Source organism: Faecalibacterium sp. BIOML-A1, from assembly GCF_009679715.1.
Classification (GTDB): Bacteria; Bacillota; Clostridia; order Oscillospirales; family Ruminococcaceae; genus Faecalibacterium; species Faecalibacterium taiwanense.
On the sequence record NZ_WKZJ01000007.1, the window covers coordinates 1 to 115,343 of the forward strand.

The 115,343-nt window shown below is 50.0% G+C and carries 112 protein-coding genes, 4 tRNA genes, 2 pseudogenes and 2 riboswitches (1 of these 120 running past the window's edge); of the genes and pseudogenes, 81 read left to right on the plus strand and 37 right to left on the minus strand.

The genetic code is table 11. The features are described from left to right. Positions 1-85: 85 nt before the first annotated feature. Positions 86-1,705 (minus strand): DUF5046 domain-containing protein, encoded by a 1,620-nt coding sequence (locus GKG36_RS08845; protein ID WP_154260278.1) that lies wholly within the window; start codon positions 1,703-1,705, stop codon positions 86-88. 141 nt (positions 1,706-1,846) lie between these two features. Then, positions 1,847-3,229, minus strand: coding sequence for an MATE family efflux transporter (locus GKG36_RS08850; protein WP_154260279.1), 1,383 nt, complete (start codon positions 3,227-3,229; stop codon positions 1,847-1,849). Between the two features lie 373 nt (positions 3,230-3,602). On the opposite strand from GKG36_RS08850, the gene GKG36_RS08855 reads away from it, so the two are divergent. Beyond that, positions 3,603-4,412, plus strand: coding sequence for an RICIN domain-containing protein (locus GKG36_RS08855; protein WP_154260281.1), 810 nt, complete (start codon positions 3,603-3,605; stop codon positions 4,410-4,412). A gap of 71 nt (positions 4,413-4,483) precedes the next feature. On the opposite strand, the gene GKG36_RS08860 is transcribed toward GKG36_RS08855, so the two are convergent. Further along, positions 4,484-5,134: a Crp/Fnr family transcriptional regulator gene (locus GKG36_RS08860; RefSeq protein WP_005945585.1), complete on the minus strand. Its 651-nt coding sequence runs from the start codon at positions 5,132-5,134 to the stop codon at positions 4,484-4,486. A gap of 86 nt (positions 5,135-5,220) precedes the next feature. On the opposite strand from GKG36_RS08860, the gene GKG36_RS08865 reads away from it, so the two are divergent. Continuing rightward, positions 5,221-5,949: a 4Fe-4S dicluster domain-containing protein gene (locus GKG36_RS08865; protein WP_154260283.1), complete on the plus strand. Its 729-nt coding sequence runs from the start codon at positions 5,221-5,223 to the stop codon at positions 5,947-5,949. Between the two features lie 63 nt (positions 5,950-6,012). On the opposite strand, the gene GKG36_RS08870 is transcribed toward GKG36_RS08865, so the two are convergent. The 3 genes from GKG36_RS08870 to GKG36_RS08880 form a co-directional block, all read right to left on the minus strand. Then, positions 6,013-6,888, minus strand: a complete 876-nt coding sequence (locus tag GKG36_RS08870; protein WP_242702904.1) for a hypothetical protein — start codon at positions 6,886-6,888, stop codon at positions 6,013-6,015. A gap of 116 nt (positions 6,889-7,004) precedes the next feature. After that, positions 7,005-7,096 (minus strand) — tRNA-Ser (locus GKG36_RS08875). Positions 7,097-7,227: 131 nt separating this feature from the next. Beyond that, positions 7,228-7,319: transfer RNA gene (locus GKG36_RS08880), tRNA-Ser, on the minus strand. A gap of 247 nt (positions 7,320-7,566) precedes the next feature. Here GKG36_RS08880 and GKG36_RS08885 point away from each other — a divergent pair. Then, on the plus strand, positions 7,567-8,586 hold the full coding sequence (locus GKG36_RS08885; protein ID WP_005945594.1) for an alpha-hydroxy-acid oxidizing protein: 1,020 nt from the start codon (positions 7,567-7,569) through the stop codon (positions 8,584-8,586). Positions 8,587-8,639: 53 nt separating this feature from the next. Here the strand turns inward: GKG36_RS08885 and spoIID are convergent, their stop codons facing one another. Beyond that, entirely contained in the window at positions 8,640-9,644 is a 1,005-nt protein-coding gene (gene spoIID, locus GKG36_RS08890; protein ID WP_154260286.1) for a stage II sporulation protein D, read from the minus strand. A gap of 246 nt (positions 9,645-9,890) precedes the next feature. Between spoIID and GKG36_RS08895 the strand changes: the two genes are divergently transcribed. From GKG36_RS08895 to GKG36_RS09060, 35 genes are all read left to right on the plus strand, one after another. Continuing rightward, positions 9,891-11,261 carry a citrate synthase gene (locus GKG36_RS08895; protein WP_120080071.1) on the plus strand — a complete coding sequence of 457 codons (1,371 nt, stop codon included), beginning with the start codon at positions 9,891-9,893 and terminating at the stop codon, positions 11,259-11,261. Then, positions 11,261-12,046, plus strand: a complete 786-nt coding sequence (locus GKG36_RS08900; protein ID WP_154260288.1) for a hypothetical protein — start codon at positions 11,261-11,263, stop codon at positions 12,044-12,046. The genes GKG36_RS08895 and GKG36_RS08900 overlap by 1 nt, the downstream gene beginning before the upstream one ends. Positions 12,047-12,244: 198 nt before the next feature. Further along, the gene (gene gap / locus GKG36_RS08905; RefSeq protein WP_005945602.1) at positions 12,245-13,276 is read left to right on the plus strand and encodes a type I glyceraldehyde-3-phosphate dehydrogenase; all 1,032 of its coding nucleotides are present in this window, start codon (positions 12,245-12,247) and stop codon (positions 13,274-13,276) included. A 504-nt stretch (positions 13,277-13,780) separates the two neighbouring features. Beyond that, the gene (locus tag GKG36_RS08910; protein ID WP_347563033.1) at positions 13,781-14,221 is read left to right on the plus strand and encodes a glycosyltransferase family 4 protein; all 441 of its coding nucleotides are present in this window, start codon (positions 13,781-13,783) and stop codon (positions 14,219-14,221) included. Between the two features lie 323 nt (positions 14,222-14,544). Continuing rightward, entirely contained in the window at positions 14,545-15,669 is a 1,125-nt protein-coding gene (locus GKG36_RS08915; protein ID WP_154260290.1) for a glycosyltransferase family 4 protein, read from the plus strand. A gap of 374 nt (positions 15,670-16,043) precedes the next feature. After that, a complete protein-coding gene (locus tag GKG36_RS08920) occupies positions 16,044-17,081 on the plus strand; it encodes an acyltransferase family protein (protein ID WP_154260291.1) in 1,038 nt (345 codons plus the stop codon). Positions 17,082-17,129: 48 nt separating this feature from the next. After that, positions 17,130-18,005 carry an acyltransferase family protein gene (locus GKG36_RS08925; RefSeq protein ID WP_154260293.1) on the plus strand — a complete coding sequence of 292 codons (876 nt, stop codon included), beginning with the start codon at positions 17,130-17,132 and terminating at the stop codon, positions 18,003-18,005. Positions 18,006-18,179: 174 nt separating this feature from the next. Beyond that, positions 18,180-19,358: a radical SAM protein gene (locus GKG36_RS08930; RefSeq protein WP_154260294.1), complete on the plus strand. Its 1,179-nt coding sequence runs from the start codon at positions 18,180-18,182 to the stop codon at positions 19,356-19,358. Positions 19,359-19,371: 13 nt separating this feature from the next. Further along, on the plus strand, positions 19,372-20,394 hold the full coding sequence (locus GKG36_RS08935) for a glycosyltransferase family 2 protein (RefSeq protein WP_154260296.1): 1,023 nt from the start codon (positions 19,372-19,374) through the stop codon (positions 20,392-20,394). Continuing rightward, positions 20,394-21,380: a glycosyltransferase family A protein gene (locus tag GKG36_RS08940; RefSeq protein ID WP_154260298.1), complete on the plus strand. Its 987-nt coding sequence runs from the start codon at positions 20,394-20,396 to the stop codon at positions 21,378-21,380. The genes GKG36_RS08935 and GKG36_RS08940 overlap by 1 nt, the downstream gene beginning before the upstream one ends. Before the next feature lie 11 nt (positions 21,381-21,391). Next, positions 21,392-22,498 carry a polysaccharide pyruvyl transferase family protein gene (locus GKG36_RS08945; RefSeq protein WP_154260299.1) on the plus strand — a complete coding sequence of 369 codons (1,107 nt, stop codon included), beginning with the start codon at positions 21,392-21,394 and terminating at the stop codon, positions 22,496-22,498. Positions 22,499-22,522: 24 nt separating this feature from the next. Continuing rightward, positions 22,523-23,788: an O-antigen ligase family protein gene (locus tag GKG36_RS08950; RefSeq protein WP_154260301.1), complete on the plus strand. Its 1,266-nt coding sequence runs from the start codon at positions 22,523-22,525 to the stop codon at positions 23,786-23,788. A gap of 20 nt (positions 23,789-23,808) precedes the next feature. Beyond that, entirely contained in the window at positions 23,809-24,681 is an 873-nt protein-coding gene (locus GKG36_RS08955) for a beta-1,6-N-acetylglucosaminyltransferase (protein ID WP_154260303.1), read from the plus strand. Between the two features lie 13 nt (positions 24,682-24,694). Continuing rightward, entirely contained in the window at positions 24,695-25,834 is a 1,140-nt protein-coding gene (locus tag GKG36_RS08960) for a polysaccharide pyruvyl transferase family protein (protein WP_154260304.1), read from the plus strand. 16 nt (positions 25,835-25,850) lie between these two features. Beyond that, positions 25,851-26,597 carry an oligosaccharide flippase family protein gene (locus tag GKG36_RS14835; RefSeq protein ID WP_243139060.1) on the plus strand — a complete coding sequence of 249 codons (747 nt, stop codon included), beginning with the start codon at positions 25,851-25,853 and terminating at the stop codon, positions 26,595-26,597. Between the two features lie 50 nt (positions 26,598-26,647). After that, positions 26,648-27,298: a polysaccharide biosynthesis C-terminal domain-containing protein gene (locus GKG36_RS14840; protein WP_243139064.1), complete on the plus strand. Its 651-nt coding sequence runs from the start codon at positions 26,648-26,650 to the stop codon at positions 27,296-27,298. A 137-nt stretch (positions 27,299-27,435) separates the two neighbouring features. Beyond that, on the plus strand, positions 27,436-28,452 hold the full coding sequence (locus tag GKG36_RS08970; RefSeq protein ID WP_154260306.1) for a Coenzyme F420 hydrogenase/dehydrogenase, beta subunit C-terminal domain: 1,017 nt from the start codon (positions 27,436-27,438) through the stop codon (positions 28,450-28,452). Further along, positions 28,452-29,444, plus strand: a complete 993-nt coding sequence (locus GKG36_RS08975) for a Coenzyme F420 hydrogenase/dehydrogenase, beta subunit C-terminal domain (RefSeq protein WP_154260308.1) — start codon at positions 28,452-28,454, stop codon at positions 29,442-29,444. Before GKG36_RS08970 ends, GKG36_RS08975 begins: the two co-directional genes overlap by 1 nt. Then, positions 29,416-29,619: a 4Fe-4S dicluster domain-containing protein gene (locus GKG36_RS14975; RefSeq protein WP_173012935.1), complete on the plus strand. Its 204-nt coding sequence runs from the start codon at positions 29,416-29,418 to the stop codon at positions 29,617-29,619. Before GKG36_RS08975 ends, GKG36_RS14975 begins: the two co-directional genes overlap by 29 nt. A gap of 9 nt (positions 29,620-29,628) precedes the next feature. Further along, positions 29,629-30,531, plus strand: a complete 903-nt coding sequence (locus GKG36_RS08985) for a sugar phosphate nucleotidyltransferase (RefSeq protein WP_154260310.1) — start codon at positions 29,629-29,631, stop codon at positions 30,529-30,531. Positions 30,532-30,537: 6 nt separating this feature from the next. After that, entirely contained in the window at positions 30,538-31,149 is a 612-nt protein-coding gene (locus tag GKG36_RS08990; RefSeq protein ID WP_154260311.1) for a VanZ family protein, read from the plus strand. A 142-nt stretch (positions 31,150-31,291) separates the two neighbouring features. Continuing rightward, a complete protein-coding gene (locus GKG36_RS08995; RefSeq protein ID WP_154260313.1) occupies positions 31,292-32,020 on the plus strand; it encodes a class I SAM-dependent methyltransferase in 729 nt (242 codons plus the stop codon). Between the two features lie 64 nt (positions 32,021-32,084). Next, positions 32,085-32,417: a hypothetical protein gene (locus GKG36_RS09000; RefSeq protein WP_154260315.1), complete on the plus strand. Its 333-nt coding sequence runs from the start codon at positions 32,085-32,087 to the stop codon at positions 32,415-32,417. 125 nt (positions 32,418-32,542) lie between these two features. Continuing rightward, complete coding sequence (locus tag GKG36_RS09005) at positions 32,543-32,926, plus strand: VOC family protein (RefSeq protein WP_154260316.1); 384 nt, start codon at positions 32,543-32,545, stop codon at positions 32,924-32,926. Positions 32,927-32,937: 11 nt separating this feature from the next. Next, positions 32,938-33,453: a GNAT family N-acetyltransferase gene (locus GKG36_RS09010; protein ID WP_154260318.1), complete on the plus strand. Its 516-nt coding sequence runs from the start codon at positions 32,938-32,940 to the stop codon at positions 33,451-33,453. Positions 33,454-33,456: 3 nt separating this feature from the next. Continuing rightward, positions 33,457-34,251, plus strand: coding sequence for a hypothetical protein (locus GKG36_RS14855; RefSeq protein ID WP_243139065.1), 795 nt, complete (start codon positions 33,457-33,459; stop codon positions 34,249-34,251). 882 nt (positions 34,252-35,133) lie between these two features. Further along, positions 35,134-35,529 carry a plasmid mobilization relaxosome protein MobC gene (mobC, locus tag GKG36_RS09020; protein WP_154260319.1) on the plus strand — a complete coding sequence of 132 codons (396 nt, stop codon included), beginning with the start codon at positions 35,134-35,136 and terminating at the stop codon, positions 35,527-35,529. Continuing rightward, positions 35,501-37,162 carry a relaxase/mobilization nuclease domain-containing protein gene (locus GKG36_RS09025; RefSeq protein ID WP_173012936.1) on the plus strand — a complete coding sequence of 554 codons (1,662 nt, stop codon included), beginning with the start codon at positions 35,501-35,503 and terminating at the stop codon, positions 37,160-37,162. The genes mobC (GKG36_RS09020) and GKG36_RS09025 overlap by 29 nt, the downstream gene beginning before the upstream one ends. A gap of 105 nt (positions 37,163-37,267) precedes the next feature. Beyond that, entirely contained in the window at positions 37,268-37,969 is a 702-nt protein-coding gene (locus GKG36_RS09030; RefSeq protein WP_154260323.1) for a replication initiator protein A, read from the plus strand. Next, positions 37,966-38,802: an ATP-binding protein gene (locus GKG36_RS09035; protein ID WP_154260324.1), complete on the plus strand. Its 837-nt coding sequence runs from the start codon at positions 37,966-37,968 to the stop codon at positions 38,800-38,802. Before GKG36_RS09030 ends, GKG36_RS09035 begins: the two co-directional genes overlap by 4 nt. Before the next feature lie 33 nt (positions 38,803-38,835). Continuing rightward, entirely contained in the window at positions 38,836-39,093 is a 258-nt protein-coding gene (locus tag GKG36_RS09040) for a DUF6870 family protein (RefSeq protein ID WP_154260326.1), read from the plus strand. A gap of 310 nt (positions 39,094-39,403) precedes the next feature. Beyond that, positions 39,404-41,005 (plus strand): recombinase family protein, encoded by a 1,602-nt coding sequence (locus GKG36_RS09045; RefSeq protein ID WP_173012937.1) that lies wholly within the window; start codon positions 39,404-39,406, stop codon positions 41,003-41,005. Between the two features lie 16 nt (positions 41,006-41,021). Then, positions 41,022-42,602, plus strand: coding sequence for a recombinase family protein (locus GKG36_RS09050; RefSeq protein ID WP_154260329.1), 1,581 nt, complete (start codon positions 41,022-41,024; stop codon positions 42,600-42,602). A gap of 19 nt (positions 42,603-42,621) precedes the next feature. After that, positions 42,622-43,005 (plus strand): TnpV protein, encoded by a 384-nt coding sequence (locus tag GKG36_RS09055; RefSeq protein ID WP_154260331.1) that lies wholly within the window; start codon positions 42,622-42,624, stop codon positions 43,003-43,005. 7 nt (positions 43,006-43,012) lie between these two features. Next, on the plus strand, positions 43,013-44,626 hold the full coding sequence (locus GKG36_RS09060; protein ID WP_154260333.1) for a recombinase family protein: 1,614 nt from the start codon (positions 43,013-43,015) through the stop codon (positions 44,624-44,626). Between the two features lie 154 nt (positions 44,627-44,780). On the opposite strand, the gene GKG36_RS09065 is transcribed toward GKG36_RS09060, so the two are convergent. Further along, positions 44,781-45,122 (minus strand): helix-turn-helix transcriptional regulator, encoded by a 342-nt coding sequence (locus GKG36_RS09065; RefSeq protein WP_158565118.1) that lies wholly within the window; start codon positions 45,120-45,122, stop codon positions 44,781-44,783. A gap of 595 nt (positions 45,123-45,717) precedes the next feature. Between GKG36_RS09065 and GKG36_RS09070 the strand changes: the two genes are divergently transcribed. The 6 genes from GKG36_RS09070 to GKG36_RS09095 all read left to right on the plus strand — a co-directional run bounded on the left by GKG36_RS09070 (position 45,718) and on the right by GKG36_RS09095 (position 50,565). Then, positions 45,718-46,701, plus strand: coding sequence for an AAA family ATPase (locus GKG36_RS09070; protein WP_154260337.1), 984 nt, complete (start codon positions 45,718-45,720; stop codon positions 46,699-46,701). Then, positions 46,691-47,182 carry a hypothetical protein gene (locus tag GKG36_RS09075; protein ID WP_154260339.1) on the plus strand — a complete coding sequence of 164 codons (492 nt, stop codon included), beginning with the start codon at positions 46,691-46,693 and terminating at the stop codon, positions 47,180-47,182. Before GKG36_RS09070 ends, GKG36_RS09075 begins: the two co-directional genes overlap by 11 nt. Continuing rightward, positions 47,179-49,005, plus strand: coding sequence for a recombinase family protein (locus GKG36_RS09080; RefSeq protein WP_154260341.1), 1,827 nt, complete (start codon positions 47,179-47,181; stop codon positions 49,003-49,005). The genes GKG36_RS09075 and GKG36_RS09080 overlap by 4 nt, the downstream gene beginning before the upstream one ends. A 13-nt stretch (positions 49,006-49,018) precedes the next feature. Beyond that, the gene (locus GKG36_RS09085) at positions 49,019-49,837 is read left to right on the plus strand and encodes a hypothetical protein (RefSeq protein WP_154260343.1); all 819 of its coding nucleotides are present in this window, start codon (positions 49,019-49,021) and stop codon (positions 49,835-49,837) included. Continuing rightward, a complete protein-coding gene (locus GKG36_RS09090) occupies positions 49,834-50,190 on the plus strand; it encodes a hypothetical protein (RefSeq protein WP_154260345.1) in 357 nt (118 codons plus the stop codon). The genes GKG36_RS09085 and GKG36_RS09090 overlap by 4 nt, the downstream gene beginning before the upstream one ends. Before the next feature lie 93 nt (positions 50,191-50,283). Beyond that, a complete protein-coding gene (locus GKG36_RS09095; protein ID WP_173012938.1) occupies positions 50,284-50,565 on the plus strand; it encodes a helix-turn-helix transcriptional regulator in 282 nt (93 codons plus the stop codon). A gap of 147 nt (positions 50,566-50,712) precedes the next feature. Here the strand turns inward: GKG36_RS09095 and GKG36_RS09100 are convergent, their stop codons facing one another. Beyond that, the gene (locus GKG36_RS09100; protein ID WP_118552672.1) at positions 50,713-51,000 is read right to left on the minus strand and encodes a helix-turn-helix transcriptional regulator; all 288 of its coding nucleotides are present in this window, start codon (positions 50,998-51,000) and stop codon (positions 50,713-50,715) included. Further along, a complete protein-coding gene (locus GKG36_RS09105; RefSeq protein ID WP_154260348.1) occupies positions 50,997-51,368 on the minus strand; it encodes a type II toxin-antitoxin system RelE/ParE family toxin in 372 nt (123 codons plus the stop codon). Before GKG36_RS09105 ends, GKG36_RS09100 begins: the two co-directional genes overlap by 4 nt. Before the next feature lie 361 nt (positions 51,369-51,729). Here GKG36_RS09105 and GKG36_RS09110 point away from each other — a divergent pair. The 7 genes and pseudogenes from GKG36_RS09110 to GKG36_RS09140 form a co-directional block, all read left to right on the plus strand. Continuing rightward, positions 51,730-51,801 (plus strand): annotated as a pseudogene (locus GKG36_RS09110) (dTDP-4-dehydrorhamnose 3,5-epimerase); the annotation flags it as partial. 23 nt (positions 51,802-51,824) lie between these two features. Beyond that, positions 51,825-52,145, plus strand: a complete 321-nt coding sequence (locus GKG36_RS09115) for a Coenzyme F420 hydrogenase/dehydrogenase, beta subunit C-terminal domain (protein WP_154260350.1) — start codon at positions 51,825-51,827, stop codon at positions 52,143-52,145. Positions 52,146-52,395: 250 nt separating this feature from the next. Next, on the plus strand, positions 52,396-53,604 hold the full coding sequence (locus GKG36_RS09120; protein ID WP_005945608.1) for a phosphoglycerate kinase: 1,209 nt from the start codon (positions 52,396-52,398) through the stop codon (positions 53,602-53,604). Positions 53,605-53,711: 107 nt separating this feature from the next. Then, the gene (tpiA, locus tag GKG36_RS09125; protein ID WP_005945612.1) at positions 53,712-54,482 is read left to right on the plus strand and encodes a triose-phosphate isomerase; all 771 of its coding nucleotides are present in this window, start codon (positions 53,712-53,714) and stop codon (positions 54,480-54,482) included. A gap of 97 nt (positions 54,483-54,579) precedes the next feature. Next, entirely contained in the window at positions 54,580-56,106 is a 1,527-nt protein-coding gene (gpmI, locus tag GKG36_RS09130) for a 2,3-bisphosphoglycerate-independent phosphoglycerate mutase (RefSeq protein WP_154260352.1), read from the plus strand. Between the two features lie 231 nt (positions 56,107-56,337). Further along, on the plus strand, positions 56,338-58,938 hold the full coding sequence (locus GKG36_RS09135) for a TetM/TetW/TetO/TetS family tetracycline resistance ribosomal protection protein (RefSeq protein ID WP_154260354.1): 2,601 nt from the start codon (positions 56,338-56,340) through the stop codon (positions 58,936-58,938). Position 58,939: 1 nt separating this feature from the next. After that, on the plus strand, positions 58,940-59,839 hold the full coding sequence (locus GKG36_RS09140) for an NAD(P)H-hydrate dehydratase (RefSeq protein WP_154260356.1): 900 nt from the start codon (positions 58,940-58,942) through the stop codon (positions 59,837-59,839). Between the two features lie 49 nt (positions 59,840-59,888). Here the strand turns inward: GKG36_RS09140 and yiaK are convergent, their stop codons facing one another. Next, positions 59,889-60,890 (minus strand): 3-dehydro-L-gulonate 2-dehydrogenase, encoded by a 1,002-nt coding sequence (yiaK, locus tag GKG36_RS09145; RefSeq protein WP_154260358.1) that lies wholly within the window; start codon positions 60,888-60,890, stop codon positions 59,889-59,891. Positions 60,891-61,334: 444 nt separating this feature from the next. Here yiaK and GKG36_RS09150 point away from each other — a divergent pair, with 444 nt between their 5' ends. The 6 genes from GKG36_RS09150 (at position 61,335) to GKG36_RS09175 (ending at position 67,533) form a co-directional block, all read left to right on the plus strand. Beyond that, positions 61,335-63,209, plus strand: coding sequence for a beta-glucoside-specific PTS transporter subunit IIABC (locus tag GKG36_RS09150; RefSeq protein WP_154260360.1), 1,875 nt, complete (start codon positions 61,335-61,337; stop codon positions 63,207-63,209). Further along, entirely contained in the window at positions 63,206-64,660 is a 1,455-nt protein-coding gene (locus GKG36_RS09155; protein WP_120080156.1) for a glycoside hydrolase family 1 protein, read from the plus strand. Before GKG36_RS09150 ends, GKG36_RS09155 begins: the two co-directional genes overlap by 4 nt. Positions 64,661-64,699: 39 nt before the next feature. After that, positions 64,700-65,536, plus strand: a complete 837-nt coding sequence (locus GKG36_RS09160; RefSeq protein ID WP_005945634.1) for a PRD domain-containing protein — start codon at positions 64,700-64,702, stop codon at positions 65,534-65,536. 82 nt (positions 65,537-65,618) lie between these two features. Further along, positions 65,619-66,551, plus strand: coding sequence for an AEC family transporter (locus GKG36_RS09165; protein WP_154260362.1), 933 nt, complete (start codon positions 65,619-65,621; stop codon positions 66,549-66,551). A 52-nt stretch (positions 66,552-66,603) separates the two neighbouring features. Beyond that, the gene (locus GKG36_RS09170) at positions 66,604-67,017 is read left to right on the plus strand and encodes an SseB family protein (RefSeq protein WP_097775308.1); all 414 of its coding nucleotides are present in this window, start codon (positions 66,604-66,606) and stop codon (positions 67,015-67,017) included. 39 nt (positions 67,018-67,056) lie between these two features. Next, a complete protein-coding gene (locus GKG36_RS09175) occupies positions 67,057-67,533 on the plus strand; it encodes a pyridoxamine 5'-phosphate oxidase family protein (protein WP_044954198.1) in 477 nt (158 codons plus the stop codon). Positions 67,534-67,727: 194 nt separating this feature from the next. On the opposite strand, the gene GKG36_RS09180 is transcribed toward GKG36_RS09175, so the two are convergent. Then, positions 67,728-68,639: a LysR family transcriptional regulator gene (locus tag GKG36_RS09180; protein WP_154260364.1), complete on the minus strand. Its 912-nt coding sequence runs from the start codon at positions 68,637-68,639 to the stop codon at positions 67,728-67,730. Positions 68,640-68,824: 185 nt separating this feature from the next. Between GKG36_RS09180 and GKG36_RS09185 the strand changes: the two genes are divergently transcribed. Together GKG36_RS09185 and pyrB are read left to right on the plus strand one after the other, a co-directional pair. Beyond that, positions 68,825-70,126 (plus strand): adenylosuccinate synthase, encoded by a 1,302-nt coding sequence (locus GKG36_RS09185; RefSeq protein ID WP_154260366.1) that lies wholly within the window; start codon positions 68,825-68,827, stop codon positions 70,124-70,126. After that, positions 70,117-71,070 carry an aspartate carbamoyltransferase gene (gene pyrB, locus GKG36_RS09190; RefSeq protein WP_154260368.1) on the plus strand — a complete coding sequence of 318 codons (954 nt, stop codon included), beginning with the start codon at positions 70,117-70,119 and terminating at the stop codon, positions 71,068-71,070. The genes GKG36_RS09185 and pyrB overlap by 10 nt, the downstream gene beginning before the upstream one ends. Positions 71,071-71,142: 72 nt before the next feature. Here pyrB and GKG36_RS09195 read toward each other — a convergent pair whose 3' ends face one another. The 4 genes from GKG36_RS09195 to GKG36_RS09210 form a co-directional block, all read right to left on the minus strand. Next, on the minus strand, positions 71,143-72,075 hold the full coding sequence (locus GKG36_RS09195) for a carbohydrate kinase family protein (protein ID WP_097775313.1): 933 nt from the start codon (positions 72,073-72,075) through the stop codon (positions 71,143-71,145). A 94-nt stretch (positions 72,076-72,169) separates the two neighbouring features. After that, positions 72,170-73,126: a pyruvate kinase gene (gene pyk, locus GKG36_RS09200; protein WP_154260370.1), complete on the minus strand. Its 957-nt coding sequence runs from the start codon at positions 73,124-73,126 to the stop codon at positions 72,170-72,172. A gap of 448 nt (positions 73,127-73,574) precedes the next feature. Further along, positions 73,575-74,966, minus strand: a complete 1,392-nt coding sequence (locus GKG36_RS09205) for a sodium:alanine symporter family protein (protein WP_154260372.1) — start codon at positions 74,964-74,966, stop codon at positions 73,575-73,577. A gap of 198 nt (positions 74,967-75,164) precedes the next feature. Then, entirely contained in the window at positions 75,165-76,496 is a 1,332-nt protein-coding gene (locus GKG36_RS09210; RefSeq protein WP_097775315.1) for an MATE family efflux transporter, read from the minus strand. A 309-nt stretch (positions 76,497-76,805) separates the two neighbouring features. On the opposite strand from GKG36_RS09210, the gene yfcE reads away from it, so the two are divergent. Next, positions 76,806-77,351, plus strand: coding sequence for a phosphodiesterase (yfcE, locus tag GKG36_RS09215; protein WP_005945659.1), 546 nt, complete (start codon positions 76,806-76,808; stop codon positions 77,349-77,351). After that, on the plus strand, positions 77,351-78,187 hold the full coding sequence (locus GKG36_RS09220) for a DNA glycosylase (protein WP_154260374.1): 837 nt from the start codon (positions 77,351-77,353) through the stop codon (positions 78,185-78,187). Before yfcE ends, GKG36_RS09220 begins: the two co-directional genes overlap by 1 nt. Before the next feature lie 92 nt (positions 78,188-78,279). On the opposite strand, the gene bilS is transcribed toward GKG36_RS09220, so the two are convergent. The 3 genes from bilS to GKG36_RS09235 form a co-directional block, all read right to left on the minus strand. Then, positions 78,280-78,771, minus strand: a complete 492-nt coding sequence (bilS, locus tag GKG36_RS09225; protein ID WP_154260376.1) for a flavodoxin family protein BilS — start codon at positions 78,769-78,771, stop codon at positions 78,280-78,282. A 63-nt stretch (positions 78,772-78,834) separates the two neighbouring features. Beyond that, positions 78,835-78,910: transfer RNA gene (locus GKG36_RS09230), tRNA-Ala, on the minus strand. A gap of 142 nt (positions 78,911-79,052) precedes the next feature. Further along, positions 79,053-79,682 (minus strand): energy-coupled thiamine transporter ThiT, encoded by a 630-nt coding sequence (locus tag GKG36_RS09235; RefSeq protein WP_097775318.1) that lies wholly within the window; start codon positions 79,680-79,682, stop codon positions 79,053-79,055. Between the two features lie 82 nt (positions 79,683-79,764). After that, positions 79,765-79,864, minus strand: a riboswitch (TPP riboswitch). Positions 79,865-79,974: 110 nt separating this feature from the next. On the opposite strand from GKG36_RS09235, the gene GKG36_RS09240 reads away from it, so the two are divergent. Continuing rightward, a complete protein-coding gene (locus GKG36_RS09240) occupies positions 79,975-80,223 on the plus strand; it encodes a sporulation transcriptional regulator SpoIIID (RefSeq protein WP_005945675.1) in 249 nt (82 codons plus the stop codon). A 50-nt stretch (positions 80,224-80,273) separates the two neighbouring features. Here GKG36_RS09240 and sigG read toward each other — a convergent pair whose 3' ends face one another. The 3 genes from sigG to GKG36_RS09255 all read right to left on the minus strand — a co-directional run bounded on the left by sigG (position 80,274) and on the right by GKG36_RS09255 (position 82,908). After that, positions 80,274-81,041, minus strand: coding sequence for an RNA polymerase sporulation sigma factor SigG (gene sigG, locus GKG36_RS09245; RefSeq protein WP_154260378.1), 768 nt, complete (start codon positions 81,039-81,041; stop codon positions 80,274-80,276). Positions 81,042-81,315: 274 nt separating this feature from the next. Further along, positions 81,316-82,020 (minus strand): sigma-70 family RNA polymerase sigma factor, encoded by a 705-nt coding sequence (locus tag GKG36_RS09250; RefSeq protein WP_154260380.1) that lies wholly within the window; start codon positions 82,018-82,020, stop codon positions 81,316-81,318. A 48-nt stretch (positions 82,021-82,068) separates the two neighbouring features. Beyond that, positions 82,069-82,908, minus strand: coding sequence for a sigma-E processing peptidase SpoIIGA (locus GKG36_RS09255; protein ID WP_154260382.1), 840 nt, complete (start codon positions 82,906-82,908; stop codon positions 82,069-82,071). 248 nt (positions 82,909-83,156) lie between these two features. Here GKG36_RS09255 and GKG36_RS09260 point away from each other — a divergent pair, with 248 nt between their 5' ends. Further along, positions 83,157-83,567, plus strand: coding sequence for a hypothetical protein (locus GKG36_RS09260; RefSeq protein ID WP_154260384.1), 411 nt, complete (start codon positions 83,157-83,159; stop codon positions 83,565-83,567). Between the two features lie 416 nt (positions 83,568-83,983). After that, a tRNA-Ala gene (locus GKG36_RS09265) sits at positions 83,984-84,059 on the plus strand. Positions 84,060-84,238: 179 nt separating this feature from the next. Here GKG36_RS09265 and GKG36_RS09270 read toward each other — a convergent pair. From GKG36_RS09270 to GKG36_RS09290, 5 genes are all read right to left on the minus strand, one after another. Next, positions 84,239-85,837 (minus strand): recombinase family protein, encoded by a 1,599-nt coding sequence (locus tag GKG36_RS09270; protein WP_097792688.1) that lies wholly within the window; start codon positions 85,835-85,837, stop codon positions 84,239-84,241. Between the two features lie 106 nt (positions 85,838-85,943). Beyond that, the gene (locus GKG36_RS09275) at positions 85,944-86,432 is read right to left on the minus strand and encodes a sigma-70 family RNA polymerase sigma factor (protein ID WP_117529633.1); all 489 of its coding nucleotides are present in this window, start codon (positions 86,430-86,432) and stop codon (positions 85,944-85,946) included. Between the two features lie 519 nt (positions 86,433-86,951). Then, positions 86,952-88,277, minus strand: coding sequence for a BTAD domain-containing putative transcriptional regulator (locus GKG36_RS09280; RefSeq protein WP_154260386.1), 1,326 nt, complete (start codon positions 88,275-88,277; stop codon positions 86,952-86,954). A gap of 206 nt (positions 88,278-88,483) precedes the next feature. Further along, positions 88,484-88,575: riboswitch (cyclic di-GMP riboswitch) on the minus strand. Between the two features lie 12 nt (positions 88,576-88,587). After that, on the minus strand, positions 88,588-88,899 hold the full coding sequence (locus GKG36_RS09285) for a helix-turn-helix transcriptional regulator (protein ID WP_154260388.1): 312 nt from the start codon (positions 88,897-88,899) through the stop codon (positions 88,588-88,590). A 237-nt stretch (positions 88,900-89,136) separates the two neighbouring features. Then, a complete protein-coding gene (locus tag GKG36_RS09290; protein ID WP_154260390.1) occupies positions 89,137-90,273 on the minus strand; it encodes a site-specific integrase in 1,137 nt (378 codons plus the stop codon). A gap of 218 nt (positions 90,274-90,491) precedes the next feature. Here GKG36_RS09290 and GKG36_RS09295 point away from each other — a divergent pair, with 218 nt between their 5' ends. The 17 genes from GKG36_RS09295 (at position 90,492) to GKG36_RS09375 (ending at position 109,172) form a co-directional block, all read left to right on the plus strand. Further along, complete coding sequence (locus tag GKG36_RS09295; RefSeq protein ID WP_154260392.1) at positions 90,492-91,601, plus strand: hypothetical protein; 1,110 nt, start codon at positions 90,492-90,494, stop codon at positions 91,599-91,601. A 19-nt stretch (positions 91,602-91,620) separates the two neighbouring features. Continuing rightward, positions 91,621-92,889, plus strand: a complete 1,269-nt coding sequence (locus tag GKG36_RS09300; RefSeq protein ID WP_154260394.1) for a CpaF family protein — start codon at positions 91,621-91,623, stop codon at positions 92,887-92,889. Positions 92,890-92,919: 30 nt separating this feature from the next. Further along, positions 92,920-93,804, plus strand: a complete 885-nt coding sequence (locus tag GKG36_RS09305) for a hypothetical protein (RefSeq protein ID WP_154260396.1) — start codon at positions 92,920-92,922, stop codon at positions 93,802-93,804. Positions 93,805-93,810: 6 nt separating this feature from the next. Continuing rightward, positions 93,811-94,701: a type II secretion system F family protein gene (locus GKG36_RS09310; protein WP_154260398.1), complete on the plus strand. Its 891-nt coding sequence runs from the start codon at positions 93,811-93,813 to the stop codon at positions 94,699-94,701. A gap of 57 nt (positions 94,702-94,758) precedes the next feature. Next, on the plus strand, positions 94,759-95,007 hold the full coding sequence (locus tag GKG36_RS09315) for a hypothetical protein (RefSeq protein WP_154260400.1): 249 nt from the start codon (positions 94,759-94,761) through the stop codon (positions 95,005-95,007). 135 nt (positions 95,008-95,142) lie between these two features. Next, entirely contained in the window at positions 95,143-95,778 is a 636-nt protein-coding gene (locus GKG36_RS09320) for an A24 family peptidase (protein WP_154260402.1), read from the plus strand. Between the two features lie 20 nt (positions 95,779-95,798). After that, positions 95,799-97,139: a WG repeat-containing protein gene (locus GKG36_RS09325; protein ID WP_154260404.1), complete on the plus strand. Its 1,341-nt coding sequence runs from the start codon at positions 95,799-95,801 to the stop codon at positions 97,137-97,139. 17 nt (positions 97,140-97,156) lie between these two features. Beyond that, positions 97,157-97,828 carry a pilus assembly protein gene (locus tag GKG36_RS09330; RefSeq protein WP_154260406.1) on the plus strand — a complete coding sequence of 224 codons (672 nt, stop codon included), beginning with the start codon at positions 97,157-97,159 and terminating at the stop codon, positions 97,826-97,828. A gap of 45 nt (positions 97,829-97,873) precedes the next feature. Continuing rightward, on the plus strand, positions 97,874-100,747 hold the full coding sequence (locus GKG36_RS09335) for a DUF5702 domain-containing protein (RefSeq protein WP_154260408.1): 2,874 nt from the start codon (positions 97,874-97,876) through the stop codon (positions 100,745-100,747). A gap of 1 nt (position 100,748) precedes the next feature. Further along, positions 100,749-101,345 carry a hypothetical protein gene (locus tag GKG36_RS09340; RefSeq protein WP_154260410.1) on the plus strand — a complete coding sequence of 199 codons (597 nt, stop codon included), beginning with the start codon at positions 100,749-100,751 and terminating at the stop codon, positions 101,343-101,345. Positions 101,346-101,368: 23 nt separating this feature from the next. Beyond that, the gene (locus tag GKG36_RS09345; protein ID WP_154260412.1) at positions 101,369-102,751 is read left to right on the plus strand and encodes a DUF6382 domain-containing protein; all 1,383 of its coding nucleotides are present in this window, start codon (positions 101,369-101,371) and stop codon (positions 102,749-102,751) included. Between the two features lies 1 nt (position 102,752). Further along, on the plus strand, positions 102,753-103,622 hold the full coding sequence (locus GKG36_RS09350; RefSeq protein WP_154260414.1) for a PP2C family serine/threonine-protein phosphatase: 870 nt from the start codon (positions 102,753-102,755) through the stop codon (positions 103,620-103,622). Continuing rightward, positions 103,619-105,847: a serine/threonine-protein kinase gene (locus GKG36_RS09355; protein WP_154260416.1), complete on the plus strand. Its 2,229-nt coding sequence runs from the start codon at positions 103,619-103,621 to the stop codon at positions 105,845-105,847. The genes GKG36_RS09350 and GKG36_RS09355 overlap by 4 nt, the downstream gene beginning before the upstream one ends. A 14-nt stretch (positions 105,848-105,861) precedes the next feature. Continuing rightward, positions 105,862-105,999 (plus strand): hypothetical protein, encoded by a 138-nt coding sequence (locus GKG36_RS09360; protein WP_154260418.1) that lies wholly within the window; start codon positions 105,862-105,864, stop codon positions 105,997-105,999. A 19-nt stretch (positions 106,000-106,018) separates the two neighbouring features. Next, complete coding sequence (locus GKG36_RS09365; protein WP_154260420.1) at positions 106,019-107,275, plus strand: tetratricopeptide repeat protein; 1,257 nt, start codon at positions 106,019-106,021, stop codon at positions 107,273-107,275. A 15-nt stretch (positions 107,276-107,290) separates the two neighbouring features. Then, a complete protein-coding gene (locus GKG36_RS09370) occupies positions 107,291-108,616 on the plus strand; it encodes a tetratricopeptide repeat protein (RefSeq protein WP_154260422.1) in 1,326 nt (441 codons plus the stop codon). Between the two features lie 361 nt (positions 108,617-108,977). After that, on the plus strand, positions 108,978-109,172 hold the full coding sequence (locus GKG36_RS09375) for a DUF3873 family protein (protein ID WP_117529620.1): 195 nt from the start codon (positions 108,978-108,980) through the stop codon (positions 109,170-109,172). A 52-nt stretch (positions 109,173-109,224) separates the two neighbouring features. Here GKG36_RS09375 and GKG36_RS09380 read toward each other — a convergent pair whose 3' ends face one another. The 10 genes and pseudogenes from GKG36_RS09380 to GKG36_RS09425 form a co-directional block, all read right to left on the minus strand. Beyond that, on the minus strand, positions 109,225-110,607 hold the full coding sequence (locus GKG36_RS09380; RefSeq protein WP_154260424.1) for a relaxase/mobilization nuclease domain-containing protein: 1,383 nt from the start codon (positions 110,605-110,607) through the stop codon (positions 109,225-109,227). A 55-nt stretch (positions 110,608-110,662) separates the two neighbouring features. Then, on the minus strand, positions 110,663-110,941 hold the full coding sequence (locus GKG36_RS09385) for a hypothetical protein (RefSeq protein ID WP_154260426.1): 279 nt from the start codon (positions 110,939-110,941) through the stop codon (positions 110,663-110,665). Between the two features lie 110 nt (positions 110,942-111,051). Then, a complete protein-coding gene (mobC, locus tag GKG36_RS09390) occupies positions 111,052-111,381 on the minus strand; it encodes a plasmid mobilization relaxosome protein MobC (protein ID WP_243145081.1) in 330 nt (109 codons plus the stop codon). Position 111,382: 1 nt separating this feature from the next. Continuing rightward, a complete protein-coding gene (locus tag GKG36_RS09395) occupies positions 111,383-112,189 on the minus strand; it encodes a hypothetical protein (protein ID WP_154260428.1) in 807 nt (268 codons plus the stop codon). Between the two features lie 97 nt (positions 112,190-112,286). Further along, positions 112,287-112,688 (minus strand): annotated as a pseudogene (locus GKG36_RS09400) (type IV secretory system conjugative DNA transfer family protein); the annotation flags it as partial. Positions 112,689-112,782: 94 nt separating this feature from the next. Further along, positions 112,783-113,148: a hypothetical protein gene (locus GKG36_RS09405; RefSeq protein WP_015524251.1), complete on the minus strand. Its 366-nt coding sequence runs from the start codon at positions 113,146-113,148 to the stop codon at positions 112,783-112,785. A gap of 77 nt (positions 113,149-113,225) precedes the next feature. Next, entirely contained in the window at positions 113,226-113,420 is a 195-nt protein-coding gene (locus GKG36_RS09410; RefSeq protein WP_015524250.1) for a transposon-encoded TnpW family protein, read from the minus strand. A 42-nt stretch (positions 113,421-113,462) separates the two neighbouring features. Then, positions 113,463-114,326: an ATP-binding protein gene (locus GKG36_RS09415; protein ID WP_015524249.1), complete on the minus strand. Its 864-nt coding sequence runs from the start codon at positions 114,324-114,326 to the stop codon at positions 113,463-113,465. Then, positions 114,323-115,057, minus strand: coding sequence for a phage replisome organizer N-terminal domain-containing protein (locus tag GKG36_RS09420; RefSeq protein ID WP_015524248.1), 735 nt, complete (start codon positions 115,055-115,057; stop codon positions 114,323-114,325). The genes GKG36_RS09415 and GKG36_RS09420 overlap by 4 nt, the downstream gene beginning before the upstream one ends. A 113-nt stretch (positions 115,058-115,170) precedes the next feature. After that, positions 115,171-115,343: the 3' portion of a cysteine-rich VLP domain-containing protein gene (locus tag GKG36_RS09425; RefSeq protein ID WP_154260430.1), read on the minus strand. It continues 226 nt past the right edge of the window; only the last 173 of its 399 coding nucleotides appear in the window; its start codon lies off the right edge, out of view; the stop codon is at positions 115,171-115,173.

Here is a 115,343-nt window from a genome sequence, read left to right on the forward strand (position 1 = left end):
ATGCTGTTTGTCAGGGGCAGCGGTCGGCAGACGGATTTTTTCATTTTGGGGCTTGACTTTTAATAGTTAGTCTCCAAAGTCTGGCTCAATAGCCCATTTCATCGTCGGCGTTGATGGAAGAGAAGATGCTTTGGCAGTAAAGCCATTTGCCGTTCGTGTCCATCCAGCCGTAGTAAAAGCCGCGTTTTGCAACGAACACGTGTTCTGGCAGCTGGTTCAGGCTGTTGTCGTAGTAGCTGTAGCAGCTGCCAAGGCCATAGAACACAATGTTGCCGTTTTCATCCAGCACGTCACACATTGAGCCGTTGCTGCTGGGCGCATTGGCGTTGCCACAGTACAGCGGCCTGCCCTCCGGTGTGGTGATGAGATAGTTCAGGGCATAATACTTGTCCTGCAGATGGGTCAGGTCGGAGACAAGGCCCTCGGGGCCGTACACGCGGGTGGCGGTGGTCTCAAAGTTATCGTTATCCCGCAGCTCCAGCCAGACGTAGCCGTCACCCTTGTTATCCATCATCACGCTTTGCTGGCCCTCCACTGGCTCCACGGTGGTATCGGTGATCAAATCGCCGGTTTCGGTGTTGAACACCTTCAACCGTCCGTCCTCATAGTAAAGGGCGATGGTGTCGCTCATGACGCTGGAAGCGTACAGCGGTGTCACCTCACCGGTAACAAGGTCGTGCAGATCATAGCCGAAGTCGCCGCTCGTGCGCCATGTGACCACATAGCCCGGGAAATAGCTGCTGGGCTGGTCGTCGAAGGTGCCAATGAGGGTGCGGTCCACGGTGGCGAGATCCCGCAGCTCGTAGCGGCCATCGCTGGTCTCGAAGCAGGCGGTGCCGCTGCCGCATACCTGTCGGAAGCCGGTGAAGACTTCGCCGGTGGCGGGGTTATAGAGCGTTTCGTCCGTTGGCTCGCCGCTGGCGTGGCAGGTGTCCAGCTCCACCCAGTCGGTCAGAACGTCCGGTGCATAGGAAAGGCTCAGGGCAGTAGTGGCATCTGCGCCGTAAGTCTGTGTACCGTCTTTCGTCTGTATAATGATCCAGCTGTGCAGGGCGGGTTCATCGTCCCATGCGTCCTCGGCAAGGTCTGCTGGGCGGGCATAGCAGGTGAACACCAGCCTGTCCCCGCACACGATGCAGCGGTATGCGCCATCCGGCACGGGCAGACGTTCGCCGGTGGAAAGGTCGATCACCTGACAGGTGCCGTAATCGTCGTAGCCGTTTTCGTAGCTGCCGTTCACGGCGTGGGCTTCCTGCAGCACCAGCAGACCGTTCTGCATGGAGGCGTTCTGCTCCCCCTCAAAGGTCATGACTTCATTGCCGTCTTTGTCAAACAGGCCGCTGCGCCGTCCGCAATAAGCGTCCGGGTCGGCCCAGGTGCGGAACCAGTAGTTGGTCTCACCGGTCACGGTGTCCTGCAGAAGGTTCACGTTCTCGCTGCGGAAGGACTGGTACAGCACCTTGCTGCCGCACAGAACGGTGCAGGCACCGCCGGAATTGTCGTAACCGTAAAGCATCCGCAGCTTTCCGTCGTCCAGCCGGGAGCTGTCGTAAAGCGGATCCCCGTGTGCATCGGTGGGCACTGAGGAAGCAGGAGCAGCAGGCTTGCCGGAAGCGGGCGGCAGCACGCTGCAGCTGCAGCCAAGGGTAAGGCACAGGGCAGCGCATACAGCAGCGCTGCCTATGCGGCAAACGTTACGCTTCATAAAGATCACTCCTTACAGTATGGAAAGGAACAAAGTTTAAAAGAAAGCCGGAAAGGTTTTCCAGTTCAATTATAATACGAAACAGCCGCGCATTCCATTGCAGGAAAACGCGGCTGTTGATTACAGTTTTATGACAGACTTTCAGGACTGTGCTTTGGCTTTTTCAGCATCGTCCATCCGGTCCAGCTGCTTGAGAAAGGCCAGCAGGAACGGCAGGGAAACAATAAAGGTGAGCGCATCCGCAATGGGCTGGCAGATCTCTACGCCCACAAGGCCGAAAGTGCGGGGCAGAATGAGGATGAGCGGAATGAAGAACACGCCCTGACGGCAACAGGCCAGAAAGGTGGCGCGCCCGGCTTTGCCCACGCTCTGGAAGGTCATGTTTGCCACCACAATGACCGGCTGCAGCAGAATGGCAAGGCACTGATAGTGGAAGGCGGGCAGCGCCACGGCGGTAACATCCGGGTCATCACGGAACAGGCGGATGAGGGCATCGCTGTTGACCCAGCACAGGCTCACCAGCACCACCAGCATACAAAAGGCTGCACCCATGGTAAAAACTGCGGCTTTTTGCACCCGGCGGAATTTGCGTGCACCGTAGTTGAACGCGGCCACCGGCTGCAGGCCCTGCCCAACGCCAATGGCTACCGAGATGATGAACATGAAAATGCGGGAAACGATGCTCATACCGGCCACAGCGGCATCGCCGTAGCTGCGGGCGGCAATGTTCAGCAGCATGCCGCCGATGCTCTGCAGGCCCTGGCGGCCAAAGCTGGGCGCGCCGCCCACCAGGATCATGCCGAACTCCCGCGCTTCACGGGTGACGGCAGCAATACGGAACTGACTGACGGTTTTGCCCCGCAGGAACATGGACAGCAGGATGCAGAAGCTGATGCTTTGGCTGAGAGCCGTAGCAATGCCTGCACCGGCGGTGCCAAGGCCCAAGCCGAACATAAAGATGGGGTCCAGCACAATGTTCAGCACGCCGCCGGTCACAAGGCCGATCATGGCAAAGTTCGCCTTGCCCTCATAGCGCAGGATGTTGTTCATCACAAGGCTGGAGATCATAAGCGGGGCTGCAATGAGGATGGGTCGTGCATAAGCGCAGGCGTGGGGCAGAATGGTCTCGGTGCTGCCCAGCAGCATCATGAAGCTGGGCAGAGTGGCAAGGCCCACAACGGCCAGCACCACGCCAGCGGCCAGAGCAGAAAAAAAGCTGGTGGAAGCAAAGCGGGTGGCGGCATCAGTGTTCCGGCTGCCAAGGCTGCGGCTGATGATGGTGCCGGAGCCGTGGCCCAGTGTAAAGCCAAGCGCCTGAATAATGGCCATCAGGCTGGAAACAATGCCCACCGCACCGGAAGCGCTGGTGGAGATCTGGCCCACAAAAAAGGTATCGGCCAAGTTGTAGATGCTGGTGATGAGCATACTTAAAATGGTAGGGACGGCAAGACCGAGGATCAGCTTTGGAATGGGTGTCTCGGTCATTTTTTTGTATTGCTGAATGTTGAGCTCGTCTGCTGACATGAAAGAACCTCCTTTTATCATAAGGAATAGGTCAAGAAAAGCCGCCCAGCAGCAGAGCGGCGGATAATTTGAATGTGTGCACGGGATGCACGTTCCATAGTATAACGCAGCTGCGGCAAAAAGTCGAGAGCCGAACCGGTACAGAATGGTGCCTGAAATGCCCATGGAGCGGGAGAAAAACGGACGGAAAGCTTGACTGTTTTTGTCTGTTTTGCTAAAGGCTGGTCGAATTGCTTGTAGAAAATCACGATATGTGGTATCATTTACCATAAGGGAAACAAAAGAGCCTGTGCATCTGTACAGGCTGCATACAAAATATAAGCGGCAGCCGCAGGCAGAGCCGGGCGGCTGCGATCCATAGGAGGAACAAACCATGAAAACTGTTGCACAGACCGTGATCGAAGCCGATCACTTTTACACCATTGCCGCGCACACCGGTAACGTCATTCAGGCCGTGGAGGGCACCAAGGAAGCCGGTACCGTCCGTCTGGGCAAGTACGAGCATAAGCCTGAGCAGGAGTGGAGCTTTATCCGCGTGGGTGACGGCGTTTACCGCATCCGCAACCGCGCATCCGGCAAGCTGCTGGACCTGACCATGACCGGCACCGCCAACGGCACCTGGCTGCACCTGTGGGAGGATGTGGGCGGTACCTCTCAGATGTGGACCGTTCAGCCCACCCCGGAAGGAACTGTGCGCCTGCGCTCTTCCTGGGCCGGCGGCAAGTGCGTGGACACCGTTGGCATGGGCGCTGCGGTTGGCACCGTGCTGCAGATCTGGCAGGAGGTGTCCGGCGCAGATGACCAGCTGTGGACCATTGCCGAGGTGAAGGAGCGCGCAAAGCGTGCCGCAAAGAAGGCCGAGACGCCTGCTGTGGAGGCTGCCGCTGAAGCTGCACCCGCTGCAGAAAAGGCACCGGCCAAGAAGACTGCGGCCCGCAAGCCCCGCACCACCAAAAAGGCGGCTGCCGCCAAGGCAGAAGCTGCAGAAGAGGGGAAGGCAGAGACCGCAGCACCGGCAGAAAAGCCCGCAAAGCCTGCCCATAAGACCGCCGCAAAAAAGACCGCCGCCAAGGCTGCCGAAAAAGCAGAGCCTGCAAAGGCAGAAGCACCTGCAGAGGAAAAGCCTGCTGCGGAGAAGCCCAAGCGCAAGTGCGCACCCCGCAAGAAGAAGGAGACGGTCTGATCTCGTTCTGTTGATTTGTTAAAATGAAAGCGCCCGCCGGAGGTCCAGCCCTGCCCGGCGGGCGCTTTTGGTTATTCTGGAAGCTGCTTTAAAACAAAGCGGTTTTTATCAAATTCCAGCAAACCTTCGTCCCGCATTTTGCACAGCTCTTTGGAGAGGGCGCTGCGGTCCAGATTGAGGTAGTCGGCCATCTGCTGGCGGTTGAAGGGCACCTCGAACTCCATCCTGCCGCAGCGTGCTGCCTGTGCAGAAAAATAGGTCAGCAGCCGTCCGCGCACAGTCTTGGGCGTTGTGCAGAAGATGCGCTGCGAAAGGCTGAGGTTCTTGCGCATGGACACCGCCAGCAGGCGGCGCAGCAGCTTGTCTTTCAGCGCTGGCTCGATCCGCGCATCGGTAAGGGCGGCAGTGTGCAGGAACAGTATTTCGCAATGTTCGGCCGCAACAGCATCCACCATCAAGGCCTCGCCGCAAAAGGCGTAGGTCTCGGCAAAGGCCTGCCCGGCACCTACGCTGCTCAGGATGCTTTTGGTGCCCCAGAGATCCAGATTTTCAATGTGCACGGAACCACGCAGCACAATGCCGATCTCCCGCACGCAGCTTCCGGCGTGGAAGATGACCTCGTGCTTTGCAAACTGCCGGGTGCGCAGGTGCCCGGCAGCGGCAAGGGTATCCAGCTCGGCTTCTGAAAGATCCTGAAACAGGGGCGACGCGATCTTTTTCATAAAAATCCTCTTTCTGTGGTTATAACAACCGAAAGCACGGTCTGATTATAGTATACTCAGAACATCAAAGCAAGGAGGATTTTTCCATGATCCGCAAAATCATTCATATAGACGAAGAAAAATGCAACGGCTGTGGTGCCTGCGTCACCGCCTGCCACGAGGGTGCCATCGGCCTTGTGAACGGCAAGGCCAAGCTGATGCGGGACGACTACTGCGACGGCTTTGGCGACTGCCTGCCCGGATGCCCTACCGGTGCCATCACCTTTACCGAGCGCGAAGCCGCCGCTTATGACGAGCAGGCTGTGCTGGAAAACAAGCAGAAAAAGGCCGCTGCCGCCCAGCAGCAGGCACAGCCCGCCGCACCGGCGTTCCATGGCTGCCCGGGCAGCATGATGAAACAGTTCCACCGTGAGCAGACCGCACCTGCCGCAGCCGCAGTGCCCATGCAGTCCCAGCTGGCACAGTGGCCTTGCCAGATCAAGTTGGTGCCGGTGAACGCGCCCTACTTTGACGGTGCCAAGCTGCTGATCGCCGCCGACTGCACCGCCTATGCCTACGCCAATATCCACGAGGAGTTCATGAGTGGCCATGTGACCATCATCGGCTGCCCGAAGCTGGATGCTGTGGATTACAGCGAAAAGCTGACCGAGATCATCCGCAGCAATGATATCAAGAGCGTGACGGTGCTGCGCATGGAGGTGCCCTGCTGCGGCGGGCTGGAGCACGCTGCCATCACTGCTCTGAAGAACAGCGGCAAGTTCATCCCGTGGAATGTAGTCACCTTCTCCACCGATGGCCGCATCCTCGACCGGTAAAATGACAGAACAAAAGCCAGAAACGACTGCTGCCGTTTCTGGCTTTTGATGTTTGCGGAAAGATCAGCCCGCGTTCTGTACGCTGTTGGCAGCGGTCTGCACGAACTGCAGCACGCTCTGGATGGTATCGCGGATCTGCACCAGCGTCTGGATGTCTTCGTCCTTCATGCGGGATGTGGGAGCAGTGAGCACCACGGTCTGGGCACTCACGGTGCCAGTGAGCTGGATGCTGACCCCGTGTTCCGGGATGGTGAGCAGGATGTGCACCGGGATGGCATCCGCAAAGAACCTGCTCTTTTCCAGCCCGATAACAAGTACCGGTGCATTGGCGCTGGCATCACCGGTATCCAGCTGAAAATAAAGGTAGCCGTCCTTTGCGCCTTCCGGCTGTACGCGCTGCAGCTTTTTCTGCGGCAGCTCAAACTCGGTCATGTCCTGCAGGCTGGTGGCTGTGGTGTCCACACCCAGCAGGCTTGCCAGCTGGGCCTGCGAGATATAACTGCCAAGGCTCCAGTCCGGCAGCAGAAGGCTCGCCAGCGGGTAGCTGCCGGTGATGGAAGAGCGGATATTTTTGTACAGCTGCCCGACATCGTATAAGGTCTCGCTGCTGCTGATATACACCCGGGTGAGCGGGCCTGCCGGGATAACGGCATCCGGGGCCGAGATGCTCAGCTGCAGTGCGTCCGGCGCATACAGGCCGTTGACGGTGCCCTTGGTGGAGCCTGTCTTTTGCAGGATGGTGTAAAGGGCAGGGGAATCGGCTGTGGATGTGATCTCATAATCAAAGGTAAAGGCCGCGCCTGCCTGCAGCGCTTTCACCCGGCGGGCTATCAGACTGTACCCGGTTGCAGCGGCCACGACTGCAAGCAGTACAAGGATGAGCACTGCAATCAGGACCACATAGCCCACGCCGTGCTTTTTTCGTTTGGAAGATGCCATAAAAAATCCTCCCTCAGATGTTTTATTCAGCATAGCGGAACAGCGGACAAAAGTCAAGGCAGAACAGGGAAGCGCTGGAAAAACAAAAAATCCGAAACCGTAAGGTTTCGGATTTCTGGCGGAAAGATGGGGATTCGAACCCCAGAACGCTTTTGACACGTTACACGATTTCCAGTCGTGCGCCTTAGACCAACTCAGCCATCTTTCCATATTCGGTTGTACGCCGCAGCGCCACACTATAATACCTGAAAGGTGCGCATTTGTCAAGCACTTTTTTTTAAAAAAATGAAAAATGAGAAGATAAAACAAAAAATCCGGGACCCAAAGGTTCCGGATTTCTGGCGGAAAGATGGGGATTCGAACCCCAGAACGCTTTTGACACGTTACACGATTTCCAGTCGTGCGCCTTAGACCAACTCAGCCATCTTTCCATATTCGGTTGTACGCCGTAGCGCCACACTATAATACCTGAAAGAACCGCTTTTGTCAAGGATTTTTTGAAAAAAATGGGTTTTTTCAAAACGACATCTCTGTGCAGGCAAAAAACGGCAAAAAATTCAGGGATGCAGCAAAAACCCTTGACGAAGCGGTTGAACCGGACTATGATGAAGCAGGAGAGTACTGCGGCGGGAAATCTTTGCGGCCGCAGAGTGGAATAAAAAAGGAGGATGCTTTCTTATGACTTATCCTGAAGTGCTGGCCAATGCCCGTGAGTGCATTGGCAAATACTGCAAGGCCTGCCCGGTGTGCAACGGCGTGGCCTGCAAAAACCAGATCCCCGGCCCCGGTGCCAAGGGCGTGGGCGATACGGCCATCCGCAATTATAATAAGTGGGCCGAGATCCGCGTGAACATGGATACCCTGTGCGAGGGCGGCACCCCGGACACCCATATTGAGCTGTTTGGCAAGAGCTTCAAGTACCCGTTCTTTGCAGGCCCGGTGGGTGCTGTGAACCTGCACTACTCCGAAGCTTATACCGATATGACCTATAATGATGTGCTGGTGCGCGCCTGTGCAGAGAACGGCATCGCTGCCTTTACCGGCGACGGCACCAACCCCACCGTTATGGAGATGGCCACCAAGGCTATTGGCGCAGCAAACGGCTGCGGCGTGCCCACCATCAAGCCCTGGAACATTGATACCATTAAGGAAAAGATGGCCGAGGCCAAGGCCAGCGGCTGCTTTGCCGTGGCCATGGATGTGGACGCAGCCGGTCTGCCCTTCCTGAAGAACATGACTCCGCCCGCAGGCAGCAAGAGCGTGGCAGAGCTTGCCGAGATCGTCAAGCTGGCCGAGCGCCCCTTCATCGTCAAGGGCGTTATGACCGTTAAGGGCGCACTGAAGGCAAAGGAAGCCGGCGCGGCTGCTATCGTGGTGTCCAACCACGGCGGCCGCGTGCTGGATCAGTGCCCGGCCACTGCCGAGGTGCTGCCGGAGATCGCAGCAGCCCTCAAGGGCACCGGCGTGAAGATCCTGGTGGACGGCGGCATCCGCACCGGTGTGGATGTGTTCAAAGCACTGGCACTGGGTGCAGACGGCGTGCTGATCTGCCGCCCGTTCGTCACGGCTGTGTATGGCGGCGGCGAGGAAGGCGTGAAGTGCTACATTGATAAGCTGGCCGGTGAGCTGGCTGACACCATGCAGATGTGCGGTGCGCATTCTCTGGCCGAGATCACCCCGGATATGGTGCGGGTATAAGAAAAAGAGTGAATAGAAAAGCGGTCTGTGCCTTTGCGGTGCGGGCCGCTTTTTCATCCTTGCAGCTGCGTGCCGGGGTAGTAGTGTGCCAGAATATCGGCATAGCTTTTGCCCTGCTCCGCCATGGCCTTTGTGCCCCACTGGCTCAGGCCCACGCCGTGGCCGTAACCCCGGGTGGTAAAGCTGAAATTCCCGCTCTGGTACTGTACCGTAAAGCTTGTGCTGCGCAGGCCCAGCGCCCGGCGCAGGGTCGTGCCGGAAACGGTCTGCCCGCAGACCGTGACGGTTTTTGTGTATCCGGCGCTGGTCAGCGCTGCCGGGCCGAACCAGCCTTCCGGCGCGGCGAGGTCGGCAGAAATGCCAAGGCCTGCAAGGGCCTGCTGCACCTGTTCTGCGGAAAAGGTGACGGTGTATTCGTAGTTGTCAGCGGAATGGTCGGTGCTGCTGTCCACTGAAATAAGGTAGGGCAGGGCGGAACCCCATACATTTTCGCTGGCCTCGGTCTGCCCATTGGAAATGGCAAAGTAGCTGGCGCAGGCAGGAGCGTTCTCATAATAAAGTATCTCATCCAAGACCTCGTCCACAAGGGCGGAGAGGCGGGCGTAATTCTGCTCGTAGGCGGTGCCCCAGTAGCTGCGCAGCACCGGCTCGGTCAGGCAGCCCTGCCGCCGGGCTGGGTCGGCAGTGAGCCAAGCGCCGCTTTGCAGGGTGGTGTGGTCTCGGCAGTAGAGCGCATAGCTGTGGGCGGCAACGGCCTGTGCCTTGAGCGCTTCGTCCGGCCAGCTCACCGGCATCTCGGCGGCGACAGCACCCAGAACGTATTCCTGACGGGAAAGCTCCAGCACCTGTCCGGTGGCCTGATCCTCCACCAGAAAGGTCTCGGCATCCGCAGAAGGCACGGCATTTGGCGGCTGCGCAGATGCTGCAGGAGAAGATACGGCAGAAGATGCGGGCTCTGCCCCGCTGAGCACGGCGCGTGTGACCCGGTAGGCAGCCAGCGGCAGAGTGCTGCCCAGCACCAGCAGGACCGCAAAGATTGGCAGAAAAAACTTTTTCATAGTCCCAAACCCTCCGACAGCGGTGTTTTTTTAATCAGAATACCGGATATACCCTGAAAAAAGATGCGAAACAGGGAAAAAGCCTTTTGTGGTGCAAGCGCAAAAAAGCACCAAACCGACTTTTTGAGCGCTGAACGGTGCAGTTAATGCTTGAATTTACTCGTCAAAAGCGATAATATAGAATTATACCCATCATTGAGGGTGGGCGAGAAAGTATATAAATAGGATGAAAGGAGAATTCCCCTTATGAATTTTGCACATTCGGAGGTGGCAACGCTGGACCCGAACACGATGCGGACTTTGTGTGAGGAATATGTTGCCAACAACTACATCGATCCGGAGACGAGCGAACGTCTTGGGGTCAAGCGCGGCCTGCGCAACCCGGATGGCACCGGTGTGCTGGCCGGCCTGACCAACGTCTGCGACGTTGTGGGCTATAAAAAGGATCAGGAAGGCCATGTGATCCCCACTCCCGGCAAGCTGATCTACCGCGGTGTGAACATCAACGAGATCGTGGACGAGGCCTACCGCAATGACCGCTTTGTGTTTGAAGAGGTGATCTGGCTGCTGCTGTTCGGCAGTCTGCCCAACCGGGAGCAGCTGGACGATTTCTGTGAGATCCTGGCAGAGCACCGCGCCCTGCCGGAAGGCTTCATGGACACCATGAACGCCCCCTCGCCCAATATCATGAATAAGCTGCAGCGCTGCGTGCTGGGCCTTTACTCTTATGATGAGCACGCCGAGGATCTGAGTCTGGAGAACATCCTGAGCCAGAGCATCAATCTAATCGCCAGCATGCCCACCATGATGGTGAACGCTTACCAGATGAAGCGCCGCTACTACGATAAGCAGAGCATGTTCTTCCACCTGCCCAAGCCCGGCCAGAGCACGGCAGAGCACATCCTCAGCACCTACCGTCCGGACCAGAAGTTCACCCACGAGGAAGCAAAGCTGCTGGATATGTGCCTGCTGGTGCACGCCGACCACGGCGGCGGCAACTGCTCCACCTTTACCACCCGTGTGCTGTCCTCCTCCGGCACCGATACCTACTCCGCAATCGCGGCGGCCATCGGTGCACTGAAGGGCCCCAAGCACGGCGGTGCCAACCTGATGGTGAACCGTCAGCTGAAGGATATCCTCAAGCATGTGGAAAACCCCGAGGACGACGATGAGGTGCGCGAGTATCTGCGCCGCATCCTGCGCAAGCAGGCGGGCGATGGCTCCGGCCTGATCTACGGCATGGGCCACGCAGTGTACACCATCAGCGACCCTCGTGAGGTGGTCCTGAAGCAGCGCGCCCGCCATCTGGCCTACGACAAAGGTTTTGAGGAAGAGTATAATATGCTGTGCAGCATCGAACGGCTGGCCCCCGGCATCTTTGCCGAGGAAAAGGGCAGCACCAAGCCGGTGTGCGCCAACGTGGACCTGTTCAGCGGCCTGATCTACAACATGCTGGGCATCTCTGAGGATATCTACACCCCGCTGTTCGCCATTGCCCGTGTGCCCGGCTGGTGTGCACACCGCGTGGAAGAGGTGGTATTCGCCAACCGTATCATTCGTCCCGCTTACAAGTATCTGGGCGTGCGCCAGAAATATAAGCCGATCGAGGAACGCTGATGAATCCTTCTGTTTTGTTCGTTTTTTTCCTGAGCATTCTGCTGGGCGTGCTGCGCGCGGCAGACCTTGCCTTTGGCACCGATGCCGTCACCGGTCTGTGCGTGGTCGGCTCGGTGTGGTGGCGCTATCTGGCACTGGGTATCGTGGTGCTGGCTGCAGTGCTTGTGGGCCGTACACAGCCTTCCCGCTCGGAAGCGGTGCGTAGCCGCAGGCCGCTGGCCGGTATTCTGGCTTTTGTCGGTGCAGTATGTTTTCTGGCCGCAGCGGGTGCACAGATCGCGCTGGGCGCAGCTTCCGGTCTGGGCGGCTTTGTGCGGTGCATTCTGGAATGCCTGTGCTCCGCGTGGCTCAGCACCATGGGCCGCTGCTGGCTCAGCCCCAACGAGTGGAAAAAGCCCTTTGGCGGGCTGTATCTGGCCGTGGCGGGCAGTCTGCTGTTCTACTGGAACGTGCTGCTGCGCTTTATGGAGAACAGCTCCAGCTGGCACCGCGTGACCCCTACAGCGGCGGTGTGGCAGGCGCTTGCGGCACTGGTGTTTTTGGCAGCGCTGGCCCGGGCGCTGCATGTCCCGCAGCCGGGCAATGGCAAAACACTGTGCGCAGCCGGGCTTGCCGCATTTGCACTTTGCCTGTGCTGGCAGCTGCCCTATGTACTGGTTTTGATGAGCGGCCTGAGCTGGGCCGCACCGGCTGTCTGGCCGGAGATCTTTGCCGGACTGGGCCTTTGCTGCGTGGGCGGCATTGGCGGAGCGTGCGTTACAGCCTGCTTGAACGGGGAAAGCTGACAAAAATGTTGGCACTCTGTTGGCGCAATTGCCGAAAAGCAGGGAATGAAAGGAATTAAAATCGTACAAAAGCAAAAAATGCAGTGAATGTCTTGTTAATTTTTTGGCAGATACTTGAAACTTTCTGCGTTTTGGTCTAAAATAAAGATACCGTGATTTATCCGATTATGGGTAAAATAATTAGGAGGTACTATTAACATGGCTGTTAGAGTTGCTATCAATGGTTTCGGTCGTATTGGTCGTCTGGCTTTCCGTCAGATGTTTGATGCTGAGGGTTACGAGGTCGTCGCAATCAACGACCTGACCAGCCCCAAGATGCTGGCTCACCTGCTGAAGTACGATACTGCTCAGGGTTCTTTCTGCGGCAAGATCGGCGAGGGCAAGCACACCGTCGAGGCTACCGAGGACTCCATCATTGTTGACGGCAAGGAGATCAAGATCTACGCTGTTAAGGACGCAAAGGACGCTCCCTGGGGCGAACTGAACGTTGATGTCGTTCTGGAGTGCACCGGCTTCTACACCAGCAAGGAGAAGAGCATGGCTCACATTCAGGCTGGCGCAAAGAAGGTCGTTATCTCTGCTCCCGCAGGCAACGATCTGAAGACCATTGTCTTCTCCGTCAACGAGAAGACCCTGACCGCTGAGGATCAGGTCATTTCTGCTGCTTCCTGCACCACCAACTGCCTGGCTCCCATGGCTAACACCCTGAACAAGACCTACCCCATCGTCTCCGGCATCATGACCACTGTTCATGCTTACACCGGCGACCAGATGATCCTGGATGGTCCTCAGCGCAAGGGCGATCTGCGCCGTGCTCGTGCTGGCGCACAGAACATCGTTCCCAACACCACCGGCGCTGCTAAGGCTATCGGCCTGGTCATCCCCGAGCTGAACGGCAAGCTGATCGGTTCTGCTCAGCGTGTGCCTGTTCCCACCGGCTCTACCACCATTCTGGTTGCTGTCGTCAAGGGCAAGGACGTCACCAAGGAGTCCATCAATGCTGCTATGAAGGCTGCTACTTCTGAGTCCTTCGGCTACAACGAGGATCAGATCGTTTCTTCCGATGTCATCGGCATGCGTTACGGCTCTCTGTTCGATGCTACCCAGACCATGGTCGCTAAGATCGACGACGACACCTATCAGGTTCAGGTCGTGTCTTGGTACGACAACGAGAACTCCTACACCTCTCAGATGGTCCGTACCATTAAGTACTTCGCTGAGAACTGCTAATCACAGCTCTACGCTCAAAAGTGCTTGAGGTGCCGTGCTGAATGACAACTAGTATTGGCTTTGCTGATACGAACATGCTGTGATTGGTACGACAACAGGATAACGAGTTCAACACCCTTCCTTTTGCGGGTTTCCGTGAGAGGAAGGGTGTTTTTTTGCTGCAAAAAAGCAATGGAACGAGTTCCTTTCTAAAATGAATATGTTGCAACAAAAAAGACGGAATAAAGTACGGAAATCTTAGCCATGATGCAGGCAATGATACAGCTGCAAAGTATTGTACCCCAGAGGAAAAAATGGTAAAATATTTTTAGTGTCAATAAATACATTTACGAAATTGATATTGATGATTCTGGAAATAAAATGTCAATGAATTGCGGCGTAAATCTGTCAAAAACCTGGGCGTAGATGCGTCCGGGCTTTTTCTGATGTAAAGGAAACCGGGCCGGAGTTTGGCACGGTATGGGGATGAGATCCCTAAATGGGGAAAGCGACAGGAAAGGGAAAATGAAAGAGAAATTGAGGCTTGCTGTTTTTGGCCACAAAAGGTGGTCGAGAGAGGGCGGCGTGGAGATCGTGGTAAAAGAGCTGTGCACACGGATGGCGCAGCAGGGCTGTCAGGTGACATGCTACAACAGAGCAGGCCATCATGTGAGCGGTGCGGAATATGACGATGCTGGTAAAACGGAGTACGAGGGAATCCGTCAGAAGTCTGTTCCGACCATTGAACGGCGCGGACTTGCAGCGGTAAGCTCTTCCTTTTTCGCAGCACTTTGTAGTGCATTTGGAAGATATGATGTGGTGCATATCCATGCAGAAGGACCGGCGTTCTTTGCATGGCTGCCGAAGATGTTTGGGAAAAGAGTTGTTGTTACCGTCCATGGAACCTGTGAAATAATGTTAGTAACCAGAAAAAATCCTGATTTCATGCGGGTTTGCGCGGCTTGACCTTTTTTACCTTAACTTGTTTCTGTTTACCATGGTGCGTTGCGTTCCGGCGTGATTTCGGGGGTTAATGGCTTCTGGTTGCGCTCTATACTTAACCCACCACAGCGAAAGCTGATAGAGCAGAAAACAGAATAAGGAGGTACGAGGACAAGCCTGCGTATAGATTGTTGCTGCAATCTGTATACAGGCTTGTTGTTGTGCTATGAAGTAGGAAAGGTGAATAGTGAAAGACGAGCATGACAATTTAAGGAAAAGAACTGCTGGGATTGTGTATAAGCCTAGGACAAGAATAGAAACTATGGAATGACGGTTGGAGAGAAGTAATGGAAGAAAAAATCAGACTTGCGGTTTTCGGGCAGAAACGTCTTTCGCGTGAAGGCGGGATAGAGATTGTTGTAAAAGAGTTATGCACCCGAATGGCACAGAATGGTTGTGATATAACTTGCTACAATAGAGCAGGCCATCATGTAAGCGGTGCAGAGTATGGCAAAACCATTGAATATGATGGCATCCGTCAAAAGGTTGTTCCGACCATTGAGAAGAAGGGACTTGCAGCGGTAAGCTCTTCCTTTTTCGCAGCACTTTGTAGTGCATTTGGAAGATACGATGTGGTGCATATCCATGCAGAAGGTCCTGCCTTTTTCTGTTGGATACCAAAACTTTTTGGCAAGCGTGTAATCTGCACTATCCACGGTTTGGACTGGGATTGCGAGAAGTGGCGCGGAAGCGTTGCATCCAAGTTCATTCGTGGCGGCGAAAAGAATGCTGTGAAATATGCGGACGAGATCATTGTTCTAAGCAAAGACGTGCAGAAGTATTTCTTGGAGACCTACGGAAGGGAGACACATTTTATCCCTAATGGTGTCAATCGGCCAGAGGTTCGGGAAGCAAAGCTGATCACGGATCATTTTGGATTGGAGAAAGATTCCTACATATTGTTCCTCGGTCGTCTGGTGCCAGAAAAGGGGATTCGATATCTGGTTGAGGCCTTCAAGAATGTCAAGACGGATAAAAAGCTGGTTATCGCAGGCGGCTCTAGTGATACGGATTCCTTTATGGAGGAATTGAAAGAACTGGCGAAGGGTGACGATCGGATTCTCTTTACTGGGTTTGTGCAGGGAGCAATGCTGGATGAACTATACAGCAACGCTTACATCTACACGCTGCCGTCTGATTTGGAAGGAATGCCGCTAAGTCTACTGGAAGCAATGAGCTACGGCAACTGCTGTTTGGTTTCGGATATTCCGGAGTGCGCAGAGGTTGTGGAAGATAAGGCATTGATTTTCAAAAAATCGGATGTAGAGGACTTGCAAGAAAAACTGCAAGATGCTTGTGACCATCCTGAAATGGTTATGGAAATGAAAAAGCAGGCAGCGGACTTTATCTGCGAGAAATATAACTGGGATGATGTCGTAAAAGAAACGATGAAACTGTACAGGAGAAAATAATAGATGAGAGTATTGATAATAAATAATCTCCTCTAACTGAACGCAGGTGGTGAGATGTACATAGTGAAAATGTCGGAAAAACAGCGTATTTACGTAACTTTTCGATAGGTGGGTGGAGTTGCAAGAGCAGTTTTAATCTCGCTACCTATGTTCAGCAACAACAGATGAAATTATCATAAGAACTTTCAGTATCACTACCTGCGTTTGTATGAAGCACTCTGGTTTATGAACAATACATTGGAAGTGCTTCATCTGAACAGAGATAGTGAAATAGAACAATGTTACGTTAAAATGATTCTGTCGTAGATGAATATCGCTTTGGCTGTAGCGTCGGTTGACTAAACTGTCAATTTCAGATTGAGTGAGAATAAAAAATGATGAACTATATTTATACATTAATACCAATAGCTTTGCTGGGATTTGCCGCAGTACAAGGTAGTAAATGGAATTTTAATGCGGCAACATACATGGACAAAAAGTATACGAATGCGGTTAAAGGCATGATGTGTGTTGTCATTATGTATGTTCATATATCGAATGATTATACTAACACGGTACAGAACATTATCGGTAGTTTTGCGTATGTTGGTGTTTTTACATTTTTTGCGATTTCAGCTTTTGGATGTAGGACTAGCGTAGAAAGAAGTCAAAGCTATTTAAATCAATTCTGGAAAAAAAGAATTTTGGCGCTGTTTGTACCTGCAATATTGATTAATATAATTTCATTCGGTTTTAAAGTGATAAGCTTAAATGTATATGAGGTTCGAGGTCTCTATGCGTTTAATCAATACATTTATGCGATTATTGTTGCTTATTTGGTGTTTTGGATAATCTGGAAAATAAAAGCTATACCAGTGGATATAAAAGATTGGCTAGTGGGGCTGATTTGTTTACTATTTAGTTTAATAACATATTTGACGCCGATAAAGATTTTCTTCATTTGGCCGACAGAAAGTATAGGGTTTATTTTTGGTTTAATTCTCTATCATAAAAAGGAGATAATAACAAGTGAATTAAAACAAAATCATACAAGGAAAATGATTATATTATTCCTATTATCAGCTTTGCTAGGAATTCTATATATGAAATATAAGCATGTTTTTTTCCTTGGAGGATGGTTGCTGAGAGTAGTTTTGGCCGTGGTATTATTGCTATTGTTTTCAGCATGCACAATGAACATTTCTTTTGAAGGAAGACTGGTTCAATTATTAGGAAATATTTCATATGAGTTTTATTTAGGGCATTTGGTTGTTATTTCGATAGTTAGTAGACTGTTTCCGAAAATGAGTTCAGGCGTTTTTATTGTAATTGTATTTGTTGCAACATTGATTTTATCGATTGTGGTGAAAATAATGTCGGATAAAATAATGAGCCCTTTATTAAGAAATCGAAAAACAGCTGGTAGAGCGTAATAAAAAGGAGAAGCTATCAGTAAGACTTGGTAAGTGAGGAGAAAACTTGTGGACACAAAAGTAGATCGATACGAGGGAATAGACGGCGTAAAGGCATATGCCATTATTGGCATTGCACTGATGCATATCCTCACAAATGGAGAATATAGGATGGGAGGATTTGTGTTTGAACGGATGATACCGTCTTTCACAAACCTCGTTTTCCTTTTTATGATGGTCAGTGGTTTTGGAATGTGTTGCGGCTACTACCAGAAATTCAAGGATCAGAAAATTGGTGTAGTGGATTTTTACAAAAAACGGTACAGCAAGATCTGGCCATATTTCGCATTGCTCTGTGTGCTGGACTTCGTAATGTCACCCAGTAAAAGTGCGCTGTATGAGGTTTTTGCAAACCTGACACTCTGTCAGGGACTTTTGCCGAATATGAACATATCGGTTATTGGTGTGAGCTGGACGTTGGCAGTCATTTTTGTATTTTACCTGCTGTTTCCATTCTTTTGTTTCCTACTTGAGAATAAGAAGCGTGCCTGGCTGGCATTTGTCTGCGCTGCAATCTATAACTTTGTGTGCAGTGCATATTTCTTTGATGAAAGCCACATTGCAGATGGAGTAGCCGTAAATTTCAGTGCAAGGACAAACATTCTGTACTGTGCAGTCTATTTTATCGCTGGTGGCTTGATCTTCCTCTATCGGAAAGAGCTGGCTGAGTTCGCATCGAAGCACAAGGTTATCGCCGGAGTGGTTTTACTGATTGCCACGGCTGCTTATTTTGCATTAGGCAGTGCTACGCTCACGATGCTGTTCTTCTGTGTGGCAGCACTGATCTATACCCTCGGTTGTAGAACGGGGGGGGGGTACTGGTCAATCCAGTTGCCAAGTTCCTCGGTGGTATCAGCTTCGAGATTTACTTGTGCCACATGGTAATTTATCGTGTGCTTGAGAAGTTACACTTAGTTCATCCATTTGGAAATGTTCTGCTGGCATATATCTTCACAGCGGTTGCAGTCATCTGCGGTTCGGTTGTGTTCTCGGTATGTGCCAAGTGGTTCTTAAATAAAATCGAAACATTCTTAAAAGAGAGAGTTAGGAGAGTTAATCATGTCTGAAGAAAAGAAGTTGAATGGTACTGTCATCGTTACTTACCGCTGCAATGCTCGTTGCTCCATGTGCAACCGATATAAAGCACCTTCCAAGCCGGAAGAAGAAATCAGCATTGAAACCATCAAGAAGCTGCCGAAGATGTATTTTACTAACATTACCGGTGGTGAGCCGTTCATCCGCACTGATCTGAAAGATATCGTGCGCGAACTGTACAAGAAGTCTGACCGTATCGTTATTTCTACGAACGGCTTCTTCACCGACCGTATCGTTGACCTGTGCAAGGAGTTCCCGCAGATTGGTATTCGTATCTCTATCGAAGGTTTGGAGCAGACCAACAACGAGATCCGTGGTCTGCAGAACGGCTACCAGCGCGGTTACGGCACGCTGAAGAAACTGCGTGAGATGGGTATGAAGGACGTTGGATTCGGTATGACCGTTCAGGACAAGAATGCTCCTGATCTGGTTCCTCTGTACAAGATCTCTGATGAGATGGGCATGGAGTTTGCAACTGCTTCCCTGCACAACAGCTTCTACTTCGTTGAGGCAAAGAACATCATCCACGACCGTCCGATGGTTGCTAAGAATTTCGAGAACCTGGTCAATGAACTGCTCCGCAGCAACAGCCCGAAGAAATGGTTCCGTGCATACTTTAACCACGGTCTGATTAACTACATCTACGGCCAGAAGCGTCTGCTGCCTTGCGATATGAGCTTCGATACCTTCTTCATCGACCCGTATGGCGATGTTATGCCTTGCAACGGCACCAAGGATAAAGAGGTCATGGGTAACCTGAACAATCAGACTTGGGACGAGCTGTGGAACAGCCCGGAAGCAGAGAAGGTTCGTGCAAAAGTTCGTTGCTGCGACCGTGACTGCTGGATGATTGGTAGTGTTTCTCCGGCAATGCACAAGTACATCTGGAAGCCTGCTACTTGGGTTCTGGTTCACAAGTTCAAGGCCCTGTTTACCAAGCATCCGTACAGCATGTACGAGTTAAAGATCTGCCGTGACTACCGTGATGGCAAAGTTACCAAAGAGGATCTGGATAAGTGCAGCACCTGCGATATGAACTGTGTGATCAACAACGGTCTGAGTGAGGCGAGCAAGGAGCAGTTGAAGCATAAGACTGGTGAGGAAATTGTGGATGCTGATATCGCACAGCAATTAAAAAATTAATGGAGATATAAGGATGAGTACAACATTTTCTGTAATAGTGCCAATTTATAAAGTGGAAAAGTATTTAAATAAATGCATTGACAGTATTCTAAAGCAAACATTTCAAGACTTTGAACTAATTTTGGTTGATGATGGATCACCAGATAAGTGTCCTAAAATCTGTGATGAATATGCGAAAAAAGATAAGAGAGTTCGTGTGATTCATAAGGAAAATGCTGGTCTTGTTGCGGCAAGAAATACAGGTATAAAAGAGGCAAAGGGTGATTATATTTGTTATGTTGATGGAGATGATTGGATATCAGAGAATCTTCTTCAGATTGTATGGAGCAAGGCAGTAAGTAAATATGATGTGGAAATGGTTGTGTATAGTGCGGTACGACAATTTACTGATACACAAGAACAAATTCCGAAGTCGGTTCCTGAAGGGCTGTATAACAAAGATAAATTGCGCTCAGATGTTTACCCGTATATGATGTATGATTCGCGCAAACCATTTTGTACGGGGCTTATTTTTCCAGTAGCTTGGAATAAAATATTTAAACGAGATTTTTTACTCAAACACTATTGCCAAGAGGAACGTATTCGCATGGGTGAAGATAACGCATTTGTGTTTGAATGCTTATATGCAGCCGAAAATGTCTTTTTCTGTGACGATATATTATATATTTATAACCAATTGAATGTTGAATCAATGGTTCATAGTTATGATCCCAATCGATTTGATAATAATAAGCTGTTAACAGACTACATTGAGCGGCGAATTGGAAAACGTGATCCGATAATTGATGAGCAGATTAATGCTTTTAAAGCATATTGGCTTATCATGGCAGTATTCCATGAGATAAAAAGCAAAAGAAAAATTACTGTTGCGAGTAAGCATATTCGACTGAAAATAAAGGAAACAGAGGTCTTAAAAGGAATAAAGTGTGATGGATTACCAAAATCGGCAAAAATGTATTTGATTCTGTTAAACATGCATCTGTATATTCCGGCATTGCTTGCAGCAAAACTCATAACAGTCATAAGGGGTAAATAATGGTGGATTCACAGATATTGTTAAGTATCATTATTCCTGCATTCAACGCTGAAAACTATATAGAAAAATGTATAAATAGAATAGTGCCACTTTTAGATTGTGATGTTGAATGCATTGTTGTGGATGATGGATCTACAGATAATACACTGAAACTACTAAGAAATATTTCGAATAATATAGTAAATATTAATATTATCTCGCAAAATAATACAGGGGTAAGTGGTGCACGTAATAACGCTTTAAAAAAGGCAAATGGGAAATATATTTGCTATATAGACATCGACGATGTTATCGATACTGGAACACTAAAAAAGGTGATTGAGTATCTAAGAAATAATGTATCTGAAGAACTAGTTGTTTTTCCACATTATGAAGGGAATGAAAGCAAAGGTTTCATTTTAAAGGAGCAGATACTTCATGAAGGAAAGAACACGGATTTGATGGAGTTATATAAAGCTACATTTAGACAGAAGCTTAACGAGCCGTGGAAAAAAATATTTCGAGCAGATATTTTACTCAACAATGACGTGAAGTTTCCTACAGATATGTATATGGGTGAGGACTTATGTATGTTTGTGGATTATCTGCAATACATTCATTGTTTCACATATATCAATCTTCCCTACTATTATTACTATAAAAATGATGACAGCGCATCTGCAATGATTAAGACTTCATTCATTGAACAGGAAATGAAGTTATATGCTTGTTTGGAAAATTTTATACAAAAACAGTCGCTGGATAGGATTTTAAGTCAAGAAAATGATCGTCTTCTATTACATAAAATCACACGGTATATAAAAGGTTTAGTAGATCATAACGTTTCAAAAAGAGATATTGAATTTGTAATAATTCAATCTGGAGCTGAAGATAGGCTAAAACAAATTGAATTCAATAATAAGGCAGATAAGATTAGAAAATGGCTTTTAGTTCATCGAAAGTATTACACACTGACAGTTATTTTAAAAATATTCAAAGGAAAGTAATGTGATAACAAATGAAAAGAATTGGAATATTAACTTTTCATAGGGCAATTAATTATGGAGCTTGTCTTCAAGCGTATGCTCTTAAAAAATATATAACAGATCAAGGAAATAAATGTGATATTATAGATTATCATTGCCCTGCTATTGAAGACTTCTACAATAGAGTATTTTTGTGGGAAGATAGTTTCAAGACTAAGATAAAAAAAGTTCTTACATGGTCGATTCAAAAAAAGAGAAATATAAGATTCAAACAATTTATTGAAAAGAATCTGTTAGATGCAAAATTTGGCGACGGATATAATAAAAATAATATCAGCGAGACTAACGAGCTATACGACTCTTTTATTACGGGAAGTGATCAAGTATGGAGCCCATTTTGTACAGGCGGGGATTTGACTTATTTCCTAGACTTTGTGAAGGACTCTATAAAATGCAATTCCTATGCAGCGTGTGTAGGTATTGCAAGTGATACATTTTTAAAGTCTCAAGAAGTTGTGAGTAATTTAAAGCGATTCAATCATATTTCAGTTCGTGAAGAGATTGCACAAAGAAAGCTCTCTTCTATATTGTCCGATGAAAATAGGGAAGGTATCAGTCTGGATCTGGATCCAACATTACTGTTGAGCGGCGAAGAGTGGAATAAGGTTGCAACTAATGTTACAGAGGAACATTATATTTTTGTTTATTCTTTGTCGATGCCAAATAAAGTTGTAGAATTTGCTAATAAATTGGCAAAAAGTAAACACGAAAAAATAATTTTTTGTACATTAGACAACTTGTTTGCTATGAAAAACAAGAACAATACAGTAAACCCTAGTCCAGAAGAGTTCTTAGGCTACATAAAAAATGCAGATTATGTAGTTACTAATTCATTTCATGGCACGGTTTTTTCCATTATTTTTAAAAAAGTTTTTTTTGTAATAAAAAACGTAAATCCGAATCATGATAATTCGAGATTGACTAATGTGCTTTCATTGCTTGGCTTAGAAAGCCAATTGGTAGATAGTTTTTTTTCGCCAGACAATCTTGAAGACATAGATTATTTGAATGTTGAACACAAGTTGGAAGCTATGAAGGAATTATCGAAAGCTTATATTAGCAGAATTATATCTGAGTAATATTTATTGGAAAGGAGGTCACATATGGTAAGCTTAAAAATTCAAAAAAGATCAGTATTAGTTTTGATTTTGACGCTTATTCTCTTTAGTGGGAATACAATTATCATTGGCTATCTAACACCGCTTTTATATTTAGTTGGGTTCTTTTCATTCATATGGGGAGATAGAAAACAAATAAGATCTAATAAATATACGAGTAGAATTATAGGGATATATTTGGCATGGCTTATATTTTTGATAATTAATACTGTACAATCATATGATTTTAGCGCCTCCAAAAGCATGATTCCGGTATTTATCATTGGCGGAGCTTTTTGCTTATTTTCGTGGAAAGAAACTACCGTTTATACTTACATCAATATGATAAGATTTTTTTGCCTTTTTTTCGCTGTTTCAATTTTGGTGGAGGTTATTGCACCGAATTTTATATTAGCTGTATCGAATGTCATTGCCCCAGGAAGAAGCTCTGTAATACAAAATGAGATATCTAGAGGCATCTATAGTGGTTTGACAGGTGAAAAAGCTAAAGCAGCATACACGATGGTAATAGGAATATGTGCAGAGTTATCTTTTTTTGTTTTTAATGACAAAAAATTGAATAAGAGTAATTACTTGCTTATCCTGCTTTATTTTTTAGCTACTATGCTAACGAGTAAGCGAATGTTGTGTGTTATTATTTTACTGGAAATTGGTGTCGCCCTTAAGCTGTTCGACTTTAAGGGTAAATCGGTAAAGATAATCTTAGGGGGAGCGATTGCACTAGTTGCTGTTTTTGTGATTACAATTACAATTCCACAAACCAGTAATATCGTAGACCGTTTTATGGAGGCTTCCGAAGATACATCCGCGGGTGGAAGATTGATGTTTTGGAATTACTGCATAGAAATGTTTAAAGATAAACCGATTATTGGATATGGAATTAATACATTTAATAAAGCCTTTTCTGATAATGTAGGATATGTGTATCAGGGCTCTCGCTGGAATATGTATGCTCATAGTATGTACTATGAATTGCTTGGAGAAACTGGCATTGTGGGGATTGTACTTTTTGGCTTTTTTATGCTTTATTCTTTAGTGTATTCATTAAGACTTTTTAGAAATTCCTGCTTGAGCAATGTGTGGAAAGGTTTGCTATGGTTTTCGATAAGCTTGCAAATTTTGTTTATTGTTTATGGGTATTCTGGAAATGTTCTCTATGATAAAGCACAGTTATTTACTTATTTGTCATCGATTTCGATGCTTATAGCAGTTAGCTATCATGCATTTAATGAAAAAGAGATTTTAATTTAGAGAAACGGAGGTATATCATAATGGGTCATGCCTATTTAGTAGCTGCGCATCACCAAATGCAGTTATTACAGATTCTTCTTCATCTGATTGATGACGAAAGAAATGAGATATATCTGCATGTGGATAAAAAGTGTAAAGAGTTTAAGGAAGAAGAATTTCGTCAGACAGTAAAAAAAGCAAAGATTCATTTTATTGAACGCAGGTCTGTTACTTGGGGTGGATATTCTCAGATTCAATTAGAATTGGATTTGCTTAAAGAAGCCACCAATACATACCACGATTATTATCATTTGATTTCAGGAGTGGATCTCCCATTGAAATCACAAAATGAGATTTATAATTTTTTTGAAATCCATAAAGGAATGCAGTTTGTTAGCTACGATTATAAGATGGATGTAGATGATGTGACGAATAGAATGGCTCAATACCGGTTGTTCCAAGATTTTTATGGAAATAAAAAAAATATTTTGTTTAAGCTGGATGCCCTTTTAATTAGAGTACAAAAGCTTCTAGGTATAAATAGAATAAAGCATATTTCTGAGTCAATAAAAAAAGGAGCTAATTGGTTTAGTATTACTCATGAGTTCGCCAGATATGTAATAAGTAAAGAAGAAGATATTCAAAAACAATACAGATTTACGCGCTGTTGTGATGAAGTGTTTTTGCAAACTTTGCTATATAACTCTTCATATTCCTCGAACATGTATTTTGATGATGACGCAAAAAGATACTACAATATGAGATATGTGGATTTTCAGAGAGGAAATCCGTATGTTTTCAGAATAGATGACAAAGGACTTTTAAATAGTAGAAAAGAAATTTTTGCAAGAAAGTTTGATTACGTGATTGATAAGGATATTATTTTTAACCTGCGTGATCGAATAACAAATTGAAAAGGAGATATATATGAACAAGAAAAAAATTGGCATTATCACATTTCATTCTTCTCATAATTGTGGTTCTATGTTACAAGCATATGCACTTCAGACAGTGCTTGAAAAACGATATGGTGCTGAAGTTGAAATTATTGACTTCTCTAATAAAGGATCGCGGAATTTATATGGGTTATTTGATTTTAGATTAAAAAGAAGTGCACTTAAGCACAATTTGCTTACAATCAGGCATTGGAAACTGGTTAATCAGTATCGAGGAGATTATATTAATTTTAAGGAAAAGTATTTACATACAACTGAGCGTCAATTTAGAAATCATAAGGAGCTAGAGTCTCTTGATGGAAAATATGATGTAATAATAGCTGGTGGAGATCAGGTTTGGAACGTATTATGCCCCGATGCAGATGATGCGTATTTCTTAGATTTTATTCATGACAGCAAAAAAGCTGCATATTCTCCTAGCCTTGGGGGAAACAACTTGAATGAAGTTGTAAAAGATACTCAAAAGTACAGAAGGCTATTGAATGAATTTGATTTTATTTCAGTTCGTGAACCTAATGGAAAAAAATGGCTTGATCAACTGATAGGAAGAGAAGTGCCAATTATAGCGGATCCAACGTTACTGTTGAGTCATGAAGAATGGCTGCAGAGCTTTAGTATTCCTCAAATGGATGAAAAATTTATTTTCAATTATGCTTTCTTCCATAATCGACCAGAGGCAAATGCTGCAATTCAGAAGATTTCAGAGAAAATGGGGATGCCAGTTTATGTGCTAGATAGTAAATCATGGGCTGCATATAGGTTGGACAAGTATGGTATTAAAAGATATAAAATGACTGGACCAATTGCATTCTTAACTTTGATGGAGAATGCGGAATGGGTCTTAACACAATCATTCCATGGAACTCTTTTTTCGGCAATGTTTCATAAGAATTTTTGGTCTTACAGGGCACCATCTGTTAACAAGCCGGGGGATGATCGGGCTATAGCGATTTTAAAACAGTTAGGACTGGCAGACAGATATCAGGTTATCGATGATTTGCCTAATCAGAATTTTACGAAAACTATTGATTATGCAAATACAGATGCTTTGATTTCTAAATTGAGAAGTGATGCTTTTTCTTATTTAGATAAAATTATGAATAGTATTTAATAGGTGAATTGCTTAGATGAAATCATTACAGAAAAATTTTTTATATAATGTTTTATATCAAATATTGCTAGTAATACTTCCGTTGATTACAGCGCCATATATTTCAAGAACATTAGGTGCGACTGCAGTAGGTGTATACTCCTATACATATTCAGTGGCATACTATTTTTTACTTATCGCAATGCTTGGAATTGGAAATCATGGAAATCGAAGTATAGCTGCGGTAAGAGACGATAGAAAAAAATTGAATAAGACGTTTAGTAGCATTTATTCTTTGCAGGTCATAACATTTTCAATCGCAATATTGGCATATGCAATTTATCTTGTTCTGTTTGTTAAAGATAATAGATTGATTGTTCTTCTGCAGTTAATTTATGTTACATCAGGACTGTTTGATATTGGATGGCTATTTTTCGGACTTGAACAATTTAAACTGACAGTTGCTAGAAATACGCTAATCAAGATTTCAACGGTTGTTTTAATGTTTGTTTTTGTTCATAAGCCTAGTGACTTATGGAAATATACATTAATAATGTCCGCTGGAACATTATTCAGTCAAGCATATCTGTGGCTATATGTTAAGAAATATGTTTCGTTTGAAAAATGCAGTGTTAAAGAAATCACTTCTAATATTAAGCCAGTGTTAATTTTATTTATACCGGTTCTAGCATATAGTATCTATAAGGTTATGGATAAAATTATGCTTGGGAATATGTCAAGTTACGATCAAGTGGGCTTTTATAATAACGCAGAAAAATTATAAATATTCCAATGGGAATAATTACAGCATTAGGCACGGTTATGTTACCGAGGATGTCTAATATTGTTGCAAATGGAGATAAGAAAAGGGTAGATGACTACATCAGAATATCCGCTAAACTCGTAACACTATTATCTTCGGCAATTGCTTTTGGATTGATGGGAGTTAGCAGCGTATTGGCACCTGTGTTTTTTGGTGATGAATTTATAGCTTGTGGGGAAATAATTAGATTATTATCTGTTACAGTGTTTTTTATTGCCTGGGCAAATGTAATACGGACACAGTATTTAATCCCAAACAAAAGAGATAGTATTTATTTGACTTCGACAATGGTAGGGGCAATTTTGAATCTCATTATAAATTGGATGTTAATCCCTAAATATCAGGCAAATGGGGCAGCATTTGGCACTATTGTTGCTGAATTTTCTGTAATGCTAGTTCAAATGGTTGCGGTTAAAAATGAACTTCCAATGCGCAAGTATATTATGTCGTACTCTCCTATACTAATTAATGGATTAATTATGGCAGTATTAGTGGATAGGATTGGGATTAAACTTGGCGTAAGTGTCTCAACTCTAGCGATTCAAATTCTTGCTGGAGGATTCTTTTTTTGCATAGCGACAATTGCTTATTTGCGAATTAGCAACGATGAAATGTGGAGACTGGGACTTGATTCGATTAAAAAAAGAAAAAAGAGTAGTTGAAAATAATTGTTTGGTTGATGGAATTGCGGTAGAGAATAATTGTAATATATGTCATTCTAAACTGAATTGAATTTTAAAAAGTTGAACATTATTGAAATCTGCATGTGTTTTGTGCGTTGCTAGTAAGGGGGGATATCATGAAAACGAATGTTGAGCTAATAAGTACAAGGGTTTATGCCGGACGATTAAAAGATAGGGAAAACCTAAATAATAGTTCCTCTGGTGGTGCGTTTACCGCACTTTCTGATTTCTTTTTGAAAAATGGCAATGCTGTGGTTGCGGCTATCTATAACTATGAGAACCACACGACAGAATTCCAGATGATTCTAGATAAAGATCAGCGTGAAAGAGCAAAAGGGTCGAAATATATGCAGAGTAAACCAGGCGGCATTTTCCGGGAAGCCTATCGCTGGTTGATGGATAATTCGGGGAAGAAAATGCTCTTTGTCGGCATGGGCTGTCAATCAGATGGCTTTCGGAAATTCAGCGAAATAAAAGAAATCCGAGACAGAGTGTATATAGTAGACATTATTTGTCATGGCTCCCCAAGCCCGAAGTTGTGGAGAGAATATGCTGAATCCGTTCAGAAGAAAGATGGAAAGATAACATTCCTCACATTCAAAGATAAACGCAATGGCTGGAAATCTCCAACAGCTTATGTGAAGGTCAATGGGGAGGAAAAGTCAATCAAGGATTATGTTAAAGTGTTTTATAACCGGTGTGCGTTACGGCCCTCTTGCTATGAATGCCCTTATGCGACTACAGAAAGAAAAACAGATATGACTATAGGTGACTTCTGGCATATCGAGGAGACCATTCCGGATTTCTATGATTCTAATGGTAATTCGTTATTCTTGATTCATACGAACCGAGGAGAAGAATTATTTGAAAAGATTCAAAGTGAGTTGGATTATAGATCAAGTAATACAACACAATGCTGGCAGGCAAATCTTGAAGCTCCGACCCAAAAGTCTGAACAAAGAGAAGAATTCTGGAATGATTATAAGAAGAAAGGAATTGATTTCGTGATGAAGAAATATGGGTCAGTTCCAGTGAAAACAAAAATTAAGAATAAACTCCTCAAAATAATGGGGGGGGGGTACACAGAAGGTAGTACCTATTATGCTGATTACTCCGAAAGGAGGGCAGCATAATGAACTGGAAGCAGCCTAAAGTATATGCAGTAAAACATAAGGATGAAATGACAAGAGCAGCTTCCAGATCAGGTGGTATTTTTACAGCTCTTTCGGATCAGGTTTTATCCAACGGTGGTGTGGTCTATGGTTGTGTTTTGACGGAAGAATTTGATGCCGTACATATTCGCACTGATAATGCGGAAGATCGTAATCGAATGCGAGGCTCAAAATATATCCAGAGTAAACTAGGTGATACATTTAAAAGTGTCAAAACAGATCTCGATGCTAAGAAAAGTGTACTTTTTTCTGGAACTTCCTGTCAGGTAGCAGGATTGAAAAAATACATTGGAAAAGAGTATGATAATTTGTTCTGCGTGGATATTGTCTGTCACGGAGTACCAAGCAAAAAAATATGGGAGGCATACCTGCGTTGGCAAGAGCAGAAAATGCACTCTAAAGTTGCAAGTGTGGACTTCCGAAATAAGAAAGACTTTGGATGGCATGATCATGTAGAAACACTTTGTTTTGAAAATGGAAAGTCTACGAGTAGTCGGGTATTCAAGGAACTTTTCTACGGGCATACCATTCTGCGGCCGAGTTGCTATGAATGTCCCTATAAGTCTGTAATGCATCCAGGAGATATTACAATTGCAGATTACTGGGGGATCGAGAAAGCCGCACCAGAGTTTGATGATAACAAGGGCGTTTCATTAGTGCTAGTAAATAATGAGGCTGGAGAAAAAATCTTCGAAAAAGTAAAAAAGAGACTGATTTGGAAGCAGACAAAGCTAGAGGACAGTATGCAGCCGCCTCTTAAAGCTCCATTTCCAAAACCAGATAATAGAGAGCAGTTCTGGAGTGACTTTAAAAATAAATCGTTTGAGTATGTTGCCAAGAAATACGGTGGCATCGGACTAAAAAATGATGCTAAGTTGCTTTTGAGAAAGATTAAGAGAAAAATCAAAAAGTTGGTGGTAAAAGGTGGAAAGAGAGATTCCAATATTATATAAAAGAAAAGAAGAATGCTGTGGATGTACGGCTTGTTATGCCATCTGTCCGAAAGAGGCTATTTCTATGGTCGAGGACGAAGAAGGCTTTGAATATCCAAAGATTGATGAGAATAAATGTGTTCATTGTTATCAGTGTATCAAGGTATGTCCAATCAAAGCGGCAAGAGCACAGTGAGGAGGAATCATGAAAACAACATTACTTATCATGGCAGCCGGAATCGGCAGTCGCTTCGGAACGGGTATTAAGCAGTTGGAGCCCGTGGATGCTTCTAATCACATTATCATGGATTACTCGATCCATGATGCAATCGAAGCCGGATTCAATCATGTAGTATTTATCATCCGCAAGGATATCGAGAAAGAGTTTAAAGAGGTCATTGGTGACCGCATTGCCTCCATTTGCTCTTCTCATAATGTAACTGTTGACTATGCTTTCCAGGATATCAACGATATTCCGGGAACTTTACCGGAAGGTCGGACAAAACCGTGGGGAACTGGACAGGCTGTGCTTGCTGCTAAAAATGTGATTGATACACCGTTCATCGTCATTAATGCAGATGATTATTATGGCAAGGAAGGCTTTAAGTCAGTCCATGAGTATCTGGTAAATGGCGGTAAGTCCTGCATGGCGGGCTTTGTGCTGAAGAACACCCTGTCTGATAATGGTGGTGTGACTCGTGGCATCTGCAAGATGGATGAGCAGAATAATCTGACTGAGGTTGTGGAGACAAAGAACATTGTAAAGACTGTGACTGGAGCAGATGCAGACGGAGTGGCTGTGGATGTGAATTCTCTGGTCTCCATGAATATGTGGGGCTTGACTCCTGATTTCTTGGACGTGCTGGAGGAAGGTTTCAAAGAGTTCTTTGAGAAAGAAGTTCCGGGCAATCCGCTGAAAGCAGAGTATCTGATCCCTATCTTCATCGGCGAACTGCTGGAGCAGGGAAAGATGTCTGTGAAGGTTCTGAAGACCAACGACACCTGGTACGGAATGACCTACCATGAGGACGTTGCAGCAGTAAAGGACAGTTTCAAGAAGATGTTGGGGAACGGCGTGTATAAGGCCGATCTGTTTAGTGATCTGTAAACAGCGATGAAAGAAACGATTGATTTACTCGGGAAGATTATCACAAACATCCTGACTGCTCTGTATGAGCCGTTTGGGTTTTCGCTTCTACTTTCCTTCCTAGCCATGTTTTTCTACTTGTATGCGTATGAGCCAATGCATGCTGGCAAAGGCTGGAAGAATGCCATAGTGACATGGTATCAGAAGTTCAAGGAGAGTGTATTCTTTCGGAAACTGTTCTTCCTGGCCTTTGTGACATCGATGATTCTGTTTAGAACACTGCTAAACCGGAACTTGTGGATGAATCCATTGTCCGATGTTATGGGTGGCTGGGGCATCTGGGAGACAGTGAATGGCGAACAAAAGTTGACAACTGAGTGCATCGAGAACGTGATCATGATGGTGCCGTTCTCAGCAGTGGTGATGTGGACATTCGAAGATAAGATAGGAAACGGCTGGAAGAAGATACTGTGCTATAGCGGAAAGATAGCATTTATCTTTTCGGTGAGCATTGAGATGCTGCAGTTATTACTTCGCTTGGGTACGTTCCAACTATCGGACATTTTCTATAACACAGTCGGCGGATTGCTCGGCGGATTGATGTATTGCGCGGTGATGAAGGCAAGAAAGCGTCTGTAAAACTGGATAAAATTGTGATATACTGGGAGCGGTAGCTCCCTACGCTGCTCGGATAATCACACACCTCTTCGTGGTGAGCAGCAGGCAACGATCTTATGGTCGGCGAAGATGTGATGAACTATTCTTAGGAGACAAGCTGGAAATGAACAGTACGCAGAATGATAAAATAGTATATGCGGATGAATGGAATGTGAGTTCGCAGTATTTTTATAAAAATGAATATTACAATTGGATGGCAGATAATATTACGGGACACAAAAAAGTTTTGGAAATAGGCTGTGGAACAGGATATAGTACATTAGCATTGCTTGAAAAAGGCTTTGACGTTATAGCCATTGAAAAAAATGAAGAATGCATTCGAAAGGCTGAACAGCTTGTATCTAAAAGCGGATATTTTGATTCCAAGGTTGTCTTTTTACAAGGGGATATTGCGGAGGAAACATTTAGAAATAATATTCTTGAGCAATATGACTTCGATATAGTAATATGCTGGAATATCGGTTCGTATTGGAATCGAGAGATGATGACATATTATTTGCCACATATGATAGAGTATGGATTAGATATTCAACAGATTCGATCAAATCCAGAATCATCTTATGCAGAGTTGATAGTATGGTATGCGTGTAAAGTAGCAAAAGAAAAAAATGTATCTGTTAATATCGTGGATCGATGCGGTGAACAATTAAATGAGCACAATGATCCATACTATAAATGTCTGAAAGATGAATTTTCTTTTGTGAAAATTGAATATAAGAACAAAGAAGGTAAGTCACTTTCAAAAGGTGGAAGAGTGCTTACGACTAATGGGCAGGCTAGTTTTGAATCGGTAATGGATATTGTATTCGTTTCTATTTTATTGAATAACTAATATTCCCCTCACCCCAACACAGTGCTATACTTAAACAACTATAAAAGGAAAGAGGTTATCATCTATGCCCAGAACGAAAGGCAGCAAAAACCGTCCCAAAACCAATATCACCAAAGACTACGCATCCCAGATCGCGGAGAAGCAGGAATCTATCACTTCCCTGACTGCTGAGATCGCATCCATCACCGCAAACATTGACACTTTGAAGGCTGACCTGAAAGAGAAGAAGACTGCTCTGAAGAAGACCGAAAAAGAAGTGGCATCCCTAGAGGCAAAAAAGGCGAAGGCAGACGCGAAGGCCGCTGAGGAGGCTAAGAAGACCGAGGCAGAGGCTGTGCTGAAGAAGTTGCTGGCAAGTGGCATGAGCGCGGACGAGATTCTGGAAAAGCTGAAATAAACAAGAAAACCATTAACAAAAATAAATGCCGTGTGGACAAACTGAACTCCAGGAGTTCACTCGGTATTTTTTGAAGGTTGATATATAGTTTGTAACGAAAATAGAAGAAATGGAGCGTAAGCAAAATGAATTTATCAAAAATACACCACATTGCAATCATCGTATCTGACTACGAAGCCGCAAAGGATTTCTATGTGAACAAGCTGGGCTTCTCGGTCATCAGAGAAAACTATCGCTCAGAGCGTAAAGACTGGAAGCTGGATCTGCGTGTTAATGAACACACGGAGTTGGAAATTTTCGCCGAGGAAAACCCGCCGAAGCGTGTGAACCGCCCGGAAGCCTGCGGGTTGCGTCACCTTTCGTTCTGCGTTGATAGCGTGGAACAGACAGTGAATGAACTTGCGGGGGTAGGGATTGAATGTGAGCCGATTCGGGTAGACGATTATACTGACAAGAAGATGACTTTCTTCCATGACCCGGACGGACTGCCGCTGGAACTGCACGAGTAAAGGGGGACAAAATGATATTCCGTAAGGCAGAAAAAGAAGATTTTTACAAAATAAGATCCCTGTACTGGAACTTGATTGATCAGGAGCAAAATGATCCGTCATTTCCACATTGGAAGAAAGGAATCCACCCATCTGATGAGATGATACAGAACAGTATTGATAGGGAAGAACTGTATGTGTTGGCAGATGGTGGTGATATTGCAGCGTGTGTCATAGCAAACGCTGAAAAGGTCGATGGCTATTCAGATGCGCCGTGGCAGATTGATTCGGATGAGGTAATTGTTCTTCATGTTTTGGCAGTTCATCCGAATCATCGCGGAAAAGGACTGGCGCGGAGATTAGTAGAGAATGTAATTGAACAGGAAAGAAAAGTTGGTAAGAAGGCATTGCGACTTGATGTGATCGAGAACAACACAACAGCCGAAAAGCTGTATCAGAAACTGGGCTTTCAATATATCCAGACCAAGACACTTTATTATGATGTGGTAGGTGAGATGACGTTCAAATTGTATGAACTGGTGCTATGAGCTATGGGAGAGAAAAGAAAGTATAAGCCCCGGAAACCAGGCGGCGGACGGAAAAAGTTAAAGCCTGAATACGATGCCGGCAAGAATCTGAAAGAGCAGATGGATGCGGCTGTGGCGCTTTATGAGGAGGACTGCTCCCTCCGATCCATCGCAGATGAGCTGACTCTGAATCCAATCAAAGTAAGAAAGCTGCTCATCACGGCTGGTGTGTATGAATCGGAAGTGGCGGAGAAGGTACAGGATACCTTTGAGGAGTATCGAGAAACAGAGAACTATAAAGAAGCCATCCTCTCAACCGCAAATACTCTTCAACTCTCCAAAGCCTCCGTCACATCGTACCTGCCCTATGAAAAAGGTGTGTACTTCCCAAGCACAACAGATAAAGAGAAAATCAGCGTAGGAGCAGAGCGGCAGCGGAGATACAGAGCGGTAAGAAAACTGAGAACCGAGCCGACAGAAGAGCATCTGTGGGAAGTGGTTCTTCTTTATGCTGGTGTGCGTTTCAAAACGTACTCGGGTTTACCCTTTACCTACGAAATACGAAAAGGTCGGAATGGACAATACACAAAGGAACTGTGGATCGATCGTAGAGAAAACAGTAAAAGCCTGGCGTGGAGTTCTGTGTTGCTGGCTCTGGGCAATATTAAAAAGGTAGGAGAAGTAGTTGAACGACCGAAAGCTCTGGGCGACATCCGGGGTGTGACTTACATCTACGGGATGTTCTATCGGTTCGGACTGATCGATGTGTCGGATGAAGCGAAAGAAAAGATGAAGAAAGCGTTTAATAAATCGTCCTGACACGGATGTGTCAAGGTTGCCCGTGTAGGAACATCGTTAACAGTTACACAACGTTAAAATAGCAATATGTCCACGATGAACAGGCACACCACCTGCTTATCGTGGGCATTTCGTTTTATACAGTGTCTTTATGAATGACGGTAAGGTTCGATTTTGAACTTTGCCGTTTTTCTTTTTGTCCAAATTTGTGAAATTTTCAAAACTGTATTCAAAAACGGCTCTGAGGATTCCTATTAGTGTAGGGGCTTTTAAAATCTTTCGTAAAACGGCTTTCCTATAGTTCTATAAGTGGGAAATAAACAAAATCTATATTCTAAAATTAGGCAGTTCAACAAAATTTGAAAAACTGGTTGCAAAACACCCCTTTTAGAATGTTATAGGTAGAGGGGAACGTTGGAAAAATGAATTTTCTTTGAACTTTCAAAAGACCCGGTTTAAAAACACCCCTTAAAGTTTGTATAGGGTATAGGAAGTGTTTTCAAAAGTAAGCCAATTCGCTACGGTATCACTGATGAAATTCCCCGATTCCTTACAAAGTCACATCGCACCTTGAAAATCGCATGAGCCACCCCAGCAGGATACCTCTGGTACTGAATGTGCATTCTGCACGTCTTACCGGAAAATACGCCGGAGAAAATCGGGCAGGAACGGGCCGGGACAGAGTGGACGGTAGTTAAGAGCAAGATTCGCCTTTGTATACGAAAACGCCACTACGGGCGGTTTCTTCACGGCGGCATCTTGATGGGGATTGCGCTCCCCATACCCTCACATCGTGCAAAATTACATGATTTTGCCTTTTGGTGGCCTGCCGCAGCAGGTCACAGCCGGAGTGCAGACGCACTGCCGGGAAAATCAAACTCTTGATTTTGGAAAGGAGACCTCATGCCACAAACGAAGAAAAAAGTGAAATCTATCGTAAAGACAAAAGTAATCTCCGCACGAGTTACAGAAGTAGTACATGAACTTTTACACCGGCAGGCAGAAGATGCCGGAATGACCCTCTCTGAATTTGCAGCGCAGATGCTGATGAAAGGCCGCGTGAATACCTCGTATGTGTTCTATGTCCACCCGGACGAGATCGAAGCCATCACACGGGAGTTTGCCGCCATCGGGAACAACCTGAACCAGATCGCGGCGTTCTTCAACAGTGGCGGTATCCAGTCGCGTGCAATGCTCGAAAATATCAACCATGCGATTTCCTGTATTTTTGAAATGCGGGAGCAGGTCGCAGAAATGGCAGGAAAGAACTATGGCAATCTTAAAGCATATCGCAAGTAAGAGTTCCAACTATGGTGCTGCACTGGAATACCTGATTTTCAAGCATGATGAGCTTCGGAAAGCTCCGATCCTTGATCAAAACGGAAATCGTATCATGCGGGATGAGTTTTATTTGGACGGTCTGAATTGTGAACCCTATTCCTTTGATGCGGCCTGCCAGCAGTTGAACCGTGAATACCAGAAAAACAAAAATAAGGATGAAATCAAAAGCCACCATTACATTATCAGCTTTGATCCACGGGATAGTACAGAAAATTGTTTGACGGGAAAACGGGCACAGGAGCTTGGAATGGAATATGCAAAAGCAAACTTTCCGGGACATCAGGCTTTGGTCTGTACGCACATGGACGGGCACAATGGCAGCGGAAACATTCATGTGCATATCGTAATCAACAGTTTGCGAAAACTGGATGTGCCCCAGCAGCCCTTTATGGAGCGCCCTATCGACTGCAAGGCAGGGTACAAGCACCATGTGACGAACGAGTATCTAAAGCACCTGCAGAAATCCCTTATGGATTTGTGCAACCGCGAATTTCTGTATCAGGTCGATTTGCTGTCACCATCCAGAACGGGTGTGACCGAAGCAGAGTATTGGGCACAGCGGCGGCTGGATGAGAGAAAGCAGGAAATCGAAAGGGAAGGATTTACACCCAACCCGACAAAGTTTCAAACGCAGAAACAACTTATCCGGGATGCCGTTGCCGCCGCCCGTGAGAAAGCAATCTCGTATGAAGATTTTCAAGACATCCTGCAGGATGAATATGACGTTTTCGTCAAAACACAACGTGGGCGTTATAGCTATCTGCCGCCGGAACGGAACAAGTTCATATCGGAGCGTTCTCTGGGAGAAAGCTGCAAAAGAGAATGTCTGGAAGGATTCTTTGTTCAGAACGCCGAGAAGAATCTGCGGTACAAGGAAGACCCCATACTGATCTTTACGACCAGAACCAGGCTGCGGCTCGTTGTGAACCTGCAGGAGAATGTTAAGGCACAGGAAAATCTGGCCTATGCACTAAAGGTCAAAATCAGCAATTTGCAGAAAATGGCTGAAACGCTGGTATGGGTGCAGGAAAACAACATCAACGACCTGACGGAACTGAACGATCTGTGTAAGACAGCACAGGCTAATGCGCAGGCAGCGTATGAGCGGCTGTCACAGGCAGAGGATGAACTGTACAAAACCAATGAACAGATTCATTATGCGGGGCAGTACCTTTCTACAAAAGAGGTCCAGCAGCAATTTGGGAAAGCAATTTTTAAGAAAAAATTCCGTGCAGAGCATTCCAGGGAACTGGATGCCTATGCAGAATCCGTGAAATATTTCCGGGAAGAAAACGATGGAAAGCTGCCATCGCTGAAATCCTTGAAAAAACGGAAGGAAGAACTGACCAAAGAAATTGCGGAGAGGAAAAAGGCATATGCTCCCTTGAAAGAAGAATCTCGGCGTCTGGAAATTGCATCGGATAATGTGTACAGCATCTTCCGAAAAACCAATGAGATGAAATCCGACCTTGCATGGAAACGCGAGTGGGAGGCCAAAGTCCGCGAAAAGGCAAGGCAGGAGCAGGCTCGACAGGAACAGCGAGAGCGTCAACCGAAACGCAAGAAGCGCAGCTACGATATGAGCTTGTAAATCAGCAGGGTCTTCCACCCCGCACCCCGGAACCCTGCCGGATGCGTAAGCCTGTGCAGGGCTTTCCCATTCGGCAGGGACTTTTGAAAACGACTAGGAGGAAGTTTGAGTAAAGAGTACATCAAAGCACAAACCCCATTGCCCGCGTATTTTCCTTATCCGAAATTTCTGCTGCAGATGAGCCTTTCCCATACGGCACGATTGACATATGTTCTGCTGCTGGACCGCATGACCCTTTCGCAGAAGAATGGCTGGGTGGATGTGCAGGGCCGGGCATACGTGCTCTATCCGTTAGCAGGGCTGGCGAAAGATCTGCAGAGCAGTATTTCCAGTGTCACCCGCGCTCTGCGGGAACTGGAAGCTGCACGACTGATCGAACGGCGGTCCAATGGCTTTTCCAAACCCAATCAGATATTTCTCGGCGTTCCCCGGACTGCGCAGAAATGCTCAATCGAGATGGTCAAAAATGAGCAGCCTGATTGTGCAAAAGTGAGCAATACGATTGCGCAAAACTGCACAGCTAACCAAATAAATAAGAACAACCTGAGATGGAACAAAATAAATAGAACCAAAGAAGCCTATGGGCGGTATCAGAATGTTTTTCTGGAAAATTATTCGGAACTGAAAATCGAAATTGCAGAGTTGGACGTTCTGATTGAAGACCTTTCAGCCTATATGCAGTCTACAGGCAGGAAGTACGCAGATCATGCGGCGACCCTGCACAGCTGGTCGGCACGAAAGAAAAGACAACAGAAACCGGGAGCAGGCATCCCAGACTATACCTACAACGAGGAGGAAAGTTTATGACGGAAACAATCCAAACAGCGATGGATAGGCTTATGACGATCTCGGCAGAACCGCAGGACTATGTTGCAGAAGATGGGCTGCTGTACTGCGGCAGCTGCAATACCCCTAAGGAAGCGTTCTTCCCGAACGGAAGAAAGCTGTTTGGTCGTGACCGCCATCCGGCCGAATGCCTGTGCAGGCAGGCGGTGAGAGAAAAGCAAGAAGCCGAAGAAAAAGCAAGGCTGCATCACGAGAACGTGCGGCGGCTGAAGCTGCAGGGCTTTACCGACTGGGCGATGCAGAATTGGACGTTTGAAAACGATCATGGGCAGAACCCACAGATGCAGCTGGCACAGCGGTATGTGAACCATTGGCCGGAAATGCGGGAGAAGAATGTGGGGCTGCTGCTCTGGGGCGGCGTAGGAACAGGGAAAAGCTATATGGCAGGCTGTATTGCCAATGCCCTGATGGAGCAGGAAATAGCAGTCTGCATGACGAATTTTGCCCGGATCATGAATGAACTGAACAATGCTTTTGCAGGGCGAAATGAAGTTGTGGACAGGCTGTGTAGCTATCCGCTGCTTGTCATTGATGATTTTGGCATGGAGCGCGGCACAGAATATGCGCTGGAGCAGATTTACAACATTATCGACAGCCGCTACCGCAGCAGGAAACCACTGATCGTTACTACGAATCTGACCCTGACGGAGTTAAAGAATCCGCAGGATACCGCTCACGCCCGTATCTATGACCGTCTGCTGGAACTGTGTACGCCGATTGCCTGCACAGGCCCCAGCATGAGAAAGAACATAGGACAGGGGAAATTGGATTTTCTGAAAACACTTTTAGTCTGAAATGGAGGAACGCGATTGAAAGAAAACAGCACAATGAGTTGGTTGGAGCAGATCCACCAGATGAAGAACCGGGACATCCGCACGATTGAACAATCTGAACTGCAGGAACTGCCGCAGGATGCAGTAGAACACGGACTGCAACAGGAGGAAAGGCTGAAAAATCTGCTGGATAAGGTCCGAAATCCGTATTGCTATCTGGACAACGGAATCGTTGTGAAGCTGAATTTTGCACCGAGAGGGAGCAGCACACTGTCTGAGCGCATTGGCAGATGTTTTCAGTCTGCCGGCTGAAACGGTAGAGAAAGTTTCGGCAAGCTGCTGAAAAATCGCACAGAAAAATTTCATACTTTAATGCGATAAAGCACTGGACGAAGGACGATGATTCTGGTAAGCTGTTTGTGGGTAAGAAAATAGGAATGTGCCAGCTGAGTAAAGTTTGCTCGGCAGGCTTGTTCTACATAGAAAAATGTGGAGCCTTTCGCTTCTCTGACGAACAGTATTGCCGATTCGTTAAGGAGGTGGAAGGCTTTTGTTATACCCTGATATGAATTTGCAGAAGAGAACACAGCAAAATACAACCCGATACCGTACAGCCTTGTACTTGCGCTTGTCTCGTGAGGATGGCGATAAGACAGAGAGCGACAGTATTGCAAACCAGCGCACACTACTGGAAGCCTATGCCATAGACCACCCGGAACTGTGCATTGTGGATGAGTTTGTGGATGATGGCTACTCTGGCTCGAACTTTGAACGGCCTGCGTTCCAAAATCTGTTCCAGGAACTGGAACAAAGAACGATCAACTGCATTCTAGTGAAAGACTTATCCCGTTTTGGTCGAAATTACATTGAAGTGGGACGCTATCTGGAACGCATTTTCCCGGTCATGCGGGTTCGGCTGATTGCAGTGACGGACAACTATGATAGTCAATCCGCGTGGAAAACCAGCGATTCCATCATGGTCCCGATGCGGAACCTGCTCAACGATGCGTACTGCCGGGACATTTCCGTCAAAATCAAGAGCCAGCTTGCGGTCAAGCGGAAACGCGGCGATTTTGTGGGAAGTTTTGCAACCTATGGATACCAGAAGGACCCCAGCAATCATACCAAGCTGATTGTGGATGAACTGGCAGCGGAAACAGTGCAAGATATTTTCCGCTGGAAGATCAGTGGCATGAATAATCAGAGCATCGCAGACCGATTGAATGCGAAAAAAGTGCCGTCCCCGGCTGCGCGAAAGCTGCAGAGCGGTGCAAAACTGAGCCTGCATTTCCGCAAGAGCGATGAGCCGCCGTGGTCTGCCAAGGCGATTGACCGCATTCTGCACAACGAGGTCTATATCGGAAAACTGGTGCAGGGAAAGACAAGGAGACTGGACTATCGCTCCAAAAAGAAAATGAACGTGCCGATGCGGGACTGGACGATCGTGGACAACACCCATGAGGCAATCATTCCGGCAGAGCAGTTTGAACTGGTGCAGCGGATCTTGGAAACCGAAACCCGCAGGCAGAACGATGCCGAAACGGTGGCCCTGTTTGCAGGATTTCTTTACTGTGGGGACTGCGGCAGCCGGCTGGTGCGCAGGTCGGCCAGCTATAAGGGAAAGCGGTACATCTATTATCAGTGCTCCGGCAGCAAGCAGAACAAGGGCAGCTGCACGAGCCATAACCTGCGGGATGAAAAGCTCTATAACATCGTGCGGAATGCGCTTCAGATGCAGATCCAGATCGTGATGGAGGAAGCTGAGTTTGTAGAAAGCATCCGGCAGGCTCAGCAGGAGCCATACCGTGTGCGGCGCATCGAACGGCAGATTCGGCAGCTGACTGCAGAAAAGGCCCATACACAGGGCATTAAGGAAAAGCTGTACGGAGATTATGCAGACGAAATCCTCACACGGGAAGATTTCCTGAACTACAACGAACTGTACAGCAAGCGAATCGAAGAGTATGACCGCAAAATTATGGAACTGGAAGCAGAACAGCAAAATCTACAGACTGCTCCAAACGCTTATCCGTTTTTGGACGTGTACCGCAAATATCGGAAACTGGAAGAAATCACCCGTCCGATGGTCGTTGAACTGATTGAGAAAATTGAAGTGTATGAGAGCAACCGGGTGGAAATTACATTCCGATTCCACGATGAAATCGCGGATCTGCTGGAAGAACTGCATCAAAAGCAGATGGGGCAGCATGAAGCATCTGCATGAAAGGAGAGGCTGACCTATGGCAAGAGTAAGCAAGAAAGTAAGTGCGGCGCAGCGGGAGGCCGAGAATTCGCAGCATCGTATCTGGAACACGGCAATTTACGCACGGCTATCCGATTTTGATGATGTACTTCGGGATACGGAATCACTGGAAGTGCAGATATCCTACATCAAGGAGTATATCAATCACCGGGATGACCTAATGCTGCTGGATGTGTTTGCAGACAAACGCTGTACGGGAACAAATTTTGACCGCCCAGAATTTGAACGGCTGCTGAAAGCACTGCAGGAGCGGAAAATCGACTGCATTGTGGTAAAGGATTTCTCCCGACTGGGCCGTAATTTCGTGGAAACAGGTCAGTATCTGGAACAGGTGTTTCCGCTGTTCGGCGTGAGATTTATTGCCATCAATGATAATTATGACAGCCTGAACAGCCAGAGCCGGGATGGGATGCTGGTGCCGATCAAGAGTATGATCAATGAAATGTACTCGAAAGATCTGTCCCAGAAAATCCAGTCGTGCTTTCGCTCCAAGGAAGCGAGGGGAGAAATCTATACCCCGGTTCCGTTCGGTTACAAGAGAAATCAACAGAATCATTTGATTCTGGATGAGGAAGTCAGCGATGTGGTGATGCAGATTTTCCTCTGGAAGAAATCCGGCATGAAAGAGCGTGAGATTGCAAAGAAGCTGTCCACGCAGGGAATCCCGACACCTTTTGCGCGCCGATGTCAGTTGGGTTATATGAGAAATACCTCACGGGTAAAGGACCCTGCATGGCAGCCAGCTTTCGTGACAAAGGTGCTGGAAAATCCAGTTTATACGGGAACCATGGTGTATAACCGCATTGCCTACGATGAAACGTATCGGAAAATCGGGCAGAATTCACGGGAAGACTGGCGCATGGTGCCGGACAGTCATCCGGCGATTATCAGTTGGGAATTGTTTGATGAAGTTTCCGCATTGCGGGAAGCCGAGCAAGCGGTCAAGGAAGAGCGGAAAAAGTGGTGCAGACAGCGCAGAAAGAACAATCCGAACATCTTCAAAGGCAGAATCTTTTGCAAAAAGTGCGGAGAAAAGCTGGTTTGTCATTGGCAAAGTGATGGCTCGCTGTATTTTTACTGCAAAGTCTGCCATGTTTCCATTTCAGAGAAAGACCTCTGGAACGGCATCCATAAGGAACTGCACCAGCGGTTAGAAGAACATAAGTACTTGAAAAAGATGATACAAAAGAATTCGGGGAAAAGCAACCTTGAAACAAAGATAGCAGCATTGAACCGTGAAATTGAACAGCTGTCGGGCAACATCGTTCGACTGGAATCGCAGAAGCGCAGCGGCTATGAGCAGTATGTTCTCGGAAAACTTTCAAAAGAAAAATTTCTGGAACTGAAGCAGGGTTTGGAAAATGAAATCACAACACCGAAACAGACAAAATCTGAAAAAGAGAAAGAACTTGCGTTGATCCAAAAAGAATTGCAGCAGAAAAAGCAAATTGCAGGCAACACAGAGGTTCTTTTGACGGTAGACAACCTGCTGCTGCAGTATGTAAAGAAAATTGAAGTGGACCGCAGGAAAATCACTTACACAGAATTTTTACTTTAATGAAAAAGGAGAACAGACAATGAAAGAGAAAATCTACGATGCCCGGACAGAAATGGAATATGTTTTGGTGGGTGATTATTATCTGCCGGCCTTGAAACTGCCACGGACCCGTCCGATTGGCCGCTGGGGGATGCTGCACAAGGCGTACCTGAAACTGCGAAAACCAGCCTATTATCAGAGCTTGCTGCTGAGCGGAAAACTGGATACTGTTTTAGCAAATGTGGAAGAGCAAGCAGCGGAACGACATGAGGTTTTGATTGAGCAGATGAGCCAGCAAGAGGGCATTTCGGAAAAATTGAAAGAAGAAAATCAGCTGGAATGGGTACGCCGCATGAAGAATCTTGAAAATCGTGCGGCAGAAATCGTAAAGGCAGAATTGATTTATACGCTCGAAGGACGGTGAAGTGCGCATGATTGGAACCTATTATCGACTTTCTCTTGCGGACGAGGATGTGGGGGCTGATAAGGCTGAAAGCAACAGCATTCAGGGCCAGCGCGGACTGGTAGAGGGGTACATCATGGCCCGCCCGGAACTGGCTGCAGAGCTGCGTCAGGAGTACGTGGATGATGGCTATTCCGGCACCTCTACGAGCCGTCCTGCGTTTCAGCGGCTGATTCAAGATGCGCAGGACGGAAAGCTGAAAACGATTATCGTAAAGGACTTCTCCCGGTTTGCCCGTGACTATATCGAAGCGGGCGATTATATGGAGCGCATCTTCCCGCTGCTGGGTGTTCGATTCATCTCTGTCAACGATGGGTATGACAGTGGGATGCAGGCCGGGAACGATGTGCGAGGGCTGGAAGTGGCCATCAAGAACATCATCAACGCATCCTACAGCCGGGACCTTTCTGCCAAAATCGCAGCAGCAGACCATGTGATGCAGAAAAAAGGAATGTATCTCGGAGGATACCGCCCGTTTGGATTCCTGCCGGACCCAAATGACTGCCATAAGCTGATCCTTGACCCGGTAGCCAGCAAGTATGTGCGGTTGATCTTTGAACTGGCATTGCAGGGCAACAAAACAGGAGCCATCGCAAAAATCCTGAATGAAAAGCAGATTCCGACCCCGGCAGCGTATCATGTGGCGAAAAATCATGTGTACAGCAAGCAGAAAGCATGGGATTTGCAGCGCAGTCATTGGACAAGCGGAACGGTTTACCATGTCTTGAAGAACGAAAAGTACAAGGGAACCTATGTGGGTGCAAAATTTATTATGCTTGTCCCCTGTAAGCATCGGGTCCTGCGCGCTCCGCTGGAACAGCAGGTACGAATTGAGGACAGCCATGCTGCCATTGTGACCCCGGAAGAATTTGAACAGGCACAAAAGGTTATTATGCTGCAGCACGGGAACCACCAAGCCGGGAACTACACAAAACACCAGTATCCGCTGAAAGGCAAGGTCTACTGTGGTTACTGCCAGAAATTGATGAAATACCGTGTTCTCAAGAAACTTGGCCCCTCGTTTAATTGCAGATTTTCGGCTACAGCGATGGGCAGTCCCTGCAAGCGAATCCCAATCTCTGAGAAATTGCTGGAAGAAATTGTCCGAAATGCGCTGACAGCACAGATAAAACAGGCAGAGCATATACTGGAAATCCTGCACGAACGGGAACGCAAAGCGTTGATCTGCTTCTCCGCACTGGAACGGCAGGAAGAAAAACTGAGTGCAGAAAAGGCAGAAATCGTAAAACAGCGTGTTGCGCTATATGAGCAGTATGCCGATGGAAACATGAGCAAGGAAGAATTCATCAGGCAGAGAGATGCCTATAGAGCACAGGAAGATGAACGGATGGAGCAGATTCAAAGGCTGCGTACCGAGAAAGACCAAATTTTCCTGCCAGTAAGGAAAGATGCTGATAATTTGCAGACTGTCATAAGTACTGTGGAAGAAGCAGGCGATGTGATGCATCTGTCACAGAATGTGGTAGAAACCTTTATTGACCGCATCGAGGTTTTCAACAATGAGCGTGTGAAAATTCGTTTTACATTTGCGGATACATTGAACAGCTATACGGAAAAGTGAGCGCAGCGATTTCCTGATTTAAGGTAAATACAGAGTTCCGGTAATCAAAAAAGCGGAGGCTCGCATAAACCACAGACAGCACCCAGGAGGATTCGAGGGTGCGTCTGCAGCTTATGCGGGCCGTTTTATTTTGTGCTTTTACTGCGAAAAAATGTTAAATTCCAAGACTGACAAGAGTGGCCTTTAATTCTTTTGCCATGCGGATAATGACAGTCTGTTCGACTTCGCTACAGTCCAACAAGAGGCGATGCAAATCGGAATCAGAAGAGGAAATCGAATAATCAAGACTGTCAACCAGTAACTCATCGACAGAAATGTGTAGAACGTTGGCAAGATTAATCAGGATTGGCAAACTGGGAGTCTTAGCACCGCTTTCAAGATAAGCAATATATTCACGACTACAGTCGGTTAAATCAGCGAGCTTTTCCTGAGTCATATTGAACTTCAAACGATAGAAACTAATTCGTTTCCCCAAAGCAATACAATTAATGGACATACAAAACATTCCTTTCAAATGCCCCACATAAGCCAGTACTATTATTTTAGATTTGCAGCACTATAACAATAGAGAAAAAAACCGAATGTATAGCTCAGAATTCGGTGGGCACACCCCCAGCAGGTGTGTATTCTGAGGGCAAAATGTAAACTGTTGGTTTACATTTTTGGGCACGTGTAAACTGGCGGTTTACAGAAAAAATCATCTGATAAGTGTATAATAAGAGCATAGAATCGAACTGCATGATAAAACGGATGCAGACGCAGAAAAAAGCCTACTGGCGCTGCATAGTGGGGCACAGACTACCCATTTTCGGTCTGAAGAACTGTATAAAGAAAAGGCTGGATGTATGGCTCGCATAAGAATACTTCGACTTATGGAAAAATGAATCAAGAAGAAGCAAAAAGGCAATCCATATAGAGGTCAGAATTCTTAATCTTCCTCTCTAGCATAGGTGGCTTCTGAGACAAAAATGTGAACCAGCAGTTCACATTTTGAGGAACAAGTGAACTGCTGGTTCACAGAAAAAGTAATCTGATAGGCGTATAATGGAAGCAGAAAATGAAATTGCAAAAATGGGGCAGGTGAGAACAAAGTGGAGCAGTTACTGACGCTGTACAGCGAAGTTCAGTCAACGGATGTACGGTGGCTGTGGTACCCCTTTATTGCAATCGGAAAAATCACACTGCTGCAGGGTGATCCCGGAGATGGAAAATCCACCATGATGATGAATCTGATTGCAGAACTTTCAACGGGTGGTAAGACCCCTGACGGGTGCAAAATTGGTGCGCCGCAAAAAGTGATTTATCAATGCTCCGAGGATGGTGTTTCAGATACGATAAAGCCTCGTCTGGAGCGTTGCGGAGCAGACTGCAGGAAGATCGCTTTCATCAATGAAGAAGTCTATAACGGCCTTACATTGGATGATGAGCGCATCCGTCAGGCAATCATTGAATTCCGGCCGCGATTGGTCGTAATCGACCCGATTCAGGCTTATCTTGGCAGTGATTCCGATTTGCAGATCGCAGGCAGGGCGCGAAAGCTGATGCGCCGCCTTGGAATGTGGGCTGCTGGCTATGATTGCGCCATCGTTCTGATTGGACACCTTAATAAAAAAGAAGGTTCCAAAGGGCTGTACCGCAGCCTCGGCAGTATTGACGTTGTGGCAGCGGCGCGAAGTGTTCTGCAGGTGGAACGGGACACAGAAAACCCTGACATAAGAATCGTACATCAAATCAAAAACAGCCTTGCACCTACGGCAAAAGATATTCGTTTCTCTATTTCTGCCGAAAGCGGCTTTCAGTGGCTGGAATGTAAACCACAATACAATGAAAAACAACTGCAAGACACAGAACCCAAATTTGAGTCTGAACAGCAGAAAGCTGTCTACTGGATCAAGCGTTTCCTTGAAAAAGGTGATATGAGCGCGAATGAAATGTATTGCCGACTGGACAATGAGGGTGTCAGCAAACGAGTAGCACGGATGGTAAAAACGGAAATGGGAATCCACTGCTACCAGAAAAAGCGGAGATGGTATTGGAGTGTTCAGTCGGAAGAAGGTACTATGAATGAATCGTAAGTATAAGGTCGGCGGCTATGTGAAACTTGCAAAACTGTGGGAACGCTCTAAGGATGCAGCGGTGGCCTATCATAGTTCCTATTATGCTGAAAAATTCAGGGATGATGCAGATAAAAGGCTGGTTGGTGTCTATATTGACATCACAGGAAATAAGGAAATTTACAAGCGCCCAGAAATGGTACATCTGCTTCAGGACTGCAAAAAAGGAAAAGTCAATCTGATTTTCTCGCAGACAAGAGCCTACCTTGCAGCAAACACCTGTGATTTCTGTTTTTTGCTGCAATATCTGTTTGACATGCAGATTCGAGTGGACGTTGTTACGGATGACGACGACCAGAGAATCGACACCATTCTTGATGTTGATAACCAACGACAGAGCCTGAAAGAATTGGCTGAAAAATATACATCGATCCGAAGGAAAGATTATCTTGAGTGGAGAATCCGACTGGAAGATGAAATGACAAAGGCTGAAGAAAAATGAACGCAGAATACATCCTAGCAGAAAACGTTGAAGTGCTGCCGAGTGGGGCGGATTGGCAAAGCCGACATCTGGAATCTGAAAGGCGAAAAGCAGAGATTCGCGACAGAATCCATAAGCAGGCAGAACAGGGCCAGAAAACGGCAAAAGACTACTTTCGTCCAGCGAAACCGACACCGTCGATTTACGACAGCGACCTGAAGCGTGTAGCCGTTTATGCCCGTGTCAGCACTTCCAGCGAAGAACAGATTTCTTCCATTGAAAACCAGACTCTATATTACACCAAAAAGATTGCAGAAACGGAAAACTGGAATTTGCAGGATATTTACAGCGATGAAGGAAAATCGGGTACTTCACTGCGGAAACGTGATGCGTTTAAGCGAATGATGCGAGATGCCAAAGACCAGAAGATGGATTTGATTATCTGTGCCAGCATTTCGCGGTTTGCCCGGAATTTTTCGGATTGTATGACGCAGATCGCAGCATTGAAAACCATGCACCCGGCACATCCCATCGGTGTGTACTTTGAAACCGAAAATATCTACACGCTTAACCCGAATAGCCAGTACAACCTCGATATACAGGCACTTCTGGCGGATTGGGAATCGGGCAACAAGAGCCGCCGGATGATCCTTTCGTATGACCAGCGTATTATGACAGGCCAGTACCCAGTGGCTGACCTGATGGGGTATCGGCATACGAAGGATGGACAGCTTGTGATTGAGCCGGAAGAAGCAAAGACGGTACGTTTTATCTTTCTGGCGTTTATTCAGGGCTATGATTACGAACAGATTGCAATGATCCTGACGCAGAAGAAGCGCAGCACCCTGCGTGGCAGGCAGGAGTGGAATGGCATGATGGTGGCAAACATCATGAAAAATGAACGCCGCTGGGGTGATCTGGAAGCTAGGAAGAGTATCGTGGTGGACTACAAGCTGGGCAAGGTCACAAAGAATAACGGAAATCGCTGCTCTGCCTACGTTCCAGAACATCACGAAGCGATTGTTTCACCGGAAATTGCACGGGCTGCACATCTTGTGGCATCCAGCAAAAAGAAGTGCGGGGTGCAGGATATTGTGGTAATCCGGCAGGGAGCATTGAAAGGCTTTGTGGGTATCCATCCGAACTGGAACGGCATCAATGCCGAAAGCATCCGCAGCCTTTGCCTGAATGCTTATCTGCCGGAAGAGGTGATGAAACTGAACGATATAGCAGAGATGAGGGCTGGGGCAACGCTGGGAAAGGCACTTCAATCTGAATACCTGACGGTTTCAGGCACTTGCTTTATCAACCAGAGCAGCCCGGTCATAACAATCTCAAAAAATGGAATCTGTTTCAGCAAAGCGTGCCATACCCGCTTGGACGACTGCGAGCATGTGGAACTGCTCTATCATCCGATTCTGCAAGTCGTGATCCTGCGAAAAAGTAATCCTGACGCTTCAACAGCGATACATTGGGGAAATAAGGATAAGATTTGCAGCAGCTTTTCATCCAGGGCATTTTCAGGGGTGATATTTGAAGCAATGAACTGGAAGTGGAGTTGTCGTTACCAGTGCCGTGGTATCTGCCAGGAACGGGAAAACGCAAAATTCCTGCTCTTTGAGTTGGATGAGTCCCGGATTTTGATTGGGAAAAATCATTATGAACAGGCTGAGGGATACTCGATGAACCTGGAATGCAGGCTATATCGGCGTAAGTGGGTTCAGAGCATTACGGCCCGTGATGTGATGGAATCCGGCCAAGTCGTAGAAAACCCCATGATTGGTGCAATTCCAAGCAGAAATGAAGTTCAACGTGAACTGGATGACCTTTTAATGTCGATGTAGGAGGATTTGTGAAATGGAAGAAAAAGGTAGGGATCAGGAACTGAGCGTTCGGGAAATCTCCTTGATTCGTGAGTTAACGCAGATACGAAAAGAACATAAAAGAGAACTGGAGTACGAAAAATTTGATGGGTATGAGCTGCCGCCGCGTACACAATTTTCCATGCTGAATAAGCCAGCAGTGAGCATAAAGTATGGCGTTATGAAATTTAATATGGCCTGCATCCGGCTTTTTGAAGGAATCAAGTATGTTCTTCCGATTTTGCATCCAAACAAGAAACGGCTTGCATTGATTATGTGTCCGGAAGAAGACAGCGCGTCTGTTGAATGGGCAAGACAGAAGGACGAAAACTGGGTGAATAAGGATATTACCTCTTTGGAATTTGTGGAAAATATCTTCAAAATCATGAGTTGGAACCGTGAATGCCGCTATAAAGTGCTTGGACGGGTGGCTAATTCTGATCAGGGCCTTTGTATGTTGTTCGATTTGGAAGAAGCAATCATGTTCACACCGAAGCCACAGGAATATACGGACCCGCTTACTGGCGAAATGAAGAAAAAACAGATAAAATTCTTCCCGGATGTCTATAAGGATCGGATCGGGAAATCTTATACTGATTACATTGCAGGCCATCAGATGAATCTGTTTGAAGATTTTATTGGGTATCAGGGCTCTGCAGTATTGGATGAGACTGAACGGGAAGCAGGCACTACTTCAGTACCGATACCGCAAGGTGAAGACTCAGAAAATACACCATTACCAGATTTGCCGGAACAGCCTGAAAATGTACAACGACCGGGCAGTGAGGTTGTTGAGAAAGGAATGCTGACATGAGTTCTGGACGAATTATGAATCTGCTGGTGACAATTCCGGCAGAAAGCCGAAGAATGAATGTGGGAAAGGATGTTATTCGTGTTCTTGGGAGTCCGACCTATATTTGTGTTTTGCAGAGAAAAGATCGGAAATCTATTGTGATTACTCCGTGCACCGCTGAACATCCCATGTCCTTTAAGGTTCCAGACAGGCTGTTGACCGATGGGCAGTGCCGAATGATGATTAACGGAATACAGTTCATTCAGGCGTTGCTGGAGGCAAATGGTCTGGCAGCAGGAAAAGACCATCAATTTAAGGGGCGGTATGATGCTGAGAAAAATGCAGTTATCATTTCGCTCAAAAATGGTGAATAAAGTACTTTCTCGCCTAAAAGATGTACAACTTGACATCACGTCCATTTGGTCGTATAATACGTCCAAATGGACGTGACGAAGGGAGCCAATATTATGAGTGCCGGAATTTTAGATGGCTTTCAAACGATAATTCCAACAGCAGCAGCTGTCTTATCGGAAAAACGACAAGTGTTAAGGCTGACGCAACAAGAGGTTGCTGATCGCGCAAAAATAACCTTACGTCAATATCAAAGGCTGGAATCTGGGGAAAGAAGTATTTTGACCTGTTCTTTTGGCTTGGCGTGTCGAGTAATTGAAGCTCTTGATATGGATGTTTCTAAATTCTATCATGGCGACTATTACCTTGAAGAACTGAAAACTATTGAAAGCAAATGATTGGTGGCAAGGAAAAATGCCAATTTAAGGGATGATATGACGTGGAGAAAAATGCTGTTATAATTTCACTCGAAAAGATGAAAGTGAATGTTAGTACAGACAAAGAAAAAGGAGCCTACTGAATGAAGCAGACTCCGTGATAAGAAATTACACAGTGGGATTGACGGGAGAAACAGTAAGCGTTAATCCGAGGTGCTGGAAAATATTCAAGAGGGTTCCGAGATTAGGCGTTGTTTTGCAGGACTCGATTCTTGCAACAGAGGATTGCGGCAGACCGCACATGGCAGCAAGTTCGCGTTGGCTTAGACCAAGAGCATTCCGCTGCTCAACCATGGCAGTGACAATTGCAGCCACTTCCTCTGTTTCTTTGATGTCCTTTGCTGTTTCAGGGTCTACAGTACGAACGTATTCTTTGTAATCATTCCATGTTTTCATAATTTAGCAGTCTCCTTTCTGCGAAGATAGTCGTTGCGCTCTGCTTTTGCTTTCTCAATTTCGCGCTTAGGCGTTTTTTGAGATTTCTTTCGAAACTGATGAAGTAGTACATAAGTATTATTTTGATAGAAAAAGTAGAATACACGATTGTTTCCAGGGCGAAGCTCCCAAATGTCATCGTCAAGATGCTTCGTAATCTCTGCATTCATGTGGGTTCCATTTTGCTGAAGTAGTTCAATGTAGAGGCTTGCCTGTTTGTGCTGTATCCGTGCATCTTTATTGGTAGGAGCCTTGAGGCGTAAAGCTTCAAGAAAATCCCAGATAGGACACTTTCCATCTTCTGTTTCGTAAAATTCAATCTCATACATTAGAATATTGTCTCCAAAGTGGCAATGTGATTTTCTATTTATATGATAGCACAAATGCTATCGCACGTCAAGAAGGAGAGAAAAGCTCAAATCAAAAAATAACAAGAGAAGTCTTTCTGAGTTTGAAACCGTATCGGTTTCGGCTCGGAAAGGCTTATTTTTTTGCAAAAATTTTTGTTCCTTACTTGACAACCGCATATGGGGAACCAGAAAAAATCCTGATTTCATGCGGGTTTGCGCGGCTTGACCTTTTCACCTCAACTTGCTTCTGCTTGTCATGGTGCGTTACGGCCAGCGTGTTTTCAGGGGTTAATGGCTTCTGGTTGCGCTCTATACTTAACCCACCACAGCGAAAGCTGATTTCCAGAAACAGTATCCGCAGTGCAAGCTGGTACGCGCTGTGCGCGGAACTGTGTTTGATGTCGCTGTTGATGCCCTTACGCACAAAGACAGCGTGTGGGCGACATTACCGTTGGAGATTATTGGGGCGTTCAGAAATATGATCCGCAGCTTCTGGTGGAACAGGGAGGAACGATCAATAGCAAAGAAGGCGTTTCCTGCCTGCTGATAAACACGGAATGCGGACAACACCTTGTCGAGAAATACGGTGCGAAGATAGAAAGCTATCCGGTCGAATTTTCTAACATTGCTCAGGTGAATACGCAGCTGAACCGGCCAACGAAGCATACCAGACTGAGAAATAAAATTTTCAGGAAGTATAAGGCGAGCGGCTATGCTGGTGTGGAAGCAATTTTTGAGCGGGATCAGCGGAACTAGAAGTTCATATGGGGAATGTATGACCGCATTTGCGGAATGTTCTGCCGGAAAACACGGTAAGGCTGCGGCTTTCGGTCAAAATACACACATTTCCGTGCATCAGCGGCAAATGTTTGTTAAACTATTATCTATCTTGCAGCCTTGCAATGTGCACGGTTTTTGTTTATAATAGTAGAGTAACGGGGCAAGATCCCCCGAATGCGAGCGAAACTCTAGTTCAGAAATTAAAACTTGAGAGGAGTTTATTACCATGGGTTTAGGTAAGAAGACGATCGACGATCAGAACTACTGCGGCAAGAAGGTTCTTGTCCGTTGCGATTTCAACGTCCCGATGAAGGACGGTGTGATCACCAACGAGAACCGCATCAACGCAGCTCTGCCCACCATCCAGAAGCTGGTCAACGATGGCGCAAAGGTCATCCTGTGCAGCCATCTGGGCAAGCCCAAGAACGGCCCCGAGGCAAAGTTCAGCCTGGCACCCGTTGCTGTGGCTCTGAGCGCAAAGCTGGGCAAGACCGTTGTGTTTGCTGACGACGACAACGTTGTGGGCGAGAACGCAAAGGCTGCTGTTGCTGCCATGAACAACGGAGATGTCGTTCTGCTGCAGAACACCCGTTTCCGCAAGGAAGAGACCAAGAACATGCCTGAGTTCAGCGAAGAGCTGGCTTCTCTGGCTGATGCATATGTTGACGATGCATTCGGCAGCTGCCACCGTGCACACTGCTCCACTGCAGGTGTCACCGACTTCATCAAGGACACCGCTGTCGGCTACCTGATGGAGAAGGAGATTAAGTATCTGGGCAACGCTGTGAACGATCCCGTTCGTCCCTTCACTGCTATTCTGGGCGGCGCAAAGGTCGCAGACAAGCTGAATGTTATCTCCAACCTGCTGGAGAAGGTCGATACCCTGATCATCGGCGGCGGCATGGCTTACACCTTCGTCAAGGCTCAGGGCTACGAGGTCGGCAAGAGCCTGTGCGACGATTCCAAGCTGGATTACTGCAAGGAGATGATGGCCAAGGCTCAGGAGAAGGGCGTGAAGCTGCTGCTGCCCGTTGATGCTGTCTGCATCAAGGACTTCCCCGATCCCATCGACGCTCCTGTTGAGACCACTGTTGTTCCCGTCACCGCGATCCCGGCTGACATGGAAGGCTGCGACATCGGCCCCGAGACCATGAAGCTGTTTGCCGATGCTGTCAAGGCATCCAAGACCGTTGTGTGGAACGGCCCCATGGGCGTGTTCGAGAACCCCACTCTGGCAGCTGGCACTCTGGCAGTTGCCAAGGCTATGGCTGAGAGCGATGCTACCACCGTGATCGGCGGCGGCGACAGCGCAGCAGCTGTGCAGCAGATGGGTCTGGGCGACAAGATGACCCACATCTCCACCGGCGGCGGCGCTTCTCTGGAGTATCTGGAGGGCAAGGAGCTGCCCGGCATCGCAGTTATTCAGAACGCATAATCTGATCCCGGCATCATAATGGGTGCGGCGGCTTTAGCGCCGCCGCATCTTTTTGTTTGTGCAGAGCTTTCTGCACGATAGAAGGTAAATAAAGGAGATAGAGTATCATGGATAAGGCAAAGCGTAAGGCTATCATTGCAGGCAACTGGAAGATGAACAAGACTGCCTCCGAGGCTGCTGTTCTGGTGGATGAGCTGGTCCCCGCCGTGCAGGACGCAGGCTGCGAGGTGGTCATCTGCACCCCGTATACCGATCTGGTCACCGCTGTGGAAAAGACCAAGGGCACCAACATCCATGTGGGTGCTGAGAATGTTCACTTCGAGAAGTCCGGCGCTTTTACCGGCGAGATCAGCGCTGACATGCTGGTAGATCTGGGCGTGGAGTACGTCATTGTGGGCCACTCTGAGCGCCGCCAGTACTTCGCCGAGACCGACCAGACCGTGAACAAGCGCGCTCTGGCTGCTCTGAACGCCGGTCTGAAGGTCATCATCTGCGTGGGCGAGAGCCTGCAGCAGCGCGAAGAGGGCGTGACCGAAGAGCTGGTGCGTATGCAGACCAAGATCGCTCTGCGTGATGTGACCGCTGAGCAGATGGCAAATGTCGTGATCGCTTACGAGCCCATCTGGGCCATCGGCACCGGCAAGACCGCTACCGCCGATCAGGCTGAGGAAGTCTGCGGCCAGATCCGCAAGGTGATCGGCGAGGTGTACGGCGAGGCAGTTGCCGAGGCTACTACTGTCCAGTACGGCGGCAGTATGAACGCCAAGAACTGCGAGGAGCTGCTGAGCAAAAAGGATGTGGACGGCGGCCTGATCGGCGGCGCATCCCTGAAGGCTCCCGACTTTGCAGTGATCGTCAACGCAGCCACCAAGGGCTGATTGACGGTTTAAATCAGCTGTTTCAGCGCCCGGCTGCGCCGCATTTCCAGCGCTGTGCCGGGCGCTGATTTGTTAAATTCAAAGGAGATTCAATTTTATGGCAAAGAAACCTGTTCTTCTGTGCATCATGGATGGCTTCGGCTGGGTGCCGGAGGAGACCTTCGGCAACGCCGTAGTCGCCGCAAAGAAACCCCACCTCGATGCTCTGATGGCAAAATATCCCATGACCACCATCAACGCTTCCGGCATGGCCGTCGGTCTGCCCGAGGGCCAGATGGGCAACTCTGAGGTTGGCCACACCAACATGGGCGCTGGCCGCATCGTGTACCAGCAGCTCACCCTCATTACCAAGTCCATCAAGGACGGCGAGATGCTCCAGAACCCGGTTCTGGTCAAGAACATGAAGGCTGCCATCGATGCCGGCAAGGCCATCCATCTGATGGGTCTGGTGGGCACCGGCGGTGTGCACAGCCACGCAGACCACTGGTTCGGCGTGCTGGAAATGGCAAAACATCTGGGTGCAAAGAACATTTACCTGCACTGCATCACCGATGGCCGTGATACCGACCCGCACTCCGGCAAGGGCTTCCTGGCCGATCTGCAGGCCAAGCTGGACGAGCTGGGCATCGGCAAGATCGCCAGCGTCTCCGGCCGTTACTACGCCATGGACCGCGATAACAACTGGGATCGTGAAGAGAAGGCATATGCTGCCTTTGTCTACGGCGAGGGTAATCATGCCGCCAACGCTGCCGAGGCCATCGAGGCATCCTATGCAGCAGACAAGACCGATGAGTTCGTTCTGCCCTGCGTCACCTGTGAGGGCGGCCGCGTGCAGGATGGCGACACCGTCATCTTCATGAACTTCCGCCCCGACCGTGCCCGCCAGATGACCCGCATCTTCTGCGACGATGCGTTCACCGGCTTTGAGCGCCGCGGCGGCCGCAAGCAGGTGAACTATGTCTGCATGGCCGAATACGATGCCACCATGCCCAACTGCGAGGTCGCCTATCCGCCTGTGGAGCTGAAGAACGTTCTGGGCCAGTACCTGTCCGAGAATGGCAAGACTCAGCTGCGCATTGCCGAGACCGAGAAGTACGCTCACGTCACCTTCTTCTTCAACGGCGGCGTGGAGGCTCCCTACGAGGGCGAGGACCGCTGCGTGATCCCCAGCCCGAAGGTCGCCACCTATGACCTGAAGCCCGAGATGAGCGCCCCCGAGGTTGCTGCCGAGTGCGTCAAGCGCATCGAGAGCGGCAAGTACGATGTGGTGATCCTGAACTTCGCAAACTGCGATATGGTGGGCCACACCGGCGTGTTCGATGCTGCGGTCAAGGCCGTTGAGGCTGTGGATACCGCTGTGGATCAGGTGGTCACTGCTGTGCTGAACGCAGGCGGCTGCGCCTTCATCACCGCCGACCACGGCAACGCCGAGAAGATGATGAACCCGGACGGCACCCCCTTCACCGCACACACCACCAACGTGGTGCCCTTTGTGGCTGTTGGCTGCGGCGATGTGAAGCTGCGCGAGGGCGGCTGCCTGGCAGATATCGCTCCCACCATGCTGCCGTATATCGGTCTGCCCGTGCCTGCTGAAATGACCGGCAAGAGCATCATTGTGGAGTAATTGACCGTTAAAATGGCCGACGCGTTCGCTTTGGCTATGAATAGCGGAATTGTTATTCTTATATTTACAGCTCTGGAAAATCCGCAGATTTTCCAGAGCTGTTTTTTCACGCGAAAAGCCGATAAGATAAACTGCGCTTTTGGGTTTCGACCCCCATTCTAAATCAAAAACTTTTCTTTTTTTCCCATCCGTGCTACAATAAAAATGAATTTTTGATTGTAGGAGAAGCGGATGGAAACAACGCATAAACAAATCGTTCTGGGCATCCTTGCCCATGTGGACTCCGGCAAGACCACCCTTTCGGAAGCCATGCTCTACCGCTCCGGCGCGATCCGCAAGCTGGGCCGCGTGGATCACAAGGATGCCTTTCTGGATACCGACACGATTGAAAAAGCGCGCGGCATCACCATCTTTTCCAAGCAGGCCCTGTTAACAGCGGGCAATACGGATATCACATTGCTGGACACCCCCGGACATGTGGATTTTTCCACCGAGACAGAGCGCACCCTACAGGTGCTGGACTATGCTGTGCTGGTGGTAAGCGGCACCGACGGCGTGCAGAGCCACACCGAGACGCTCTGGCGGCTGCTGCGGCGCTACCATGTGCCCACCTTTGTGTTCGTGAACAAGATGGACCTGCCCGGCAAGAGCAGGGAAGAGCTGCTCGCCCAGCTGAACCACCGTCTGGGCGAGGGCTTTGTGGCCTTTGATGTGCCGCAGGCCGACCGGGACGAAGCACTGGCTCTGTGTGACGAAAACCTGATGGATCGGATGCTGGATGCCGGGCAGTTGACCGATGCGGACCTCATCCCGGCCGTTGCACGCCGGCATGTGTTCCCGTGCTGGTTCGGTTCGGCGCTGCGGCGTACCGAAAACGATGCACTGGAAAGCGTGGACGCTCTGATGGACGGCATCGACCGCTATACCCGTCCGGCTCCCGCGCTGGATGCCTTTGGCGCCAAGGTGTTTAAGGTGTCGCAGGATGAGCAGGGCACGCGCCTGACATGGCTGCGCGTGACTGGCGGCGAACTGAAGGTAAAGACCCAGCTCTCCGGCGAAGCAGATGGTGAGCCGTGGGAGGAAAAGGCAAACCAGCTGCGGCTGTACTCCGGCGTAAAGTATACGCTGGCGGAAGCCATCGGCCCGGGGCAGGTGTGCGCCGTCACCGGCCTGACCAAGGCGCGCCCGGGCGAGGGCCTTGGCGCGGAACGCGACAGCGATGTGCCGGTTCTGGAACCGGTGCTCAGCTATCAGGTGCTGCTGCCGGAGGGGGCTGATGTGCACGCGGCACTGGGCAAGCTGCACCGGCTGGAAGAAGAGGAGCCGCAGCTCCATGTGGTATGGAACGAGACTTTGGGCGAAATCCATGTGCAGCTCATGGGCGAGGTGCAGCTGGAAGTGCTGCGCAGTTTGTTGGCAGAGCGCTTTGGCCTGAACGTGGAGTTCGGCCCCGGCGGCATTCTGTACAAGGAGACCATCACGGAGCCTATGGAGGGCGTGGGCCACTATGAGCCGCTGCGCCACTATGCGGAGGTGCATGTCAAGCTGGAGCCCCTGCCCCGCGGCAGCGGGATGCAGTTTGCCGCCGACTGCCGGGAAGAAGTGCTGGACAAGAACTGGCAGCGCCTTGTGCTGACCCATCTGGAAGAAAAGCAGCACCTTGGTGTGCTGACCGGTGCGCCGCTGACGGACGTGAAGATCACCCTCATTGCGGGCCGCGCCCATCTTAAACACACGGAGGGCGGAGATTTTCGGCAGGCCACCTATCGCGCGGTGCGGCAGGGTCTGATGCTGGCCAAAAGCCAGCTGCTGGAGCCATGGTATGCCTTTCGGCTGGAAGTGCCGGTGGAGAACCTTGGCCGTGCCATGACCGATATCCAGCGCATGGAGGGCAGCTTTGACCCGCCAGAAAGCGGGGAAGAGGCTGCTGTGCTCACCGGTTTTGCACCGGTGGCCACCATGCGCAGCTACCCCATGGAGGTGGTGGGCTATACCCGGGGCCGGGGACACCTGACCCTGACGCTGGACGGCTACCGGCCCTGCCACAATGCGGCGGAGATCATTGAAGCTGTGGGCTACGAGCCGGAGCACGACCTTGACAACCCGGCAGATTCGGTGTTCTGTGCCCATGGCGCGGGCTTTGTGGTGCCTTGGGATCAGGTGCGCAGCCACATGCATGTGGACAGCGGCTGGGGAAAAAGCAAAAGCCCGGAGCAGGAGACGCAGACCGTGCCCCAGCGCCGGACAGCGGCTTACCGCGCAACACTGGAAGAGGATGCCGAGCTGCTCAAAATCTTCGAGCGCACCTATGGCCCCATCAAACGGGACCCGCTGGCGGCATTCCGCCCGGTGCAAAAGCGGGAACGCCCGGATTTTGATGCCCAGCAGTGGGAGATCCTGCCCGAATATCTGCTGGTGGACGGCTACAATATCATCTTTGCGTGGGATGAGCTGAACGCCCTTGCAAAGGACAGTCTGGAAGCGGCCCGTCACAAACTGATGGATATTCTGTGCAACTATCAGGGCTACCAGAAGTGCAATCTTATTCTTGTATTCGATGCCTATCGTGTGCCGGGCAGTCCCGGCAGCATTGAGCAGTACCATAATATCCATGTGGTCTACACCAAGGAAGCCGAAACCGCCGATATGTTCATCGAGCACGTTACTCATGAGATCGGCAAGGGGCGGCGGGTGCGTGTGGCTACTTCCGACGGCATGGAGCAGATCATCATTCTGGGCCACGGCGCACTGCGTGTCTCCGCCCGCATGTTCCATGAGGAAGTGCAGAATGTGGAAAAGCAGATCCGCAAACTGGTGCAGGGGGAAGCATAAAATGTCAACCGAGATCACATCCGAATTTGTCTGGCACAACATCCCGCCGCGCCCGCGCGACAGCCACAAGGGCAGCTTTGGCACCGTGTTGGCTGTGGCAGGCAGCGCATATTACCGAGGTGCGGCCCTGCTTGCTGCCGAGGGTGCGCTGCGCACCGGTGCGGGCATGGTAACGCTGGCCAGCGTGGAGCCGGTATTGGCAGCTGCGGTGGCCCGCCTGCCGGAATGCTGCCTGTGTCCCTGCGTGGCGGGGGCCGAAGGCGGCATCTCACCGGAGAGCATTCCACAGTTCCAGCGCCAGAAGGCGACGGTGCTGCTGCTGGGCCCGGGCCTTGGCGGTACAGCCCAGAGCACAGCCCGCGCGGCAGAGACACGCGTACTGGTACAAAGGCTGCTGCCCGGCTTTGCAGGCAGCGCGGTGCTGGATGCGGACGGCCTGAACGCCGCCGCGCAGCTGCTGCCATATCTTGGAACACTCCCCCACCCGGCGGGAGAGCTGATCGTGACCCCGCACCCCGGCGAGATGGCCCGGCTCACCGGGCTTTCGGCGGCGCAGATCAATGCGGATCGTGAAAATACTGCCTGCCAGTATGCAGAAAAATGGAACGCTGTGGTGGTACTCAAGGGCTGCCGTACCGTGGTGGCTGCACCGGATGGCCGCGTGTGCACAAACCCTACCGGAAACCCAGGCCTTGCCCGGGGCGGCAGCGGAGATGTACTGGCCGGTATGACGGCGGCCCTGCTGGCCTGCGGCCTGCCTGCATACGAAGCTGCGGCCTGCGCGGTGTATCTGCACGGTGCCGCTGCCGACCGTGCCGCTGCTGCGCTTGGCGAGTACGGAATGCTGCCGCATGATATCCTGTCACAGCTGGGCCGGATATTTGCGGAAAACCACAGATAAAAAGGGGTGTCTCTCTGTCTGCCGGAGAGACACCCCTTTTAACATTGCATCACATCGCCAGAACTTCGGCCCACTTTTCCTCGGCTGCCGGGATGCCAAGCTCCATGTTCTCCTTGCGGCTACGGTGCTCGCCTATGCCGGGGCAGCGCACCTCACGGCCCGGCTCTGCAGGTTCACTGGATGCCACATCGGCGGCAATGGCATCAATGACGGCATCGGTGAGGTCGGCGGACTGGAACTTTGCAGGATCAATGGCGATCATGATCTGGGTCAGGCCCACTTCATCGCCAAAGGTGCCGATCGTTGCCACCGAGTTTGCGCCCGTCAGGATAGTACCGATCATATCCAGCAGGATGGAAAGACCGCTGCCCTTCCAGTAGCCAATGGGGATCATGCGGCGGGTCTCTTCAATGGCAGCGGGGTCGGTGGTCAGGCTGCCGTCTGCATCGTAGCCGCCTACCACAGGCAGCTGTTTGCCGGCCAGACGCATCGTTTCCAGCTTGCCGTAGCTGAACTGGCTCAGGGCACAATCCACCATGATGTGCTCCCCGTTCGAGCGCGGCACGGCCAGAATGAGCGGGTTGTTGCCGATGTGGTTGTCCTTTGCGCCCCATGCAGGCATGTTGGGGCAGGTGTTGGACCAGCAGATGCCGATGCAGCCCGCGTCTGCGGCCTGCCAGCCGTAGGTGCCGCCGCGCATCCAGTGGTTGTTGTTGCCCAGCGCCACCATGCCAATACCGAACTGATGTGCCAGCTCTACGGCACGGTCCATGGCGTGCTTGGCGTTCAGAGGGCCAAAGCCGCGCTTGCCGTCCCAGCGCTCCATGGCACCAAAGCTGGCAATGCACTCGGCCTCAGCGGCGGGATCAATCTCGCCCTTGCGCAGGTATTCCACCACGCGGGGGAAGCGGTTCAGCCCGTGGCTGAACACGCCAGCCAGACTGTTCTGGGCAAAGATCTCGGCCGCTTCATGGGCACGCTTTGGGCTGAAACCGTATTTGGTCAGGACCCGCTCAAATTCGGCCAGCATCGTCTCGTAAGCAATGCGCATGGATTGTACCTCCTGTATGTAAAAAGTAATAAACAGATCGTTACACTTATTATAACAAGCGGCGGCGCGGTGCGCAAGATGTGCGGCCGACATCAGTGCAGGCGGTGAAAGGAGTACACGAGCACACACCGACAGCTATGTGAAAAAACAAATGAATGTGCGAACTTCATAATTTTTTAAGAGTTATTTTGTGAAAAAGTCATATTGAAAAACGAAAAGAGGATTGATATACTAATACCACAATATCCAGTTGGACATGTTACTGGTAATGCAGGCAGGATCTGACGGAATGACGAATACCTTTTCTTTTGGGTGGATTGTAGCCAGATACTATGATTCCGGGAGAAATTGTACATGGGGTCATTCTGTTGGGTCTTTTTTCTTTTGTCCGCTTCGGCCGGGCGGCAGGGAAATGCCACCACACACAAGATAAAGGAGAACAAAATGAAGAACTACAAGCAGACTGCCTCCGACGTGCTGCGTCTGGTTGGCGGCGAGAAGAACGTTGTGCAGGTCGAGCACTGCTCCACCCGCCTGCGCTTCACTCTGGCAGACACCTCCAAGGTGGATGCTGCAGCCCTGAAAAAGACTGCCGGTGTTATGGGCGTTATTTCCAGCGGCCCGCAGTGTCAGGTGGTCATCGGCAACGATGTCATCGAAGTGTACGATGAGCTGCTCAAGCTGGGCACCTTCAACGCAGGTCAGGCTGCAGCTCCCGCTGCCCCCAAGGGCAAAAAAGAGATCGGCGGCATTATTCTGGACTACATGGTCGGCATCTTCCAGCCGCTGGTCCCCGCCATTGCAGGTGCAGGCGTTCTGAAGGCTCTGATGGTGCTGCTGAGCACTCTGGGCCTGATGAGCAGCGGAGATATCGCCTATAAGGTGCTTGTCGGCGTGGCAGATGCAGCTCTGTACTACCTGCCCGTCATGGTCGCCTTCACCACTGCAACCAAGTTCAACTGCAACAAGCTGGTGTCGGTGGCTCTGGCTGCTGCCATGATCCACCCCAGCGTTTCCGCTCTGCTGGCTACCGAGGGCGGTGCTTACTTCCTCGGCATCAAGCTGCAGAATATCGCTTATGGCGGACAGGTATTCCCGGCCATCCTGACCGTCATTTTCATGTCCTTTATTGAAAAGTGGGCCAACAAGTGGTGCCCCAAGGCCATCCGCGTGTTCTTTGTGCCCATGCTGTGCTTCGGCATCGGCTTCCCTGTGGCACTGGTCGTCCTCGGACCTCTGGGCTACAACATCGGTGCTCTGCTGACCACCGTGATCCTGGCTCTGTACAACACGCTGGGCTGGCTGGCCGTTGCTCTGCTGGCTGCCGTGCTGCCCTTCATGATCTCCATGGGCATGCATAAGGCTCTGGTCCCCTACGCAGTTGCTTCTATTTCTGACCCCGGCTTTGAAATGCTGTACATGCCTGCTTCTCTGGCACACAACATCTCTGAGGGCGGTGCCTGCCTCGGCGTTGCACTGAAGACCAAGGACGAGAACCTGCGCGCTACCGCAATTTCCGCTGGCATCTCCGGCCTGTTCGGCATCACCGAGCCTGCTCTGTACGGTGTTACCCTGCAGCACAAGAAGGTCATGATGTCCGTTGTGGCCTCCAGCTTCATCGGCGGTCTGTTCGTTGGCCTGATGAAGGTCAAGGCATTCGTTGCCATGGGCCCCGGTCTGGCTGGCATGGCCATGTTCGTTGACCCGGATAACGGCAAGAACATCCTGTGGGCTGCAGTTGGTCTGGTAATCTCTGTTGTGGCCTCCTTCGCACTGTCCTTCTTCCTGTATAAGGACGAGACCCCCGCAGAGGATGAGACCGCTGCACCCGCTCCCGAGACTGCTGCAGACGCAGCAGCTGCGGATTCCACCATCAGCAGCCCCCTGCAGGGCAAGGCCATTGCTCTGGAAGAGGTCAAGGATGAAGTTTTCTCCCAGAAGATCCTGGGCGACGGCATTGCCGTGGTGCCCGAGAAGGGTGAGCTGTACGCTCCCGCTGACGGCGTGATCGAGTCCGTGTTCGGCACCAAGCACGCCATCTCCATGAAGACCAATGCCGGTGCTGAACTGCTCATGCACATCGGCATGGATACCGTCAAGCGCGACGGCAAGGGCTTTGATCCGCAGGTCAAGGACGGCGAGACTGTCAAGAAGGGCCAGCTGCTGATGAAGTTTGACCTTGACGGAATCAAAGCAGACGGTTATGATGTAACTACCCCCATCGTCGTGACCAACGCCGATGAGTTCACCATCAAGACTGTGGCCGAGGGCGCTGTGGTGCCCGGTGCCGCACTGCTGAAACTGGAGGCAAATAAATGAGTTTCCCCAAAGGCTTTTTCTGGGGCGGCGCTGTTGCCGCGAACCAGGTAGAGGGCGCATGGAACGTGGATGGCAAAGGCCCCAGTGTGGCCGATGTTGCCACCTACAAGCCCAACACCGACGTGAAGGATTACAAGTCCCATGTTGCCATGGACGACGCACACATTGCTGCCGCCATGGCCGACCCGGATGATACCTATTATCCCAAGCGCCGCGGCATCGACTTCTACCATCATTACAAAGAAGACCTGAAGCTGTTTGCCGAGATGGGCTTTACCATGCTGCGCGTTTCCATTGCATGGACCCGCATCTTCCCCACCGGCGAGGAAGCAGAGCCGAACGAAAAGGGCCTGCAGTTCTACAGCGACCTGTTCGCTGAGATGCACAAGAACGGCATCGAGCCGCTGGTCACGCTGAGCCACTACGAAATGCCGCTGGCACTGGCCACCAAGTACAATGGCTGGGTGGATCGCCGCGTAATCGACTGCTTTGCAAAGTTCTGCCATGCGTGCTTTGAGCGCTACAAGGATCAGGTCAAGTACTGGCTCACCTTCAACGAGGTGGACAGCGTGATCCGTCACCCGTTCACCACCGCCGGCATCATCCCCAGCCGCGTGCCCGAGGATAAGATGCTGGAGACCTGCTATCAGGCCCTGCACCACCAGCTGGTGGCCAGCGCTATGGTAGTAAAGGACTGCCACGAGATCATCCCCGGCAGCAAGGTGGGCTGCATGCTGACCAAGCTCACCACCTATGCCCGCACCTGCGCACCCGATGATGAACTGGCTACTCAGGCAAAGAATCTGGAAAATCTGTTCTATGCCGATGTGCATGTCTGGGGCGAGTACCCCCGCCTGATCCTCAAGATGTTCGAGCGCAAGGGCATCCATGTGGAAATGCTGCCCGAGGATGCCGCCACCCTGAAGGCAGGCTGTGTGGACTTTGTTTCCTGCAGCTACTATATGACCATGACCGAGTCTGTGGACCCGAACGCAGAGCGTACCCCCGGCAACACCGTGCTGGGTGTCAAGAACCCGTATCTGCCCTCCACCGACTGGGGCTGGCAGATCGACCCCAAGGGCCTGCGCTACAGCCTGATCGAGCTGTACGACCGTTACCGCAAGCCGCTGATGGTGGTGGAGAACGGCATGGGTGCCAAGGATGTGGTGGAGGCCGACGGCTCCATCCACGACCCCTACCGTGTAGAGTACTTCCGCCAGCACATCAGCGAAATGGGCAAGGCCATCGATGAGGGTGTTGAGATGTGGGGCTACACCACATGGGCACCCATCGACCTGATCTCTGCATCCACCAACCAGATGTCCAAGCGCTATGGCTTTATCTATGTGGATCAGGATGATCTGGGCAACGGTACTCTGGCCCGCAGCCGTAAGGACAGCTTCTACTGGTACAAGAAGGTCATTGCTTCCAACGGCGAAGATCTGGACTAAGCGGCAGTCTTAAGGGTTCAACGGAAGGAGGAGGGACCGATGCACATTCAGAAGGTGCTGAACAGCAGCGTTGTGCTGGTGCAGGATGACAGCGGCGAGGAATCCATCCTGCTGGGCAAGGGCATCGGCTATGGCCGCAAGGCGGGCGAGCCCATTGAACGGCAGCCCTCAGACCGCGTGTTCCTTCCATTGTCCAACCCGGACGCACAGCCTATGCTGGAGCTGTTTTCCAGCATTCCGGCATCCTATCTGGAACTGACGCAGGACATTGTGGACGACGCAGAGCAGTCGCTGGGAGTCAAGCTTTCGGCGCACATCTATCTGCTGCTGACCGACCACCTGCATTTTGCAGTGGAGCGCCAGCAAAAGGGTCTTGTGGTGACCAACCGCATCTTCTGGGAAATCAAGCATTTTTATCCCAAGGAGTACGCGGTGGGCCAGCGCGGCCTGCAGAAGGTAAAGGCAAAGCTTGGCATCGAGCTGCCGGACGAAGAGGCAGGCAACATCGCCTTCCATATCGTCAACGCCCGGCAGGACCCGCAGGCCGGCTACGATGCCATGCGGGCAGCGCAGCTGATCGGTGAGCTGTCCAACATTGTCACCTACAGTATGCACTGCCCGGTGAGCACCGAGAGCATCCACTATGCGCGGTTCGTGAGCCACCTGCAGTATTTTGCCGAGCGGTTCTTCTCCGGCAAGCTGATGGACAGCGAAGACGACTTTTTGTTCCAGCAGATGCAGCAGAATTATCCGGCAGCGGTGACCTGCGCGGAAAAAATACGCACCTTTGTGCTGCGCAAGTACGGCGTGTTTTTGCCCAACGAGGAAACCGCCTATCTGGCGCTGCATGTGGCGCGGCTGACGAGCGGCAAATAAAATCAGAAAAAGGGGAGAGCTGCCTTGCGGAAGGCGGCTCTCCCTTTGGGTTTTGAAAAAGGGAAGGGGAAAGGAAAAAACAATGGAGATAAGTCTGTTATTGATGCAGCAGATCGCACAGCTGTTCCTCATTCTGATCATGGGCTATGCTGTGGTCAAGGTAGGGCTGCTGAAGGCCAGCGACAGCCGGGTGCTCTCGGTGGTCATGGTGTATCTGGTCACGCCCTGCGTGATCATCAACGCATTCCAGATCGACGATACGCCGGAGATCCGCAAGGGCCTTTTGTACTCCATGGCGATTGCTGCGGCTATCCATGTAGTGCTGCTGGTGCTCAGCGCCCTGTTGAGCCGCCCGCTCAAGCTGGATGCCGTGGAACAGGTGAATGTGATCTACAGCAACGCCGCTGCACTGGTGATCCCGTTGGTCAAGGCTCTGATGGGCGATGCGTATGTCATTTACTCCTGCGCATTCATCATTGTGCAGCTGGTGCTGCTGTGGACCCACGCCAGTTCCCTTTTGCAGGGCAGCAGTGCGCTGGACTGGAAAAAGGTGCTCACCAATATCAACATGATCGCCATTGCAGCCGGTGCACTGCTGTACTGGTTCCGTGTGGTGCTGCCTGCACCGCTGCAGAATACCATGAGCACAGTGGGCAACATGATGGGACCGATGGGCATGCTGCTGGCCGGTATGGCCATTGCAGAAAAGCCGCTGTGGGAGGTGTTCTGCACCCGCCGCAACTATCTGCCCACAGTGCTGCGTCTGGTGGTATGCCCGCTGGTGGTTCTGGTGCTGCTGTGGGTCTGCCATGCATCCAGCTGGGTGGCCGACGGCAAGAACATCCTGATGACGGTCTACCTTGCCGCCATCACCCCTGCCTGTGCTACTGTTACCTCCATGGCTCAGCTCTATGACCGCGATGCGGCGCATTCCAGCGCGCTGTATGTGCTGACCACTCTGCTTTCCATTGTGTCTATGCCGGTAATGATCGGCCTGTTCGATCTGCTGCTGTGATGAGCTGCGCTTATTCCCTCTGCCAAAATACAATAGAAAGGAACCAACCTCAATGAATCAACCCAGAGACAAGGGCCTGAACGGCAACGAAAAGATCGAGCAGGCGGTAGCCGCCCTGCAGCAGGAGCCCACACAGGAACAGCTGGCCCACACCCTTACCGTGATCCGGCGGCGCATAAAGGAGCATGGCCAGCTTGTCGTGGCGGTGGAGCCCAATTTGGGCAGTGAACAGATGCAGCTGCGGGCCATCCGGACGGCCGACGGCGCAAGCTGGTGGTATGCATTCACCAGCTTTGACGAGGAAATGAAGGGAGCCGAGCCGGTGCAGTCCACCTTTCTTGTGGATATGGAAAAGCTGTTTGATGCAGCGCTTGCCGTGCCGGAGATCAGCGGCATCATCCTGAACCCGTGGAACCGCACCATCCAGCTGGATAAGACCCTCATCCGCATTATCAAGGGTGCATGAGTGCGCACCGCAAACCTGCGATACATGGAGGAAACAAAAATGTTCAGACCCATGAGAAGAGCCAGCCGCGCCATCCCGGAAGAAGCTGCAAAGCACCTGCTGCAGCAGTCCCGGCGGGGCGTGCTGGCAGTGAACGGCGACAACGGCTATCCCTTTGCGATCCCGGTAAATTATTACTACGATCAGGAGCACGACAAAATCTACTTCCACGGTGCAAAGTCCGGCCAGAAGGTGGACGCGCTGAAACAGAATGATAAGGTATGCTTTACCGTTTACGGCAACGAACACTTTGAGCCGGGCGACTGGGCACCTTATGTGCAGAGCACCGTGGTGTTTGGCCGCTGCCATCTGATCGACGATGCCGCTGCTACCGAGGCCCGCGTGCGGGAGCTTGGCATGAAGTATTACCCCGGCAAGGAAGAGGTGGAAAAGGAAATTGCGCTGGACATCAAGGCCGTGCAGCTTTACGAGATCACCATTGAGCACCTCACCGGCAAACAGATCCAGGAAAAGTAAAAATAAAACAGGGGACTGTTGCAAAATAAAAATGCGATAGCAACTTGCACAAAGAAATAGCACAAAATCAAAAACCCGGAGCCTTATTAAGCCGTTTTGGCTGTGAAAAGGTTCCGGGTTTTGTGCATTGTTTTTTCAGAGAGCTATTTTGCAACAGTCCCGTATAGATCAGTTTGCAGGGAAAGGCCCGGCGGTTATCTGTGTTCCGGACATTTGGGGGCCGCCTTGGTCAGCATCTGCTGGAACTTGCGGGCTGCCGTGTTCAGCGGGCGGTGATGGTCGTACACAAGGCAGATGGAGCGCTGAGGGATGATCTCCTGCAGATGCAGCTGCACGATCTCACCGCGGGCCAGTGCATCCTGTGCCATGGGCTGGGGCAGGAACGCAATGCCCAGTTCACTTTTGACAAGGGTCAGCATCTGGTCGGTGGTGGCAGCCTCGGTATCCGGCTTCAGCACCGCACCGTGATCCAGAAAGAACTGCCGGTAAAAGGCGCGGGTCATGCTTTCGTCGCTCAGGGAGATCAGCGGATAATTGTTCAGCTCCTTCAGCGAAAGGTTCTGGCTGGCAAGGGCAGTAAAGGTCCTGCCGCCCACAAGCACCTCATAAAAGGGCTTCAGCTCCACCATTTTCAGGCCGCTTTCCACCTCGGCAGGGGTGGTGATGACGGCAAAATCCACCTCGCCGTTTTTCACGGCCTGCAAAGCCTGCGGCGTGGAGTGGTTGGAGATGCGCAGGCGGATGCCGGGATAGTCCGTGTGGAAGGCGCGCAGCTTTTCTGCAAGGTAGATGTTCAGCGCAGTTTCGGTAGCGCTGATGCTGATCGCACCGTGTTCCAGCGTGGCGCTGGCGCTCAGCTCTTCTTCTGCATCCTGAATCTGAACCGCCGCAGATGCAATGCGGGAGTAAAGCAGTTCACCCTCCGGGGTAAGGGTAACGCCGCGGTTGGAGCGGATGAACAGTACGCAATTCAGCTGGCTTTCCAGCCGGTTCATCGAGTGGGTGATGTTGGGCTGGTTGTTGCCCAGCACCCGCGCGGCTTTGGTGAAATTCTGATATTTCGCGACATAATAAAAGATTTTGTAATATTCCCAGTCCACATACATGGCGGCGTGCCCTCTTTCATGTCAATTTCGTATCGTGATCATGTGCAGGATACTTTTTACACATTCTCTGCTTGCTAGTATAATAACACCGCAATCAAAAATTGCAAGAGGGAATTCAAAAGTATGGTCTGCCTACCAAGGTACAGGCTATTGTAAACAACGAAAAAGAAGGTAAATAAGAAGTTATGCTTACCGCAGTTACTGGTATCAATTGGGGCGATGAGGGCAAGGGCCGCGTCATCGATCTGTTAGCCGAACATGCCGATGTTGTTGCCCGCTATCAGGGCGGCAACAATGCCGGCCACACCGTTGTAACGGAGCAGGGCAAGTTCATTCTGAACCTGCTGCCCTCCGGCATCCTGCACCCGGACGTTGTCTGTGTACTGGGTGCGGGCATGGTGATCGACCTCGACCATCTGGCCGGAGAAATGGATGCCATTGAGGAGCGCGGCGTAAAGGTAGGCTCAGAAAACCTGAAACTTTCAGATAAGGCCACCATCTCCATGCCGTGGCACAAGGTGCAGGACGGCTTGGAAGAGGACCGCCTTGCCCAGAAGGGTGCGGCCTTTGGTTCTACCCGCCGCGGCATTGCCTACGCCTACAGCGACAAATACCGCAAAAAGACCCTGCGTCTGGGCGATCTGCTGCATCTGGACGAAAAGCGCGTGCAGGACCGCCTGCACATGATCCTGGAATCCAAGAATCTGGAGCTGGGTGGCTGCTATCATCAGGAACCCATGAGCTACGATGCTCTGCTGGAATGGTGCCGGATGCAGGCCGGACAGTTTGCACCATATATCTGTGATGTGGGTGCATTTTTGCAGCAGGCTCACGACAGCGGCAAGCGCATCGTGCTGGAAGCCCAGCTGGGTGCCATGCGCGATATCGATTACGGTATCTTCCCGTTCACTTCCAGCTCCAACACGCTGGCAGCCTATGCGCCGCTGGGCGCAGGCATTCCGAACTGCCGTCTTGACCATGTGGTGGGCGTGCTGAAAGCCTACTCCACCTGCGTGGGTGCAGGCCCCTTTGCCGCCGAGAACGCCATGAGCGAGGACTGGAATGAACAGCTGCGCAAGGCAGGCGGCGAGTATGGTGCGGCCACCGGCCGTCCGCGCCGTGTCGGCCCCTTCGACTGTGTGGCCAGCCGCTACGGCCTTACCTGTCAGGGCGCAGACAAGATCGCCCTGACGAAGCTGGATGTGCTCAGCAGCATGAAAGAGATCCCGGTGATCACCGGTTACACATTGGATGGCGTGCAAGTCCCCAGCTTCGACCCGCTGTCCGACCTTGACCGTGTAAAGCCGGTGGTCACTACGCTGCCAGGCTGGAACAAGGATATCTCCGGCTGCAAGAGCTGGGATGAGCTGCCCAAAGAGGCCAAGGCTTACGTGGAATTTCTGGAAAAGCAGCTGGGCCATGAGATCCAGTTCGTCTCCACCGGAGCCGAGCGCGAGAAGTTCGTGCTGAAAGGAGAATGGCTGTGAGACACTTTATTGAGCCCAACAGCTTTTCTCTGGAAGAGCAGCTGGCCCTTCTGGATCTTGCCGACCGGATGGAGGCCAACCCGGCACCCTATGCCCACCTGTGCGATGGGCGCATTCTGGCCACCCTGTTCTACGAGCCTTCCACCCGCACCCGCCTTTCGTTTGAATCGGCCATGCTGCGGCTGGGCGGCAAGACACTGGGCTTTGCAGGGGCACAGCTTTCTTCCGCCAGCAAGGGCGAGACGGTGGAGGACACCGCCCGCGTGGTGAGCAACTACGCCGATGTGATCGCCATGCGCCACCCCAAAGAGGGCGCACCGCTGCGGGCATCCCTTTCTGCACGTGTGCCGGTGATCAATGCAGGCGACGGTGGGCACGCGCATCCCAGCCAGACGATGATCGACCTCATGACGATCCGCCAGCGCAAGGGGCGGCTGGATCATTTGACTATCGGCTTCTGCGGCGACCTCAAGTTTGGCCGCACGGTCCACTCCCTGACCGCTGCGCTGAGTCAGTTTGAGGGCAACCGGTTCGTGTTCATCTCGCCGGAAGATCTGCGCCTGCCGCAGTATGTGAAGAATGAATCGCTGGAGCCGACCCATCAGATCTATAAGGAAACGGCTGACCTTGAAGCCGAGCTGCCGCATCTGGATGTGCTGTACATGACTCGTATCCAGCAGGAGCGCTTTTTCAACGAGGAAGAATACCTGCGCCTGAAAGGCTGCTACCAGCTGGACGAAGCGCTGCTGCAGAAGGCACCGCAGGATATGCCGGTGCTGCATCCGCTGCCCCGCATCGACGAGATCAAAAAGGATGTGGATGACGACCCGCGTGCCGCCTACTTTGATCAAGTGCACAATGGCGTGTATATCCGCATGGCCATCATTCTGGCATTGCTTGATATCCCTGATCCAGTTACCGGCAAAAAGGTGCTGGAAGCATGATATAAACCTCTTCCCCGAATCCTAAAAAGAAAGCCGGGCAGACCGCAGTCTGCCCGGCTTTCTGATATTACTTTAATCCACCACCGGAATGTTCAGCCCGAATTCCAGCGGGCGGAAGCGGGGGCAGACGTTCTCGGTGATGCAGATGACCGATGCGGCCAGTCGGCTGCCGATCTCGCAGGACTCGGCCAGCGTTTTGCCGTAGGTCAGGCCGATGGTGGTGCCGGCAAAGAAGGCATCGCCTGCGCCGGTGGTGTCGATCACATCCACCTTCTTGGCAGGCACCACGCCGCACTCGCCGTTGGCGCGGGCATATACGGCACCCTGACCGCCCATGGTGATCACCATACTGGGAATGTTGGCGCTGTGCACATTGGCGGCCAGAACCCTGCACATCTCGTCCGGGGCCAGATGGCCGTAATCATCGGAGAACAGAAGCCCGGCTTCCTGCTGGTTGCACACAAAGCAATCGATCTGCTGCAGGAAATCCCGGCGCTCCATGGCAATACTCATGTTGGAAATGGCCGCAAAAACCTTTTTGTTGTACTTTTTGGCGTAGTGCAGCACCTGTTTTACAGTATCTTTTTCCAGATCCAGCTCCAGCGCAATGGCATCGCAGTCGGCAAAGATCTCGTCGCCCTTTTCCTTTAAAAGGCCGGTGAGGGGAGTGGTGTCCGGCCGCTTGGAAATGGCTGCATGCACATCGCCGTCGTTGTCAAAGATGGCCAGCCAGGTGCCCATGCCGTCTGGCACGCGCTGGATGTACTTGGTGTTCACCTTGTGGTTCTCCAGCTTGTTGATCACATCCTGTCCCATGCCGGTGTCGTCCACCAGACTGACAAAGGTAGGGCGCAGCTCTACATTGGCGATATCCTCCACCACGTTGCGGCTCACTCCGCCGTGTACCTGCTCAATGCGGCCGGCATTGCGCCCGCCCGGAATATAGGCGGAAAGGGGATAGCCTTTGATATCCACAAAAACAGCACCGAGCACAACGATTCCCATAGCAAAAAACCTTTCTGAACAAGAAATATTTACGTCTATTATACCGTATTCTGACACAATGCGCCATCCCTTTTGCGCAAAAACTCCGCAAAGGTCAGGCAAGGGCTGTCTGCGCTGTGCGCACCAGATATTCCATGGCCTGCATCGGGTACTGTCCGGCAGCAGTCTCACCGGTCAGCATCACGCTGGCCGCGCCGTCCAGCACGGCGTTGTAAATGTCACTCACCTCGGCACGGGTGGGCACGGCGCGGGTGCACATGCTGTCCAGCATCTGGGTCACTACCATAAAGGGCACGCCTGCAGCCCGGCAGGCGGCGGAAAGCTGCTTCTGGCAGCGGGGCAGCTCCCTCAGCGGCATGGCATTGCCAAGGTCTCCGCGGGCGATCACCACCTCATCCACAAGGTGGATGAATTCCGGCAGGGCACGCACACCGGTCATGTTTTCAATTTTGGCAAAGATACGGATATCCGCAGCCCCGGCTTCTTCCAGCGCATGGCGCAGGGCCAGAATATCTGCTTTGCCGCGCACAAAAGGCAGCATCACACCGGTAACACCGCACTGCTTTGCAATTTTCAGGTTCTGCAGGTCTTCCTCCGTCAGGGTAGGCGAGGGCACCGCAAGGCCCGGTGCAGCAATGCTTTTGCGGCTCTGCAGGGTGCCGCCGCGCACCACGGTGCACACAAGGGCTTCCGGCAATGCCTGTGTGACCTGCACCAGAAGCTTGCCGTCGTCCAGCAGAAGCTGCTGTCCGGGCGCAGCCGCCTGTATCAGAGCTGCCGGGCAAGGTACGCCGTCTGCGCCAAGGCGTACAGAGCTGCCCTCAACCAGAGCAACAGGCTCTGCCAGCGTGCCGATGCGCAGTTCCGGCCCCTGCAGGTCGATCAGCAGCTGACGGATGCCGGCTGCGCGGATCATGGCCAGCCAGTCGGTGTGCGCCGCCAGCGGCCCGTGGGAAAGATTCATGCGGATGCCGGTCATGCCGGCTTCCACCATGTGCTGCAAGATCGCCGGCTGTGCGCAGGCCGGGCCGATGGTACCATAAAAATCCAAGGTTCATTCCCTCGATTCATTTTTTTTTCTAATGTATATTGTAACATGAACTGTCCGGGTTGAAAAGAGCCGGACGCGGGCAGAATAAGGGGATTGAAAAAATGCGGTAGCAGCCTGCGCAGGGAAATTGCGAAAAATCAAAGACCCGGAACCTTTTTAGAGCTGTTTAGCCCTGAAAAAGTTCCGGGTTTCGTACAATGTTTTTGGAGAGCTGTCTTGCAACAGCTTTTTCGCATGTTCGGATGCTTTTATCGGCAAAGGCCGAGACGCTTTTTGAAGCCCTCCCACAGGCGCACCACCCGCTCCCGCGGCAGGAAATACCCGCAAGGACGGCGATTGCTGGGTGCACTGTGTGGCGCGGGTACCGGTACACCTGCCCGAATAACAAAAGAGGCTGTTGCACATCGTTTTAGCCGAAAGTGCAGCAGCCTCTTTTTGTTGTGGGCAATCAGCCCTCCGATGCAAAAAATTCTTTGGTCAGCCTGACCACCGTGCCGGAAAGCAGCAGCAACGCGAGCAGGTTCGGAATGCTCATCAGGCCGTTGAAGGTATCGGCGATGCTCCACAGCAGGCCCAGATCCATCGTTGCGCCCAGAATGGACACAAAGGAGTAGACCAGAAAGAAGGGCTTTGCCACCTTATCGCTGCGGCACAGGAACACCAGGAACCGGGAACCATACAGGCCCCAGCCGATGATGGTGGAAAAAGCAAAGCAGCACAGGGCCACAGCGGTAAAGATGGAAGCCCAGCCGCCGTAGGTGGTGGTAAAGCCGCTGATGGTCAGCTCTGCACCGGCGGCGGTGCCGTAGTTCACGGTGGTGCCGCTGCACAGAATGACCATGGCAGTCAGGGTGCAGATGACGATGGTATCGGCAAACACTTCAAAGATGCCGAACATGCCCTGCTTGACCGGCTTTTTGGTGTCGGCGCAGGCGTGGGCAATGGAACCGGTGCCAAGGCCGGCCTCGTTGGAGAAAATGCCGCGGGACACACCCTTCTGCATACTGACGAACAGGCTGCCGATGGTGCCGCCGGTGAACGCTGCCGGGTTGAACGCACCCGCAATGATGGACTCGAACACATAGGGCAGGCGCTCAAAGTTCAGCACCATAACGCCCACGGACAGCACGATGTAGAACAGAGCCATAAAGGGCACCAGCTTTTCGCTCACGCTGCCAATGCGCTTGATGCCGCCCAGCAGCACCATGGCCACCAGCATGGCCACTGCGATGCCAACCACGAGGTTCAGGGTAGAAAGCGCACCGCCGCCCACCACGCCGTACTCCAGCAGAGCGGTATCGATAGCGGCAACGATGGTATTTACCTGTGTGGCATTGCCGGTGCCAAACACGGTCAGCACGCCAAACAGGGAATACAGCACAGCAAGAAACTGCCAATGCTTGCTCAAGCCGTTTTTAATGTAGTACATGGGGCCGCCTACCCATTCGCCCGTCTCGCTGCGCTCACGGTAGTGCACCGCCAGCGTGACCTCGGCAAACTTGGTGCACATGCCCAGCAGGGCAGAACACCACATCCAGAACACGGCACCCGGTCCGCCAATGGCGATCGCGCCTGCCACACCGGCAATGTTGCCGGTGCCCACGGTACCGGCCAGCGCGGTGCACACCGCCTGAAAGGGAGTCATGGCACCATCGGAAGCGTCTTTTTTGCGGAACATGCGTCCGATGGTGGTCTTGATGGCGTAGGGAAATTTGCGGATCTGCAAAAAGCCCGTGCGAACACTCAGGAGCAGGCCCACGCCGATGATGCACACCATGGCGGGCACGCCCCAGATGAATTGGTTGACCGCCTGATTGACGGCCGTGATCGTCTCGATCATATTTTTCCCACATCCTCTGTTAAATTGCGCTTTTCCAGCCGAAATGCCGGAAAACAAACATCTTATTTTACCGCAGTTTTTGCGTACTGTCAAATAAAATGCACAAAAAAGAGGGAGGGTTTTTGGCAAACTCTCCCTCAACTGCTTGAAACTATTTTATTTTACTCGGTCTTCGCCGTCCAGCGCTTTCAAGAAGGCTCAGCACTTTCCAACTGCCTTGCGGTACACCGGGTAAGCCACGATGGCGGACAGCACTTCGGTGATCCAGAATGCATGCCACACGCCGTTGGCACCAAGGAAATGGCACAGCACAGCGGCCAGCGGCATGATGAATACGATGTAGCGACACAGCGAGATGACCAGCGATTCTGCGCCCTTGCCAAGGCCTTCCAGTGCACCGGAAGAGGTGGTGGATACGGCAGAAACCACAAAGCCCAGACAGATGATGCGCAGGGCAGTCTGGCCGATGGCGACGGTTTCGGGGTTGGAGGTGAACAGCTGCATCAGCGGGCGGGAAGCGAACAGACAGATGACCGTGCCCGCAGCCATGATGGCAGCACTCATGATGAGGGTGAGTTCGTAGAGCTTTTTCACGCGGGCGTGCTGTTTGGCACCGTAATTGTAGCCAATGAGCGGGCGCATACCCTGTACGATGCCGTTGGCGGGCAGATACAGGAAGGTCTGCAGCTTGTAGTAAATGCCCAGCACCACCACGTAGCTCTGGGAAAAGCCCGCCAGCAGGCCGTTCAGGAAGGTGACCAGCAGAGAGGGCAGGGCCAGATTGAGGATGGCCGGCACGCCGATGGCATACAGTTTGCCGTCCAGTGCGGCATCCGGGCGCAGGCAGCTGCGGCGCAGTCGGATAGGCAGCTCAGTACGGACGTAAACGAAGAGGTAAACGCACAGGCTCAGCAGCTGGCCGATGCCGGTGGCAAGGGCCGCACCCGCAATGCCCATGGCAGGCACCGGGCCAAGGCCGAAGATCAGGATGGGGTCCAGAAGGATGTTGCACACACAGCCAAAGATCAGCGCCGCCATAGTCACCTTCATGCGGCCCACGGCCTGAAACATCTTTTCAAAGGCCAGTGCCGCCATGTTGATGGTGGCAAACAGGAATACGATGGTGGAGTAGGTGATGCCGGATGCGATCAGGCCTGCGTCGCTGGTGAACCGGCGCAAAAAGCCCGGCATGATGACAATGCTGACAATGGTGATGAGAATGCCGTGCATCAGGCTCAGCGCCATACCGTGGGTGGCGGCAGTCTCGGCCTTTTTGTGGTCGCCCGCGCCAAGGTACAGTGCGATCATGGCATTGATGCCGATACCGAAGCCGATGGCGATGGCGTTGGCAAAATTCTGGATCGGGAACACCAGCGACAACGCAGTCATGGCGTCTTCGCTGATGCGGGCCACAAACAGGCTGTCTACAATGTTGTACAGACTGTTCACCAGCATGGAAATAACATTGGGCAGCGCCATGGATACCAACAGCGGCAGCACCGGTTTTTCTTTCATAAAGGTCTCGTTCATAGTGTTTGCATTGCTCCTGTAGAGAAAAGGAATGAATTACTGCAGCCGCGGAATCGTCAGGGCGAGACTGCTCGAAGATAAAAGCAGACGCAAAAAAGCCACACAATGGCTCTTTTGAAGTCATTGTGTGGCGAAAAGTAGCATACTGCTGTAAAAATCCACACGAATTTTATTAACTGTAGGATAACACGGCTTCCGGCAGATGTCAAGAGGTCAAACGGATAAAGTATGACTTTTATAGACTTGACCATTTTTCACCGGGAGGCTAAAATAAAAATAGATACTTTATAAAATAAGGAGAATCCTGCCATGAAATGGATGATCGCATCCGACCTGCACGGGTCGGCGTTTTATTGCAAAAAAATGATCAAAGCGTTTGAGCGGGAGAGAGCAGACCGGCTGCTTTTGCTGGGGGATCTTTTGTATCACGGCCCCCGCAACGACCTGCCGGAGGGCTATGCCCCGAAGGAGGTCATCCCGCTCCTGAACGGGCTGAAGCCGGCGCTTTTGTGCGTGCGGGGCAACTGTGACGCTGAGGTGGATCAGATGGTGCTGGATTTTCCCATTCTGGCCGACTATGCGGTGCTGCCGGTGGGCAGGCGGCTCGTTTACGCTACCCACGGTCATGTGCACAACCTGAAAAACCTGCCGCCGCTGGCTCCGGGGGATGTCCTGCTGCATGGCCACACCCACATTCCGGCGTGGACAGAGTTCGGCGAAGGCAATCTCTACCTGAACCCCGGTTCTGTGAGCATCCCGAAGGAAGGGAGTGCACATAGCTATATGACACTGGAAGGGGAGACTTTCCTTTGGAAAACGCTGGAAGGCGAAGTGTACCGGGAGCTGGAGCTGTGATGGGGGCAATGGAGCTGGAAGAGAAAACGGTTCAGATCCGGGATGATTTCGACCCGGACAAAATTCTGGCAAGCGGCCAGTGCTTTCGCCCCCGGAAGCAGGCGGAGGGCTGGTATCGGTTTGTTTCCGGGAGACAGCTGCTTTACCTCAGACCACTGCGCAGCGGAACCTACACGGTGCGGTGTGAGCCGGGCGCATGGGAAACCTTCTGGCACGGTTACTTCGACCTTGGCCGCAGCTATGCCGCCCTGCGCGGAAAGCTGGACAGCCGGGACGACTTTCTGCAGCGTGCCATGGAATATGGCCGGGGCATCCGGGTGCTGCGTCAGGATGAGTGGGAGATGCTGGTCAGCTTCATCATCTCGCAGCGAAAGAGCATCCCGGCTATCCGCAGGGCGGTAGAGCTGCTTTCGGAGCGGTTTGGCGAGCGGCTGGGCAGCGATAGCGAAGGGCCGGTGTATGCGTTCCCGACAGCAGAAGCGCTCTGCTGTGCCGGGGAGCAGGCGCTGCAGGAGTGCGGTCTTGGCTACCGCACCCGCTACGTGCTGCATGCGGCGCAGCAGGCGGCAGAGGGCACACTGGACCTGAAGAAGCTGGCTTCCCTGCCCGATGAAGCACTTTTTGCCCGTTTGATGGAACTGGACGGTGTGGGCAAAAAGGTGGCAAACTGCGTGTGTCTGTTCGGCTATGGCCGTGTGGGCCGTGTGCCGGTGGATGTCTGGATCGAACGGCTCATCCGGGACGAGTTTGCCGGGCAGGACCCGTTCCCGCAGTTCGGGCTGGAAGCAGGCATCGTGCAGCAGTACCTGTTCTTTTATAAAAGAAGCGTGGGATAAGAACCGCGGAGCCGCAGGCAGGAGCGTAGGATCATCCGCTAAGCAAAAAAGGCAACGGCTTCCTCTGTTTGAGGAAAACCGCTGCCTTTTTATCATTTTACCGCCTGCTTTAACCGTTCCAGATCTTCTGCATCCGGGTGAGAAAGGGCGTTGTCAAAATTCTCGATCAGTGCATCCAGATTGGGCAGATGGATCGGCTGCTTTTTCATGCCCTCATACCGCTGGCGTACCGAAAGCGGCATCTTGCCCTGACACATATAACGGCCGAAGACTGTGTTGCTCCTGTCCAGTGAACGCTCCACCTTTTTCAGGATCTTGTTGAAATACTCCTCACTGCCGCCAAAGCCGGCGGTGCCAAAAAGGAAGATATTTTTGCCGTGCAGCTGCTTCAAAAAGTCCAAAGTGCTTTCGTCAGCGTTTCCCTTGTCTGTCCAGAAGCCCACATAGAGGTCGTCTGCTTTCATGGCAGCAGGGTCCGGGGTGCCAAAATAGCAGCAGTTTTCCTGTGGCAGACAGGCGTGCAGCGTGTCTGCCAATAATTTTGTGTTGCCTGTTTTACTGCTGAATACGATCGCGTAGCTCATAGTTTCTCCTTTGGTCGGTAACAACAAAAAACACCACACGTTTCCGTGCGGTGCTTTTCCTTCTGGTGGAGAATACCGGGATCGAACCGGTGACCTCTTGCATGCCATGCAAGCGCTCTCCCAGCTGAGCTAATCCCCCAGATGTTTGTGCCGTGCCTGACGACAGGAGTAATTATACCAGCGCTTTGCCGGATTGTCAACAGCTTTTTTGGGATTTTCTGCAAAAAAAATTCCCGCCGGGGAAATGCCCTTCCCGGCGGGAAAAATGACTGCGAAAAAACTTACGCTCTTGCGTTCTGCGGGTCGAAGATCTGCGGTGCGACACGGATCAGGATCACCACAAGGACCGTGGTCAGAATGGCTTCGGGCAGCATGTAGGTGGCGTTGTACACGGCACTGTACAGCCAGCACAGACCGTCCACGCTCATGTTGGAGATGCCGGGAAAGCCGATCTCGGTCATCCAGCTGAAAGCGTAGTCGTAGTCCTTCCAGACGATGTAACCGGACAGAAAGCTGCACAAAAAGCGCAGCAGGCACACCACAAAGGCGCTGACACCGACACCCACGGTGCGGCTGCGGAAAGGCTTTGCGATCAGGCAGGCAAAGCCCAGCACCGTGAAGGCCAGAAGGTAGTCCAGCAGCACGCAGCCCACCTGTGCCGTGAGGGTCTGGCAGTATGCCAGGTTGCCAAGGCCCTGCACAAGCTGGATCAGGCTGTTGACGAAAGCGGTCATGATGCCCCACTTTGCGCCGTGGCGGTAGCTCATTACCAGAATGGGCACCATGCTGAACAGGGTGATGGAACCGCCGTGGGGCATGAGCGGGATCTGGATCATGCTCAAAACGGTGGACAGGGCGATCATCAGCGCACCCTCCACCAGAATGCGGGTCTTGGAATAGGTTTTGGTCATAGGGATTCCTCTTCTCAGAACAATAGTACACAAAAACAAAATGCGCCCGCTTTCCAGCAGGCGCACGGGGTTTGTGAAAGAACGGACAGTTCTGCAAACTCCCACGCCGGCATTGTCCGGTCTGGTAAAAGGGTACTCCGCAAAACGCGGATCTCAGCCTTTCGGCACCCCTGTTTTTATGTCCATGCAAAAGTATAGCGCGTCCGGCGCAAAAGTCAAGCCCCGGCGGAACATATCTGCCCCGGCCTGTGCATAGGCTGTACCATAAGTTCACAATGGGAGGAGTCTGGATATGAAGGGAGACCCCGAACAGAGGGCGGTACAGCTGGGCGAATATATCGCGGCCAACCGGGCCACAGTGCGTGCGGCGGCAGCGGTGTTCGGGTGCAGCAAGTCCACCGTGCACAAGGATGTTGCGGTGCGGCTGCGGACGCTGCAGCCGGAGCTGTTCCGGCAGGTGCGTGCGGTTCTGGCCTGCAATAAGGCAGAGCGGCATCTGCGCGGCGGTGCGGCCACCCGGCGCAAATACAGCCGCAGATAAAAGACGGCACACTTCCGAACAAAACGGAAGCTGTGCCGCCTTTTTTAGGTTCAGTCCCGGGTGCGGAACTGGCTCAGTGCGCCTTTTTCCAACCGGCTGACCTGTGCCTGACTGATGCCGATCTCCTGCGCCACCTCCATCTGGGTCTTGCCCTGCAGGTAGCGCAGCTCCATGATCCGCTTTTCCCGCGGGGTCAGCCCGGCCACGGTCTGCCGGAACTGCAGCCCGCTGATCCAGCTGTCCTCGCCGTCCGGGTCCCGCACCTGATCGATCACATACATCGCATCGCCGCCATCGGTGTACACCGGCTCTTCCAGACTGATCGGCTCCACCACCGATTCCAGCGCCGCCGTCACTTCGCGCCGGGCAAGGCCCGCCGCCTGCGCGATCTCGTCCATGGTCGGCTCGCGGCCCAGCTGCTTTTCCAGCGCTTCGCGGCTCTGCATGGCCCGGTAGGCGGTATCCCGCAGGCTGCGGCTCACCCGCAGGGCATTGTTGTCCCGCAGAAAACGCCGGATCTCCCCAATGATCATGGGAACGCCGTAGGTGGAAAAGCGCACCGGCTGGGCGGGGTCAAAATGATCGATGGCCTTGATAAGCCCAATGCACCCCACCTGAAACAGGTCGTCCAGATTTTCGCCGCGCTGGGCGAACCGCTGCACCACGCTGAGCACCAGCCGCAGGTTGCCTTCCACCATTTGTTCCCGGGCTGCCGCATCACCGGCGTGGGCGCGGGCCAGCAGTTCCCGCTTTTCGGCTTCGGTCAGCACAGGTAGCTTTGCAGTGTTCATGCCGCACAGCTCCACTTTGTTGTACATCCAAACGCCCCCGGTCTGTTTTGATCTTCACCGGGAGTATGGGATGCGAAGCGGCATTGTATGCGTGGAAAAAACTGTGCGCTTTCCCGTTTGGCAGGAAAGCGCGGCAAAATAAAAAATGACCGCCTCGAGTCCCAATCCGAGCGGTCATCTTTTCTTGACTAATCCGGTAAGGAACTAGCCGTTTGCAGGGCCAGCGCCTTTTGTAGCTTTATTATGCGCGAATCAGCGCGGATTGTCAAGCCCAGCGGGCGGCAGTCCGCGTTTTTTCACCTCACTCGTTTTCCAATTGTACTTTTAAGGTATGGATGATCCGTTTTTCCAGCCGGGAAATGTAGCTTTGGCTGATGCCCAGTGCGTCGGCGGCCTCCTTCTGGGTGCGCTCAATGCCGTCCGCCAGACCAAAGCGCAGCTCCATGATCTGCCGTTCCCGCGGGGACAGGCTGTCCACGGCCCGGCGCAGCACGGCGCGCTCCGCATCCTGTTCCAGCCGCTGGCTGATCTGGTTCTCATCACTGCCCAGAATATCAGAAAGCAGCAGCTCGTTGCCGTCGCCATCCACGTTCAGCGGTTCGTCGATGCTGGCTTCCTGACGGCGGTTGGAGCTTTTGCGTAAGTACATCAGAATTTCATTGCCGATGCAGCGGCTGGCGTAGGTGGCCAGCTTGATGCTGCGCTCCGGCGTGAAGGTGTTCACCGCCTTGATCAGCCCGATGGTGCCAATGCTGATCATGTCCTCGGCAGGCACACCGCTGCTTTCATACTTTTTGGCAAGGTACACCACCAGCCGCAGGTTGTGGGTGATCAGGTCGTCCCGGGCAGCGGCATCGCCTGCAGCCATACGGGCCAGCAGGACCTTTTCCTGTTCCGGGGTCAGGGGCGGGGGCAGGCTGGGCGCGCCCGCCAGAAAATGTGCGCCGCCGCAATAGCTCAGCCGTGCAAGGAGCCAACGCCAGAACCGGTGCAGAACATGAAACATGAATACCCCTCCTGTACATCTATAAGTATCGATCGCATCAAGCGCTTCTCAGCGGATGCCCAGCTGTACGGCCAGTTCGCTGCCCAGCAGAGCTGTCCATGGCTGCTGCGTTTCCGGGCGGCAGAATGCGGCCAGAATGCCCGCTGCACTGCCTTTGCTGGTGCGCAGGGTCTTGGCCGGAACGGCAGGCAGCACACAGTGCCCGGCAATGGTGGTGCAGGGCACCAGCCGCACCCGCAGCTCCGGCGGCGGTGCCGTGCCGCAGGCAAAATAACGGTCCAGGAACGTGCGCAGCTCCTGCGGCAGGGCGCTGCGCACGGCAGGGTAATAGACCAGAACCACTGCCTGCCCGGTCAGCGGGTCCTGCACTGAGAAGCCGGTGTCGCAGAAAGCCTGTACGGAGAGGACTGCACCTTCCAGCTCCAGCACAGCGGCAAAGCAGCGGGTGCCTGCACGGCCAAAGCAGAACAGTACGCCGCGCAGCACGGCAAGCACTGCACCGCAGCACAGCAGCAGCCGGCCCGGGGACAGCGGCAGATAGACGCAGAGATTTGCGCTTTGCACTCCGGGCAGCAGCACGGCTCCGCACAGCAGCAGGTTCAGCAGCAGATACCACACACACAGCTGCACAAAATTGCGCAGGCCCGGCACGCCGTAAGCCGCAGCTACAGCAGCACAGCAGGTGAACACCTTATAAAGGAAAGCTGCAGGGCCGGGCAGCTCCGGCAGCAGAATGCCCAGCGAAGCTGCTGCCGCTGCCGCACTGCCCGCCATCAGCCGCAGGCCGCTGCACTGCCGCGCACACAAAAGCCCTGCGCCCAAAAGCAGCGCTGCTGCGGCCAGAAAGTTCGTCAGCAGCAGTTCGTCCAGATAGATCACGGTTTTCATACACGATCCCTTTCAAATTCCAGTATCTTCCAATTCTGCAAAAAACCATGTCGCTGTGTGCAAAAAAGCGGCTTCTGTAAGAATTTTGAGACCGGATTTTCACAGTCTATCACATTTTTCACATTTTTTTCAAAAAAGTACTTGAACATTTCTGGAAAGTGTGGTATATTATTGCCATCCTAGTAAGGGACGTAAGCCAAACAAATGGCTTGCAAATATCTTTCTAAATTTGAAGGGAGAAATTCATTATGATGATGCCTGCAAACTTCTCTGCTGTTGCAGAAAACGAGATGACCTACGTTGTTGGTGGTAGCCTGGTTGATGTCCTGGCTCCTGCTATGACCACTGCTAACTGGCAGAACGTTTCTACCAACGTGATCAAGATCGTTGGCAACTCTTTCCTGGATGCGTACACCAACTCCATTCTGAGCCAGCTGTTCGATGGCAACTACGTTCCCGGCGATGTGATCGGCTTCTCTGTTAAGAATCTGGATAAGGCTTACAACAAGGGCTACAACACCTTCGGCGGCAACTGGGGCTTTGCTGTTGGCGCTCTGAACGCTGGCATGCAGATCCTGGGCGGCCTGTCCGCTATCTACACCCTGGGCAGCGGCTCCATCGGTCTGGAAACTAAGAAAGGCACTCTGCCCACTCTCTAATAACTAATCTTTCCTGAATAGGATAGATAGTTTGATTTGACATAGCGTTTGTTGTGTCAGGTAAAAGAGCTAGAGAGGCCCCGCACAAGACAAGCAATTGTTTTGTGCGGGGTTTTTGTTTGCATAAAAACGTAGCAGGCTGTGGGAAAACGGCGCAGGGATGGAATGAGAATAACCCATTCAAAAACAATTTCCCGATGGCAGACAAACTGCTGCAGAATTTTTCAAAAAACAGTTGACAACTCCCGGATGTGCTGATATAATAAATCACGTCGTCAGGCACGGCACGAACATCTGGGGGATTAGCTCAGCTGGGAGCCCGGTTGGTATCAAAACACACCCCCAGTCAGATAGTCCTGCGACAATCAATTCCCAACAAAAAACTCCATCCAAGAGGTTCGCTTCTTGGATTTTATGGGGGATTAGCTCAGCTGGGAGAGCGCTTGCATGGCATGCAAGAGGTCACCGGTTCGATCCCGGTATTCTCCACCAAAAAAGCACTGTACTTCGTTTGAAGTATGGTGCTTTTCTTTTTGATTTCTTGGAGGCTACGGAAAAAATCAGTCAAAAGTCTGATTTTGCAGGCGCATGGACGGCAACCCCCAATTCTTGCTGTTTCGTTGTTTTTGAAAATACTTGTTCGATGCCCGACTGTTTTGCAGGCGGACGTATCACTCCCCCTCGATGTACGGAGTAAGGTCGAAGTTGAACGAGATGTTGATCTGGTATCCGCGATATACGTCTACCCTGCGGATGAGCTGGTTGACGATCATCTTCTTCGCTTCAAAATTTGCACTGTCGTACAGGTCAGCATAAGAAATCAGTTCATCATACAGCCGCGACACTTTATCCATCAGCTCAGCCGTTTTCTCCAGTTCTTCACTGGCCGCTTCGCAAAGGTTTTCCAGCTCCGTGAGTTTCTCTTCCTGCGCTGTAATCATTTCGGCAAGGGTTTCTCTCGGTAACACGCTTTCACCTTTGATGCAAGCTAAAACCTCGGTTTTCAGTGCCAACAGGTCTTTTTCTGCCTTGTTCCGCTGTGTCTGAAGGTCTTGCAGATGATTCTTGCGTTCCGCATTCTCTTTTTCATAGCGTTTTGTAACGATCTGCTCTTTGGGGATACCCCTCATCTTGGAGAAAATCTGGCGGACAGCTTTATCAATGATCTCATCCAGAATGTGGACGGTATATCCCGTCTGCCCGGTGCAGTTGGTCTGCTTGCGGAGCTTTCCGTAACAGGTATAGCGAATACGCAGCGTATCGTCTAACGAACCATCTGCCATTTTTCGCCATTTACGGCTGCTGGTCAGTTCCAGCTTTGCACCGCAGTGTCCGCAGTAAGCGTTGCCGGCAAGCAGCGACTTCCCATGGATGTTCAAAGGAAGGCGATTTTCGGCTTCCGCAGTTGAGCGCACAGAGCGTTCATTCCGAATGCGCTGTGCGTTTTCAAACTGTTCCTGCGGGACAATCTGCAAATCCGGCATCAATTCTGACCGTGCATCCCCACAACGGAGAACGCCGGTGTAGGTCAGGTTTTGTACCATCCCCCGAATACTGGATGGGTGCCAGCACTTTCCAGACCTTGCGCGATAGCCAGAATTGTTCAGATAGGTAGCAATGTGCTGCGGGCCGTAGCCCTCATACACATACTTGTCAAAGACAATCCGCACTACGGCAGCTTCCTGTTCGTTGATGTGCAGTTCGTACAGTTCATGCTTGCGCTTGTTGATACGCCCACTCCGTACAAGGTCATAGCCATAAGGCGCATTTCCGCCCTTGAAGTGACCTTCTTCTACAAGCTGGCGCAGACTGGTGCGGGTACGGACGGAAGTCTTTTCGCTTTCTCCGTCCGCCTGCCAGAATCGGATGTAGTTCAGCAGTTTGTCAGTGTGGTTGTCGAAACGCTGCTCACCCTCTTGGGTACTCCATACCCGGATGCCGTTCCGTACAAACCATTCCACAACAAAGGGAGTTTCATCTGCGATACGACCGATACGGTCGAACATGAACACCAGCAGGATGTCAAACTTGCCCCTCCGGGCATAGTCCTTGATGATTTGCAGCTTGTCGCGGGCGGCGGCCCGGACTTTGTGGCCGGACACGCCTTCTTCCTGTTCTTCATGGACGATGACCCAGCCCTTCGATTCAGCGAACTTATGGCAAGCCTTTCGCTGCATGGGCAGGTCAGCTTCATGGTTGGAAGTGAAATCCACCTGCTTATCGGTGGAAACGCGGTACAAGCAGCAGACGCGGTTGTTGTTTTCTGTCATTGTAAATTGAACTATTCAGCTTTCAAGGTCCGTGAGTGTGGACATATCACCAGCGGCGAGAGCCGTCTGGTGAATTGTCCCCTCACTTACGAGCCATCGAGAAGCCTCAATCTACACCTAAAAATCCAAACTTCTTCAAAAATTTAGTAATTTTCAAGATTCGCTTGCTAATATTTTGCTGTGCAATGCCATAAACTTTAGATAATTCTACGGTACTATATTCGTCGCGGAAATACAGCGTGATAAGCCGAAGTTCTTCATCGGAGAGTTTTTCTAACCCTTCTTGCAAACGCTTGTCTTTGATTTCGCCTACCCATGCAAACCGAGTCCGGGTCTCGTGGTAAGTATCGGTTACAGTAATTGCCTTTTCATACTGCTTAAAGTCAGAAGATTTCCTTCCCGTGTTGTCATCACCATCGTCAACGATTGCCAGTGTGTTTGCAACGTAGGAACGCTCACTATTGAGAACGCCCAAATCAAAATCATACATGGCTTGGATTGCATCTTCACTCATTCCCGCCTGTTGGTACTGCACACGCAGCCGTTCCCACTTTTTGTTCAGTTTTCGACGTTCGTTGCCGTTATTAAATTCCATTGTTGACCTCCAAATTTTCGATAATTCGTAAAAAATTGAAAATTTGGAGATTCTAGGGATACTTTGCGGCCAGTTCCAGCCACGAAAAGAGGGCAAAAAGAAACATGAAGTGTCCTTTCCGCTGGATGCGGAGGATGAGGACACCTCACTGCTGGACAGGGCACTGGCTTTTCTTTGGGCGCAAAAAAAGAGACGCATTAAAGAAAAGGGTACAGACACTGTTTTCCATCCGTAGATGGAAAGCAATATGAGTATCCTCAGCCTTTAATGCATCTCAGGCTTTCGATATATTTTTCTTCGTTACAGGTCAAAAGCGGTTTATCCGGCTAAAAAAGGACAAAAAATAAAGCCTTCGCAGCCAGACAACAAGGCTTTGCCTTGCTATCATAGCACACGAGGGTCTTACAGAAGTCACATGACGGTCTTATGAAAGTCACATGGGGCGATTTTTGAAAAAATCGGGTCACGCAGAAGTCGCATGAAGGTCACATGAAAGTCATATAGCGAAACTACGTTGTTTTATCGTTCGAGCGAAATGAGCAGTTTCTGATACTCATCTTCGGGCAGTTTCTGCTTTGCAGCCGCAAGCTCGCCCGCTGCCATCTCGTCCATGTGCTGCTTCTGGTACGAGCGAATAAGCCAATAGTAGGCTTTTGTGTTTTCCGGCGCGATGGTCAGGGCCAGTGCAGCATCCCGATGAAGCAGATCGTATGCGTGGAAGTCCATCAATTGCTTCAGCAGTTCATTAACTGTACTCATAAATGCGAGGTGGTATCGGTTTGCGTAGTGAACCAGCCAATGTTCGCCATTGGCAGCAGAAAGAAGTTTGCCCTGATACAATGATGCCGCTTTTTCGAGCAATCTCACCTTATTTATAGCAGAAGTGGCTTTTGCGGCTGCAATGCACAACTCATCGAACCGCTGAAAATCGGTCGTGATATGGAGGTCGGGGTTGAATTGGTAGCCAGACGGCGTGGAGAGAATCAGCTGCTCATCCGAGATAATGCTGAATGCTTGCCGCAGCCGGTAAACGAGCTGTTTGACCTTTTTTCCGGGTTCGTCCTTATCCTCCAGTTCTTCTGGCCAGATTTCCTGTACGATTTCCAACGATGAAAGGGCTTTCTTATTGGAAAGCAGCATAAAGGTCAGCAGACGGCTGATTTTAGGAGATTTCAGGTCAGACTCCGGCAGGACACCGTGGGAAGTGTGGATTTTCAATTCTCCGAACAAGCTGATGAAGACATCATGGCTGCTCTTGATATTTTCTGGCGAGAATGCCATGCTCAGACTGTCAGCCATTCGCTTATCGTTGTATGCCGCCAGTAACACATAGGCCAGAAGTTTAAGCATACTGGTCTGATGGGTGTACCGCTGAGGGTTGCGCACGGCAATCAGGGCGATTTGCCGAGGCTCCAAAGGAATTGCAAGGACAGACTTGATTCCCAGACGCTCATAGAGTTGGTACTCATCTGGATAGAGGTCTTTAACCTCTTCGGCATCGGGCACAACCATGGGAGTTCCTCTGCGCACTGCCTTTACCCAGCGGTCGAGAAATTCAGACGATTCAAACTCATTTGTAAGGATAGTAGTTTTATCTTCTTGGCATTCATTGTGCCACCAGAGTGGCTTCCACAGCCCCAAATCCAGATCAACCTGAATCAGACCGCACCAGTCGGCATCATAGAATTTACAGGCCGCTTCCATGACGCAAAGTGCCACCTCTTTTGGCGGCAGGTGGCGATAATACAGCTGCGTTTCCAGATTGTTCATTGTGTTTTCAAAATCAAGAGCGCACTGGATATTCTCGGAATCAGGACTTTCGCACACCTGATCAAGTTGCCGCATAACAATACCTCCTAAACAAAAAGCAGCATCCGGGCCTTCTCCATTCGATACGGTGAATCCCTGATGCTGTCTATATAAAAGCCATCTCTCCACCGCATAAGCTGAAGAACGCCCCATCATTTTGCTTTCAAAAACAAAAACCGCCTGTGAGTTGAAATCTTCACAGACGGTTCTAACATGGTAGAGGGATAAAATTATCCCATTCAAAAAGCAATCGGCTGTCATGACCTCGTATATGAGATTTTAGACCCATTTGGCTTTGTGTTCCTATCTTTCGGTAGGTTTACCAAGTATTAAGTTCTTTGATAATTTACTTTTTTACGATTGTTTTTATAAAAGCCGTAAGTGCATTGATCTGCTCGGCATCGAACTGTTTTAGCTGGTCAACAAGTGCATTCATTCCATTGGAGGTTTCCTCGCCGAAATTAAAAAATTCTTGTGGAGTAATGTTGAAATATTCGCAGATGTAAAAGAAATTTGCCATCGTCGGAAAGGAAGTACCACTTTCGATTGCACGAATATAGCCGGGATTCTGCCCGATTGAGAGGCTCATGTCTCTTGCAGACACACCCTTCTGTGTGCGCAGCTCAGTAAGCCTCTTAGAAAACTGTTCTTCGTACATGGCCACCACCATCCTTCTCAACTCTATTGTAGTCGAGAGCATAGCCGAAACCGAACGATTAAATCTATTATTTTTAATTGATATAATCAACTACCTGTGATAGACTAAAAGAAAATGGAAAAAATAAAAACCATGAATTTTTACATTCATGGTTTGTGTTTCCTGTCGCAGAGTAGCTTACTCTGCGATACCGACAACAAAATTACCTTGAATCGTTTGATATTTCGAAACGACGGCTTATTTGACGGAGATGAAATCGGCCAACTGTTCCATTGTTTCTCTCTTCAACTCCAACGAAGGATGAACATACCGGTTCATTGTGATGGTAACAGATGAATGCCCCAAAATCTCACTCAGAGTTTTGATGTCGATTCTCGCTTCCACACAACGGGTAGCGAATGTGTGCCGAAGAACATGAAAATTTCGATTTTCTAGACCACATGCCATGAGAATCTTATGAAACCGGCGCTGAACGCAGCGTGGTTCAATCAGCCTAGATGACGAGCCACTCAGAAAGTAACCGGTCTTGCCTAACGGGTACATATTCAGATATTCAAACAACATATGCGAAACCGGAATCGTCCGATTTGCAGAGCTGCTTTTGGGGGATGAAATGAGTATATGTGTTTTTTGAGATTCAGGTATTCGAGTCTGAATGCGCTGCATCGTTTGGCAAATACAAAGATTTCTCTCAGAAAGAGAAATCTTGTCCCATGTCAACGCACACAGCTCTCCGATTCGGATACCAGTGAACAGACATAAGAGGATGCCGAGATTCAGACAATCGGGGTGGCCTATTAGATATTTCTGAAGCGTCAACTGTTCGGACAAGCTCAAAACGGGCAAGGGTTTCGGTGTTTGTTTTATCCGTATGTCAAAAATCGCAGAGTCTACTGGTATGTTCTGAGCCTTTGCGTAATGCAAGATACGGCGAAGAACAGAAAGAATGTCAGAAACCGTTTTAGTCGAAAGAGCTGTTCCATCCCTTTTACCATGTGTTTCAATCTCTTTACAAAAATCCAGCACATGTTCCCTCGTAATGCTCTCGATTTTTGCTGTCTGGAAATACGGCATCAGATAACACCTTATTAGAGTGCGATAACGGATATAGGTTGACTCTTTAAAGCTTGTTGAAAAGGTATCAAGCCACTCTATAGAGAAGAACTCAAAGACTGAACCTTTACTCATCTCTTTAGAATTAGGGGCGTTGCCTTGAAGTCGAATCACATCCTGCAAACGGTTACGTGCTTCGTGATACGATGATGCATACAAATAGCCATATAAAGGTTTACCTTGAGCGGTTCGCGACTTTATGTAGCGTGCTTCCCACCGGCCATCCTTTCTTTTGTAGATGTTCAATCCTTTCCTTGACATCGAAATCTTCCTTTCTCTTTTGTCGACGGCTTATTGGACGGAGTATACAATTAAATTTTATTATTTTTGGCAAAATCGTCGATTGTCTCTAACATTTTTCTGCATCTTCTCAGGTTTTGAGCCTCTTTCTCTTGACTGTATGAATGATTGGCGGTAAAATTTAGTTAAAAAATCCTGTCGCAGAGTAAGCTACTCTGCGACAGCAAGATGGTACACTTATGCTCAATGCAAAAAGTGAGGTTGACAACATGATTGTTCGGGTAGGTTTTTTAGATAAGGACGAAAACTATATTGCACGGCTTGCAAATTATTATAGTGCACACGCTAATGAGACCGTGCAGTTTGAAATCTATCTTTTCACGAAGGAAGAGGCTTTGCGGAAGCAATTGTCGAGAGGTGGGCGGATGGATCTTCTGGTTGCGGAGGAAGATCTCCTGCCAGAGCCGGAAGAGTACAGCCGTAATATGGAGCTTGCTTTCTGGAGCACGGAGAAACACGAGCAGAAACGAAACGGATATCCGGTGGTCTTCCGTTACCAGAAGGCCAGCGAGATCTTCCGGGAATTTCAGAGCATGGCGGCAAAACGCGGCCATGGAGCATCGAGCTTTGAGATGCAGGCGAATGGACAGGTCGTTCTGTTTATCAATGGAGCAGGTGGTGCAGGCAGCGGCACAGCGGCAGCGGGCTGTGCGGCGGCAATGGCGGCACAGGGGAAAAATACGGTCTGCTTCACACTGAAACAGAATGCGTGCAACGATTCCTTTGATATATGCGGAAGCTCTATGACGGATGTGATGTATGAGATTAGCATGTGGCGTCAGCTGGGCGGCAAAGACCAAGGACAGTTGCAGATGAAATTGCAGAGTATGCTGAAGCAGGACAACGAAACTGAGGTGTATTCTTTCGCACCGTTCGACCTTCCTGTCAGTGCGATGAATTTTGATGCGGAAAGTGTAGAGAACCTGATACAAGCAATCAAGGGTATCTGCGAACGATGTGTCATCAGTGCGGACGGCACGCTCTCCCCGATGCTGCTCAAACTGATTCGTCTTGCGGATTGGACAGTCATCGTCAGTGACAGCACAGCAGAAGGAAACGAAAAGAGTAGTAAACTGCTGGATTCGCTGGAAGCCATCGACAGCATGGACGAAAAATTGATCGTCGGTAAGATGGGCGTAATCTTTAATAGGTTCGGCTCTACGGGCCAAAAACTGGCACTGCCAAAGTATGCAAGTGAACTGGGGACGATTCCACGCTATCAGAATGCGGATAAAAAGCGCATCATCCGGGAATTGCGGATGAGCAGTGTCTACTCCCGGATGATTTGACGACGGTAAGGAGGAACAGATGACAACAGAGGAACTGAAAGACCTTCGCACCAGAGTCTTGGAAGCCATCAACCGGGAGTTACAGCCCACGCGGATGACCGATGAAGAGTTGCTGAAAGCAATCACCTCTTTGGTGGATCGAGAAAGCAGAGGAGATTATCTGCTTCCAATTCAGAAGATGGATACGGTCAACAGCATTTATAAAATGTACCGCGGCCTTGGCGGTCTGCTGGATTCCATCCTTGCGGATGAAGATATCACGGAGGTCATGATAAACGGCCCAGACAATATTTTTGTGGAGCGCAAGGGTCGTTTGACCCGGGTGGATAAGCATTTCAAGGATGAACAGGAACTTCGCCGTGTGATAGATCTGATCGTTGGTAAGGCACATCGTGAGGTCTCGGAAGCAAATCCTATCGTGGATACCCGTCTGGAAGATGGCAGTCGTGTGAATGTAGTGCTTTCGCCGATTGCACTGAGCGGTTCTACTGTTACCATCCGAAAGTTTTCCAAGCAGCCTATGACCATGGAAAAGCTGCTGGAATACGGCTCCATCACCCCGGAGGTTGCACAGTTCCTTCAAAAATTGGTAAAAGCACGATATAACATTTTTATTGCAGGCGGTACAGGCAGCGGAAAAACGACATTCCTGAATGCCCTTTCCAGCTACATCCCTCATGATGAGCGTATCATTACCATTGAGGATTCTGCAGAGCTACAAATTACGCAGATCCCCAATATCGTGCGCCTTGAGACACGCAATGCAACGGCATCTTCGGGAGAAAGCAAAAAAATCGACATCCAGAGCCTGATCCGTTCCAGCCTGCGTATGCGTCCGGACCGCATCATTGTGGGCGAGGTTCGCGGCGCAGAGGCACTGGATATGCTTCAGGCCATGAATACGGGCCACGATGGAAGCCTTTCGACCGGACATGCGAACTCAGCGGAGGATATGCTGAGCCGTCTGGAAACGATGGTGCTGCAGGGCGAGGCGGCCCTTCCGCTGAAAGCTATCCGGCAGCAGATATCCAGTGCGGTGGATATCATGATCCATCTGTCCCGCCTGCGCGACCACAGCCGCAAAACGATGATGGTCAGTGAGATCCTCCCTCATCTGGACGAGAAGGGTGATATCAGACTGAATCCGCTGTTTGAGTTCCGGGAGGACGAAAACTCTACGCTGCAGCATGTTTCGGGAGCGTTGGTGCGGACAGAAAATCCCATGATACAGACGGACAAATGGACACGTGCTGGCTTCCTGCTGGAAGACATCCCGACAGCAAAGTAAAAGTGATTGGGAACAGAGAGGAATGATCGGATGAAAAAAGAACAGAATGCGGAAAAGACAAAAGTCGGAAAGCTCGCCAGAACGAAAGAAAAAGTCTCCCAGTGGACGACGAATCCACTGAACGAAAAGGTTCTGGATTACCACAACTATGAGATGACAAAGAGCGAATCGGTGCTGTATTTCGTGGCGGCATTTCTGGTTGGCGGTGTGGTGAGTCAGTTTTTCTATGGCGGTCTGTTTCAGGAGGACGGTGTGCCGACACTGCTGACGTATATCAGCAATTCGGCGGCCTTTGTAATAGTGGGATTGCTCGTTGGCAAGGTATTCCTTCCTGTGCGCAGCCGCCAGCTGGCAGAAAAACGCCGGGATACGCTGCGGCGGCAGTTCCGCGATATGTTGGAATCGTTGACCGCTTCTTTGGCGGCTAACAGCACTGTGCGCGATGCGTTCAGCACGGCGTATACGGATATGTGTATGCAGTATTCTGATGATGCGTTGATCTCCAAAGAGCTGGATCAGTTCCGCCGTGCAGAGCAGATCAATGTGACACTGGATGTCATGATGGATGATTTTGCTAAACGCAGCGGCGTGGAGGAGATACAGGATTTTAATAATGTATTTCAGGTCTGCTACGGCCCCGGCGGTAACATGAGCCGCGTCATCAACCAGACCCACGATATCATCTGCGAGCGGATGGAAGTGGAGGATGAAATCCAGGCGAAGATCCATGCAAATGAAATGGAGCTGAATATCATTATGCTGGCTCCGGTGCTCATTGTTGCGCTGATGCGTAGTGCCAACGAGACATTTGCACAGAATCTGGCTTCTCCGGTAGGCGTTGCAGCTGTGACAGGTGCATTGGTACTGTTTGCCATCGCCTACATCTGGGGACAGAAAATCATTGCGGTGAGGTAAAGAGGAATGCTGATTGTAAAAATGATTTGTCTGGCGATAGGCACGGTCTTGGCAGTTCTTTTTATCCTGCTGACGATGCGCGGCAAAAAAGAGGACTGGCGCATTGAGGGTGTGCCGGAAAAAGAATTCAGCGATAAAGAACTGTGGGCAGCTGGGTTTGCCATGCAGCAGATGCCGATGTTTTCGATGGATTCGGCAGTGGGCAAAAAGATGATATCGGCCTCGGCTATCCTGCATCCTGAAAACGGTGGGCGCTTTGTGGAATACTGGGCGCGGCTGTACTGGGCACGAACCTTATCAATGTCCCTGCTGGTGCTGGCTTTGGCATTCTGCGCCGCTGTATTCATGGATGGCTATATGCTGTTTGCTGTGCTGGTGGCAGGTGTTGCCATGGTGGCAGTTATTTATTCCAACGGCGCAAATGAGATGAGCAATCAGCTCCAGAAGCGCAGCACGGAATGCATGATGGAGTTTTCCAATGTGGTATCCAAGCTAACTCTGCTGATGAACTGCGGTATGATTCTGAAAGAGGCGTGGTATATCGTTGCAAAAAGCAAGCAGGGCATCATTTATGAGTTGATGCAGGAAGCCTGCCGTGAAATGGACAACGGTATGGCCAGCGCAGAAGCAATCTACAACTTTGGTGTCCGCACTGGTTCGCCGGAAGTGCGCAAGTTTGCAAGCATCATTATCCAGAACATCGAAAAGGGTGGGTCAGACGTGACCGCTGTGATGCGCCAGCAGGCCGATGAGCTGATGTCCCAGCGGCGGCAGATGTTGCTGCGCAAGGGCGATGATGCCGCTGCACAGCTGCTGGCCCCCACGACTATCGTTCTGATTGGTGTAATTCTCATCATCATGGTGGCAGCCATGTCCGGCATGGATATGGCGATTTAAAAGTGGATATAGGCAGACCGTCTGCTTATATAAATAAATTCTCAGGAGGAATATTTTATGAATAAGTTTATAAACAAGATCTACATCAAGGCTTTGGTCGGCGCTAACATGGCAAAGAACGAGCTGCAGAAAATGCGTGAAGAGGACGAGGGCCTCGACATCATCATCACCATTATCCTGGTGGCTGTTGGTCTGGTCTTGGTTGGCATTTTGGTGAACTATGCAAAGAAAATCGTCAGCACTGCAGACTCTCAGGTAAATCAGATTGGCAACACGGTTGGAGGTTTGAATTCGACTGTTAAATAAAGTAAATAGTTGAATATAAATCTAAGCGAATCTTGCCTTTTGCGGGGTAAGATTCGTTTCCCATGGGCCGTGCTCTTATTATGGGTGCGACCTATGGGAAACGAAACAAATAAACAATATATATGAGGAATCACAATGGAATGGATCGTTGCGGGATGCGGAGCAGTATTGACCCTTGCGGCAGTCTGCATCGCAAGAAAGAAAACAGGACTAGAACCATCTGACCGAAAAAAGTGGCTGGCGGCGCTTCTGCTAGCTGGTGTGGGCGGTTTTGCGAGCGGCTTTTTGTTGATATTGCGTGTGGGCACATACCTGCCCAATCTGCTGCGGTTGTTGCTGCTGGGGGCGTTCCTTGCGGCGGCGGCTTATACGGATGCCCTGAGCCGCCGGATACCGAATCAGGTCGTGCTTGGTACGGCGGCGGTGTTTGCAGGATGTACGCTCCTGGATTTCCTGTTCAGCGGGATGGATGCGGTTGCTATGATGGTAAACGGACTTGTTTCGGCAGGTGTGTTTTTCTTGGTGTTCTTTCTGGTCAGAATGGCTTCGCACGGCGGTGTCGGATACGGCGATATAAAGATGATCACCGCAGCAGCCCTTATCTTTGGCGTTTACGGGACTTTCAGCTTTCTGCTGACATCACACGTTGCGGCGGCACTGGTGGCAATCGTGCTGTTGATTTGCAAAAAAGCATCCCGTAAGGATGGATTGCCGTTCGGGCCGTTCTTTTATCTGGGGTATCTGGCAACGCTTCTGATGGGAACATTTTGAGCAATAGGAGGAATTAAAGGATGAAAAAAACGCGGCTGGTTGCATTGGTGGCGCTTGTGGCAGTCTGTATTGCAGGCTGGACGGTTTTGGGCATGAATGCAGTGAGCGAGGTCAAAACACAGAAAGATACTGTGGCGGCAGCGGAATATTACCGCGGCAAAAAGCTGTTCCAGCTTTCGCTTCAGAATTACATGAGTGCAATCGGTAACAAGCCCACAGAAGCACTGTATGATGCCTACATCGCCACCTGTAAGGAATATTATGAGGACTGTGCCACGGCGAATGTCCGCAGCATCGAAGAAGATGCCTATGCGGCGGCTGTGGCAGAGTATCCGGCTCGGGCAGACTACTGGGAGGCTTATGTGCAGCTCTATTATGAGGACGGCGATTACGACTCGGTGGTAAGGACGCTGAAACAGGCAGATGCGGCAAAGATACCGTTCAATGATGCAATGATGCAGTACTGGAATGAGGCTTACTACGCCTGCAATGTGTCCAATTCGAGCTATCTTTCGGTGCAACTGGCTGGAATGGATGGTGTGTACCTTGGATGGGATGGAGAAAAAAATGTCCTTTTCAGCAGCGCAGACGGCGAACTGCTGGACCGGGATTATGTCTTTGTCGGCCCGGTGGGACAGAGCACTGTGGTACTGTGTTCGGATGAAAAAGGCGAAAGCTTTGCCTTTCAGCTTAGCCAGAATCTGATGGTTGGCCGCTTTATGGCAGAAATCGAAGAAGGCAACGGATACGGCGATGGACTGTTTCCGGTGAAGCTGAAGGGCCGCTCTGACTGGAGTTATATCGATATCAACGGCACGGAATACCTGAATGGTTATCAGATGGCAGGTATGTTCCAGAACGGAAAGGCACCTGTCCGGACACAGAACGGTGAGTGGATCTTTGTGGATCAGAGCGGTGCACAGCAGGGTAGCAGCTATGAAGAAATCCAGCTGTCGGAGAATGGTTCGTGGCTGGTCGGCGGTGTGTTCCTCGCAAAAGAAAACGGCGTATGGAATTTCTACTCGGAAAGCGGCGAGAAGCAGGGAGCACTGGATGCGGATGCGGTCGATCTGAACCGAGGCAGCGGTCTTGCCTTTTGCAAGAACGGCAAATGGGGTTTTGCGACAAATGACGGAAACGTAGCCATCGAGCCGGAATATGATAAGGCAAAGAGCTTTTCCGGCGGCGTTGCAGCGGTGTGTACCGATGGCAAATGGGGCTTCATCAATGGAAATGGTACGCTGGTGATCGATCATCTTCTGGCAGATGCGTCGTATTTTGATGCAAACGGAGTCTGCCCGGCCAGAGTGCTGGACAGCGATGTTCAGCAGATGCTGAGCTGGCGCGTAGAACGCAGCTGAGCCGCAGGAGGTATACCATGAAAAAGTGGTGGAAAGAAAGCGCCCTCCGGCAGCAGGAGAACGGCATGGAAGCAATCGAGGGCCTGCTGGTGATCACCCTGATGCTGTTTGTGCTGTTCTATATCTGGGCGTTTGGTTTTTTGATGTACCAGAACTGGGCTGTGCAATATGTCGCAACTGATACAGCATCCCGTATTGCGCAGACGTATGGGTACTCGAGTTCGGACCCGATTACTGGTTATATCAGTCATGCGGCGAGAGTCAGCCTCAGTCCATACAGATATAAAGATGACGAAGAAGAGAAAATTCAGGATGTCAATGCGAATCGGGCTGAAAAATATGCGCGGTATAGTCTGAAAAAAGCAGGATTTGCAAAAGAAAAAGGACTGGATATAGAAGTAACGACTGTGAAGGACGCACTTGCAGCAAGCCACGTGGAGGTCAAAGTAACTGCACAGTATGAAATCCCGTTTGGATTTGCAATGAAGTATTTTGGGCAGAGTCCTTATCGGGAATTTACGGCTACGGGCCGGGCGGTCTGTCTGGATATACAGCATTATATCTATACGAATAAGAGCCTGGATGCAATGGAAGATGCGATTGGTGCGGGAGTCAGTTCGAGCGTAATAAAAACGGCGGAAAAAGTCATTTCCATTATACGTTCTGGATTCAAGGCGCTGAAAAAATAATAAGGGCGAAACATAAGATAAGTAACTACGTGTGAGGGGAAAAATATGTTTGAACTGAAAAAGCACGTGAAAGAGCGGCTGATAAAAAGAACAGAGGGTATTATTTCGCTTCTGCTGATAGTATTGCTTGTTCCGTTTTATTCAGTAGCTGCTATTCTGGAAGAAGTGGGGCGGTATCAGAGCGCTTTGCGAGGGCTGGATTCGGCGATCAGTTCCAGTGAGATGTCGGTGCTTGCACAGTACGATCAGTTTTTGATGGACCGCTTTGCATTGTTGGCAATCGATCAGAATAAAAACATTGATCAGCAGTTTTTGTCTTACTTGAAAAAGCAGGATACACAGGATACGCGTTCGTTTTCTCTTTCAAATGCGCAGACCAAGGCCACGGGCGTATACCCATTGGCAGATATCGAGGTATTGTACCAGCAGATCAATGAATTTTCAACGTATACCGTTCCTACAAAGCTTATTCTGGAAGGTGTGAATTTTGACAATATTGTTTCTCAGCTTGAAGGCTACAGCACAACGGTGAGCAATGTTATCAAACAGCTGAATTCTGTAGGTTCGAGCCTGCAGGGCGGGTTGGATTCGTACAATGCCCAGAAGGAGGCCAGCGAGCAGCTTGATGCAGTGACCAAGACAACGGGCGAATATGCTGAGTCGTATAACAGGTTCAAAAATGCGATGGACAGCTTGATCGAGCATAAAAAAACAGAGCGGCCTGAAAATGAGAAAGAAGCGGCGCAGTGGGACGAACAGCTGAAAAACCTGCTTCAGGAAGCCAATACAGCCAAGGATGATTATCAAAATCAAATCGACAAGGAACGGGATGGAATATCCAGCCTGGCTAAAAAATTCGATACGGCAGCAAGTAAGGAACGCAGTGCGTATGATACTCTTGTGGATGGAGTGACAACTGCCGTATCGACCAAGCAGGCAAGCGAAAAGGATGTTCTGAATAAAAACATTCAGGATAATAAAGGTGTGATAAAGGAAATCGACCGCCAGCTCGCTGCATTGGGTGACGATCCACAAGGAGAAAATCGGGAAGAAAAAAGACAGTTGAAAGCTTTGAGGGACCAGGTACAGGAGCGAATAAATGAGGACACGGACAGCATAAATAAGATTGCAAATGAAACGACCAGCATGAAGGAAATTACAGATGAGCTGAAAACGGGTGATAACGCAAAGGATGTTCTGGAGGACTATAATTCAGAGGCATGCGTGGATTCGTTGAAGGGCCTGAACGAAGAAATGGAATTTCTGAAGGGGATGGACCTGGAAACCATGAATGCGGACAGTCTGGAAAATCTGGCCGGAAAGCTTCATCAGGTGGACTTGAGCAAGTTTTCAGACACGAGCAGCTACAAGGAACTCTGGAATAATGTGCGCCAGTCTGTGGGACAGGAGAGCATACAGGGCGTTCCGATGGATTTTATCGATGGCATTTTTGCTCTATTAAGTATTGACACACTCTACGACGAAGATCTGAACAGCAAAATAGATTTGAACTATTATGGAAAGCTTCCGAGTCAGAGGATTCGCTCTGCGCAAGAATACTCACTGGATTCGCCATTTGAAAAAGAAGACCAGAAAACAGCACAGGATAATCTGAATAAAATCGGACTGCCGATTTCGGAGGCGGACTCTGTAGAGCTGGATGGCGGCATCAACGTTGGCGGGCAGGCTGATGATGATGGAGAAGCAACGGGAAATCTGTTCAAAAAAATGATTCAAATGGTCAACCGGCTGAAAAAGAAAATGGAGGGATACAAAGCTGTTGTAGACAGCATGAGCAACCTTGCAAAAGGAAACAGCTGGGATAAGGTCCTTCTGATGGGATATCTGACTTATAGCGTTTCAAATCGTACAAACTACGATTCGGGAGTGTCGTTGTCTGGTGCATCGTTTAGCGGAAGCGGAGGCTTGGCTCCCAAATATGAGGCGCAAAATGTCCGGGGTGAATTTCTGGTAAAAGAAGAAAACAAATACTCATTCTGCGGGGCAGAGATGGAATATCTGATGACCGGAAAGATGAGTGAATATGAAAATCAGGCAAGTGTTTTTGGTAAATTGGTCGCTCTTCAGAGTGTGATGAGCATCTGGGCAGTTGCAAATGATCCGTTTGTTGACGGCATGAAGATAGGCTGGTCAACGGCTGCCGCTGCAGTGCCTTATGCCGGACCCGCACTGAGTTTTGCGATGAAAATACTGACACCGGTCCTGTTCGCAATGGCAAATGGTACAGTGGATACACTTCTCCTGGTGAATGGAAACAAAGTCCAACTTTTTAAGACCGCAAAAGGAGTACATGTTAATCCCACTGGATTTGCCAGTGCTCTGGAGACGCTGATGAATTCCAAAATGTTTGACTCGAAAGATCAGGCAACATTTAAAAGTGTTAATGAAAAGATGCAGGCACGCAGGGATACATACAGCACATTCAAGGACGCAAAAGTTAATGAGAACGGCTTGATCATTCCGTCTGATACGGGCACATCGTCAGGTGCTGACACATCGACCAGCATGGCGAATAAAAATACGGACGTATCTAAAAAATCGGAAAAGAAGAAGCCATTTGATGCAAGCAACTACGGAAAAAGCCTGAATGAATTTAACTATACAGAGTTCATGTTTATTATGCTGATGGTATTTTATACCGGAAGTACAGATCAGCTTTTGAACCGCTTTGTGGACATTATCCAGATGGAGGAAACAAATCGAGCACTTACGACGAATAATACCCAGTATTCCCTGAAGGAGCAGCTGACGGGTACTAGAAAAAAGTTCGACGTGGATAAAGCGTATACCGCGGTTCGTGCGGAAGTGAATGGAAAATTTGTAAATGTATTGCCGGTTCCGACTTTATCAAAGGAGTCTGTATGGACTGCACATCGGATAATCTATCGAGGGTATTAAAATGAAAAAGATATTTTCTGGATTTAAGGATGAGCAGGATGGTGCGATTGCAATCGAAGCATGTATCTCACTTACATTATTTCTCATTGTAATGATTGCACTGTACAGTGTGATACAGGTGTTTACGGTTCAAAGCATGATCAGCCATGCTATGCAGGAAGCCTGTCAGAGCATGGCGCTGGAAAATTATAATCAGTCAATGTTCAAAACTGGAACGCTGCAGCAAATTCCCAGCAAAGTGTTTGATTGGATTTCAGGTGGACATCGAGAAAATTTCAGTACATCGGCGGATTTCTCTTGGAAAGGAATGTTTTCTTCATTGCAGTCGACAACAGAAATGGAACAGACGGAGACCAGCAATGCAAAAAAACGATTTGCTGCATATCTGAACGGTGGGACGGAAGACGCCGATGGGCTGTTGAAAAATTATGGCGTGGTGGGAGGTCTGGATGGAATTTCCTTTGCTGGCACAGAAAAATCTGGCACCGACATGACCATACAGGTTTCCTACAAGGTTCGTTTGCTCTTTTACATCGAGATGTTCCACTTCGGAGAATTTGAAAGTACACAAACAGTTTGCTGCAGACTCTGGAAATAAAACAGCGGAAAGGATGTCGCACTATGGAGGAATATACTGTTATCACACAGGGCAATGCAATCTATCTTGAGGGAAAACTTGGTGATGAAGAGCAGCTGGATGAGGTAGACCGAGGGATGCTGGTCTCGAACCAGATCTCCGGTTTTCTGCCGCTCAGTGTGCAATGGGTCAATGGAAACTGCCGTCTGCTGTACAACATTACGGGTCTGACGCCTCTGGAGCAGGCTGCAAGGATCCTGGAAAACGAGACCCGGCTGACCAACTTTTTCCTGTCGCTGTGCAAGGCGGAAAAAGAATGCGATGAATATCTGCTGAATCCGCGCAAGATCGATCTGGAACCGGGAGTTGTCTATCTGGATGCGGACGGAAAGGCATTTGTGCTGTACCGTCCGGTCGAGGCAGCAGGACAGAAGTATGACCCGATGGAGCTGACGCATTTCGTGTTTCGCCTCATTGGTCAGCAGATGCCTCAGGACAGCAGGATACTCAATGTCCTTTCCCGTCAGCTGCTGTATGGCGGAAGCTTTTCCTTTGCGGAACTTGAGCCGAAACTGAAAGAAAAACCGGTCATGGAAAAGCTCCCGGAGCCGGTGCAGGAGGAGACCCCGCGATACGAGGAAAGACATCCGATCCAGGCGAAGCCGTATGTCCCGCCGAAGCCCGTGATGGAACCGCCGAAAACGGAGATCCCCAAGCAGGAACCGGTAGTCCCGGAACCGGCACAGGACAATCCTTTTGCACAGAGCGGCAATCCTTTCGCAGAAGTCCAGCCCAAAAATGAAAAGCCGCAGAAGGAAAATAAAAAAGCAGAGAAGAAACCGGAGAAAAAGAGCGGCGGCCTGTTTGGCCTTTTTGGAGGAAAGAAGGACAAGAAGAAAGCAGGCAGCGAAGAACAGGAAAACCCCTTCCAGCAGAAAGAAGAACCCCCGCAGGCAGCACAAAAGGCCGAGATGCCTCGTGCGCAGCGCCCGGCCCCGGTCGCTGCGCCCATGCAGGCTCCGGCTGCCCCGAAAGCAGAAGCAGGCCGGACGGTGCTGCTGTCTGGCAGCGAGAACGGCGGGACCGCCAAAACGATGGTCATGGGGAGCGGCACGACAGGCGCCGGAGAGCTGTACCTTGTCCAGAAGGATACGAATCAGTACATCCATGTGACCCATACGAATTTCCATATCGGACGTGCGGAAAATATCGTGGATTATACAGTGCAGACAAGAAACCACTATCTGGGAAATGACCATGCCTATATTTTGCTGGATGGCGGAAATTATTATATCGTTGATAATAATACGCAGAATCATACATATCTGAATGAGCGGCGGCTGGAGCCTTCTAAGCCGACATTGTTCCATGCAGGCGACACAATCAGGATGGCAGATGTGGTGTTCAACGTGATAATGGGTTCCTGATATGGCATTACAGTTGGTACATATAACGGATAAAGGGGACGTCCGCTCATCGAATCAGGACAGCTTCTGTGCGAGGATATCGAGCTTTGGACAGGAAACGGTCGCGCTTCTGGCAGTGTGCGATGGAGTGGGCGGTCTGCAAGCTGGAGAACTTGCCAGCACGGGCGCAGTACGCTGCTTTGAAGACTGGTTTGAACAGCAACTTCCTTTGATCATGCAATCGGGGCTGACAGATACGATGGTATTCCTCTCATGGCATCAGATACTGGAAAATCTGCATAACGCGCTTTGTGAATACGCTGAAAGATCAGCGATGCAGTTCGGAACAACGGTGTCTGCGTTGCTGATATCTTCGGATAGGCTCTACTGGGTGCAGGTTGGTGACAGCAGAATTTACTTGGATGACGGTGCCGGAACGGAGCAACTGACGAAAGACCAGACGCTTGCGATGAGAGAGGTAGAGGCCGGAAGGCTTTCGCCAGAGGCAATGCAGACAGACCAGCGGAAGAATATTCTGCTACAGTGCCTTGGATATGGAAAAATGGAACCTGTGTTCCAGAGCGGACCACGCCCACAGAGGGGCGCTGTAGTGTTGTGCAGTGATGGATTCTGTCACTATTTGGCTGAGAAACAGATACATCGGCTTCTTACAGAAACAGAAACGAGAGAACAGTTGTGGCAGCAGATGCAGAAAACTGTGGAGTACTGCCGTGCTCATGGTGAAACGGACAACATCACGGCGCTGGTGCTGAAGTGGGACGGTCAGGAACAGAAACGCTCCGATTCTGCAGAATGGATTGAGGTGTGGGCGAGGCTTTCAGGAGAAGCGGCACCGGAGGAATATGACCGGGAACTAGGAGGAATCTTGTGAGCGAAACAATTACGCTTGGGTTTACGAACCCAGATTATGAAAATATTCATGTGCTGAATCGGCTGGGTGGCACAGGAGACGTGTTTGCAGCTCATAAAAAGGGCATGGATATTGATGTGGTAATCAAGCGTACACAAGTGCAGTATCATGACCGAATCAAGCAGGAAAATGAGTCTATAATTCTAAAAAGTCTAAAGCATCAGTATTTGCCAAGAATCTATGATGTGCTTTATGGGCAGGACGGTTGTATCTATACTGTAATGGATTACATCAAGGGTGAAAATCTGGAGCAGTATGTACTGAAAAATGGTCCGGTGACCCAAAAAGAGTGCTATCGCTGGGCGTGTCAACTCTGCGAGGCAGTCCAGTATCTACATCAGGAAACTAGCGAAAAACCGGCTATCATTCATTGTGATATTAAGCCGGGAAATATAATGATTACCCGCAGCGGAGACATCTGCCTGATTGATTTCAACACATCACTGATTTTTCGGCGGGATAAGAAGGCGGTCGCGGTGACGGATGGCTATGCTGCGCCAGAACAGTACAGCCCTGTGCAAAGCACCCCCAACGCAGCGATGCCACCGCAGAGAGAAGGCATCGAAGATGCGACCGTACCAATGGATGCAACGATGCCGATGGAGACCGCGCTTCAGAATGAGGCAACAGTCCTGATGGACGAGCAGTGGAAGCCATTGCAGCCCACAGAAAAAATGCCCGGCGGACAGGAAAGTAGCCTGCGGGGGGTGGATGCAGAGGGCGAATACGGTGCCATTTCGATGGCGACTGATATTTATGCCATTGGCGCAACGTTATATTTTGCTGTGACAGGGCATGCTCCGGAAAAATCACTGGATAAAGTAACGCCGCTGGAACAGTATAAGCCTAAGATAAGCCGCTCGATGCAGACCATTATCACCCGGGCGATGCAGAAACAGCAGGAAAAGCGGTTTCAACAGGCTGCGGAGATGCTGCGTGCGTTGAAGAACATTGACAAAATGGACCGAAACTACAAGGACTATCAGGTGCGTAAGCGGGTCATTGCGCTGGCACTTGCAGTCTGTTTTTCAGCAAGCGCATACAGCTGTTATTATGGCGTGACGCGAATGAGAAGTGAGCGGGAAAATCTCTATCTGCTGGACCTCGCACAGGCGGAACAGGCTGAGAAAACCGCGGACTATGGGACAGCGCAGACCCTTCTGCAGGGTGCTATCCAACGGCAGCCGGGACGGGCAGATGCCTATCTACAGCTGGCTGTGTTGATGTACCGCACCGGAGATTATCAGGGCGCTGTCGATCAGCTGGAAAGTGCAGTTTCTTCCGGAAATCTGAAGGAAAATGACATGGATGCTGTCACACGGGAAAAACTCCACTTCATCAAGGGAAACTGCTATATCGAATTGCAGGATTATGATAAGGCAGTACGAGAGTTACAGCTCGCTGTTCAGCAACAAGGCGCAGAGCCAGAAAGCTATCGTAGTCTTGCAATCGCACTGGCTAATGCAGGAAAGCTGGAGGATGCCAAAAAGACTCTGGAAATCCTGCGGGAAAACGGCGCATCTTCGGGAGACTGCGATTTAGTCGCAGCGGAGATTATGTCACTGCAAAAGCAGTATTCTGAAGCACTTGACCTTTACCAGAAGGTGTTTGATGAGGTTGATGACATACAACTTCTGAGCCATGCATATCTGTCAGCGGCCAATGCGGCATTGAATATCGATGATTTCGTATATGCGGAGGAAATCCTGAAGCAAAGCTGTAAAGCATTGCCAGAAGGTCAGTCTGTGCTCGAAAGGGAGATGTTGGCAGATATTTCCCTACAGCAGGCTGTTACGGACAAGGAGCACTCAGAAAAGTATTATAAACAGGCAGAACAAAGGCTGAATGAGCTAGTGGAAAGTGGATACGCAACCATCTCGACAAAGCTAAATCTTGCAACAACGCTACAGGCACTGGATAAATACAGCGAGGCAAACAAGATTTTGCAGGAACTTTCAGAGCAGTATCCGGAAGACTACCGTTTCGATATGCAGAGAGCATACCTTCTTATTGACTGGCAGAATGCAAAGAGCGCTGAAAAGAGAAACTATTACGAGGCCGGAGCTTGCTATGATTCTGCTGTAGAAAAATACCGTCAAGCACAGGCCAATGGAACAGAAGATATGCAGATGGCTATATTGAATAATCTTATAGATCAGCTTCGTACAGGTGGATGGCTTAAGTAAAGGAAAGGGATAAAATGTCTACAGGACAGATTTTTTTCGTGGTCGGCATTGTAGGAATGCTTGTAACAGCTGTTGCGAGTGTTATCTCTGCCCGCATCCTGAGCAAACAGGAGAAGAAAATGAAGAAAGAAATTTGGAACGAGTATAAATAAAATATAAGGAAAAAAAACAATGACGAAAAAGGAAAAAAAGCTGATAGCAGTAATTGGGTTAGTAGTAATATTACTGACTGCCTGTGCTTCAAAAGCGGCGAACGCAACAGAAAAAATCGAGCTTGGCCAGAAATATCTGACGGAGGCAAACTATACTGAAGCTATTGCCGCATTTACCGAAGTGATAAAGATTGACCCATCTAACATCGAAGCCTACATGGGTCGTGCAGAAGCGTATAAGGGTTTGAAACAGTACGATGATGCAAAGGCAGACTATACAGAAGTCATAGGGAAAACCGATGAAATGCCGTATACACAGGCACAGGCATATATGGGCCGTGCAGAAGTGTACGAACTGACTGATGAGACGACCTCTGCCGAGAGCGATTACAGCGTGGCAATCGACCTGCTGGATGAAGATGATATTGGAATGAAGGAAAATATTGCGGATACCTTTATTCGGGAGCTGAAAATCAAGGTACTGCAGTTGCACGCAGAAATTTGCATAAGACTTGGATTGTATGATAAAGCACTGGATGACTACGCAATGTTAGCAGAGCTTGGTGTGGATATGACGGCGGAAAATCAGAAAGACTCTTCTGCACAGGACGAAAGTTCAGTTGGTGGAACATATGTATGGAACTATGCTGATGAAAACGGGGATGTTACAAAAATGCAACTGACTGTGCAAGCTGGAAGCCGTCAAATGAACGCCATCGTCAACTATCCTTCTAATCTTGATGCGGAGGCTATAGCGGGCATAATTGCTGGCTATACATTAAAAAAAGAGTATCCAGAAATAGAAGAAGCGTATTTGGAATTTCAGAAAGCAGCAGAGGCTAATAGTAGATTGGCGGAGAGAATTGATGTAAATCATGTGACAGAGGCACAAATGCAAGAAGCAGAGGCATTGGCAGCACAATGGGAAGCACTCGAGTCGAAATACGGTAGCTATTTTCAGATATATGAGAACGAGATTCAGAAATGGGCGGGAGTTGATTGGAGACCCCAAATTATTGAAACCGTTTTTCTGAGTAATCCCGTTAGTCGTGTTGAAAAAACATCTGATACGCTTTATATTTATGTTCCAACTGGAACAAGATATACAAAAGCCATAATGGACTTTATATCTTATAGTGGAAAGTCAGAGTCGATCGATGCGACAGATATGGTAATGGAAGGGAAAAAAAATAATTTGTCTCAGCCAATTTATGAGTGGGACATGAGCAGCAATATGATTGGTTCGTTCAAAATTGAGTATCGAGAGGATAAATAAGAAAGGACTTCGGTTATGAAAAAGTGTAAAGAGATATTGATTGGTGTACTCCTCTTATCAATGGTCTTTTTTACGGCCTGTACCTCGAAAGCTGCAAAGGCAATGGAGAAGGTAGAACTTGGTCAGAAGTATTTGACCGAGCTGAACTATACGGAAGCTGTAGCATCCTTTACAGAAGCTATTGGTCTTGATCCGGAGAATATCTCAGCATATATGGGCCGTGCAGAAGCTTATGTGGTTTTGAAACAGTATGATGATGCAAAGACAGACTATACCACAGCTATCGAAAAGGCAGTGGAACAGCCCTACACACGTGCAGAAGCCTATGTGGGTCGTGCAGAAGTCAACGAGGTGACCAACGCAAATGAAGCTGCATTGTCAGATTATGAGTCAGCTCAAAATATTTTGGACTCTATTGACTGGAGTAAATTTAAAGAAATCACAGAGCAGATGCTTAAGGCATTACAAGAAAAAATAGAGAAAGCCTGCGAAGAACTGAGAGCCTTGCTGGGCCTTAATGAAAATGATGAGCCGCTGGACACAACTGCAATATTCCAGAATGCAATAGATGGGGTGGCGGCGGACGCTGAATATGCAGAAAACGAGCGTTATGTCATCGTGAACGATTATGATGGGGATGGAAAACAGGAAGCCTTTGGATTTTTGGGAATCCGGAATGACGAATACCAGACATGGGAGTCGGTGAAGCTTTACTACCTGAAATCGGATGGTTCGGTCGAAGAAATTGCTCTGAATGGAGATGTAACGGGCGGACCGGCAAAGGTATCTGGGGCCGAACAGATGGATTTTTCAGAGAGCTTTATTACGCTGGGCAATAAAACTTTTTTGGACTTTGAAATCGGATATTCGGCGAGCGAACCAACGACTGTATTGTTTGGTGTAAATGATGGAAATTATACATCGACTTCAGTGTACGGCTATTTTCCGGAAAAGGTCGATGAAAACCACATTGCGACCTCGGATTTGGATTATCGGGTTGTCTACAAAGAAGAAAACGGTATTTTTACTGAGACAATGAGAATGCCGGGAGAGGATTACGAATATCGGTTTGCTTCAAAGGAAGAATACCTGAATAGTATGCTGACGGAAGAACAGCTGAAGGATATGGCAAGAGGTCTGGGAGTACCAGAAGACCTTGATGTGAGGTACATTCAAGGTGAAAGAAGCTACTGGGAGGCTGGAGAATGCTGGGAAATCTATGTGTTGGTCTGTACTGGTAACAAATGCATAGCCTCCTGTAGCATTAATCCGGACAATGGGGAATGGACGCGAAATACTGCTATGTATGATCCAGATCATGCATGGGAGGTAAACTGCTGAGAAGATTGCGATTTCAAATGTTATGCTTAAGTATGAATTGGTTGTCTCTCATATATGCTATATGCTTTGAGCACATACATCTGTACTGTTCATTGAAGCGGCAAGCAGTGCATTTGTGCGCACAAATGCTATTTTGCGTTGCAAAATGCTTGTTGGGCGGTGCCCAAACCCCATGCGTTCTGCATCCAATGGATGCAGGCTGCGCATTCCTGCGGAACGCTTCTGCTGCGTGTCAATGCACACTCTCTCCGAAAATCCCGAATGCTTTTTGGTGCAAGCGTCAATGGCACAGTCCCGGCATTCGTGGTAAAATAAAAACGTTGTGTGCCTGACACACGAAAAAGAGAGGACGGATGCAGAGATGGAACAGCTTTATCTGATGCCCGGTGAGGAACGCTACACGAAGTTTCAGGACGAAAACGGCGTACCGAAAGTTCGGTACACTTACTGTTCGCTGCACGGCAGGCTGTTCAACTGCACTTGCAAAACCATGGACGAAGCCCAGCGGTTGTGCGAGGATTGGCTCGTGACGCAAGATCGCTGCTACATAAACTAAAAAAGACCGCCGGGAACCGACCATAAAAGGTCAGACTCTCGGCGGCCTTGGCTTATCGGGTTTGTTCTTTTTCCTTGCCGTCCTTTTCCTCTGCAAAGAACAGCTCTACATTCTTCTGCGCTTTTACGATCTCCTGCATCTCATCCCGTGCCTTTCGGTACTCTGGATAGAGTGCTTTTTTCTTGGTGAGCAAAGCAGAATACTCCGCGTTCAGCTCCTTTACCTTCGGCAGCTTTTTCAATCCTGTTTCATCAAAAGCGTCTTTGGCAGCTCGGTGCAACGTTATTTCCTCCCGGTGTGCTTCCAGAAATTTGGGACTATACCCAGATTTGCGGTAAGCATCATACACTGGCCGGGTCTTGGCGTAGTTGACGATGTGCGCCCGGAGGACGGCAATCTCGGTCATGCGCTGCTCTGCGGCCTTGATAGAATCGCCCAGTTCGTGATAGTGTGAAAGTGCAGCATCTGAAAGCTCTTTCAGCTCATCCGCACTGCCGATTTTCTGCTCTTGCAGAAAAATCAGCGTCTTGGACATTTCTTTCAGATTATACTTTTTCGCCCAACGTTCATAGCCGCCGCCTTTGCCTTCAGCAAGTTTTGCCTGAATATCGACCAGCAGCTGAAACGGCTGCTCTTTGGGTAGCTGTTTCTGGCGGGGGTGGTGCTCCACTTTGCCAGCCAGCACAGCTTTGATTTCGTCCTCGCTGTACCCGGCACCCAGTGTCTTGAACCGGATAAAGCGTTTCTGCCGTGCGCCTTTGACCGAGGTGTATTTGCCGCGCTTGATTTCATAGCCCTGCTGTTCCAGCTTTTGCAGAAAATCTTCGTAGTCGGTGGGCTTCTGCTGCAAAATTTCGTCGATGACACTGCACAGCCGGTCGCGGTTGCTTTCCTTTGGCGGGTAAGTGATGCGCTTCTGCCGTTCTCGGTAAGGCTTCTTTTCAATTACGGAGAGCTGATGCTCCAGACAAATCAGGTCGCTCAATCGCTGCACTGCCAGCCCAGAGAAGAAAAAATCCCGAAATTTCCGGGTGCCATCCAAAGCGGTCGAGTTATAGATAATATGATTGTGGATATGCTCCCGGTCGGTATGGGTGGCGACGATAAAAGCGTGTTTGCCTTTCAGAAATCGGGAGGCCAATTCGTAGCCAACTTGATTTGCTTCCGCTGCTGTGATTTCACCGGGCCGGAAGGATTGCCGTATCTGATAGGCAATCACATTGCTTTTCTGGCTGCGCCCGGTGGCCTGCTCGTACAGCTTCTTTGTGAGCATAAACTCCTCATCCACGGTAAGCGGGCTGCATTGATAGCTGCTGACAAGTTCGCCCCTTTCAGTCTTGTCGGGATTCTGCGCATAGCCGGTGCGGTCTTTCAGGCAGGCGGCAATAGATTTTCCTTTGTGCTGATGCAGTGCAATCAGACGAGTAGCGGCCAGAGCAGATCCCCCCCTTCAACGAAAAAGCCGCCCGAAGGCGGCAGAAGATTCAAAATCAAATAACGTCCCGGAGCCAGCCGCTGAATCGTTCAACGCCCTCCACCATCGCAGTTGCGCCGACAAAAAGGACAAAGCAGAGAAATTCAGCAACCAGCAGAATCAGGAACTGATCCCAAGTCTGGCGGTAGACGGTGTAGATGCCGCAGCCGAAAATATACAGCATCAACGGCGCGACAACATAGCTGGACAGAGTAAGAAGCCACTTTGCCATCAAAGCCAGAAAAGCCACGAACAGAGAGATCGGAGCAAGCATCATCTTGAACAAAAACCTCATATCAGACACCAACCTTTCTTTTTCGCCCCTATTATAAAGGTATCGACATCTGCCTTGCAAGGATGTCAACCCTTATGTACCCCCACAGTCCTCCAACTGCGGGGAAAATTTTAGAGCTCTGCCAGCCGGGAAAGGATCTGCCGACCAATCTCAATCAGCTCATCCAGCCGGGTGCGCAAGTCCTCAAGGTCTGCGGCATACAGCTGATTGCTTTCATTGACACGCTTCGCCATCTGATTCAGATTATTGCTGCAATTCTGAAGAAGGTAGGACATCTTCCGCAGCTGTGGCAGATCAAGGTTCAGACAATACCCATCCAGCGCCATTTTGCGGATATAGGCACTCAGGCTGTGAATCCCCATGCCATACATTTTTTCACAGATGCGATGCCGTTCTTCTGCGGTGACACGAATAAACAATCGGTACTCCCGATTCCGCACGTTATCGTTCCTCCTTGTCGAAATAAGATTTGAACGGTTTGACGGGTTCTACCTTATCAGCCTTATCTTCCAGCGCAGCCAGCACAGAGGGGCGCGGGGCATCCTCCTTTTTCGGTTCTTCCTGTTCCGGCTCATCATGCTGTTTTTCGTCCACATCCAGCTGTGCATTCAGCTCGGCCAGCCGTGCAGATTTCTGCGCCAGTTCCTCTTCCTGCGGGAACGGCTTTTCCACCTCGACCTGCGCCGCCGCCTGCTGCTGATGCAGGGTGGTCAGCTCATTCTCGGCGGCGGTGATGCGCTCCGGGAAGCTGTTCAGGGAATTATCCAGACGGATGATGTTGCCCAGCGGGTCGTTGCCCAAAGGCACCGTGTACTTTCGCTGCCCTTTCAAAAGTGCCTGATACTCCGTGCGGAAAGCATCGAACCGCAGAGAAAGCTCAAAGCCCCGGTAGTTGCCGATGACTTTTTCCTCGGCGTTGGGCAGCTCGGAACAGGCAAGAACCAGACGCTCGCCGGCGGTCTTTTTCTCGTCGTAGGCAACACCCTTAATGACCATGCCGCAAAACTCCTCCTTGCCCTGCGGGTGGGCGGCGGCAAGCTGTGCGTCCGCTTTCAACCCGGCAATGTGGGCGTTCGTTTCCTGAATGTCAGCCGGGAACTTCGTCAACAGCTTATCTTCCAAACGGAACTTCTGGCTCTGATGGTCGGCTTTCAGCACCTTCAGCTTTGCGACCTGCACATCCAAATCCATCTTCTCTTTGATGAGAAGATTGCCGGCACACAGAGCCTTGATTTCTGCATAAGACAATGCCTGTTCATCTACATCATCGCAGGAGCGAACCGGGGATTTAGAAGTCATAATTTGCGAGATGAAACGCTGTTTATAAACAATGACAAAAATAACGATTATCCTTGTAGATGGCTTTCAACTGGCTTCTGGTTTGCAGCACAAGGCAGGCCGAAATCTCGCGGCTGCGGATGGTTGCCACCAGTTTTTCCAGCTGCGGAATCTGGCCAATGTTGGCACACTCGTCGATCAGGCAGCGCACATGGACAGGCAGCTTTTCGCCGTACACATCATCTGCTTTGTCACAGAGCAAATTGAAAAGCTGGGAGTAGATCATGCTGATAAGGAAATTGAACGTGCTGTCCGTATCCGACATGATAAGGAATAAGGCTGTTTTTCGGTCGCCCAGCTTATCCAGTTCCAGCTCATCGTACATGGTCGCATCCCGGATTTCTTGGATGTCAAAGGGCGAAAGGCGGGCACCGCAGGAAATCAGGATGGATTTTGCGGTCTTGCCAGAGACAAATTGTCAAGGACTTTTTAATCGAATTCACAAAAATCTACAAAAAAGGTGCCAGAAGCACCGTATGGCTCCTGACACCTCGTTTGATAGATTACATTTTTCCGTTCAGCAGGTCTTTGCAGAGATACGCATAGTCTGGCAGCTGGTTGATATATGGCTCCCAGCGCCGCTTGATTTCGGCCAATTCCAGCGGGTCGGCTTCCTCCAGTGCATGATCGTTGCCCGTCATATACAAAACATCCATAGCAACATCATCCAAACACTTGCAGCAGAGATCGGCGGCTGATTCGATTCTGATACCGGTATCCACATAGACTGGATTGACGCCAATCGTCAGCCAGACATAGCCTACCTTGTCCGACCAGAGCAGTTCAAAATCAGGGCTTTGCCGCAGATGTTCCGCAAAGACTTCCTTTACTCGCTCAATTTCATGTTTCTCTTTTTCTGTGTAAAGCATTTTCGTGTCCTCCTTGACAAAAATTTTGGTGCGTACCATCATCAGTTTAGCACAAGGCGGCTTCGTTTATCAGTCTGTCACATCTGCTGAATTTCATTTTTGAGCATACGCTTGATTTTATCGCTCATGGTTTCTGTGCTGGTATTGCTGAAATGGACATGAACCTTGTAGGTTGTCTTGCCGATTTTCTTTACCATCGCCGGCGTGTTTTCCGGCGCTCTGGACGCAGTAGCGGCGTCTGCCACCTGCATAGTATGGGGTTCTTTGTTCATGGCGCTCCTTTCTCCGAACGGGTCTGTGCCGCCGGTAAAAAATCAGTCGTGCTTACTGTTTACAATGTCTTTTGCTGCCTGTCGGGTAGCACCGGCATTTTCTTCCCGGAAATTCTTCCCGTCAAAGAGAATCGGCGCACACCGTTCCAGAATACGGTCATAGATACGGGCGTGGGCCAGGTCAGGCGGGTTTTTCAGCTCGGACAGTTTCAAGTTTGTTGTGATAATCATGGGCCTGCGGCTGCGGTAGCGGCTGTCGATGACGAAAAACATCTGCTCCATAGCATATTCGGTACTGCGCTCTACACCCAGATCGTCAATGATAAGCAGGTCGTACTCATCAAAGCTGGCAATAAACTCTGACCTGTCCTCAGAGAACATCCCGGTCAGGCGGTTCAGAATGGTGGGAAAGTTCGTCATCAGCACCGGCACATCCTGGTCAAGCAAAGCATTGGCAATACATCCGGCGAAAAAAGACTTGCCGGTTCCCACATCTCCAAATAGCAAAAGCCCGATATTGCTCTTATATGCCTCTTTCCAGTTCTCCACATAGGCGTGAGCCTTGTCCATCAATGGGTTTTGGCCGTTGTCGTTGGCAAAGGTGTAGTCATAGAGATAGCGGTCTTGCAAACCCTGTGCCTTTCGGCGTTTGATACGCTCCATGCGGCGCTGCCGTTCTTCAGCAGCCTTGCGCTGCTCCTCAGCTTCCCGCTGGCACTGGCAGATGCAGCGCGGCATAAAGTAGCCGGATTTCCCAAAGCATGGCACAACGGTCTGCCTCTGGCCGCCGCACTTCTTACAGTGAATGAGCCCGTCTGACGGGTCTATATACTCGTCCTCAGCCAATTCCACACCGGCAGCTGCCTTGTCGATGAATGCCCGGATTTCTGCGGTAATCTCAATCATACAGTTTCATCCTCCTTTACGCTGTAATCCCGGTTGCGTGAGGGTGTGACAGTTTTTTTAGCGTCCTCACCGGCCCAGCGCCGGATGGTCGCTGCATGGCTCTGATACCGCTTGCCAGTAGAAGCCATGTACTCGGACAGCTTTTCGATGTACTGGCCCCATACAGTGGGAAAGCTGGCCTGTAAGTCTGCCAGTTCCCCGTCCGTCAGGAAAACATTCTGGTAACGGCCATAGGCGTGGGCGGGGTGTCCCTTCTCTATCTCTCTCTTTATCTCTATCTCTTTCTCTAACTCTATCTCTATCTCTGGTGGACGAATGTCGGACAAATGTCCGCCGTTTGTCCGGGGCGCAGAAAGAGCCTTATTTTGGAGCCTCGCAGCCCGCTTTCGCTCAGCCTCGGTAGAGGACTGGCCGATTAAAAGTTCGATGTTGCTCATGTAGAATGTGCCGCTGTCCAGCACCTCCACAAGACCCAGCTTCAAAAAGATCTGCAAGGCTCTCTCCACAGTGCCGATCTGCTGGCGGGTAATGGTGGCGATCATCTGCGCCGTGTAAGGAATGTCCTCGTCAAGTTGAAGCCGTCCACCATGTTTCAGCGATTTCAGATACAGCTTGAGCAGAATGTTGGAATACAGCACACCATCCTGCATACTTTCCAGCAGCACGATGGAATCATCGTCAAAATAGTTTTCTTTGAGTTTCAGGTAATAATATTTTCGGTTGTCTGACATTGGGTTCCTCCTTGGGGTTTCTCTTGGGATTCTGTACGCATTTTAAGGCCGTTTTAGGGGTCGGAGGATAAATCTATCAGCCTGCCTTTGACACCCTCGAAAAAAGCCTTGATTTACAAGGGTTTTTCAGCCCCTAAAGCGTGACATTTCTCCCGTTGTTTCCGCTTGCGCTTTGCGGCATTGATCCGCTTCATGCGTGCGGCACATTCCGGGCAGTATTTGGCCCGGTTGGAACCGGGGGTAAACAGCGCCCCGCATACGGCGCATTTCTTCGCATTCAGCCGGT

Coding starts and splice junctions, on each gene's coding strand:
- GKG36_RS08985 (WP_154260310.1), top strand. CDS start 29,629: ATGAAAACAACATTACTTATCATGGCAGCCGGAATCGGCAGTCGCTTC.
- GKG36_RS09290 (WP_154260390.1), bottom strand. CDS start 90,273: ATGTCAAGGAAAGGATTGAACATCTACAAAAGAAAGGATGGCCGGTGG.
- GKG36_RS08920 (WP_154260291.1), top strand. CDS start 16,044: ATGATGAACTATATTTATACATTAATACCAATAGCTTTGCTGGGATTT.
- GKG36_RS09080 (WP_154260341.1), top strand. CDS start 47,179: ATGAACGCAGAATACATCCTAGCAGAAAACGTTGAAGTGCTGCCGAGT.
- GKG36_RS09300 (WP_154260394.1), top strand. CDS start 91,621: ATGACAACAGAGGAACTGAAAGACCTTCGCACCAGAGTCTTGGAAGCC.
- GKG36_RS09220 (WP_154260374.1), top strand. CDS start 77,351: ATGGGGGCAATGGAGCTGGAAGAGAAAACGGTTCAGATCCGGGATGAT.
- GKG36_RS14835 (WP_243139060.1), top strand. CDS start 25,851: ATGAAATCATTACAGAAAAATTTTTTATATAATGTTTTATATCAAATA.
- GKG36_RS08955 (WP_154260303.1), top strand. CDS start 23,809: ATGGGTCATGCCTATTTAGTAGCTGCGCATCACCAAATGCAGTTATTA.
- GKG36_RS09335 (WP_154260408.1), top strand. CDS start 97,874: ATGTTTGAACTGAAAAAGCACGTGAAAGAGCGGCTGATAAAAAGAACA.
- GKG36_RS09010 (WP_154260318.1), top strand. CDS start 32,938: ATGATATTCCGTAAGGCAGAAAAAGAAGATTTTTACAAAATAAGATCC.
- GKG36_RS08935 (WP_154260296.1), top strand. CDS start 19,372: ATGAGTACAACATTTTCTGTAATAGTGCCAATTTATAAAGTGGAAAAG.
- GKG36_RS09345 (WP_154260412.1), top strand. CDS start 101,369: ATGGAGGAATATACTGTTATCACACAGGGCAATGCAATCTATCTTGAG.
- GKG36_RS09240 (WP_005945675.1), top strand. CDS start 79,975: ATGAAGGGAGACCCCGAACAGAGGGCGGTACAGCTGGGCGAATATATC.
- GKG36_RS08885 (WP_005945594.1), top strand. CDS start 7,567: ATGACTTATCCTGAAGTGCTGGCCAATGCCCGTGAGTGCATTGGCAAA.
- GKG36_RS08950 (WP_154260301.1), top strand. CDS start 22,523: ATGGTAAGCTTAAAAATTCAAAAAAGATCAGTATTAGTTTTGATTTTG.
- GKG36_RS09280 (WP_154260386.1), bottom strand. CDS start 88,277: ATGCGGCAACTTGATCAGGTGTGCGAAAGTCCTGATTCCGAGAATATC.
- GKG36_RS09375 (WP_117529620.1), top strand. CDS start 108,978: ATGGAACAGCTTTATCTGATGCCCGGTGAGGAACGCTACACGAAGTTT.
- GKG36_RS08970 (WP_154260306.1), top strand. CDS start 27,436: ATGAAAACGAATGTTGAGCTAATAAGTACAAGGGTTTATGCCGGACGA.
- GKG36_RS09360 (WP_154260418.1), top strand. CDS start 105,862: ATGTCTACAGGACAGATTTTTTTCGTGGTCGGCATTGTAGGAATGCTT.
- GKG36_RS09285 (WP_154260388.1), bottom strand. CDS start 88,899: ATGTACGAAGAACAGTTTTCTAAGAGGCTTACTGAGCTGCGCACACAG.
- GKG36_RS09170 (WP_097775308.1), top strand. CDS start 66,604: ATGAATCAACCCAGAGACAAGGGCCTGAACGGCAACGAAAAGATCGAG.
- tpiA (WP_005945612.1), top strand. CDS start 53,712: ATGGATAAGGCAAAGCGTAAGGCTATCATTGCAGGCAACTGGAAGATG.
- GKG36_RS09100 (WP_118552672.1), bottom strand. CDS start 51,000: ATGAAAACATGGAATGATTACAAAGAATACGTTCGTACTGTAGACCCT.
- GKG36_RS14840 (WP_243139064.1), top strand. CDS start 26,648: ATGTCTAATATTGTTGCAAATGGAGATAAGAAAAGGGTAGATGACTAC.
- GKG36_RS08845 (WP_154260278.1), bottom strand. CDS start 1,705: ATGAAGCGTAACGTTTGCCGCATAGGCAGCGCTGCTGTATGCGCTGCC.
- GKG36_RS09025 (WP_173012936.1), top strand. CDS start 35,501: ATGGCAATCTTAAAGCATATCGCAAGTAAGAGTTCCAACTATGGTGCT.
- GKG36_RS09095 (WP_173012938.1), top strand. CDS start 50,284: ATGAGTGCCGGAATTTTAGATGGCTTTCAAACGATAATTCCAACAGCA.
- GKG36_RS09315 (WP_154260400.1), top strand. CDS start 94,759: ATGAATAAGTTTATAAACAAGATCTACATCAAGGCTTTGGTCGGCGCT.
- GKG36_RS09305 (WP_154260396.1), top strand. CDS start 92,920: ATGAAAAAAGAACAGAATGCGGAAAAGACAAAAGTCGGAAAGCTCGCC.
- GKG36_RS09320 (WP_154260402.1), top strand. CDS start 95,143: ATGGAATGGATCGTTGCGGGATGCGGAGCAGTATTGACCCTTGCGGCA.
- GKG36_RS08910 (WP_347563033.1), top strand. CDS start 13,781: ATGAAAGAGAAATTGAGGCTTGCTGTTTTTGGCCACAAAAGGTGGTCG.
- pyrB (WP_154260368.1), top strand. CDS start 70,117: ATGGCTGTGAGACACTTTATTGAGCCCAACAGCTTTTCTCTGGAAGAG.
- GKG36_RS08960 (WP_154260304.1), top strand. CDS start 24,695: ATGAACAAGAAAAAAATTGGCATTATCACATTTCATTCTTCTCATAAT.
- GKG36_RS09065 (WP_158565118.1), bottom strand. CDS start 45,122: ATGTCCATTAATTGTATTGCTTTGGGGAAACGAATTAGTTTCTATCGT.
- GKG36_RS08995 (WP_154260313.1), top strand. CDS start 31,292: ATGAACAGTACGCAGAATGATAAAATAGTATATGCGGATGAATGGAAT.
- spoIID (WP_154260286.1), bottom strand. CDS start 9,644: ATGAAAAAGTTTTTTCTGCCAATCTTTGCGGTCCTGCTGGTGCTGGGC.
- GKG36_RS09250 (WP_154260380.1), bottom strand. CDS start 82,020: ATGTTTCATGTTCTGCACCGGTTCTGGCGTTGGCTCCTTGCACGGCTG.
- GKG36_RS09040 (WP_154260326.1), top strand. CDS start 38,836: ATGAGTTGGTTGGAGCAGATCCACCAGATGAAGAACCGGGACATCCGC.
- GKG36_RS09295 (WP_154260392.1), top strand. CDS start 90,492: ATGCTCAATGCAAAAAGTGAGGTTGACAACATGATTGTTCGGGTAGGT.
- GKG36_RS09195 (WP_097775313.1), bottom strand. CDS start 72,075: ATGGGAATCGTTGTGCTCGGTGCTGTTTTTGTGGATATCAAAGGCTAT.
- GKG36_RS08900 (WP_154260288.1), top strand. CDS start 11,261: ATGAATCCTTCTGTTTTGTTCGTTTTTTTCCTGAGCATTCTGCTGGGC.
- GKG36_RS09350 (WP_154260414.1), top strand. CDS start 102,753: ATGGCATTACAGTTGGTACATATAACGGATAAAGGGGACGTCCGCTCA.
- GKG36_RS09325 (WP_154260404.1), top strand. CDS start 95,799: ATGAAAAAAACGCGGCTGGTTGCATTGGTGGCGCTTGTGGCAGTCTGT.
- GKG36_RS09085 (WP_154260343.1), top strand. CDS start 49,019: ATGGAAGAAAAAGGTAGGGATCAGGAACTGAGCGTTCGGGAAATCTCC.
- GKG36_RS09340 (WP_154260410.1), top strand. CDS start 100,749: ATGAAAAAGATATTTTCTGGATTTAAGGATGAGCAGGATGGTGCGATT.
- mobC (WP_154260319.1), top strand. CDS start 35,134: ATGCCACAAACGAAGAAAAAAGTGAAATCTATCGTAAAGACAAAAGTA.
- GKG36_RS08930 (WP_154260294.1), top strand. CDS start 18,180: ATGTCTGAAGAAAAGAAGTTGAATGGTACTGTCATCGTTACTTACCGC.
- GKG36_RS09105 (WP_154260348.1), bottom strand. CDS start 51,368: ATGTATGAGATTGAATTTTACGAAACAGAAGATGGAAAGTGTCCTATC.
- GKG36_RS08870 (WP_242702904.1), bottom strand. CDS start 6,888: ATGGCATCTTCCAAACGAAAAAAGCACGGCGTGGGCTATGTGGTCCTG.
- GKG36_RS09150 (WP_154260360.1), top strand. CDS start 61,335: ATGAAGAACTACAAGCAGACTGCCTCCGACGTGCTGCGTCTGGTTGGC.
- GKG36_RS09175 (WP_044954198.1), top strand. CDS start 67,057: ATGTTCAGACCCATGAGAAGAGCCAGCCGCGCCATCCCGGAAGAAGCT.
- GKG36_RS08855 (WP_154260281.1), top strand. CDS start 3,603: ATGAAAACTGTTGCACAGACCGTGATCGAAGCCGATCACTTTTACACC.
- GKG36_RS09385 (WP_154260426.1), bottom strand. CDS start 110,941: ATGAGGTTTTTGTTCAAGATGATGCTTGCTCCGATCTCTCTGTTCGTG.
- GKG36_RS09185 (WP_154260366.1), top strand. CDS start 68,825: ATGCTTACCGCAGTTACTGGTATCAATTGGGGCGATGAGGGCAAGGGC.
- GKG36_RS09005 (WP_154260316.1), top strand. CDS start 32,543: ATGAATTTATCAAAAATACACCACATTGCAATCATCGTATCTGACTAC.
- GKG36_RS09235 (WP_097775318.1), bottom strand. CDS start 79,682: ATGACCAAAACCTATTCCAAGACCCGCATTCTGGTGGAGGGTGCGCTG.
- GKG36_RS09365 (WP_154260420.1), top strand. CDS start 106,019: ATGACGAAAAAGGAAAAAAAGCTGATAGCAGTAATTGGGTTAGTAGTA.
- sigG (WP_154260378.1), bottom strand. CDS start 81,041: ATGTACAACAAAGTGGAGCTGTGCGGCATGAACACTGCAAAGCTACCT.
- GKG36_RS09090 (WP_154260345.1), top strand. CDS start 49,834: ATGAGTTCTGGACGAATTATGAATCTGCTGGTGACAATTCCGGCAGAA.
- GKG36_RS09155 (WP_120080156.1), top strand. CDS start 63,206: ATGAGTTTCCCCAAAGGCTTTTTCTGGGGCGGCGCTGTTGCCGCGAAC.
- GKG36_RS09370 (WP_154260422.1), top strand. CDS start 107,291: ATGAAAAAGTGTAAAGAGATATTGATTGGTGTACTCCTCTTATCAATG.
- GKG36_RS09420 (WP_015524248.1), bottom strand. CDS start 115,057: ATGTCAGACAACCGAAAATATTATTACCTGAAACTCAAAGAAAACTAT.
- GKG36_RS08850 (WP_154260279.1), bottom strand. CDS start 3,229: ATGTCAGCAGACGAGCTCAACATTCAGCAATACAAAAAAATGACCGAG.
- GKG36_RS09055 (WP_154260331.1), top strand. CDS start 42,622: ATGAAAGAGAAAATCTACGATGCCCGGACAGAAATGGAATATGTTTTG.
- GKG36_RS09060 (WP_154260333.1), top strand. CDS start 43,013: ATGATTGGAACCTATTATCGACTTTCTCTTGCGGACGAGGATGTGGGG.
- yiaK (WP_154260358.1), bottom strand. CDS start 60,890: ATGCGCATTGCTTACGAGACGATGCTGGCCGAATTTGAGCGGGTCCTG.
- GKG36_RS09000 (WP_154260315.1), top strand. CDS start 32,085: ATGCCCAGAACGAAAGGCAGCAAAAACCGTCCCAAAACCAATATCACC.
- GKG36_RS09415 (WP_015524249.1), bottom strand. CDS start 114,326: ATGATTGAGATTACCGCAGAAATCCGGGCATTCATCGACAAGGCAGCT.
- GKG36_RS09310 (WP_154260398.1), top strand. CDS start 93,811: ATGCTGATTGTAAAAATGATTTGTCTGGCGATAGGCACGGTCTTGGCA.
- GKG36_RS08865 (WP_154260283.1), top strand. CDS start 5,221: ATGATCCGCAAAATCATTCATATAGACGAAGAAAAATGCAACGGCTGT.
- GKG36_RS09120 (WP_005945608.1), top strand. CDS start 52,396: ATGGGTTTAGGTAAGAAGACGATCGACGATCAGAACTACTGCGGCAAG.
- GKG36_RS08975 (WP_154260308.1), top strand. CDS start 28,452: ATGAACTGGAAGCAGCCTAAAGTATATGCAGTAAAACATAAGGATGAA.
- GKG36_RS08945 (WP_154260299.1), top strand. CDS start 21,392: ATGAAAAGAATTGGAATATTAACTTTTCATAGGGCAATTAATTATGGA.
- GKG36_RS08940 (WP_154260298.1), top strand. CDS start 20,394: ATGGTGGATTCACAGATATTGTTAAGTATCATTATTCCTGCATTCAAC.
- GKG36_RS09180 (WP_154260364.1), bottom strand. CDS start 68,639: ATGTATGTGGACTGGGAATATTACAAAATCTTTTATTATGTCGCGAAA.
- GKG36_RS08860 (WP_005945585.1), bottom strand. CDS start 5,134: ATGAAAAAGATCGCGTCGCCCCTGTTTCAGGATCTTTCAGAAGCCGAG.
- GKG36_RS09275 (WP_117529633.1), bottom strand. CDS start 86,432: ATGGAATTTAATAACGGCAACGAACGTCGAAAACTGAACAAAAAGTGG.
- bilS (WP_154260376.1), bottom strand. CDS start 78,771: ATGAGCTACGCGATCGTATTCAGCAGTAAAACAGGCAACACAAAATTA.
- GKG36_RS09410 (WP_015524250.1), bottom strand. CDS start 113,420: ATGAACAAAGAACCCCATACTATGCAGGTGGCAGACGCCGCTACTGCG.
- GKG36_RS09135 (WP_154260354.1), top strand. CDS start 56,338: ATGGAAACAACGCATAAACAAATCGTTCTGGGCATCCTTGCCCATGTG.
- GKG36_RS09260 (WP_154260384.1), top strand. CDS start 83,157: ATGATGATGCCTGCAAACTTCTCTGCTGTTGCAGAAAACGAGATGACC.
- GKG36_RS09035 (WP_154260324.1), top strand. CDS start 37,966: ATGACGGAAACAATCCAAACAGCGATGGATAGGCTTATGACGATCTCG.
- GKG36_RS09255 (WP_154260382.1), bottom strand. CDS start 82,908: ATGAAAACCGTGATCTATCTGGACGAACTGCTGCTGACGAACTTTCTG.
- yfcE (WP_005945659.1), top strand. CDS start 76,806: ATGAAATGGATGATCGCATCCGACCTGCACGGGTCGGCGTTTTATTGC.
- GKG36_RS09050 (WP_154260329.1), top strand. CDS start 41,022: ATGGCAAGAGTAAGCAAGAAAGTAAGTGCGGCGCAGCGGGAGGCCGAG.
- gpmI (WP_154260352.1), top strand. CDS start 54,580: ATGGCAAAGAAACCTGTTCTTCTGTGCATCATGGATGGCTTCGGCTGG.
- GKG36_RS09405 (WP_015524251.1), bottom strand. CDS start 113,148: ATGCTTTACACAGAAAAAGAGAAACATGAAATTGAGCGAGTAAAGGAA.
- GKG36_RS09210 (WP_097775315.1), bottom strand. CDS start 76,496: ATGAACGAGACCTTTATGAAAGAAAAACCGGTGCTGCCGCTGTTGGTA.
- GKG36_RS09165 (WP_154260362.1), top strand. CDS start 65,619: ATGGAGATAAGTCTGTTATTGATGCAGCAGATCGCACAGCTGTTCCTC.
- GKG36_RS09160 (WP_005945634.1), top strand. CDS start 64,700: ATGCACATTCAGAAGGTGCTGAACAGCAGCGTTGTGCTGGTGCAGGAT.
- GKG36_RS09330 (WP_154260406.1), top strand. CDS start 97,157: ATGAAAAAGTGGTGGAAAGAAAGCGCCCTCCGGCAGCAGGAGAACGGC.
- GKG36_RS09140 (WP_154260356.1), top strand. CDS start 58,940: ATGTCAACCGAGATCACATCCGAATTTGTCTGGCACAACATCCCGCCG.
- GKG36_RS08915 (WP_154260290.1), top strand. CDS start 14,545: ATGGAAGAAAAAATCAGACTTGCGGTTTTCGGGCAGAAACGTCTTTCG.
- GKG36_RS09270 (WP_097792688.1), bottom strand. CDS start 85,837: ATGACAGAAAACAACAACCGCGTCTGCTGCTTGTACCGCGTTTCCACC.
- GKG36_RS08990 (WP_154260311.1), top strand. CDS start 30,538: ATGAAAGAAACGATTGATTTACTCGGGAAGATTATCACAAACATCCTG.
- GKG36_RS14855 (WP_243139065.1), top strand. CDS start 33,457: ATGGGAGAGAAAAGAAAGTATAAGCCCCGGAAACCAGGCGGCGGACGG.
- gap (WP_005945602.1), top strand. CDS start 12,245: ATGGCTGTTAGAGTTGCTATCAATGGTTTCGGTCGTATTGGTCGTCTG.
- GKG36_RS09205 (WP_154260372.1), bottom strand. CDS start 74,966: ATGATCGAGACGATCACGGCCGTCAATCAGGCGGTCAACCAATTCATC.
- GKG36_RS08895 (WP_120080071.1), top strand. CDS start 9,891: ATGAATTTTGCACATTCGGAGGTGGCAACGCTGGACCCGAACACGATG.
- GKG36_RS09075 (WP_154260339.1), top strand. CDS start 46,691: ATGAATCGTAAGTATAAGGTCGGCGGCTATGTGAAACTTGCAAAACTG.